Source organism: Pedobacter psychroterrae (assembly GCF_004331695.1).
GTDB classification, from domain to species: Bacteria; Bacteroidota; Bacteroidia; order Sphingobacteriales; family Sphingobacteriaceae; genus Pedobacter; species Pedobacter psychroterrae.
This window is the reverse complement of record NZ_SJSL01000001.1, coordinates 1,555,518-1,670,860: the sequence shown is the minus strand read 5'-3', so window position 1 is coordinate 1,670,860 and position 115,343 is coordinate 1,555,518. Positions and strand designations below refer to the sequence as shown.

Genomic DNA, 115,343 nt, shown 5'->3' with positions numbered 1-115,343 from the left:
ATATTGCTGATAGGTGAGCGGATGTCATGAGAAGCCATCCTTGTAAATTGCTTAATATCCTGATTGACCTGCGTAAGATTTGCAATAAAATTATTTCTTTCCTCTTCGATCTTCTTTTTTTCAGTAATATTCTTTGCGATGGCAAAAACCAGTTGCTTCTCTATATCGGGCATAGAAGTCCAGGAAAGCCATACTATTTCACCACTTTTGGTAACATACCGGTTTTCAAAACCCAATAAGGGCTTACCCTGGTAGACATGGACCCTGCTTTGCTGGGTGTCAACTTTATCTTCTTTAAATACAAATTCATTGATTGGCTGGGCCATCAATTCCTCTTGTGTATAACCTAAAACCTGAGAAACAGTAGGGTTTATCCTTTTAAAATATCCATCAAACCCAGCAATACAAAGCAAATCTCCTGAAAGATTGAAAAACTTATTCAATTGTTCGTACTCGAAATATTGGGTTTTTAGAATGCTTATATACTCCGTATCAGAAAGAGGCATTATAGATAATTACAGATTTAAATGTTATTTTTTTCTTTGTCTTCGCCTCATTTTCCTGTACCCTGAATTTTACTATCCGGGCAATCAGATCAAGGGGCATTGGCTGGTCAATAGGAAACTGCAATGTGCCCTTTCCTGTTTTATACATCGCAATCTCTTCTTCAAATTGCTTCATACCCGACGGTGCTGGATATAGTCCGATATGATTTTTATACCCGGCAAAATGAACCAGATTACCGTTGAGTATAAAAGTTGGTATGGCATACTTAATGGCCTCACTGGCATCTGGAGCAACACTTTTTATGGTCGACCGGATTTGCTCAAGTATTTCCTGGATATGCTTTGGAAAACCAGAGATATATGCCTCAATACTGTCAGTTTTTGTCGTTATCATAAGCCGGTATTTCGTGTTAAAGATACAAAACCTTTAAAGAACTGACTCGTGCTCCTCAATTTTCTTTCCTATTTCATTGATATAATCTTTATCAATCCAATTAGTACTTTCCCAGACAACTTGGTTGTGCTCTATCTCGGTATATAATTGGGTTATTTGTCGTGATTCTTTATATACATCGTAGGTGCCGTCTTCCCCCGGATATACCGTCAGATTTATTCCATGCAGCCTGATCGAATAAGGATCGTTGGCTGTTGTTGCTTCGTTTGTCATTTACAGTTATTCCAGTTCGTCAATTTTCTACTTATAACTTATCTGGGTTACGAATTGTTTGTAAAACAAGAACAATTCGAATTTATAACCAGGATAGTATTTCCACGACTTTTTGAAAGCTGAGCCTAAAGCACTGTAAAACAAAGAAAACCGGCACAATTACCCTGGTTACTAAAAATATTTATGTATGTTAGTGATAGATACCTACATTTAACTGTTACTATAAATGAAAAGATTTTTTTTCTATACGATTTTTTTGGTTGCCATAACAACTGGCATTATATCATGCAAAAAGAAAGATCCGGTTTCAACGCAGACCGTAACTATTGAGGGGCTTTTCTCCTTAACGGGCAACTGGTCGTCATTAGGCCTTACGTCAAAAGCAGCAATAGAAATTGCTGCTGAAGACATCAATGCTTACCTGATCAGCAAAAATTCTCCCTTCAAACTGGCAGTTTCTGTATCAGACACAAAATTGGAGACCGAGCTTGCAAAAAGCTTGTTCACTAAAGCCAAAACTGATAAAAAGAGTTTTGTCATAGGTCCACAGTCCAGCGCTGAACTAGCAGCTATAAAACCATTAAGTGATGCTGCAGAAATTATAGTAATTAGCCAAAGCAGTACTGCAGGCAGCCTGGCCATTGCCAATGACGCCATTTTTCGCTTTTGTCCATCCGACAAAATTGAAGGAGCAGCAATTGCAGCCACAATTGCAAAAAGGGGGTTTAAAGGCTTGGTCACCATTGCCCGGGATGATGCAGGAAATAGGGGCTTGCAAACTTCTACCGGCGAAGCTTTTGCAGCTAAAGGTGGGCAAACGGTACCCATTGCGCCTTACGGCACAGCATTAACCGACTACTCGACTATTGTATCGAATATAAAAGCTCAGCTCAATACCCTGATTGCTTTGTATGGAGCGAACAAAGTAGGTATTTACCTGGCCTCGTTTGATGAAGGCACTGAAATCTTTAAGCTGGCGGCAGCAGATCCTTTGCTGAGTAGTGTAAAATGGTTTGGCGGCGATGGTGTAGTGTTAAGTACAGCTTTTTTAAATGATGCCACAGTTGCAGAATTTGCTATCAAAACCAGCTTTTTTGCACCTTCATTTGGATTGCCTGTTGCTACAGAATCAAAATGGAAGCCCATTGCAGCGCGGATCAAAGCTAAGACTATGATAGAACCCGACGCATTTGCGCTGGCGGCTTATGATGCTATGTGGACCATAGCCTATACCATTGAAGCAAACAATGGAAGCACAGCTAGTTTTGCGAAAATAAAAACATTATTCGTGGAACAGGCAAACAAAAATAGCGGAATAGTTGGTGCAGAAGCACTTGATGCTGCAGGCGATAGGGCAACCGGCACCTTTGATTATTTTGGCATCGTCAAAGATGGAGGTTCTTATGTATGGAAATTGTCAGGGAAATCAGACGATTAGTTATTAAAATCTGTCAGACCCAGTCGTCTTCGCTCAACACCATACTTCTTAAGGTAAAGAGGTTGGCCACTGCTGCCCCCATTGTATTGTTGAAATAGGCATAGACCGTTTTCCCTTGCGATATCCAATCCCGGATATAGCCCGCGTATTCATAGAGCACCTCATCTTCATAACTGCCTCGGTAGTTCCCCCCAGGCCCATGAAAACGCAGGTAAACGAAAGGGAGCATGGTGTCCAGCATGGGAGTAACGGCCGGTGGTTTGTCCTGAATCACCATACCCATAGCATGCTCCTCCAGTAATCCGTATACTTCATTGTGATACAGTGAAGTATGCCTGAACTCCAGGGCAATATCCCAACATCTGGATGGATCAGATTCATTCAATACATTTATAAGCAACTCAAGTTGTTTAAACTGAGCAATCCGCACACTGGGCGGAAACTGTACCAGTAGACTCCCTTTTTTATCCCCTACCCTGTCAATTACATTCACAAAATGTTTTACTGCTTCGGGATCAAATGCTAGTCCTTTATTGTGTGTGATTTCTTTGGATAGTTTAAAAGTAAACTTAAAATCCTCTGGCACATCAATAGCCCATCTAGCTACTGTTGATGCCATTGGAACCTTATAGAAAGAACTGTTTATTTCTATGCTGTTCATCAGAGACCCATAAAAGTAAAGACGGCTTTTCTCCTTAAATTCTTCGGGATAAAACAGTTTATTAGACACCGGCAACAACAAACCACTGGTACCGGAGTAATAAATTGGAGGACGGCTATTTCGGGCCCCGGTTTTCATAAAAGATGTTTTAGAGATTGAGTATTAACTGAACAGGTCAAATAACTTATTGTTTGTTTAGAAAAACTAGTTTTCCTTGTAAAAGTGAAGTAAAAGTTGAAAACCGATGATGCTCTTTCTTGTTATACTCTTGGCTGCCAAAGGTTAAAACATATAATTGCGAGCAGATGAAGAGGTCTATCTTGAAATTTTGGCAACCATTAGTTACCGCATGATCTGGGAATTGGAGGCTTCAAGTACTCCTGGACGGTCATGACATTTTGTAAGGCAAAAAATTAAGTACCAAATAAATATGGTATTTTTACAGCCGAATCTACTCCCTGCAAGAACAATGAATAAGAATAGCGAAGAAAACGGCCTTAAGGAAGACAATCCAAGAAAGGATAATGAAGAAACATTCTCTGCTGTAGACATCGCTAAAATTGCACTGGATTCCGCGCATGTGGGTATTTGGATCATCGAAACAGTATCCATGAAATTTCTGCCTTCCAAACGCACAAAAGAACTTTTTGGCTTTTCGCCTGATCAGGAAATGTCTTTTGAGGATGCGATGTTACAGGTTGCCGACAAGAACAGAAAAGGTATTCTGCAAGCGATTGAATTTGCTTTCACCAAACATACCGGTTTATATATTGAATGTCCGGTGGTTGATCGTCAGCATCAAACAACCAGATGGTTAAGTGTAACGGGCGGCTTTAGCAATTCTGATATCAGCAACAGCTACTTTTCAGGGATCGTAATAGACATCACTGAGCAAAAACAAAATGACTTGAGAAGGACCAAATTTATCGGCATGGTCAGTCATGAGTTAAAAACTCCACTTACTGCTTTGAAAGCCTATGTGCAGCTGCTAAGTAGCTGGGCTAAAAAACAGAAGGACAATTTTACCATCGGGGCCTTATCAAAAGTTGAAAAGCAGGTTAAAAAGATGCTCAACATGATCAATAGCCTCCTTAATCTATCAGGTGCAGAGGCAGGTAAAATCCACCTGAACAAGCAGGATTTCATGCTGGATAAACTGATAGCCGAAGTCATTGAGGAAACTTTATTTATTACAGCATCACATCATATTGTACTAATTCCAACTCAGGAGATCAGGGCAAATGCTGACCGTGAAAAAATTGAACAGGTATTGGTGAACCTGCTCAGTAATGCGGCTAAATATTCTGATCAGGGCGCAACTATTGAAATCTCATGCACAGTGCTGGAAAATAATATTGAAGTTCAGATCCGGGATGAGGGTATCGGTATAGCGCCGGAAGACAGAGAGAAACTATTTATGCCACATTACCGGGTGGAGCGAAAAGAGACGGAAAAAATAGCTGGCTTCGGCATCGGCCTGTACTTATGTGCAGAGATCATTAAAAGACACAATGGTAAAATCTGGGTGGAAGCTCGTCCGGAAAAAGGCAGCACATTTAAGTTTACGCTTCCAGTATAATAGTATTATACCAGGCCCCTTAGCGGGGCCCGGTATGCTTAAGGCTTTCGTATAATACCAAGGGCAATGGCAAAATATATCGTAGATTCCATAGCGATCCCGATTAGCTAAGGCCTGCATATTGCTTGAAATCTACGGTCTCTACATGCGCTTTAAAGTTTTGGATATCCTCACGGATCATCCGTTCAAATGTGCCATTGAACAAAGAAGTGATGCCCCGGCCGACACTGCCCGCTGGAGGGAAATAATCAATTTCGATGTGCAGCTCTGTGCCTGTACCGTTGAGGGTTTGTTTGAATTCCACTTTTCCTGCGTTGTCGATCATTGAATCCTCCATGGATTGCCATCCGATGTATTCATCAGCCTGCTCTCTGGTGATCTGGGCATTCCATTTCAGATCAATCAGTCCGCCCGGCGTGTTGGCAGTCCATACAGATACTTCCTGGTCTATTTCTTCCACGCTTTTTAAATGTTTCATAAATTTAGGAAGGTTGGATAGATCACGCCAGAAGGCGTATACCTTTTCCACCGGAACATTGACAGTAATGTGCTCAATGATGCTGATCGCTTCAGGATCAGAAGTATCTTTACCCAGCTGTTTGTATACCGGGCAAACTCCTGTCGCTCCGCGGTAAAGCATTAATCCACCTGCAGCGGCTCCCTGAAGTCCGAGAAAGGGATGTCTGCCGATATTCTTCAGGCTCTTATATAACAACCAGCTTCCGGCGAGCACCGAAATGAGTCTTTCTCCCTGGTCGATGTTCTCTTTCCCTGTGGGTGCAAAATTCAGCTCTTTTAAGCTATTGGTGATCTGATCAATCAGTTCGTTTTTCATAGGTAAATCGGTTTTATTGTTTGTATTTCTGTCCTTTAGCAGCTATTGGGTATAACCGGGGTTAGTAATAGCCACTTTTGCAGGTAGAGAACAACATTCTTAGTCAGAAGTTTGCTGATTACGGATTTTGTTTGGTAAAAATTTTCTCCTAATAAACGTTGGTATCGGAACATCTCTGTAATTGGAGTGAAAATGTGCTTTTAAAAGCAAAATAGCCCGATTCAGTTATGAAATCGAGCTATTCTAAGTATGGTGAGAAGTATGCAAATCACGAAACATTTCCAGTCTGATTTACGTAGAATCGTCGATTTGTATATTTAGTTTTTTCCGACTTTTTCCAACCAATCATCATTAATCGAATATATTCAACAACATTCTTAGTCTTTCGATGATACAAGGTTACTTCTCATTCCATAAAGGAACCTAGATCACATTGTTGGGTATTTCGCCAAAAGTTGGAAAGAGCCACATATTTTCCAAAATGCACACTTGAGGTTAGTCAACCGAATTATTCAATTTTGAATAGCTAAAAGTCTGTTTTGTGCATAAAGAAGTCTTTTTTGGGAAAATGTGAGGTTACAATTAATCCTAATTTTACAGGACCAAATAGACCAATCAGACATGAACATCGAAAGAGTATGCTTTTCCAGAGCGCGGTAAGTATTACAAATGCGCAGAATAATGTCCCGAAAGCATTCGGGCCTGTTCCCACAAAACAGCAGACAATATAATATGATTTTAACTGACTGTCATTTAATGATTTATAAAAATATTCACTACCTTAAACTAACCAAATGGGAATGTTAAACAAACCTTCATCTAGACGTAGTATGATGAAAAAAGTTGCTGCTACTGCAGTTGCCGCTATGGTGGGCGAAAACTTATTTGCACATGTATCAGCATCCGAAGCCGCGCTTGGGCCTTTAAAGGGGCGAATAAATAACTCGGTATGCAAGTGGTGCTACAACGCTATACCGCTTGAAGACTTTTGCCTGGCCGCTAAAAAAATGGGTATTACAGGCCTTGACCTTATTGGCCCTAAAGATTGGGCTATAGTAAAAAAACACGGATTAACAGTTGCCCTGGCAGATGGAGCTGGAAAAGGCATAAACCAGGGATTTAACGATCCGTTGTTACATGACGAATTGGTAAAAAGCTATGAAGATTTGATTCCTAAAGCGGCTGAAGCGGGTATAAGTCAAATCATTTGTTTTTCAGGTACCCGAAAGGGCTTAGACGATGAGCAAGGAATTAAGAATTGCGTTGCAGGGCTTAAAAGACTAATGCCGACAGCGGAAAAATACAACGTAACAATAGTTATGGAACTGTTAAATAGCAAAGTTGATCACCGGGATTATCAATGTGATCATACCAAATGGGGAGTAGCTGTTTGCGAAGGTGTTGGTTCAGATCGTTTCAAATTGTTATATGATATTTACCATATGCAAATTATGGAAGGAGACGTAATTGCAACCATTAAAAAATATAATAAATACTTTTCACATTATCATACCGCTGGTGTACCGGGACGACATGAAATTGATGAAACACAAGAGCTAAATTATCCGGCAATTATGAAGGCCATTGTAGATACTGGCTTTAAAGGATTTGTGGCACAGGAGTTTATACCTATACGCGAAGATAAACTGGCATCATTAAAACAGAGCATTGAGATATGTGATGTGTAACGATACCATAATTTAGATATCAATCGAAATCAAGATCACTAAACCTGCATACCTAAAAATATTGATAAAAAACATGAAACTGAATACATTTAGAAGGAGGCATTTTACTAAGATTCTATCAATTCCACTGGTTGTTGCATCGTGTACAATATTGTACTCATACACTTCATTAACCAGGCAAAAAACCATCCAATCGCCAGGAATTAATGGCCTGGTGCCGGCTGTCGGTTTGGACATACAGGTAATGGCAACTGAGCCTATGCTAAAAAATCCAACCAACATTTCGGTAGATGAAAAAGGACGGGTTTGGGTTACCGAAGCCTACAATTATCGCTTTGATATAACCAAAAAACCAACTAACCCGACCGGCGACCGGATTATGATGTTGGAAGACACTAATAAGGACGGTGTGATGGACAAAAGCACTGTTTTTTACCAGGGACCAGAAATGAACGCCCCACTGGGTATTTGCGTTTTAGGTAAACGCGTGATTGTAGCGCAAAGCCCTTATATATGGGCTTTTTATGACGATAACGAGGACGGTAAAGCCGATAGAAAAGAAATTATGTTCCAGGGGATTGGCGGCGAACAGCATGACCATGGCGCACATGCCTTTACTTTTGGGCCAGACGGAAAATTATATTTCAACCTTGGTAACGAAGGTAAACAGATACGGGACAAAAATAACAATCCCGTGTTAGACCAGGATGGTGACCCTATTGATCAAAATAAATATCGCCAGGGTATGGTTTTAAGATGCGACCCTGACGGATCTAATGTAGAAGTTGTTGCCAGTAATTTCAGAAATATGTTTGAAGTAGCTATTGATAGTTACGGTACCCTTTGGCAAAGTGATAATGATGATGATGGAAACAAATCAACACGTATTAACTATGTAATGGAGTATGGCAAATTTGGTTTTAACGACGAAATGAGCAATGCCAGCTGGAGATCACCCCGTACAAATATGGAAAAAGAAACTCCGCTGTTGCACTGGCACCAAAATGATCCGGGCGTAGTGCCTAATTTATTAGCAACAGGTGCTGGTTCACCTTCGGGGATGATGGTATATGAAGGAACGCTGTTACCTAAAATTTATCAAAATCAAATGATACATGCTGAACCGGGAAATAATGTGGTTCGTGCCTATCCGGTTACAAATAAAGGTGCGGGATATACTGCAACTATTGCCAACATATTAACTGATCCAACAGATCAATGGTTTAGGCCAGTAGATGTATGTGCAGCGCCTGATGGATCATTAATTATTGCAGATTGGTATGATCCGGGTGTGGGTGGGCACCAGGCCGGTGATTTAGACAAGGGAAGAATTTACAGAGTATTCCCTATCGGAAAAAATGACTACACCATTCCTGTATTTGATTTTAATAGTGCAGCAGGTTTAGTTAGTGCATTACAAAATGCCAACTTAACTGTACGCTACAAAGCATGGGTTGGTTTACAGGCATTGGGCACCAGGGCCATACCTGAATTAGAAAAGCTGTGGAGACAAAAAACGGCTGATTCCAGATTACGTGCCAGGGCATTATGGGCACTGGTAAAAATGCCGGGCAAAGGTAGCACTTACATACAACAGGCTATTAAAGATGCTGACCCTAATATCAGAATTGTAGGTCTACGTGCTGCCAGGCAGTTAAAGCTTGATGTTGCCGGTACGGTAGCCAAAATGATAAATGATGCTGATCCACAGATCAAAAGAGAATTGGCTATTGCGTTGCATCATAACAAAGATCAAAATGCACCTGCATTATGGGCAACGCTAGCGGCCCAAAATTCAGGCACAGATCGTTGGTACCTTGAAGCTTTAGGTATTGGAGCAGATAACCAATGGGACCAGTTTTTTAAAGCATACCTGAAAAAGGTAAAAAATCCGCTTAAAGATGATGGAAGCAAAGACATTGTTTGGCGCGCCAGAACAGATGAATCCCTGCCCTATTTGTCGCAGTTGGCATCTGATGAAAAAACTCCTTTAGAAAACAGGTTACGCTATTTCCGTGCTTTTGATTTTAATACAGGTACTGCTAAATCTACTCACCTGTTAAAAATGCTCGACCTTCAAAACAAGACTCCTGATTTTACAAGGCTTGTGTTAAAGCATATGGATTCTAAAGCAGTTGGCAGTTCTGCTTCGGTTCAAAAAACATTAAAAGAAGTTCTTCCATCATTATATGGAACGCCAGAATATGTTGACATTATTGATCAGTATAAGATTACTTCAGAAAATCCAAAACTGTTGCAATTGGCTATTGAAAAATATAACATGCCTATAGCCGGAACATCATTGGCCGCACTTACCGAATCAGGTGGTTCGTCTTTAATTACCAATATGCTTGCCGGTAATGATTTAGAAAAGTCTAAACTTTTATTGATAGCATTAGGCAGTGTTGGAACTAAAGAATCGTTAGACTTATTACAATCTGTTGCTTTTGATACCAAATACAACCTAGAAATTCGTAAATTATCAGCAACTGCAATTGGACGAAGCAGAGGTGGACGTGTGCGTGTACAGGAATTGGCTGCCGCTGCCAATACACCTGCAGATGTATTGGCAGAGCTAAAAGCAAATGCGCCTTCGGGACCAAGACCAGGTGGTGCTGTGACGGCAAACATTCCCCCTCCGTCAACCGGCAAAGATCTTTCTTCACTATTTAGAGAGTTAACAGCCCGTAAAGCAAATGCAGCTAAGGGCAAGGCAGTATTTGCCAGAACTTGTTTTGTTTGCCACCAGGTCAATGGAGCAGGCTTGGATTTTGGCCCAAAATTATCAGAAATTGGCTCAAAACTGCCAAAAGAAGCATTGCTGGAAAACATTGTTAACCCATCTAACGGAATTAATTTCGGTTATGAAACGTCTGAGATATCAATGAAAGATGGTTCAATGGTAACGGGTATTGTATTCAGTAAAACAGAAACAGAGGTAGATGTAAAATACCCGGGCGGCACAACAGAAAAACTAAAGGCCTCTGATGTAAAATCAATTAAAGAATTGAAAACATCGTTAATGCCGGAAGGGTTGGATAAAACTATGAATAAACAAGAGTTAGCTGATTTGTTGGAGTACTTAAGCAGCTTAAAAAAGAAGTCATAAACCAATTATAACTAACACCCTGTTAACAACAATGATAAGTGAAAAATATCAGTTATTTAATTAAAACTTCTGCTAGTCTACTTTTTCTTTTTGCTGCATTAAATACAGTGCAGGCACAAAACACAGGTCAAGCGGCGCCCCAAAACCGCCCAGCTGCCGGACGCGGCGGCGGTATTTATCCAAACTATGTTAAAGATGATAGCTTAGGATTTGTGTCTATTTTTGATGGAAAAACATTAAAGGGATGGGATGGCGACCCAACATTTTGGCGTGCAGAGAACGGCGAAATTGTTGGCGAAACTACTCCTGAAAAAGTAGTTAAACTAAATAATTTTCTGATTTGGCGCGCTGGCAAAGTAAAAGACTTTGAAGTTAAATTTGATTATAAAATAAATGGCACTAACAGCGGTTTCCAGTACAGAAGTACTGCAATGCCTGCAAAACAGTAAGCAAATTACGCACTACATAAACGTGTAAAAAAATAATTGAAGATGACAAACAAAAATATCAGTATGATTGCGCTGGTGATAGGCATGGCAGTTGCCGCCCAGGCTCAAGTATCGCCAACAACTATCAAAGAAGACTTTAAACCGTCGTCAGTGAATCAGCCTGGTCACGATTATCCGCAGGTAAACTCACAAGGCTATGCCCGGTTTCGGGTAAAGGCCCCGCAGGCCGATAGCGTAAGGGTGAGTTTAGGCCTTGGTGGCAGGGGTGGAACCAAACTTATTAAAGGAGCAGATGGCTTTTTTACAGGCACCACAGAAGGCCCCATGGATGAAGGCTTCCATTATTATCATCTAACTATAGGCGGCGGCATATTCAATGATCCCGGGACATTAAATTTTTATGGATCCACCCGTTGGGAAAGCGGGATAGAAATACCTGCGGCAGATCAGGAATTTTACGCACTGAAGGATGTGCCCCACGGTCATGTACAGCAGATACTTTTCCCATCAAAAAGCACAAATACCTCGCGCCGTGCTTTTGTGTACACCCCACCGGGTTATGACAAGGAAAAATCAACACGCTATCCCGTCCTGTATTTACAGCACGGCTGGGGCGAAGATGAAACGGCTTGGAGTAACCAAGGCCATGCCAACCTGATCATGGATAATTTACTGGCCGAACGTAAGATCAAGCCTTTTATTATTGTGATGACATATGGTATGACCAATGAGGTGAAATTTGGCGGAATAAGAAGTTTTAAAATAGAGCCGTTTCAAACTGTTTTAACTGATGAGTTGATTCCTTACGTTGATGCAAATTTTCGCACATACGCCGATAAAACTCACCGCGCTATGGGAGGCCTATCTATGGGAGGCATGGAAACGCACACCATTACATTGAATAAGCCTGAGTTATTTGATTACTTCGCACTGCTTAGCGGAGGCACCTACACGCCCGAGGAATTGAAGAATAAACCTAAGGTTAAACTGATATTTATGAGTTGTGGAAGTAAAGAAAAGCCTGATGGTGTCATTAATGCTGCATCAGCACTAAAAACAGCTGGTTATAATGCGGTTTCGTACGTATCGGCAAATACCGCTCACGAGTTTCAAACTTGGCGGCGCAGCCTGCATGAACTTGCGCCTTTGTTGTTTAGAAACTAAGAGATCTGAAAATTACCTAAGCGGTTGGGTAATCATAACCTACTAGCACTATACTTATGAGCAGAAATACGATATTCCCAGTATTTAATGCAAAAATTTATATTTAAGCAACGGTCTAATACGGGTTTTACCTTACACTACCGACTGAGCTACTTTACCATCTTATTTAAGCATGTTTCTTAGCCATACTTCCCTCGGTTGGGAGTGCAAGTTTAACGTCTTTTTCTGAACATAAAAATCTTTTTTCAAAATAATTATCTCCATCCCCGAGGTTTATCCAAAGATATTGATGAGAAGTATAAGTAAAAAATGTTTGTTTGGATAGCGCTTGCCTTTTACATAGCTTTGATGAACAAGCGAGTGTTAACTATCTAAGTTATGGTCATTAATAATTATATTAAGCTCATCCTTTTGCTAAGCATTACGATGAATGCTCATGGGCAAAGCACTAAAAAAACATTAATTAACGTATTAATAATTGATGGGTACAGCAATCACGATTGGAAACAGACTACTGCAGTGACTAAAGGTATATTAGGAGAGAGCAAACTTTTCGAAGTAACCGTAACCCATGCGCCGGCAACAACTAATAAGGATAGCCTGACGCTCTGGGATCCGGATTTTAGCGGCTATCAGGTTATTATTCAGAATACAAATAATATTTTTAATCAAAATTTACGGTGGCCTCCTAAAGTAGAACAAAAACTAGAGAGGTTTGTTGCTGATGGGGGTGGTTTATACATTTTACACTCTGCAAATAATGCATTTCCACACTGGAAAGAGTATGATGAAATGATAGGGCTTGCATGGCGAAACAAGGATACAGGTTATGCCCTGAAAATTGACAAAGACACCAAGAAAATAATTGCTATACCCCCGGGAGAGGGTAAAAGTACTAGCCATGGAGAGCGATTTGATGCAGTTATTCATATTTTAAATCGCCACGAAATCAATAAAGGATACCCGAAAAAATGGATAACTCCATCTATGGAACTATATACCTACGCCAGAGGGCCGGCAAAAAATGTTACAGTATTGTCTTATGCGTTTGATGAGGCCACACAAACCAATTGGCCGGTAGAATGGGTGGTGAAATATGGTAAAGGGTATATATATAATTCAAGCATGGGGCATTTATGGAAAGGGGAAGAATATCCGATCAGTTACAGATGTATTGGTTTTCAAACCACATTAATAAGAACGGTAGAATGGCTGGCTAAGCATAAAGTTAGCTATAAGGTTCCTAAAAATTTTCCGGGAGAAATTGTTAGTACCAGAAGTGAGACCGATTATCCGGCTAAGAACCCATAGCGTTACAAAAATAGACAATTCGCTAACAAATGGCATAAAATTGGCTAAGGCTATGCCCTTTCCATAAACAACATTGCACATCTTTACTATAACATTTAAGGTTTTATTGATGATGACAAAGCGTTTTACTGGTACCATAAAAATGCAATGGTGAACCCTCCCCAACTTTTACGCTTGATCGCCCATACTGAGATTTAAACAAAATATGAAAATAACAAAGCCCTAACTATTAATTAGTTAGGGCTTTTAAAGTGGTATGGGCCGGGATCGAACCGGCGACACATGGATTTTCAGTCCATTGCTCTACCGACTGAGCTACCGTACCATCTTTATTACAACGTATCTTATTACGTTCCCCTCGGTTGGGAGTGCAAATGTAGTGTCTTTTTTTGAATGACAAAATCTTTTTTAAAAATAATCATAAAATAAACCTCTTTTATTTAAAACCCTTCTAAATTTTTAACTTTATTACCTGCATAATAAAAGCTTACAACGTATTTCTGTTAACTTAGCAACTACTATAAGAGATATCCAAATATGGCATCACAAATTATATTTATAGCGATGACGTTGGCAGCAATTGCCTTGTTTAGCTATAATCTTAAAAAAGTAATCCGCAACATCCGCTTAGGAAAAGCGACCGATAGAACCGATCAGCCGCAAAAAAGAGTGATGACCATGATTAAGGTAGCATTCGGGCAAACTAAAATGTTCTTTCGCCCAGTTCCTGCCCTGCTTCACTTCGCCGTGTATGCCGGTTTCGTAATCATCAATATCGAAGTGCTTGAGATCATGATAGACGGAATATTTGGTACACACAGAATATTTAGTGGCCTTGGGGGACTTTACAATGGATTGATCGGCTCGTTTGAAATACTGGCACTGTTGGTATGGCTTGCTTGTATCATATTTTTAGTCAGACGAAACATTCTGAAACTTCAAAGATTTAGTGGAGTGGAGATGACCAAATGGCCAAGATCAGATGCTAATTACATCCTGATCACTGAAGTATTACTAATGACCGCTTTCCTGACTATGAATGCGGCAGACGCGAAACTACAGGCACTTGGAGCCGGGCACTATACCAACGCAGGAGCATTTCCGATCAGCCAGTATCTTCAGGGATTACTACCGGATTCTGAAGGCATCCTGACGGCCATCGAAAGAGGTTGCTGGTGGTTTCACATCATTGGTATATTTGCATTTTTAAATTATCTTCCTTATTCCAAGCATTTCCACATCATATTTGCCTTTCCAAACACCTATTTTTCAAATCTTGAGCCCAAGGGTGAGTTTACGAATATGAAGAGTGTAACCAATGAAGTGAAAGCAATGCTGGACCCTTCATTTACCCCGGAAGACACTGAACCGGGCAAGTTTGGAGCGAAGGATGTAAATGACCTCACGTGGGTAAACCTTATGAATGCCTATACCTGCACAGAATGTGGCAGATGTACTTCCGTTTGCCCGGCCAATATAACTGGTAAACTCCTGTCTCCACGTAAGATCATGATGGATACGAGAGATAGAATGGAAGAAGTTGGCAAAAACATAGACAAGACTGGAAATGGTTTTGACGACGGCAAATCATTGCTGGATACTTATATCACCCGAGAAGAAATATGGGCCTGTACAAGTTGCAATGCCTGTACTGAGGCCTGCCCAATAAATATTGATCCGTTGGCCATTATTACAGACCTGAGACGTTATGCCGTAATGGAGGAATCTCAGTCGCCTGCCAGTATCAATGGCATGCTGGGCAACATAGAAAACAATGGTGCACCCTGGAAGTATTCTCCGGCCGACAGGTTTAACTGGGCCAAAGAAAGTTAATTAATACGAATCTACTATAGCTTAAAGCGAACGTTAAGATGAGCGAGCAACTAAATTTTGAAGTGCCTACAATGGCAGAAATGATAGCAAAAGGAGAAGAACCAGAGATATTGTTTTGGGTAGGCTGTGCAGGAAGTTACGACGAACGTGCACAAAAAACTACGCGCGATATCTGCAAGATCCTACACCACGTAGGCATAAAATACGCTGTTCTTGGCACCGAAGAAAGCTGTACCGGTGATCCGGCAAAAAGAGCTGGAAATGAGTTTCTTTTCCAAATGCAGGCCATGACCAATATAGAAGTCCTGAATGGCTACAACATCAAAAAAATTATAACCGGTTGCCCCCATTGTTTTAATACCATCAAAAATGAATATCCGGGCCTGGGCGGCAGTTACGAAGTCATACACCATACCCAATTGATTCAGCAACTGATTGACGAGGGTAAATTAAAAGCCGAAGGCGGAGAAAGTTTTAAAGGCAAAAAAATCACCTATCACGACCCCTGTTATTTAGGACGTGGAAATGGGATCTATGAAGCTCCCAGGAAAGCACTTGAAGTGTTGGATGCACAACTTGTTGAAATGAAACGTTGCAAATCCAATGGGCTATGTTGTGGTGCCGGTGGCGCACAAATGTTCAAAGAACCGGAAAAAGGCAATAAGGACATCAATATTGAAAGAATTGAAGAAGCCCTTGAAACACAACCTCAGGTTATTGCCGCGGGTTGTCCATTTTGCATGACTATGTTGAGCGATGGCATAAAGCTTAAAGACCAGGAGCAAAATGTAGAAGTATTAGACATAGCAGAGATTACCGTAAGGGCTAATGGATTGTAATACACTATATATTACTTCGCTGAATTCGGGCAGCAATGGCAATTGCTATTACATAGCCAATGAGGAAGATGCCATACTTGTTGATGCAGGTATCTCCTGCAGGGAAACAGAAAAGCGCATGCTCAGGTTGGGTTTGTCGATGACGAAGGTCAGGGCAGTTTTTATTTCACATGAACATACTGACCATGTAAAAGGCCTGTGCACCCTGGCTGCTAAATATAACCTCCCTGTTCACGTTACCTCAGGAACATTAAATGGCTGCAGATTTAACCTGCGACAAGACTTAATCAAGCCTCTTTATAGCGATCAACCTGTCCAAATAGGCCGGCTAACAGTAACCGGATTTCTAAAAATACATGATGCTTCAGAACCACATAGTTTTGTTATAGCCTGCGGAACCACAAAAGTTGGCGTATTTACAGACATAGGAATGGCCTGTGAACCACTGATACATCACTTTAAACAATGCCATGCAGCTTTCCTGGAAGCAAATTACGATGATGAACTATTAAGCAGAAGTGCCTATCCATATTTCTTAAAAAAACGCATCAGCGGAGGAAAAGGCCATTTATCCAATAAGCAGGCACTGGAAGTTTTCATTAACCACAAGCCAAAATTCATGACTCACCTATTGCTATCACACTTATCAAAAGATAACAATGATCCGCAACTGGTACTTGAACTATTTAAACAGCATGCAGGCGACACAGAGATTCTGGTAGCCTCCAGACATGAAGAAACTGAGGTGCTTACTATTTTTGAGCCAATAGCAGCGCATTCATTTTAACCATCCGTTCTGAGATAGAAATCAGATCATGTGCTTCAATGTTTTTTAAGGGAATGGACATATAAGACGCCATACTGTCAATATCCCCCCCTTCTTTATCATTATAGGTTTGAACAATTACATCATCCCCTAGTGTACGGATCAACAATGTGCCTTTTTTATCGTTCCCATAATAATCTAGGTCTTTAAATTTCAGCAGATTAAATGAAAAATACTCTACCTTCCCTTTCGCAAAAAATCGCTTATACCGACAAAAACCAGTGTTAGTAACATTTATTTCATAGCGTTTAATTTGTACTGGGCTAGCACTTTCATCATAGTGCTCCATCAGCATTTTCTGAATAAATACAGTTTGCTCGTCCAGGTTCATCGCGGTTGAGAAGGCCATAAAAACCAAGCACATCATTAATGAGAGGCACATTTTTATGTTTAATGTAAACTTCTTCATCAGGTTAATTTTTTAGTATGATCAAGTATAAATAATTTTGTATTTTTGATTATGAGTTTTTCTCCACAATCCAGAGTTTGGGTATACCAAAGTAACCGTGCTTTCAGCAATGAGGAAGTAAAAGAAATCCAGCAAAAACTGAACGATTTTACGGTTCAATGGAAAGCACATGGCCATCAATTAGCTGCGAAAGCCGAAGTTTTATACAACTTTTTTATTGTGTTTTTTGTTGACGAAGCCTCCGCTGGTGTCACTGGTTGTTCTATCGATTCATCGGTCCGCATCATCAAGGACCTCGAACAAACATACAATATTGACCTGTTCAACAGATTTAACATTGCCTATAAAATCGACGGTAAAGTGATCGTAACCAATAAAGAAGACTTTGAAACCCTGGTAAATATTAAGGCAGTAGGCCCTAAAACGACTGTATTTAACAACCTTGTACAGACATTACAGGAATTTGAAACCAAGTGGGAAATCCCATTCGAGCAAAGCTGGCACAGCAAAGTATTTGCACATCTATTGTAACCATCCCTTTATCTCTATTCAGGAATCTTAAAAATCCAGCGGCCCCAGCCTTCTCATATTTCTCATAATCAGGTATTGCCTGTGCCTTATATATGTAGTAGCCTTCTTTGGCGTCCATCTCCTTGGATTAGGAAAACATGCGGCAATCAACGCAGCTTGTCCACGTGTCATTTTACGGCATGATTTACCATAATACTCCTGAGCAGCAGCCTCCGCTCCGTATACTCCGTCACCCATCTCTATTACATTTAAGTATACTTCAAGGATACGCTCCTTGCTCCAGAAAATCTCAATCAACAAGGTAAAGTAAGCCTCAAACCCTTTCCTAATCCATGAACGTCCAGGCCAGAGAAATACATTCTTTGCGGTCTGCTGAGATATAGTGCTTCCTCCTTTAATCTTCTTGCCCTTCTTATTTGTTTCAAATGCCTTTTCGATGGCCTTCAGATCAAATCCTATGTGCTTTAGAAATAGCTGATCTTCGGCAGAGACCGCCGCACGTTTCATATTATCAGATATATCTTCAAAATCTACCCATTCCTTCTCCATCTTTGAAGACTTACCCTCACTGCTTCGTTCGATATTTCGCTGGATCATCAATAATGTAATGGGGGGATTTACAAAACGGTATACAAGCACCCAAAGCACTGTTACCATCAAAAACCAGAGGAAAACTCTTGTTACTACTGCTGTGATCTTTTTAAACACGGGCGACTTACTGTTCCCTTTTTTTCTACTATTCCCCTTTTTCATTCCTGCAAAGATAATAACGCCTTTTGAACTACAAAATTCAGTCAATTTCCATATATTGTGGAGCTTATTTACATTTCAGTTAAGTTTACACAAAACACAATCTAAGAGCCCGCCAACTTCTAATCAGAATGAAAATATCTGAATTACTTTTTAAACAAAATAACAATTTCGACTTAATACGTATTATACTTGCTTGTTTAGTAATAATAGGCCATAGTCCAGTTTTAAACGGCCTTTCGGGTCACTGGGCAGATCCGATAGGCTATTTTTTTCCCTTTACCTATTCGGGGTCACTTAGCGTCAAAGCATTTTTCTTCATTAGTGGACTCGTGGTCACCAACAGCTATCTTTCCAAGCAGAATGGTGTATATTTCGTCATATCAAGAATTTTCAGGATTATCCCTGCACTCTTATTTCTGTTATTAATCACCGTCTTCATCTTCGGACCGTTCCTAACTACTTTGAGTACCATAGATTACTTTTCTGGTCTTAACAGTTTTTCATATATATACAACAACTTGATTTTCAATACCGAATACTATTTACCAGGACTTTTTGCAAGTAATCCCTATCCTCATGCCGTAAATGGTTCACTATGGAGCCTTAAATATGAAATGGGGTGTTATATCTTTTTATTGGTGACATTTCTATTACTAGGAAGGTTCAACAAATACTATCTAAACATACCTATCGCCTTTGTTATTGGTGATGCGCTTTTAGAAACCCCTATTTTATTCGCATTTTTGGGGATCAACCCAGACATTAGCTTACTCCCTATGTCTTTTGCTCTTGGATGTTTACTGGCTGTTAATGCAGACAAATTGGTGATCAATTTATACGTATTGTTGATAGCAGGGATATTCCTATTTCTTTGCAAAGGTGGTCCATATGCACAGATTGTGTTAATGATCACCTTTTGCTCAGTAATTACCTATATCAGTTCAAGAAAGTCAGTGGTTAAGTTACGGCCAAGGTATGATATTTCATACGGCATTTATCTTTGGGGATTCCTGATTCAACAGACAATGGTACACTATACAGGGACAATATACGTGGGCCTACATTGTTTAATAGCGTTATTGATCTCGATTGCATTGGCCCTGGTTACCAATATTTTTATAGAAAAGCCCTTTATAGCGCTTGGTAAGAAAACATTCAAAAGCCTAAAAACAAAAATGCCGCTCTTACAGAGCGGCATTTAACATCTTGTTAACAAGAGTTTGTTATTATTCAGCTACAACTGCGAAAGGAACTTTAACTTTCACTTCTTTGTGCAAGTTTAAGTTGGCTACATATTCACCAACAAATTTAGGTTCAGTTTCGAAAGTGATACGGCGACGGTCAACATCAAAACCTTGTTGTTTCAATGCATCAGCAATCATAATAGTGTTTACTGCACCAAAAATCTTACCTGTTTCACCAGCTTTAGCACCGATAGACAGCTTCACGTCAGCAAGACGTTGCGCAATGCCTTCAGCATCTTTCTTAATTTTATCTTGTTTAAAAGCAGCCTGCTTTAAATTTTCTGCTAATACTTTCTTAGCTGAAGCAGTAGCCAACTGGCCAAATCCTTGAGGGATCAGGTAGTTACGGCCGTATCCTGGCTTTACAGAAACGATATCATCTTTTTCCCCTAGGGACTTGATATCTTGTTTTAAAATAATTTCCATTTCTCAGCTCCTATTTTAATTGGTCAGCAACAAAAGGCAACAAACCAATGTGACGTGCACGTTTTACCGCTTGAGCCACTTTACGTTGGAATTTCAATGAAGTACCGGTTAAACGGCGTGGTAATAATTTACCCTGGTCATTGATGAATTTCAATAAGAAATTTGCGTCTTTGTAATCAATATATTTAATTCCGTTCTTTTTGAAACGGCAATACTTCTTTCTGTTATCGTCCACTTTTGGAGCAGTAACATATTGTATTTGATCCTTTGCCATTATACTGCAGCCTCCGTTTTAGGTTTTTTATTGAAAGCCCCACTGCGTTTTTTCTCATTATATGCTACCGCATGACGGTCTAATCTAATGGTCAAGAAACGTAGCACACGCTCATCGCGTTTAAGCTCCAATTCTAATTTACTAATTAATTCACCTGAAGATTTGTACTCTGTAAGGTGGAAGAATCCGCTTGCTTTTTTTTCAATCGGATACGCTAATTTTCTCAAACCCCAATTGTCCTCTTGAACAATTTCGGCTCCGCTGTCAGCTATGATCTTGCTAAATTTGGCTATCGCCTCTTTAGCTACTTCATCTGACAACAACGGGGTTAGAACGATAACAGTTTCGTACTGATTCATTGTTATTTATTTGTTTTTTAATTAATCCGCTCTAATTGCGGGTTGCAAAAGTAACAATAATATTCTATTTATCAAACAGATAATAAAAGTTTACAGCTTTGAAAACCGATAATTAATCCCGGCAGTCAATCTTTGAACAGAGGTTACAAACCCGCTATATTCCGCAATGGACGATTTATTTTCCACAAACTCCTATAGCTAGCTAAAAAATTTCTAATTTCGTTGGCGAATGGAAAATTTTATAGTATCGGCCCGTAAGTACCGCCCGGCAACGTTTGAGACCGTTGTTGGACAGCACCACATTACAGGTACTTTAAAAAATGCCATCAAAAATAACCAGCTCGCACAGGCATTTTTATTTTGCGGGCCTCGTGGTGTTGGTAAAACTACCTGCGCACGTATACTTTCCAAAACAATCAACTGTACTAACCTTACAGCAGAACAGGAAGCATGTGGCAAATGTGACTCATGTATCTCGTTCCAAACAGGCCATTCATTCAACTTTCATGAACTTGATGCCGCCTCAAATAATTCAGTAGATGATATCCGCAGCTTAATTGAACAGGTGCGTATACCGCCACAGGCAGGAAAATATAAGATCTACATCATAGATGAGGTACACATGCTCTCAGCAAATGCCTTCAATGCATTTCTAAAAACGCTTGAAGAGCCTCCTTCCTATGCCATATTTATATTGGCTACTACTGAAAAACACAAGATCCTGCCTACTATTTTATCCAGATGTCAGATTTTCGATTTCAACCGAATTCAGGTAGATGACATTGCCAACCACCTTAACAAGATCGCGCAGCGCGAAAACATTGCAGTAGAAGCCGATGGATTGCACATTATTGCACAGAAGGCTGATGGCGGCCTTAGAGATGCACTCTCTATGTTCGATCAGATTGTAAGTTATACCAACAAAAACCTGACTTATAAATCTGTGATCGACAATCTCAACATCCTCGATTACGACTATTATTTCAAATTGATACAACATCTTACTTTTATAGACGTAAGCAATACGCTGCTTTTATTTGATGAAATATTAAATAATGGATTTGATGGTAACCATTTCATAAATGGCCTGGCAAGTCACCTTCGCAATTTGCTGGTAGCAAAAGACCCACAGACCATGAAGCTATTGGAGGTCAGTGAAAACATCCGGCAAAAATATATAAGTCAAAGTCAGCAGACACCGGTTTCATTTATACTAACCGCACTCAATCTCGCCAATCAATGCGACCTGAATTACAAAAACAGCAAAAATCAGCGGTTACAAGTAGAGTTGGCATTGATCAAAATGTGTCATATCCCATCTGTTCTGCAATTATCCCAACAGCCTGATAATACTACAACTGACCAAGAGCAGATTAAAAAAAAAACTAGTGTAAGTTCCGAAGGAACTGCGAATACCCAGCAACCCGGAGCTATTCCGATAGAAAAGCCCCTAATAAACGAAACAAAACCAGAACCAAAAGCACCTGAGACATCAACAGGTGATTTTACCAGGAATATCCCCCTTACGCCACCATCTGGCAGCACTGCACCAACAGGAAAAATTGCTATTAAGCAAATCACCGTTCCAAATGTTGGATTCATGATACCCTCTTTAACCGATCTTGAACGTAAAGCCAGTGGCCAGGATGACAACGAACCCAAATTCATTACTGGTGATGCGAAAGAAGCTTTTACTGCTGAAAAATTTTTATCGCTTTGGAAACAATATGCCGAAAAAGCTAAAGAGGATGGAAAAATAAATGTGTATACGATACTGACAGCCTCTGAGCCTATACTGGAGACACCCGAACTGATCATTGTCCACGTAGAACATAAGATTCAAGAGCAGCAGCTCCAGGAAGAATTAATTGACCTGCTTAATTTCTTACGACCTAGCCTTCGAAACTTTAATATAACTATCAAAGCCAAACAAGTGGCCCGGACCATCGTAAACCGTCTATATACCAATACCGAAAAGTATCAATATCTCATAGAAAAGAACCCAAAGCTGGAAGAAATGCGCAAAAGGTTCAACCTCGAGGTTAACTCCTGACCGGTTTATCCGGCTGGTCATTAACTGGGTAGCCTTCCTCATCCAGATCTGTTCTTTCGTCTTCCGGCGTACGTGCCAATAGCTCATCTTCAGGGTCAACGGCTACAATTTCACCATTGTCAATGTGCATCCCTACAGCGTCCAGTCCTCCTTCTATCTTGTTTTCCCTCTTTGTATATTCATCGCCGATATAAGGATTGGCCTCATCATAGTCAGAATTAAAGTCAGCTCCATTATCAGAAGGTGTTTCATATGGAAATGGATGATCATAATCTTTATCAGGACCCTTCACATCTACCTCAAAAGTATTTTTATCCTCATCAAAAGAAAGGTTATTAAAATCTATGGTCTCTCCCAGATCAGAGTTATGCAGTTTATCAGTTGCCACTTTGTTTGTTGCAGGCTTGTTGTCGTTTGTGCTCATAACCGTTACATTTTATAGCAGTATAACAGTATCAAATCAGCATTTGTTTGAGTTAAAAAAGGCCTGAAAGCCAAAAAACCCAAATGCAATAGCAAATGGGCTTTTCAATCGTTTAAACTGACCTCTATAAACTTGCCAGTGCAGTATTAAATGTCCCGCTTGGGCGCATAGCATCAAAGGCAAGGTCATCATTAGGATGATAATATCCGCCGATATCTTGTGGTTTACCCTGGGCTCCAATAAGCTCTCCTACTATTTTCGTTTCGCCTTCTGCCAAAGCTTTAGCAAGGGGTATAAATCTAGCCTGAAGCTCTGTGTCCTTTGTTTGCGCAGCAAGGCCTTCTGCCCAGTATAGGGCCAGGTAAAAGTGAGAACCTCTGTTATCTATCTGTCCCACCTTACGTGCAGGTGATTTATCATTTGCCAGGAATTTCTCAGTTGCGGCATCCAATGTTTCCGCCAGCACCAATGCCTTTGCATTATGTTGTGTTTGACCAAGGTGCTCCAAAGATACCGCAAGAGCCAAAAACTCACCAAGGGAATCCCAGCGCAGGTAACCTTCTTCAAGGAATTGTTCTATATGTTTTGGTGCTGAACCTCCAGCGCCAGTTTCAAACAGTCCTCCACCATTCATCAGCGGTACAATAGACAACATCTTTGCTGATGTTCCAAGTTCCAGAATCGGGAACAGATCAGTCAGATAATCACGCAATACGTTTCCGGTTACGGATATCGTGTCCTCGCCTTTGCGAATTCTTTCCAAAGTAAACTTAGTCGCCTCAATCGGTGCCAGGATACGGATATCCAAGCCTGCAGTATCATGATCCTTCAAGTATTTTTGCACCTTTGCAATGATCTCTCTGTCATGCGCCCTGTTTTCGTCCAGCCAGAAAACTGCTGGCGTTGCAGATAGACGAGCCCTGTTTACAGCCAACTTAACCCAGTCCTGAATTGGTGCATCTTTAGTCTGACACATGCGAAAAATATCTCCATTTTCTACTGTCTGTTTGAAATAAACTTTACCTGAAGCATCTGTTACGCGGATTGTTCCGCTTGCAGTAGCCTGAAAAGTTTTATCATGAGAACCATACTCTTCTGCTTTTTGTGCCATCAACCCAACATTGGGTACAGAGCCCATAGTGGTCACGTTAAATGCTCCATTTGCTTTACAATCATCGATAGTGGCAGTGTAAACACCTGCGTAGCAACGATCAGGAATAATGGCAATCGTATCCTGTTGTTTGTTATCTTTATTCCACATCTGGCCCGATGTACGGATCATAGCCGGCATTGAAGCATCTACGATCACATCAGATGGCACATGCAGATTGGTAATACCTTTGTCCGAATTAACCATGGCCAGCGCAGGCCCATTGGCAATTGCCGCTTCGATAGCCGCTTTAACTTCTGCTTCTTTTTCATTACCCGCAATCTTAGCATATACATCGCCAAGCCCATTTCTTGTGTCGACATTTAGCGAAGCAAACAGGTCTGCATATTTTGTAAACACCTCTGCAAAGTAAACCTCCACAATGGCACCAAAAATAATGGGATCAGAAACCTTCATCATTGTGGCCTTCAAATGCGCCGATAGCAATACTCCTGCCGCTTTCGCTTCTTCAATCGCCATTGCCACAAAAGATTTTAATGCAGAAAGGCTTAGAACAGAACTATCGATTATCTCTCCAGCTTTCAATGGCGACAAACCTTTTAGTTCGGATACAACCCCATCAGCAGCTACAAACTCTATTTTAAACTGAGCAGCATCCACTACCGTAACGGACTGCTCTGAACCATAAAAATCACCTTCAGTCATAGTGGCAACCTTTGTTTTTGAATCTGCTGACCATGCACCCATAGAATGAGGATTGGCCTTTGCGTAATTTTTTACTGCTTTAGGTGCCCTGCGGTCTGAGTTGCCTTCACGCAAAACTGGGTTAACAGCAGAACCTAACACCTTAGCATACTTGGCTTTAATCGCCTTTTCTTCATCAGTCTGCGCATTATCCGGATAGTCCGGAATCGCAAATCCCTGAGTCTGCAACTCAGCAATCGCTCCAGCTAACTGCGGGATCGAAGCAGAGATATTAGGTAGTTTAATAATATTTGCCGCTGGTGTAGTTGCCAGTTGGCCTAATTCTGTCAAAGCATCTCCAATTTTTTGGTCTCCCTTTAAAAATTCAGGGAAGTTTGCCAAAATCCTTCCGGCTAATGAAATATCCCTTGTTTCTACATCAATACCTGCCGAAGCTGTAAACGCTTGTACAATCGGTAATAATGAATAGGTAGCCAACATTGGCGCTTCATCTGTTTTAGTATAGATAATCTTTGATGTGTTTGACATATTTTTATAAATACGATTATATGAATGAAAAAAATAAAAGCAGCTGGTTTATGATAAACTTGCTTTTGGTTAAAATCGCCTAAAGATAGGATAAACAGATGAATTTAATAAATTATATCCGCCTACTTAGTTTAGCATATTTGTTTTTTTAACATTCATCAGGCAAATTTTAACATTACATTAACAACACTACATCATTAAAATCCCGATCCTTGTCAGATAAAACCAAATATTTATAAAACGGTCAGTACCGCTCTCCAATCTATGCAAAAAATTACCGCTTCCCTCCTGCTAATATTCTTAGCTGTTGGCTCATACGCTCAAAATAAGGTTTCTATTAAGGGCATCCTTGCTGATTCTGCCAGCAAAGCACCATTGGAATACGCTACAGTAGCTGTAGTAAACGCAAAGGACACTACGCTCATATCCTATACGCTGACAGATAAAACCGGAGGCTTTAAGCTAAGTGGCATTCCGTCAGACAGGGCTACAAAACTCATCATCTCTTATATAGGCTACAATACCATCCGGAAAATCCTTGACTTGAAAGCAGGTGAGACAAAGGATTTTGGACAGGTACTCATCTCAGGAAAAAGCCTGGACGAAGTGGTCATACACGGCGAAAGATCACCAGTAGTTATAAAAAAAGATACAATTGAATTTAACACCGAGGCTTTCAAAACAAGGCCAAATGCAGTGGTAGAAGAATTACTAAGGAAACTTCCCGGCGTGCAGGTCAACAATGATGGCTCCATTGAGGTAAATGGAAAAGCGATCAGCAAATTATTGATTGACGGAAAGCAATTCTTTGGGTCAGATCCTAAAGTGGCCACTAAGAACCTCGATGCAGATATGATTGATAAAATCCAGGTGTATGACGACCGTGAAAATGACCCCGATCATAAGATCAGCTCAACTAAGGTCAACAAGATCATCAACCTCAAACTCAAGAGTAAAATCAAAAAGAGCACACTCGCAAAGATCAATGGAGGTGGCGGTACCAGGGACAGGTATGAAGCAGGCGGGATTATCAGCAACTTCAGGGATACCCTGCAGGTCAGCCTGATTGCTCTTGGCAACAACCTAAATAAAACAGGGTTTACTGCAGATGAGCTTTACAACATGGGTGGTTTCGGCCGGTCTGGAGGAAGTCAGATCTGGGACGGCACGTTTGGTGGCAGGGGATGGGGAGGCCTGGAAGAAGTAAAATCTGCCGGTTTCAATATCAATAACGATTACGGCCAAAAATTAAAGATGAACCTCATGTATTTCTATACAAACAATGTCACCAGAAGCACCGGAAATTCATTTGAAGAACAAACTTTGCCAGAAACCAAGTTGACCTCTTTATCTAATTACCAGGGTATATACGACAATAAAAAACATGCAATAAATGGCTTGGTGGAGTGGAATCCAGATACCCTGACGAGGTTCAGATATGAACCTAAATTTGATTATAATCTTGATCAAAACACCTTAAACAGTGTAAACAGTTCATTCAATTCCCAAACTCCGAAGCTCAATGACAATACGAGTGACAATACAGACAATGGAACAGGGCGCAACTTCAGTCACCGTTTTGATTACTACCGCAGGCTCAAGCATTATGGTGAAAGCATGAATTTCAACCATAGTATTACACTAAACAAAGCACTAGCCGATAATTATCAGTACAGCAACCTTACCTCCTATATCAGCGCTATTAATTCTGAGATACAGGACCGCTATGCAGACAAAGACATTAGAGAAAGTTCGGCAAATCTGGGCCTTAATTACACCAGACCGCTCAACAAGAAACTCACTGCTGAAGTCAACACGAATACCAGCTATTCCGACAACTCCAATCAATTATTCACCTACGAGAAAAGTCTGCAATCTGGCACCTACAGCGTCCTGCTCCCCAATCAAAGTTCATCGCTTACCAGGTATACATTTATACAAAGCCTGGGGCCACAGTTCAGTTACAAGTTTAGCGACAAGTTTACCCTAAGGGCAGGCATAAACGCAGAGCTGCAGCATGTAAGAAATAAATTCAGCAATGACGTGGCCGATATTTACGGCAAATACCTCAATTTCTTCCCCTCCCTGAAAATCGACGGCGATAGCTATGGCATCGGCTACAGTCAAAGCATTGAACTCCCTCAGATCGATCAGATGCAGCCCATTGTCAGAGAATATGGCCAGCTCTATAAATCCATAGGCAATCCCGATCTGAAACCAGGCCGCCGCCACAATGTGGAAGCCAACATTTATAAATATAACCACAGCAAGCAGTTCAATATCAATGCATATACTGGGATAACGATCTCTGACAACAATATTGTCCAGAAAACTACCATCGATGCCAATGGTGTCACCACTTCTACCAGTGTCAACAGAAATGGTGGCCTGCGCACCTATTTTTCAGGCAATATCGGCAAGCAGTTTAAAAAATCACAGAACTGGCAAGTCGGATTAAATGCATCTCTGTATGGAAATTTTGAACACAGCGCCTTTTTCCTCAATGCAGACGAAGGCACCCGGAATACCTACTATGTAACTTTGGGCCAGGGCGTCAATTTCAACTACAATGAGTTGATCAGCATCAACACCAAGTACAACCTTAACAACACCATCACTACCTACCAGGAGGTTGATTACAAATCTGTCAACACTTACACCCATACGCTAAGTGCCGACGTAAGCTTAAAGTGGCCTAAAAGTATCATTCTTGACGGCCGTTATGCTTATAGCTACAATCCCCAAATCTCAAATGGGTTTCAAAAGACAGCCAATATCCTGAACCTGGCAGTCTCTGTGCTAATGCTAAAAAAAGACAGAGGCCAGTTGAAGCTTTCAGTCTATGATCTATTTGACCAAAATATCTCCGTATACAGGTATGCCAACAATAATTCTGTAAACATTTCAGAAGGAGAGATCTTAAAGCGCTATTTCTTACTCAATTTTCAGTATAAGTTGAACATCTACAAAAGTAAATAGCATGATACACGCATAAAATCTGGCTCTTTAACTTTAGCTTTGGGTTAACATGAAGAAGATTTTCACGGCCTGCCTGTTATTGACGGCCCTTACAAGTAAAGCACAAACTGTGCAGGATACCATAAAGAAACTAAATGAAGTCATCATCAAGCCTTATTTTGCCCAGCAGCCATTAATCAGGGCAACTGGAACCGTCGGTCTGGTTGACAAAGCAATCCTTGACAAACAACCCGGCAATTCATTTGTTGCCGTCGCAAATACAATACCGGGTATCCGTATGGAAGAACGGTCGCCAGGTAGTTATCGCTTGTCGATCAGGGGAAGTTTGCTCAGGTCACCTTTTGGCATCCGGAATGTTAAGATCTACTATGGTGATTTTCCACTCACGGATGCAAGTGGCAATAGCTACCTCAATGCCGTCGATGTTTCGGCAGTATCGCAGCTGCAGGTACTGAAAGGCCCGCAGGGTAGTATATATGGCGCTAATTCTGCAGGGGTAGTATTGCTACAACCCGAAGGCAGCCTGCCCGAAAGTAACCTGATCAAACTAAATCTTGAAGGAGGTTCATTTGGCGCGTTTCGCGAAAACCTGAGCTTAAATAAGCAGTCAGATAAATATTCCTTTAATATCACCCAGGCCTTTCAGAGAAGCGACGGTTACCGTGATCATAGCGGTATGAAGAGAAAATTCTTTCAGACAGCTCATCAATGGAATTACCTGCCCAACGCAAGCTTAAAAGCGCTGGCTTTCTACTCCGATCTTCACTATAATACTCCCGGAGGTTTAAACGAAGCACAATATGCCGCAAACCCACGCTTATCCAGACCAGCTGCAGGTGCTGCAAAAAGTGCTATCGAGCAAAAGGCAGGCATCTACAGCAAGACGCTATTTGGAGGCCTTTCAAATAACTGGCAGATCAGCGAGCACTTCAAACATGTAATCTCTGTTTATTCTTCTTACACAGATTTCAAAAATCCCTTTATTAGCAATTACGAAACGAGGAAAGAGTTTACCATTGGTGTGCGCTCTTATCTGGAATATGGCAAATCCACCGGACAGGCAAATTGGAAGTTAAACATTGGTCTGGAAAGCATGAAGACCACTACCGATTTTGACAATTATGACAACAACCGGGGCGTACCCGGGGCCTTGCAGGCATCAGACAACCTGGCTGCCAATTCCAACTTTGCTTACGCACAGTTAAGCGTCGATGTTGCAGAAAAATTACTAGTCGAACTATCAACAAGTGCCAACTATTACAAATACAATTATAAAACCTTTGATCCGCAGCTAATGCCAAGAGCTGCAATTTCTTATTTAGCTACTGAGCAGCTTTCCCTAAGGGCATCTGTAAGCAAAGGCTATTCACCACCAACCCTATTAGAGGTAAGGTCGTCAGACAATGTGATCAATAAAGACCTGCAGCCTGAACTGGGCTGGAACTATGAAACCGGCCTGCACTACCAGACTTTAAACAACAAACTAAATATAGACCTGACTGCATTTTACTACAACCTTAAAAACGCAATAGTAAGGCGTGCTAATGACAATGGCACTGAATATTTTGTCAATTCCGGAGGTACCAAACAACCCGGACTGGAGGCAGCATTTTCTTACAATATCATAGAGACAAATAACAGCTGTTTGATCAGGCGGCTCCAACTTAAATCTGCCTATACTGTGAGCCGTTTTACATTCGACCACTACATCGATCTGACCAATGACCATACAGGAAATGAGCTCACAGGTGTCCCAAAGAATACGGTGATCAGTAGTGCCGATATCCAACTGCCAGCCAGGTTTTACCTTTTCATCCAACACAATTACACTTCAAGCATTCCGCTCAATGATGCCAATACCGTGTATGCAAAGAAATACCATCTGGCACAAGCTAAAATCGGATGGCAAAACCTGAAGATCGGAAATATCCCTGTGGAAATCTATGCCGGTGCAGACAACCTGCTCAACCAAAAGTACAGCCTTGGCAATGACCTCAACGCATTTGGAGGCAGGTACTACAATACCGCTGCGTCACGAAATTTTTATGCAGGCCTGGCAATTAAATTCAGCAAATAAAAACCTTATATTAGTCCTCACAACCAAATTAATTACAACACAATGTTCAAAACTGCTTATATATCCCTCATCGCCATCGTATTGGTGCTATTTTCCAGCAATTCCGTTTCTGCAAAAAAGAAACGCATCCTTGTATTTTCCAAAACCGCAGGCTTCTATCATTCATCCATTAAAGTAGGAATAGCAGCCGTTCAGAAACTTGGACTAGAGAACAAGCTTGAGGTAGACACCACTAAAGATGCGGGCAAATTTACTACTGAAAACCTACAGCAATATGCTGCAGTTGTATTTTTAAATACCACAGGAGATGTATTCAATGAAGCCCAGCAAAGTGCTTTTGAACAATACATCAAAAAAGGTGGCGGTTTTGTAGGCGTTCATGCTGCTACAGATACAGAATATGAATGGCCATGGTATGGCAAACTGGTAGGGGCTTATTTTATCAGCCATCCTGAGCAACAGATGGCTGCATTAAACGTCGTCAACCAAAACACCATTGCTACCAAGCACCTTCCTAAGGTATGGAACAGAAAAGATGAATGGTACAACTTTAAAAACATCAATCCGGATTTAAAAGTCCTGATCACCATAGACGAAACTACCTACAAAGGCGGCAAAAACGGCGAGCCACATCCAATGGCCTGGTACCATGATTTTGACGGCGGACGTGCTTTTTATACCGAACTTGGCCACGTAGAAGAATCTTACGAAGATCCCCTTTATCTCAACCATCTGCTTGGCGGCATTCAATATGCCATAGGCGATAGTAAAATGGAGAAAAAGTAGGCGCCACAGCAGCGTCTTATGAGGGAAAACAGCATATCAGCCAAAAGGTTGAAAGCCATTTTTGGAGGTTCTATAGGCAACCTGGTCGAATGGTATGATTGGTATGCCTATTCCGCATTCGCCATATATTTTTCAGCATCTTTTTTTCCCAAGGGAAATCCTACAGTACAACTGCTAAACACAGCAGGGATATTTGCATTGGGCTTCCTCATGCGGCCTTTGGGCGGTTACATTTTCGGTCGCATTGCAGACCGCGTAGGGCGCAAACAGTCTATGACACTTTCTGTGCTCCTGATGTCTTTTGGCTCCCTGCTCATTGCTATAATCCCTACCTACCAAAGCATTGGCATTATAGCTCCGATTGCATTATTAACAGCAAGACTGCTGCAGGGACTAAGTGTTGGCGGTGAATATGGGGTCTCTGCTACCTACCTCAGCGAGATGGCTTCTAAAAACAGGCGTGGTTTTTATTCCAGTTTTCAGTATGTCACTTTAATTGGAGGACAACTGCTGGCACTAGGCATACAACTGATCTTACAGCGGGTATTACTTTCAGAGGCCCAGTTAATGGAATGGGGCTGGCGTATCCCTTTTATTTTTGGGGCCATGCTAGCTATTGTAGCGCTTTACTTAAGGAAAAACCTTCATGAGACAAAGGCTTTTGAAAACCAACGGGAACATACTTCCGAGAGAAAAGGCACCTTAAAAGCCTTATTAAAGCACCCAAAGGCATTAATCACAGTGATTGGGCTGACCCTGGGAGGTACACTTGCTTTTTACACTTACACTACCTATATGCAAAAGTTTCTGGTCAATACTGTGCATATGAGTAAGGAGCAATCTACCCTTATGTCTTTTTTTACTTTACTTATTTTTGCCTGTATGCAGCCCCTATTTGGCGCTTTGTCTGACAAGATTGGCCGCCGTCCGCTCCTGATCGGCTTTGGTGTTCTCGGCACAATCTGCACAGTGCCCTTGCTCAGCAGGTTAAGTCATACTACTTCCCAGTGGGAAGCATTTTTTCTTTTAATGGCCGCATTGATAATCGTAAGCGGCTATACAAGTATCAATGCTGTTGTTAAGGCCGAACTATTTCCAGCCTCAGTAAGGGCTCTTGGCGTTGGCCTGCCTTATGCCCTGACCGTTGCTATCTTTGGCGGTACCGCAGAGTATATTGCCCTCTGGCTCAAAAGCGCGCATCACGAAGCCTACTATTACTGGTACATTACTATTTGCATTTTCCTATCGCTGATGGTGTACATCTTTATGAAGGATACCAGGGACCATTCCAAACTGAACGAAGACGGTTAAACCCTGCGCCATTCAGTTCGATTAGTTCAGTTTATTTGCGATCAATTTGTTCGATCTGATTGCTGCATAATCAGCTACCTTGCTGCTGGTTCTCAGGCTTACAAAACTATCAAGTTTTACATTTTTCATGTTGCTGGCTATTAATGTATGCTGATGAGTTGAGCCGCTCATTTTCAATGTTGCATCATCGCTTACTACAGTATATAAGCTGCCAGACATGGCACTTAATTTTGCTTTAGCGGCTTGGCTCAAAAATACCTGAAGATATTTCACGTCAAAGTTATTGCTCGTTACCACTGTTGCGCTTCCCGCAGCCTCTATTCTCTGAAGATCTTTGATCGAAACATTGATGGTTACCTGGCCGCTTTCAACAGAGTTGATGTAAAGTGTATTCCCTTTTCTCTGGATAAAAGTGGTTTCAGTATTGAAATTCTCACCTGCGATAATCCCTTCTTTTTCATTTTGTGTCAATACCACCTTTACGTTCCCACTCGCCCAGATCCTGTTAACCCCGTTTACCGATGTTTGTGGTATTGCTGCGCTTACGCTGATCTCCCTGTTATTCCCGTTTCCTGCTGCGAATGTTGTCATTGCTGAGCTGGTCAATACGATACCTGTGAATACTGTGGCGAATAATGTTTTAGTTAAAGTTTTCATAATAATATTTTTTTGAGTTTTAAATTTCTTTGTTGTTTGTAAGTAAGACGCCATCCGGGCTAAAACGTTGCACGCCATATCGCCGTATTATACCAGCATCAAGTAACTCACGACAAACACCCAAAAGTTTTCGACGAACAAGATGTAATATTTCAGTCTGATTGTCTATTTGGTATCCGTTCGCTTTGCGTTTGTTATTGACAGGGCCTTGGATAAGCGTTCGGTAGGGGTTGGATAGGGATTGGTATAGCCTATGGCCTATCCAACCTCTACTGAATGCCCTCCGAATACTCAGCCAAACCTAACCACATACCGAACGGATACAGAGAACACAACGCCTGTAACGTAATTGTTGCAGATTAAACCTATGCAATCGTTTACAGTCTTATCATCAACACAAACCAAATGAATACCCTGATGACGGTAAACCTCTCTCCTGGCGGCAGGAAAATAATCTTATTGCTACTCATTTTGCTTGGCATAATTAAAGTTAACGCCCAAAACAACCCCTCAAAACCTGTAGAACCCCCATTGCCTTTACGAGAAATAAGCGGAATCGTAAAAGACAGTACAGATCTCGGTGTGATCGGGGCTACCGTAAGCCTGACCTCTGACAAAGACACGCTGAAAATAGCAACCAACAACGACGGAATCTTTATATTTAAAAATGTAAAATCAGCTACCTATACCATCGTAGTTCAAAGCATTGGATATGTGAAAACACCAGCGATGCTCTTTAAACAGAATGACCGCATACCGAGAATTGTGATGGATCCGATAGTCCTTAAAGAAGAGAAAAATACGTTAAATACCGTAGTCATTAACGGCGAACCATCAATCACTTATAAAACGGATACGATAGAGTACAGGGCCAGTGATTATGTGGTAAGGGAAAATTCAACGGTAGATGAATTGCTGAAAAAGATGGAAGGAATGGAGGTGGGGGCAGACGGCTCTCTTATACACAATGGTGAAGCCGTATTAAGGGCCAAGTTAAATGGAAAAGAATACCTGGGCGGTGATCTGGCAAATGCGATAAAAAACCTTCCTGCCGAAATCGTGGACAAGATCCAGATTGTGGATGATTATGGCGACGAAGCGGCGCGTACAGGTGTCAAGGAAGGGGATCCGCAAAAGATATTGAACATCACTACGAGATTGGATAAATCAGTAGGCAACATAGTGCGGTTAAATACTGCCGGAGGAAATAACAAGCGGTATGACGCAGGTATTTTTGGGACAAGGATCAACGGTAATCAGCAGATTGGCGTCAGAACGGGTTATAGAAATACGGTAAACGGTGTTGCAGGTGGTGGTGGAGGCGGCGGGGCTGGCGGTACAACAACCGATGGAAATGGATCTTTCAGCATCCGCGATAAAATAGGAAAGAAAATTGAAATCAATGTCAATTATGGGTTTAATGAAAATGATGTCAATTCTTTGAACAACAGTTTTACAAGATCATTTACCAACTTCAGAGATCCGGTAACACAAAAGGATACACTGATCGCTACAAACAGCACCAGGGGCAATACCAGCGACAACAATTCAAAAAATCACAACTTTAAGGCGGAAATAGATTTCGAACTGGACAGCAACAATTTCTTTAATTTTTCTCCATCAATCAATTACAGCTCTTCACTCAATTTAAGGTCCGATTCATCTTACCAGACTGGTTTCAGGCATCAAAACCAGATCAGTTCAAATATAAGTACCACCACCAGACCTCAGTTGGGTGCTGCCATTAGTTATACACATAGGTTTACCAATAAAAGAAGAAGGTTGTCTTTACATGCCAATTTAAACAGCAATAGCAACGATGCCGAACAGCAACGGGAAGCCAATATTATTTATTTTCTGAATGAGGAAGAAACGGAGCGAAGAGACTCTCTTGTGAACAGGATTATCGCACGTAAAAACCTTCAAAATAGTTATCGTGGTAGTTTGACCTTTGTTGAGCCACTGTCACTAAACACCCAGCTGGAACTGAATACCCAGATAAATTACAATGGCTACAGCAATGATGCCACCACCAGGAATGTGATGCCAACGGGCTATTCACAGGTGATCGATTCGCTAAGTAATATCTTTGATTATTCCTTTACCCAGGCGCGTGTTTCACTAAATTTCCGATATGGAATTGAGAACACTGCTAAATTTAGATTTTCCGCCGGACTAACGGGGATTCCATCCTTGCTGTCCGGAACAAAAGTAAGTCTGGGTACCACTACAGAACGTAAGAGCTTCAACCTGATCCCGATAGCAAGAATGGAATATTTGTGGTCGCGGCAGCATAAGATTTCCCTTAATTATTCCGGTTCGGCAAATGAGCCTTCGTTTGATCAGATACAACCTGTAAAAGATGTTACCAACCCACAAAACCCCAGAATTGGCAACCCTGACCTTAAAGCATCATTTACACATACTATCCGGTCTGAGTATAATAACTACCTGGCAAACATGAAAATGAACTATTCTGTAAATATGAATGCTTCTTTTTCGCAGAACAGCGTGGTTAACAATACGCTTGATGTGCTGGACCCGAACGTAGTAGTAGGGCCAAACCAAAAAGCAGTCTACATTTCCGAAACAAGATTTATCAATGTGGACGGTTCTTATAATTTAGGCAGCAATTATTCCATCAGCAAGCAGTTCAACAACCGCAAATACAATTTGTCTTTCAGTGGTTCTGCCAATTATAACCACCGCATTTCCATGAGTAACGGTGAGCAAAATGTAAATACTGTCAGGAGTTTTGTGGAACGCTTCGGGCCGAGGATTAATCCTACCGACTGGTTTGAGATTAATCCTTATGCTTCACATAACTATACCAAATCTGAAAACACCTTACTCAAAAATCAAAACGAGATAAGTACACTGGCATTTAATGTGGATGGGAAAATCTACTTTTTAGAAAGCTGGCAGTTTGGCTATAGTGCCAGTAAAAATTATGTAAGCGGAATTAAACCCAATCTGACCAGCAATCCTTTTGTAGTAAACGCTTATTTAGAAAAGGAGCTGTTTCACCGCAGGGGCAGGGTTTCACTTCATGCTTTTGATCTCCTTAACCAGAATAATTTTGTAAGCCGTGATTACAATGACAATGGCGGATATACAGATACCAGGTCCAATGCGCTAAGTCAGTATTTTATGGTTCGTCTGAGCATGCGCCTCCAAAAATGGACAGGAGCTAAAGGGCGTAATGGTCAGCCGATCAGAAGAAGAGGAGATGGTAGTTTTATGTAATGTGGTGTTAAAAGTAAACCAAACATTAGGGTAGGAAAGTAAATATTTATTAAATTTGGCAACTAATCCATTTTCATGATTAAATTGTTTGTGGTGGGCTACCCACTAGATATCCAGGAAACAGAAATGATCGAGCTGTTTAGCACACATGGTATGATCCACAGTATTCATCTTTTGACAGACAAAGATACCGGCAAGCACAAAGGTTATGGCTTTGTTGAAATGGTAGATCAGGCAGGTGCCGAGAGAGCCATCTCTGCGCTAAACAACATGGTGATCAAGGGCAGGAAGATCACAGTTAAACTGGCCGATGAAAGCAGGGTTCAAAAGCCACGTGCTTTTAAAACAAATCGTTTTCAGTCTGAACAAAACCTGCAAAACGATGCCGGGAACAACAGCTTTAACAACAAACGACCAAGAAAACTGGTTACTGATAACTGGAAGACCGGCAAATAGTTGTATTAAAGTTGCGTTAAGGTGTTGCTTCAAAAAATTGGCAGGACTATTGTTTATAGAATAACAAAAAACCATGAAGAAGCGATTCCTACTACTGACAACTTTTGCACTGCTTGCACTGGCCTGTAACAGCGAAAAAAAAGAAGAACAACGCGATGACAGCACTTCCATCACTGCTACTGACACTACACTGGTACCGAGTGTACCCGTTGAAGAAAAAGTAACGGAATGTTACAGCTATATTAAAAACAGGGATACTGCAACGTTAAAGATCAATACAGAAAATGAAGAACTGACCGGCAACCTGGCTTACAAATTGTTTGAAAAGGATAGCAATAAGGGTACTATTGCCGGAGAGATGAAGGGTGATACCATAATTGCAGAATACATTTTTAATTCGGAAGGCAGAAGCTCGATACGGGAAATTGTATTGCTTAGAAAAGACGGCAAACTCTATGAGGGATACGGAGATGTGGAAGAGAGAAAAGGGAAAATGGTATTCAAAGACAGAAGCAAACTCAAATTTGGGGATGCCATCGTGTTTTCTAAAACAGATTGTCAATAATTAAAAATCTTCAAAGCGTTCCCAAAATCCATCGACCGGTAACCTAGCAAAAATATTAACAGGTTCCTTTTTGACTGGATGGATGAACTGTAGTCGGCGTGCATGGAGGCAGATACTTCCTTTGCGGCTGCCTCTTGGGTAGCCATATTTATTATCGCCCACAATGGGACATCCCAAGGTAGATAACTGCACCCTGATCTGGTGTGAACGCCCGGTAAGGGGATCTACCTCTATCAAATAATAGCCGCCCAGTTCACCAATGAGCCTATAGCTGAGTTCTGAGCGCTGACTACCGGCTACTTCGGTATTGTAGGGGGTCACCACATTTTTCTGCGGGTTCTTTACCAGCCAGTGCACCAATGTTCCGGAAGGTTTGGCTGGCTTTTGGCGCACTACCGCCCAGTAGGTCTTTTTTACCTCACGGTTTTTGAATACCGCATTCATTCTTTCAAGGGCTTTACTGGTCTTGGCAAACAGGATTACACCGCTTACAGGCCTATCCAGCCGGTGTACTACACCCAAAAAAGCACTGTTTGGTTTATTGTATTTTGCCGCAAGGTATTTCTTTACCTGCTCATCAAGCGGCTCATCGCCGGTTTCATCGATCTGAACGATATCTCCGGCACGCTTCATTACCGCAATGAGGTGATTGTCTTCGTAAAGTATATCTTTGTCACTTACCGCCATTAATATTGTTCCTTTTCGTTAGGAAAATCTTTTGCTTTCACATCCTTAATATAAGACTGCGCCGCTCCTAAGATGCCATCGTACAAATTTACATACTGGCGCAGGAAACGCGGCCTGAAGCCTTTGGTAAGTCCGATCATGTCGTTCACAACAAGTACCTGTCCGTCACAGTCTGGTCCAGCTCCGATACCAATGGTAGGGATATTGAGGCTTTCAGAAACTTCTTTGGCCAGTCTGGCAGGAATTTTTTCAAGCACAATACCAAAACACCCAGCCTCTTGCAGAGCCAGTGCATCAGTTTTTAATTTTTCGGCTTCTTCCTCTCCCTTGGCCCTTACGGTATAGGTGCCAAATTTATAGATAGACTGTGGGGTAAGCCCCAAATGTCCCATCACCGGAATACCGGCAGTGATGATGCGTGAGATAGATTCAGCAACTTCAGTTCCCCCCTCCAGCTTTACCCCATGGGCGCCGGATTCTTTCATGATACGGATAGCAGAATTTAAGGCTTCTTTAGAATTGCCCTGGTAACTCCCGAAAGGCAGGTCGACTACCACAAATGCCCGTCTCGCACCCCGTACCACACCCTGGGCATGGTAGATCATCTGATCCAGCGTGATAGGTAATGTAGTTTCATGTCCGGCCATTACATTAGAGGCTGAGTCACCAACCAGCAAAACATCAAGTCCAGCATCATCAAGTATGGTAGCCATGGAGTAATCGTACGCGGTTAACATTGCTATCTTCTCTCCCCGATGCTTCATTTCCTGAAGGATATGTGTGGTTATCCGTTTAACTTCTTTATTGACTGACATGTTTCTATCGTTTGGTATGGCAAAATTAGTTTTTACATTCGATATATGAGGAGATTTATTGTTTTTGTGACATTCAATATTTCTTAAAAAATATCTTGAATAAAATGCAGCAAAGCCCTATCTTTGTACTCCGAAATGAAGGAGTTATTTAACAGCACATTTGTTAACTACAAAATCGACCTAAGAGTCGCATGTCAGCATTCATTTTTTATTCCAATAATTCTTAATCATAAAAATGACTAATTACATCAAGTTACCTGCAATCTTGTTACTGGCTGACGGCACCGTTTACTATGGTAAGGCAGCTGGGAAAATCGGCACTACAACCGGAGAAATCTGTTTCAATACCGGAATGACAGGGTACCAGGAAATTTTTACTGACCCTTCTTATTTCGGTCAGATCATGGTGACTACCAATGCGCACATTGGAAATTATGGAATCCACAAAGAAGAGATTGAATCTGACAGCATAAAAATCGCAGGTTTGGTCTGTAAGAATTACAACATCGGTTTTAGCCGCAAAGAGGCTTCGGAATCTATACAGGATTACTTTCAAAATGAAAATATTGTAGGTATATCTGATATTGATACCCGTTCTTTGGTAAGGCATATCAGAAACAAAGGTGCTATGAACGGTATCATTTCATCGGAGATCACGGATCTGGATGAACTGAAAGCAAAACTTGCTGAAGTACCTTCTATGGATGGACTGGAACTATCCTCTCAGGTTTCTACCAAAGAGCCTTATTTCTATGGCTCACCCGATGCTACCTATAAGATCGCAGCATTGGACCTGGGTATTAAGAAAAATATCCTGCGCAATTTTGAGAACAGGGATATTTATGTTCAGGTTTTCCCTGCTAAAACTACTTTTGAAGAAATGGATGCCTGGGGTGCTGATGGTTATTTCATCTCTAATGGTCCCGGCGATCCTGCCGCAATGCCATATGCAATTGAAACCGTTAAAAAAGTATTGGCAGCTGATAAACCACTATTCGGAATTTGCCTGGGCCACCAATTGCTTGCTGAAGCAAATGGCATAGGTACTATGAAAATGTTTAACGGACACAGGGGACTAAACCACCCGGTTAAAAATATCATTAAAAATCACTGTGAGGTGACCTCTCAAAATCATGGTTTTGGAGTAATACCTGATGAGGTGAGAAAGTCTGACAAAGTAGAGATTACCCACATCAACCTGAATGATCAGTCGATAGAGGGTATCCGCGTGAAAGGCAAAAAGGCATTCTCGGTGCAGTATCACCCTGAATCTTCTCCGGGCCCGCACGACTCCCGTTACCTTTTTGATGATTTCATCACCATGATAAAAGGAGAACTGGCCTGGTAACGATCAGTTTACCCATTTAATACCATCATCTTACCGACATTTTAAGAAGGTTTAGTACAATAGCTTTTTCTATTCATCTAAACCTTCTTACATTTATAACATGGATAGAACCAATGCCATTATCAGTGTAAAAAACCTGGTAAAAAAATACGATGACTTTACTGCAGTACAGGGCCTCAGCTTTGATGTTTATGAAAACGAGATATTCGGCCTTCTGGGGCCAAACGGAGCCGGCAAAACCACTACTTTAGAGATCATCGAAACCCTTCGCTTAAAAACTTCAGGAGAAGTGATTGTTGACGGTTATTCGGTCGACAAAGATGCAGGAAGGATCAAGCAGATCATCGGCGTACAGCTACAGGCCGCAGGTTATTATCCAAATCTGAACCTTGTAGAGCTGATGGAATTGTTCTCGGGCTTATATGGCGTAAGCATCAAACCAATGGAAATGCTGGAAAAGGTAAACCTGCAGGATAAGGCGAAAGCCAAATACAAAGCTTTGTCTGGTGGACAGAAACAGCGCTTTTCTATCGCTACTACGCTGATCAATTCGCCAAAGATCGTTTTTCTGGATGAGCCTACTACCGGACTGGACCCTCAGGCGCGCCGCAACCTTTGGGACCTGATCACAGAGATCAGGAACAATGGCACTACTGTAGTGATCACTACACATTACATGGATGAGGCCGAGCAACTGTGCGACCGGGTAGCTTTTGTAGAGCGCGGGACGATCATAGCACTGGATTCACCCGACAATCTGATCGACAAACTGGTGAGTACTGGATTTGAGCGTAAAAAAGAAGTTAAGAAAGCCAATCTGGAAGATGTATTCATCAACCTGACCGGCAAAGAATGGCGCGAGGACAATTAATGAGAACATGAGCAAACCATATAACAACACCAAAGCTACCCTGGCACTTGCAAAGGCGAGCTTCCGATCAATCATGCGCAGCCCCTCGGCTGTTGTTTTTACCCTTGCATTTCCATTGATCTTTATCCTGGTGTTTGGCTTTTTGGGAGGTGGTGGAGTGAAGGTTGACCTGGCGATTGCACCTGGCTCTGACCTGCAAAACCCGATTATTAAGTCATTGGAGAAAAACAATGTGATCCATCTGGTAAAGGGAAAGGGTGAAGCAGAAATTCATAAAGAACTTGAAAAAGGACACATCGCCGCAGTAATAGATGTGCAGAAAAATAAGGCAGGCAGACCTGCTTATGTTGCTAATATAAAATACACCTCCGCTTCAATAGATAAGGGTAACATTCTTAAATCAGTGCTTAGCAACCTGTATTACAGCCTAAATGCGAAAGACATGCAACCATCTGTAGCGCAGCTAAATGAAAGCACTGTTACGGGAAGAATATACCGCACAATAGACTTTATACTACCCGGACAGCTTGGCTTTTCTCTATTAAGCACAGGGGTATTCGGGACGGCGTTTGTGTTTTTTAGCCTGAGGCAAAACCTGGTAATCAAACGGTTCTTTGCGACTCCGGTACGCAGGTCAAGCATTGTATTTGGTGAAGGAATTGCAAGGATCGGCTTTGCCTTACTTGGTGCTGTGTTTATCATCGTGATAGGCCATTACTTCTTTCATTTCACGCTGGTGCACGGCATTGTGACAGTAATAAATATGCTATTGCTCTCTGTAATAGGTCTAATCGTATTTATGGGCTTTGGCTTTGTAGTATCGGGCGTAGCCAAAAGCGAAAGTACCATCCCCCCTATTTCAAATATTATTACTTTACCTCAGTTTTTACTATCGGGAACTTTTTTTTCTATAGATGCTTTTCCGGAATGGTTGCAGCCGATCAGTCGAGCATTGCCCTTGACTTATTTGAACGATGCGATGAGAAAGGTAGCATTTGAAGGGGCAGGATTGTGGGATGTAAAATATCAGATCCTGATTATGGTAATCTGGGGAATCGGCATCTATGCTGTAGCGGTTAAAGTGTTCAAATGGGAATAATCCAAAAAGACAGATTAAATGGTTATGATCTGTAAAAAGATTATTTCTCATTTAGTAATATTCCAGCTATTTTTGAATTAAAGAAAACTAAAACATTAAAGCAGTGCAGGCAACAAAAGCGACCAACGAAGAGATTAGAGTAAGATTTGACAACGATGTCGAAAGATTTTCGAACCTTGACACCGGACAGCAGACGACTATTGATGCCCCGCTCACTATGGAATTGTGTACTGAAGCGGCGAGATATATAAATCCACAGGCAAAGGAGCTGCTGGATATTGGCTGTGGGGCAGGAAATTATACACTAAAGATGCTAAGCAAAGTACCGGGCATGAATTGTACACTGAACGATCTGAGTATGCCAATGCTGCAGAAAGCGAAGGAAAGGATATCACAGGAAACCAGTGGAAAAATAACCATTGTCCAGGATGACATGCGCAACCTTGACCTGCCTGATGAACACTACGACATTGTACTGGCTGCGGCTACTTTACATCATTTGAGAGAAGATGCAGATTGGGAACTGGTGTTTGGCAAAATATACAGCGCATTAAAACCGGGTGGCAGTATTTGGATCTCCGACCTGATCACGCATGATTCGCCATTCATCAACAATCTTTTTGAGGATAAGTACGCTGAATATATTGAAACGCTGGGTGGCCCCGAATACCGTCAGAAAGTATTCGACTATATCGCATATGAAGACACACCCCGGTCTTTGAATTATCAATTGGACCTATTAAAAAGAGTAGGCTTCAGGAGCACAGAAATACTGCACAAAAACTCTTGTTTCGCTGCTTTTGGCGCCATAAAATAATGTGTAATCCCCAGTGTTTATGTTAATTCCAGATTGATTTTGCATTAAGATTCAGCACCCTGCATTTAAAAAAAATGCCGATCAAACCCTATAATTTAAAATTTATTATAACTTTGGAAACTGCCTTAGTAATTGTACCTTTTACACTAAGGCTATTTAACTAATAAAAACGAATAAAATGAGTTTAATAATTGATGTTCATGCACGGCAAATACTTGACTCCCGTGGCAATCCTACAATCGAAGTAGATGTAATTACAGAAAATGGCATTCTTGGTCGTGCAGCAGTACCTTCTGGTGCGTCGACCGGTATCCACGAAGCTGTAGAGCTAAGGGATGGTGACAAAAAAGTTTACCTGGGTAAAGGCGTATTGAAAGCTGTAGCCAATGTAAATGATAAGATCGCTGATGAATTGAAAGGCATTGACGTATTTGAGCAAAATGCGATCGACAGCCTGTTGATCAAGCTGGACGGAACAGAAAATAAAGGAAACCTGGGTGCCAATGCTATTTTAGGTGTTTCACTTGCAGTTGCCAAAGCTGCTGCACAGGAAAGCCGTCAGCCTTTATACCGTTACATCGGTGGCGTGAATGCAAATACTTTGCCCATCCCAATGATGAACATCGTAAACGGCGGATCTCACTCTGATGCACCTATCGCATTCCAGGAATTTATGATCATGCCTGTTGGTGCTGCTTCTTTCTCTGAAGCATTGCGTTGGGGAACTGAAGTATTCCATAACTTAAAAGCAATCCTGCATGACAGGGGTCTTTCTACTGCTGTGGGTGATGAAGGTGGTTTTGCACCAACTTTTGACGGTACTGAAGATGCGGTTGAGACAATTCTTAAAGCAATTGAAAAAGCTGGTTACAAACCCGGTGAGCAGATCTGCCTGGCATTTGATTGTGCTGCTTCTGAATTCTATAAAGACGGAAAATACGACTATACTAAATTTGAAGGCGATAAGGGTGCTATCCGTACCAGCGCAGAGCAGGCAGAATATCTTGCTTCGCTAACCGAAAAATACCCGATCATTTCTATTGAAGATGGTATGGGCGAAGATGACTGGGATGGCTGGAAATTATTGACGGACAGAATAGGAGACCGTGTTCAATTGGTCGGTGATGATTTGTTTGTTACCAACGTGAAAAGACTTCAAAGAGGAATTGACACTGATACTGCCAATTCAATCCTGGTAAAGGTAAACCAGATTGGTTCATTAACTGAGACCATCAATGCAGTTTCATTGGCTCAGAACAATGGCTATACCTCAGTAATGTCTCACCGTTCGGGTGAAACTGAAGATGTAACCATCGCTGACCTTGCAGTAGCATTAAACTGCGGTCAGATCAAAACCGGCTCAGCTTCACGTTCAGACAGAATTGCAAAATACAATCAGTTATTGCGAATCGAAGAAGAACTAGGCGCTGCCGCACGTTTCATCGGCAAAGACTTTAAATACGCTATTAAGAAATAGTCAATTTAAAGAAGGAAAGGCAAACTTAACTCCTCTAAAAATAAAAAAGCCCCGGCGATCAAATGATCACCGGGGCTTTTTCTTATATACCCCCCCCGCTTCTCTCCTCCCTGCTTCTCTCCTCCCTGCTTAAAGAAAATTCAGTGTCTGAAAGAGGGCATAGCGCCCTTTGCTCCCCCTTCAGGGAGCTTAAGAAATGCAGCCCGAAGGCAGATCACTTAATTTTCCTTTTTTAACCTCCCCAACGCTTCTATATAATAATAATCAGCATAAGATATCGCTACATCTACCTCTGATTTTGCCGGCAGGTGCCCAACACTGTTTGTCAGAATAAATCCCCCGTTCGTACCTGGTTTGGCTTTATACTTATCTGTACCTAAATTTATGAGGATCTCTTTAGCGGTAGCACGGTATTTCTGTGCTGCATCTTTTTCAGCATAGCCAGCCAATTCCAGCCATGCAGAAGCCATAATCGTTGCTGCTGAAACGTCACGTGAAGCATCAGGTATATTTGGTGCGTTAAAATCCCAATAAGCTATTTTGTCTTTCGGGAAATTCGGATGATTTAAAATGAAATTAGAGATATGATTGGCTTGATCCAAGTACTTTCTATCTTTTGTTGCCCTGTACATTACCACAAAACCATACAATCCCCAAGCTTGTCCTCTCGCCCATGCCGACGAATCTGAGTATCCTTGTGCGGTTTTTTTCTCCTGAACACCACCTGGATTGTTCCTGTCATAGTTGATCACGTGGAAAGAGCTGAAATCAGGCCTGAAATGGTTCTTAATCGTATTGTCTGCATGGGTAACGGCGATCTTATAATAGCTTGAATCGCCAGTTACCTCTGTAGCCCAGAACAAGAGCTCCAGGTTCATCATGTTGTCAATGATCACCAGGTAATCTGATGGTTTTCTTGAATCCCAAGATTTGATAACGCCAAGTTTTGGATCAAAACGGGTACACAATGATTTGGCACTGTTTATTAAAATTTGCTTATAAGATTCACTTGGCTGTAGTCTATTGGCATTGCCAAAACTACAGAACATCATAAAGCCAAGGTCATGGGTAGTCTTATTGTACTGTTCCTTTTCCAGAACCTTTAGTATGCGGTCCGCTTCCGTCTTTAACGCTGCATCTTTGGTCTGTTCATTAAGGTACAACAAAGTACCCGGGTAGAAACCGCTGCACCACCATCCTGAACCACTAGTGGCTAAAGAATCATTCTTAGGGAAATAGGCCTTTGGAAATTGGTTAGGTTTGAGCTGGGTTTTAAGAAAGTTGTACTGACCTGCAGCATCCGCAAATTCTTTTTCGGCCATTTTAGTCAAGGCATTACCTTTAGTCACTTGCTTCTTTTGTGCGCAGGCACTTAGGGCAACTGCCAGGGATAATCCCAAAATGAATTTCGTAGTTTGTTTGATCATCATGTGCTCAATATAATTTAAAGTTTCAATGCAATGAAAACGTTTTCATAAAGATATAAATCTAAATCTTAAATTAACTAAGCATTTTTATTTAAATTTGTTAGTATGAACCGTATGCTTGGACTTATACGCAATAAATATTTTCTGTCGGTGGCGGCATTCGTGGTATGGATGATGTTTTTTGACAAGAATGACATTGTGGCGCAATATGAGTACAAATCTCAGGTAAATAAGCTCCAGGAGGAAAAAGACTTCTATACTAAGGAAATAGGGCAGGTAAAAAAAGACCTTAGTGAACTGAGCAGCAATTTAAATACTGCTGAAAAGTTTGCGAGGGAAAAGTACTTCATGAAAAAAGAGAATGAAGATGTCTTCGTGATCATTGAAGAAAGATCAAAAGAATAGACCTGATCTGCCGGGCCCGCTGCCTGTCCTTATAATACTCAGTAACCAAATTTAGGCAGCGTTAGCTTGTACCTTACCACAACAATTCTGAAAGCAAAGATAAATGCGATGACCACCACTTTTGCCAGGTCTTCCTTGAGGTTGAAATACAGTAAGGAAAAATAAAGTATACCTCCCATGATACATACCGTAGCATAAACCTCTTTTCTAAATATCAATGGAATGGTATTTAGGAATGTATCTCTGATAATCCCTCCGAAGCATCCGGTAATGGTACCCAATGCGATACAAATTCCGGGACTAAGGCCAAACACAATTCCCTTCTGTATCCCCAGTATGGTAAATAAGCCAAGGCCCAGTGAGTCAAAAAGAAAAAGTGTGACTTTAAATTTCTTGATGTGGGTTTTAAAAAAGATAGTGGCTATGGACGTAAGCAGGATCAGCAGGCAATAGTTCACATCTCTCATCCAGGCTACAGGTGTATCGCCCAGCAGCAGATCGCGGACAGTTCCTCCACCCACAGAGGTAACAAAGGCAATGATGAGCACACCAAATGGATCTAGTCTTTTCTGCATGGCAGCAAAGGATCCTGATATGGCAAAGGATATGGTCCCTAATATTTCAATTGCCTCCATCGTATTGATCTGCATATGCCTGGTATTTAAATTTCGCCGTTCCGCTTTCGAAAAAACCACTCTAAACTGAGCAAAATGATAATCAATGCAAAAAGCCACTTAAAATTAATCAATTCTTCGTACTTACGCTGCTCATAGCTGACAGTTTTAATTTCATCACTGCTGATGACCGCTGATAAGATCTTGTTCAGATCTCTTGGCATATACATTTTACCATTTGTTTGCGCAGACATAGTATTGAGCAGTTGATGGTTGGCTATTGTTTGCTGGTACTCTGCTACCAGTGCATTTACATAAAAAAGACCCTTTGCCAGATGCTCTTTATCCCCTAAAATTGTTCTTGCTGTATAGTTGTACGTTCCTGCAGGGAAAATCCCAGCATCGAGCTGATAGGTAGCACCGGTCCTTGAGAATAAAAATTTATAAATCTTGCCTGCTTCATTTCTAATCTCCATGTTAACATCAGGAGTATTTATCGGTACATAGCTGTCATTGTATAGCACGGCGTTGACCAAAATGTTTTCATTTTCTTCAAAAGTGCTTTTAGTGGTATAGGCTTTAAACTTTCTTTTATCATCTTTTACAGAGAGATACTGAACCGTACCTGATATCAGACGCTCGACCGCATCAGATGGGTTTTCTTCTTTAGCCTCCGCCAATTTCCACCTCCATAACCCCTCACCAATCAGGTAAGCAGTTTTCCTTCCATTGTCACTAATAAAAAAAAGCTGGGGGTTTCCTGTTTTGATCTTTCCTATACGCTGACTTAATGCAACTGAAGCATCTGCATTTACCATGACCCTTCCGAATGGGGCCTGAAGCGGGTCATACCCATCAATTTTTTTGGCGGCAGCGAGATCAAGGTTAAAGGCCGTAAAGTTAGGGTCAGGATAACTAAAGGCGTCCTGCAAGGTTCCATTGCTTCCTATAAAAGTTACACCGGTCTGACTGCTACTAAATGCAGGCAGGTCACTTTGAGCACCCAGTATATACCACAATGAGGCAGTACTTTGTTTCAGTTTACCCATAAAAGTCTGGGTATTGAACTGCAAGCCCGGGAGCTGGTATAAAATGATCAGCCCGTAGTCATTTGGATTTAACGTATCGAGCTCCTCTCCAATCACTATCTTAAGGTCATAATGCTTATTTAAGGAGATCACCTGTTTTAATGCGGCAATATCCGGATGAGGGCCTGCGGCTGCAATCAGGACCTTCTGCCGGGTATCTATTACTTCTACATAGATCTGCTGAATATTATTTAGTTCAGAAATCTCGCCTTGTACTGGACTAAGCTGGATGGTGTATTTTTGCAGGCCAAGTTTTAACGCTTTTAATTTGACCGTTATAGACTTCAGAAAGGGATTGGCAGTGATCTGTATCCTTTCTTCGTATACTTTCTTTCCATTTTCTAAAACCGATAGCAGCGTATGTGTCCCTTTGCTCTCAAAAGCCTGCGCCTGGATATCAATGGTAAATTCATTATCGAGATACACCAGGCTATTATAATTTACATTGACAACCAATACATCTTTTTTAGGCACTGTATCGCCAAGAGCAATGGTGTATACTGGGGCATTCAACTTATCCATATCGTACAGCGGACTGCCCCCACGGTTGAAGATGCCGTCTGTTGCCAGAATTACTGCACCAACATTACGGTTCAACAGTTCATCGTTCAACTGGTTAATGAACTGAGCAGCATTGCTGAGCTTGCCTTTATGGCTAAAATCCAGGCCTGATTTTACGCTGTCGCTGAAACTATAGAGTTTAACTTCATATTTTTCAGATAGCTTGTCGGCCAGGCTTTTCAGGTCATTCTCATATTGCTCCATATTAAATCCTGCAGGGAATATGTTTCCGGCCGATAATGAGTTATCCTGCCCTATTACAATAACCGGCTTTTCCAACTGATAGGAAATACTTCTGATAAGGGGTGAAGACAATAAAAATGCAATGAGGGCGACCACCACAGCCCTGGAAGCAAACAAGCTATACCGCAGCCTCTTATCCAGATGCACAGTATTGCGGTACAACAGCCACGCAAACAGCACTCCGGCAAGCAAACAACCCAATAGCGCAGTTAATATGTATATATTGAAAGGATCGCTCATACGTGTAATGGTAAAGATGCTAAAAAAGCGCTAAAAATATTCAGCGCTTTCTAAAACTTTAAAAGAAAAGGTCTTTGTTACAGCATCCCTCCGCAAACGGAAATTACCTGTCCGGTTACATAGGAACTCATATCGGAGGCTAAAAAAACACATACATTGGCTACATCCTCAGGCTCGCCTGCTCTTTTAAGCGGGATACCTTCTTCCCAGCCTTGTACCACTTTAGGATCAAGCACATCGGTCATTTCGGTGCGGATAAAACCAGGTGCGACCACATTGGTACGGACATTACGTGAACCCAGTTCTTTAGCCAGCGACTTTGAAAAGCCTATGATACCCGCTTTGGAGGCAGCATAATTGGCCTGACCGGCATTGCCCTGCACCCCTACTACCGAACTCATATTGATGATGGATCCTTTACGTGCTTTCATCATCACCTTGCAGGCGGCTTTGCATACGTTAAATACAGATTTCAGGTTTACATTGATCACATCATCCCAGTTTTCTTCACTCATACGCATTAGCAAACCATCTTTTGTGATCCCCGCATTATTAACGATGATATCAATAGAACCAAATTCAGTTACAATATCATTGATCAGTTGCTCAGCTTCGGCAAACTTAGAAGCATCAGAACGATAACCTTTTACTTTGGTTCCAGCAGCTTGTAATTCCTGCTCCAGCGCTTCTCCCTTTTCTACCGAAGACAAATAGGTAAAAGCAACGTTGGCACCCTGCTCTGCAAATTTCTCTGCAATCTTACGCCCGATTCCTTTAGATGCACCTGTGATAAGTGCGGTTTTTCCAGCTAATAATTTCATCTGTTTAATATTTTTGTTTGTTGATTTAATTTCTTCTGTTACTAGACAGCAGGCTCCTGCTGACTCAGGCAATGAAAGCTTCCCAATCCCCAAATGATGTCTGTAGAATCGATACCTACCACTTTTCTGTTAGGAAATACACTGCGGATTATTTCCAGTGCCTTCTCATCATTAGAATCCCTGAAGGTCGGCACTACAACTGCTGCATTGGCAATATAAAAATTGGCATAAGATGCAGGCAGGCGGGTATCTTCATGTATCACTGCTGATGGCATTGGCAATTGAATAATGTTTAAAGGCGTTCCATTGATCAGGCGCATCGCTTTGAGTTCCGCCAGATTTTCCTGTAATAACTGGTAATTCTCATCCAATGGATTAGATTCAACAACCGTTAATACAGTGTTTGGATTTACAAAGCGCACGGTGTCATCTATATGGCCATCGGTATCGTCGCCCACAATGCCATCACTTACCCAAAGCACCTGCAGCGCACCGTAGCATTCTTTCAAATACGTCTCTATCTGCTCCTGGTTTAAATCCGGGTTTCTGTTCTCATTCAGCAGGCATGACCTCGAGGTTAAAATGGTTCCTGCACCGTTAAATTCTACAGATCCTCCTTCCATCACAATACCAGGATTAAATACAGGCAAATCAAAATGATCGCCGATAAGTGTAGGAATGACATCATCCAGTTCATAAGGAGGATATTTATCACCCCATGCATTATAACCCCAGTCTACAATTACTTTCTTATGTTCGGCGGCAGGATTGATCAGGAATGCAGGTCCATGATCACGGCACCAGGCATCATTACTTGGATTAAAATAGAATTCTATCTGCCCCAGATCTGCACCAACATCTTTTAGCTTTGATATAGCAAAAGCTTTAGTTGCTTCATCATTTACATTGATCCTAACCTTCTCTCCTTCGGCAACGATCTTAATAAATTCGCAGTAGGGTTTATAAATGGTGTCTATTTTGCCTGGCCATGAAGCTTCTTTATGAGGCCATGTCAGCCAGGTTGCTTCATGTTTTTCCCATTCTGCAGGAAATCGGTATCCTGCTCTTCTGGGACTATTGTTAAATTTTTCTTCGTTCACGTCTGACATATTTTCCAGATTAATCCCCGTCAATAAACCTTTTAGTAATAGGCTGATAAGAATCTATCCTTCGGTCTCTTAAGAAAGGCCAGTGTTTGCGGAAGAAATCAGATTCGGCTAAGTCCAGTTCCACAACTTTAGTTTCTTCCAGATCATGCGATCCTAAATAAAGTATTTTCCCCTGGGCATTGGCAGCAAAACTGCCGCCCCAGAATTTCATAGCACCGTTCTGCTCAAAACCAACGCGGTTTACACTTATTACGGGCACACCATTGGCCACTGCATGGGAACGCTGAATGGTTTGCCATGCACTATATTGATCTTTGTTCGTTTCCTCATCCTGATCTGTCGCCCAGCCAATGGCTGTTGGATAGAATAGGATATCAGCACCCATCAGTGCGGTGATGCGCGAAGCTTCAGGATACCACTGATCCCAGCAGATCAGGATACCAATCTTTGCGAACTTCGTCTGAAAAACCTTATATCCCAAATCGCCGGGTGTAAAGTAAAATTTCTCGTAAAAAGCTGGATCGTCAGGAATATGCATTTTGCGGTATTTGCCCAGATAGGCACCATCTGCATCTAAAACAGCAGTAGTATTATGGTATAGCCCCGCAGTGCGTTTCTCAAATAATGAGGCAATGATTACTACACCAAGTTCTTTTGCAACCACTTGCAAAGCATCTGTTGAAGGTCCGGGGATAGCTTCTGCTAAATCAAAATTTGCATAATCCTCTATATCACAAAAGTACAAAGAAGTGAAAAGTTCCTGCAGACACACAATCTGTGCTCCTTTCGCTGCTGCTTCCCTGACCTTTAAAATTGCCTTATCTAAATTTTCCTGTTTATTACTGGTGCAGCTCATCTGCACCAATCCAACTTGTACTTTTGCCATTCTTTATCAACAAATAATTTTACGCAAAGTTAGCCAAAAAAAACAAAATGGATCATGGAATATAAAAGGATGAAAACTTACGGCGCTACACTTTGCCGGTATTCTTCCTGTAGTTCAAATAAACATTTGGCACACAGGCAACCATCATGCAGCTCACTTATATACTGAACCTCATTCAGGTCAAGATGAACTGCACTGCACTGGCATTTTGTATAGGCGTTTGCCTTGCATTCTATGGATGTTCCACAACGTTCGCAAGGTATAATTTCATGTTTAGCCATTGACCCTAAATAGTACCGGACAAAGATACGCTTCTTTTAGAAAACAAAAAATGCCGGCTTTTCAGGGCCGGCACTAGAGTTATTAATATATATTTGGTTAGAATATTAGCCTGAACAGCTGATACAGCCTTCTTCCATGGAACAAACGGGGCCTTCTACAATTTCCTCCGCACTTTGTGTGATGTGCTCAGGAATTACAGGTTCCATATTTTTGCCGGCCTGATTCTCCACTGTAAACTTCACGGCTTGTGAAGCTGCTTGTGTTCTCAGATAATACATGCCTGTTTTCAACCCTTTCTTCCATGCATAGAAGTGCATTGAAGTTAGTTTTGACGTATTTGGGGCATTGATGAACAGGTTCAGCGACTGAGACTGGCAGATGTATGCACCTCTGTCCGCCGCCATGTCAATGATGCTGCGCATTTTTATTTCCCATACTGTCTTGTATAACTCTTTGATGTAATCAGGGATTTCTGCTATATCCTGGATTGACCCGTTGGCGAGAATGATCCTGTCTTTCATAGCAGGGGTCCACAATCCTAAAGCTACCAGGTCTTTTAACAGGTGTTTATTCACTACAATAAATTCACCGCTTAGTACCCTTCTGGTATATATATTAGAAGTATATGGTTCAAAACACTCATTATTGCCCAGTATCTGAGAGGTGGAAGCTGTAGGCATTGGTGCAACTAGTAAAGAGTTGTACACACCATCCTTGACTACCTTCTCGCGCAAAGTCTCCCAATCCCAACGATTACTTTCAGGTTTTACATTCCAAAGGTCAAACTGGAATTTACCTTTTGATAAAGGAGATCCTTCAAATGTCTGGTAAGGCCCGTTTTTAACAGCAAGATCATGCGAAGCGGTCATTGCCGCAAAATAGATGGTTTCAAAGATCTCTTTGTTTAATATCCTTGCTCCTTCACTTTCAAAAGGCAGGCGCATTAAGATAAACGCATCAGCTAATCCCTGTACACCCAAACCTATCGGCCTGTGGCGCATATTAGAGTTTCTTGCTTCTTCTACCGGATAGTAATTGTAATCAATGATCTTATTCAGGTTTAAAGTAGCCTGATACGTCACATCATATAGTCTCTGGTGATCAAACTCGCCATTCACTACAAACCTTGGCAAAGCCAATGAGGCAAGGTTACAAACGGCCACTTCATCTTTAGAAGTATACTCAATAATTTCCGTACAAAGGTTGGAACTTTTAATCGTTCCTAAATTTTGCTGGTTAGATTTGCTGTTTGCAGCATCCTTATACAACAGATATGGTGTTCCGGTTTCAATTTGCGAATCCAGTATAGCAAACCATAATTCCTGGGCCTTAATGGTTTTACGCGCACGGCCTTCTTTTTCATAACGCTCATACAACGCGTCAAATTCTTCACCGAAGCAATCAGCCAAACCCGGTGCTTCATGCGGACAGAATAAGCTCCATTCACCATTCTCTTCTACACGTCTCATGAACAAATCGCAAACCCATAGTGCATAGAACAGATCGCGCGCACGCAATTCTTCCTTACCATGGTTTTTACGCAGGTCAAGGAAGCTCAGTACATCTGCATGCCAAGGTTCCAGATAAATCGCAAAAGCACCTTTACGCTTGCCTCCGCCCTGGTCTACATAACGCGCCGTATCATTAAATACTTTCAGCATCGGCACAATACCATTGCTGGTTCCGTTGGTACCACCGATATAAGAACCTGTAGCGCGGATATTGTGAATACTCAAGCCTATACCGCCTGCACTTTGCGAGATCTTGGCAGTTTGTTTCAACGTATCGTAAATGCCTTCAATACTGTCGTCCTGCATGGTCAGCAGAAAACATGAAGACATTTGTGGTTTGGGTGTAGCAGCATTGAATAAAGTAGGCGTAGCGTGCGTAAACCAGCGTTCGCTCATTAAATTGTAGGTAGCGATTGCGCTATCGATATCGGATTTATGGATACCAACAGCTACGCGCATAAACAAATGCTGTGGACGCTCTACAATGATACCATCTACTTTCAGCAGGTATGATTTTTCCAGCGTCTTAAACCCAAAGTAGTCAAATCCAAAGTCACGGTCGTATATAATTGTACTATCAAGTACATCAGCATTGTCTTTAATTACTTCCCATACATCATCAGCAATCAGAGAGGCTGGTTTCCCTGTTTTAGAATCTATATATCTATACAACATCTCCATAGTTTTGGAGAATGATTTAGTTGTATTTTTATGGAGATTAGATACCGCTATACGGGATGCAAGCAAAGCATAATCAGGATGTTTGGTGGTTAAAGATGCCGCGGTCTCTGCTGCCAGATTATCCAGTTCAGATGTAGTAACGCCATCATACAAACCCTCGATCACCTTTTTGGCTACATCAATAGGATCTACCAGCTCAGCATTAAATCCATAACACAACTTCTCTATACGAGCCGTTATCTTGTCAAACCTTACCGCTTCTTTGCGGCCATCTCTTTTTAGTACAAACATATTTTTTCAGGATTTATTATTGCTTATCAGGTTCTAGAGCGGAAAACCCAACATAGGCACTTATATAATTATTTTGTTTTATTAAAAATCATCATCTAACGAAAACGCAGATGCTTTATCTTCCGTGGAGGTCAGTACACCGCTTTTTTGATAATCACCTACTCTCTTTTCAAAGAAGTTAGTTTTACCCTGCAAAGAGATCATCTCCATAAAATCAAATGGGTTGGTAGCGTTGTATATTTTAGTATAACCGAGTTCATGTAACCATCTGTCAGCAACAAATTCAATATATTGGGACATTAATTTAGCATTCATACCGATCAATGCCACTGGCAGTGCATCAGTGATAAACTCCTTTTCAATCTCTACAGCATCTTTAATGATCCCGTGAACAGCTTCCTCACTCAGTTTATTTTGAAGCATGCTGTACAATAAACAAGCAAATTCACAATGTGAACCCTCATCTCTGGAGATCAGTTCATTGCTAAAGGTTAATCCCGGCATCAAACCGCGCTTCTTAAGCCAGAAGATAGAACAGAAACTACCGCTAAAGAAAATACCTTCTACTGCTGCAAAGGCTACCAAACGCTCTGCAAAATTTCCGCCTTCTATCCAGCGCAACGCCCATTCTGCTTTTTTCTTTACACACGGAACTGTTTCTATGGCATGAAACAATCTGTCTTTTTCATCCGGATCTTTAATGTAGGTGTCGATCAGCAGGGCATAAGTTTCAGAATGTATATTTTCCATCATGATCTGGAAACCGTAAAAACAGCGCGCTTCAGGTAACTGCACTTCACTCATGAAATTTACTGCAAGGTTTTCATTTACGATGCCATCACTGGCTGAGAAAAAGGCAAGAATATGAGATATAAAATGTCTTTCGCCATCATTCAGGTTGTCCCAGTGTTTCTGATCATCCGAAAGATCGATTTCTTCAGCTGTCCAGAAACTCGCCTCACTTTTTTTGTACATTTCCCAGATTGCCGGATACTTAATCGGCAAAAGCACAAAGCGGTCTTTGTTTTCCCTTAATAATAATTCTTCTTCCATAAGCCTCTATTTATATAGTGATGATTAAACCTTCTGAATCTTTAATAATTTTAACAGCCTAAGGAAGCCTATTTAATGATGAAGATTAAAAAAATGCAAACCATCCCATAACCTTAAGCAATTAAATATTAAACCTTTAACTAAAAATCTGTGTGTGATTTATTAAAGAATCTTACTATAACAAATATAAAGGAAGCGGTCTTTCTTACCGAACAAAGTTGTTAACACCCGGGCGATTTTAGGCTAATAAATCGCGAAACTGAAGTTAGAATCAAGGTGCAAAAAGGCTAATTATTTCTTTTATAGCGGATAATAAATGTCAAGCAGTGTTAATAAAATTAAAAAACTGACTTTAACCGCGATAAAGTTAAAAGGCTATTCAGTTTCCGGGAGGTAACTGATTTCTAGTTTTGCCACACCTTTTCCATAGAAGCCAAGTGCCTTTGCAGCTGCAGCTGAAACATCAATAGCGAATTTTTTAGAATGAGGGCCTCTGTCATTGATCTCCACGTCAACAGATTTGCCGTTAATGGGATTAGTGACTGTAACTATCGTACCAAATGGTAACGTAAGATGGGCTGCCGTTAGTTTTTTAGCACGGTACCTGACACCACTGGTCGTTTTTCTGCCTTCAAATTTGTTGGCATAATAGGTTGCATAGACCGTTTCAGAAAATATTTCAGACGTCTTGTTTATGACATCTAAAGCATAATTCTTAGCTTTTGTCATACTCCCTGAAAATTCATTTGAGCTTTCTTTTTCAGATTTATCCTGGCCAATAACCATAGAAGAGATGAGCATCCCACATAACAATAAACAATACTTCATATATTTACTTTAGTTGGTGAACCTTGCAAACATAAGTAAACTAAACTGTTATAAACAAATAATGCCCGATAAGTTATCATCGGGCATTATGGTAATGTCATTATAAATAAAATCATTTCTTATCTGGCACAAAACTCATAGAAATAGAGTTTACACAGTTACGGGTATTTTTAGCGGTAAAGCCTTCACCTATAAAAACGTGACCTAAGTGTGCCTTGCAGTTAGCACAAACGATCTCTGTGCGTGAGCCATCGGCATCAGGGACCTTAACTACTGCCCCTTTAATCTCATCATCAAAACTTGGCCATCCGCAGTGTGACTCAAATTTAGATTCTGAACGATACAAAGGCACATTACAGCGACGACAGATATAAGTTCCCTTTTCTTTATTGTTCAACAATGCCCCAGTTCCGGGATATTCAGTACCCTTGCGTACAATTACATCCTCTTCTTCTTTAGTCAGTTTATTCCACTCCATATTTTTGGTTGTTTTCTTCTGTTCTTCTTTTTTTGGTTTCTGGGCGCAGGCCACAAAGCTTGTTATGATCAACAAGGCACCTAAGGCAAATGTTTTATTAATTAAAGCTTTCATCTGGTGTAAAATTAGTTGTAATCATATACGTACAAAGATCGGGAGGCAGATTTTTGAATATGCCATAGTAACGTCACGTCTTAATACCCAAAACTACTAAAAATAAAAAGCTCCAATGAAAAATTCACCAGAGCTTTTTGCATTGTGCAAGAAGATCTTTATTTTTTCAGTAATGCAGCCATTGCTTCGCCAATTTCAGCAGGGCTTTCTACCACAGTAATACCACACTCAGCCATAATCTTCATCTTGGCAGCAGCAGTATCATCGGCTCCACCCACAATAGCACCTGCATGGCCCATTCTGCGTCCTGCTGGTGCAGTTTGTCCGGCAATAAAGCCAACCACAGGCTTAGTACCATTTTCTTTGATCCAGCGTGCAGCCTCGGCTTCCATTCCGCCACCTATTTCACCGATCATGATGATGCCTTCCGTTTCAGGATCGTTCATCAGCAATTCTACAGCTTCTTTGGTAGTGGTGCCTATGATCGGATCTCCACCGATACCTATGGCGGTAGTGATTCCTAAACCTGCTTTTACAACCTGATCAACAGCTTCGTAAGTTAAAGTACCCGATTTGGAAACTACTCCAACAGTACCTTTTTTAAAGATAAAACCAGGCATAATACCTATTTTAGCTTCATCAGCAGTGATCACTCCCGGACAGTTAGGGCCGATCAAACGACAATCCCTGCCAGCAATATATTCTTTAACCTTAATCATATCCTTTGTAGGGATACCTTCAGTAATACAAACAATAACTTTAATTCCCGCCTCAGCAGCTTCCATAATGGCATCAGCAGCAAATGCAGGGGGAACAAATATAATAGATACATTGGCACCGGCTTTGTCAACCGAATCCTTTACTGTATTAAATACCGGCCTGTCTAAATGCGTTTGCCCACCTTTACCAGGCGTCACACCACCAACAACATTCGTTCCATACTCGATCATCTGAGAAGCATGATAAGTACCCTCATTTCCAGTAAAACCCTGAACAATAACTTTAGAATCTTTATTTACTAAAACACTCATGTATCTTTTAATTTTTGTGCAAACTTAGATAAAATACTTCTTAAAACCAATTCATTTCAGGTACTTGTTACAAGGCAATTACTTTTTACGTGAAAGATCTTTTAGCCTGATATTTCTAAAATCAACCGGCTGACCTTCACTTTGCAAAGCAATAAAACCACTACTTAGTAATTTGCCGTCTTGTTTGTATTTTGGGTCATAACCATTTGCCACTCCGCCACCAATCTGGGGTTTGGAATATTGCAGCACCGTATCGCCATTGATGATGTGTTTGATCACTGAATCGCCCAAAACGATGAGCTCACCACTCACCCACTGCTCTCCTTCATAAGTTTTAGAAGTTGAATTAATACAGTGATCTGCTGCTATTTTCCCCTGATATACTATATTCGTACCTGGCGAACACATGTTACCGGTCGGCCTTGGTTTGCCGTCACCGAGTCCCGCCAACAGCTGCATCTCTATCGATATCGGCCAGTCCTGCTCTTTCAGCATGGTTCTTGGATCCTGCGAGTGAAACATCACACCGCTGTTTAACAGTGTATAGCTGGGTGCTCCCTTTTGCAATTTACCTACAAAGCGGTATTCAAACTTAAGGTGATAATAAGAATAGGGAACCTTATAATACAAATGACCGAACTGGTCATTAAAATCACCATACTGATCATACCTGATTTGCACAGTCCCATCCACTACCCTAAATGTATTACCAAAATTCTCTCCCACTTCGTGGTGATGGATTTTCACAAACCAGTCATCCAGGTCCTTTCCGTTGAACAATGCAACCCAGTCTTTATCTTCGCTGGCCTTACCCGAACCCTGCTTCATCCCTCCACAGCCTAAAAACAACAAACAAGAGACGGTAGTGATGTACAAAATAGCTTTCATATACTGATGTTTATAATTTAATTGCGCAAAATACGATAAATAATAGTTTTTTGAAGCCGCTTTATTACCAGCTTAATCTTATGGAAATTCCGTCAGGATTATTGTCAAATGAAAGGTAAAAAGTACCGGAAGTTGCATCCCATGAGCTTTTTACTGCTTCCATTTTCTCTCCGGCAGCATTTGTCGCCAACACTTCCACAGGCTTAACCGGCAGGAAAATGCGCATGCTGTTTATGGTTTTTGCGGGGCTTTTACAGACAAAACTGTATCCCTTTTCATCCCTTACTTCATTATATATTCTTGAAGCACTTGCAAGCACCATCGGTCGCGACCGATCCTTGATCCTGTTTATATTATACAGCAGGGCCTGTTCACCCGGATTTATACTTTTTGATGAAAGCACAGGAAGTGCAGGGTCAAAAAGGTCTATTACCGGCCCGTTGATCACATATGGCTGCTTATCTGCGTGCTCATCCATTACCGAAACAATATCATACGGACCTCGTTCCAGATAAAAGCTGTTTTTAAACTCAAGTCTACCGGCACGCAGGTCTTTTTCATAAGCTTGCTGCACCACATCCAGCAGTACCTTGTCCTGATTTGATTTCAACACAAATTCTTTAGGGTTTTGTCTGATCACATACACAAATCCTTTTCCTGAGGCAATCCTTGTATTTTCATCAGGCTTTATTTTCATGAGCTCAAACAGGTGCTCAGATGCTGCGCTATACTTATTGTTTTTGGTATTCCACCATTCCATTACTCCCTGATAAGGATCATCATCTCTGCCACAGTATACCAGCACTCCGCCTTTCTTCACCCAGTCTGCCAGATATTCATGAACTTCTTCTGAATTTGGCTTCATATTAGAATAGCTCACAATCAGCACTTTAATATCTTTTAAAGCGCCTTTAAAGGATAAATTCTCCATATGTACTGTTTGTACAGGCACCCCGTTCTTTAATAAGGGGAGGGTCTGTCCGTAAAAGTTGGAGAACTGCGGATCATCGTAGCCTTTATGATCAGGGAAACGCTGAAACATCAGACTATTGCTCATCAGCACACCGATCCCATTCTGGCCTGTGACACGGTTATCTGACCTGGGCATATCATTCAGCGCATTGACCATCACCTGCATCTGGGTAGCATAGTATGAAGGAATCAGTACTTCTTCTGCACTATTGGCCAGCTTATAAGGCCTGGTATAAATCCGCTCAGGCCAGGGCATTACCTCATAGTCAGCTACCATTGGATAAAGGAGTTTAGCGGTAAAAGTCGCCTGATAATTGCGCTTATAATCGGCCCAGTCCCGCGGCCAGTCTTCAATTGGATCTGTCAGAAAGAACATTTTGCGACCGGTTGGCGCGGTCATAGACACCATTGATCCGTATTCAAGAAAAGCATTCTCAAATACCCTTTCCTTACTGTTACCATCATAAAACGTGGGTTCCCTGGATGTCCCTGTCCATACCTGGGCAATGTAGCCATCTATTCCCGGCAGGGCCGACAGGCTTGCTTCGGGACTGACGATCCTCCAGGACGAATAGTTGACCAGTGAATGTGTGGCGATATAGACCTTAATATTCATACCCTTTCTCATACCATAAGATTTGGCATAGGCAGATACATCTTTGACGGCATTGTAATACAGTTGGTATTTCAGTTTGCTGGACAGGTAGGTATTTTCAGCCGATTCATGTTGCGGCTTCCAGTCAAACCCATAGTATTTCTTCCACTCCTCTTTAAAAACCTGGCTATATCCTGCTCTCGACCAGAATTCCGGCTCTTCCAGATAAATAGAACTGATGCCGGCATCTATTACCTTTTTGATTATAGCAGTTTTCATATATTCCAGAAAAGACTGCACAGGTACAATATAGGGCACCCCACCACCATGCCAGATGACCTGCCCGTTTCGATCCATCTGCCCTATTTCCTGGTGGTTCTTTCCGTCCCATTTACCCAAAAAATAATCCTGGTATTCTCCCCATGCAATGCCAGTCATAAAATGTGTCTGATATCCATGATCACGCCAGGACTTCACTCTTTGTTCGAATGTCATACCAGGCCTGTCGCCTGCACCATACACAATGGCAATATCAGATCTTACATCTATTTCTGGTCGCCATGCACTCCCCGTCTGGAATGCAGTTTTCTCTTTTAACTGGCTCTGCGCCGAACAAAAAAGTGTGTATGTGGTGAAAGTAATTAATAGCAGCGCATTTTTCATGCATGAAATTTAACAATATTTTTGAAGTATCGTTAATCCTTTACGCAACAGATTATCCGTAAAAGCAGATATAAGCTACGTCATCTTCGCAGATCACGTCAAATGAAGTACCTGCAGCAACTTCAAATTCGTCCTGCTCGTGGTACTTTTTATATTCAGTGTCCTTTAATTTTACATCCAATACCCCTGAAATAACCTTCATTCTTTCGGGTGCAGATGCCGAAAAAGTATAACTGCCTTTTTTCATTACGCCAACTGTAGCTTTACCTTTATCTGTTTGCAGTCCAAGGCTTTGTACCTTTCCTTCAAAATATAAATTATGTTCTACCGATTGCAGGGGTGCTGTTGAATTATCCATAGTTTAGTTCTATCTGATTAATGTTAATTACTTAAAACAAATGTATTGCCAATCATTGTAAAAAAAGAAACATGTTTAAATACTTTCTTCTGCTTTTTCAATGGCTTCTGGACGTATTGCCAACTGATATTTCGCTTCGTCAAATTCATTTTCACTTTTCGCAATCACAATAGTAGCAATTCCATTACCGATCATATTGGTAATGGCACGCGCTTCAGACATAAACCGGTCCACACCCAGCAGTATAGCTATGTGCTCTACCGGCATAATCTTTAATGCCGCCAGGGTAGAAGCCAAAACAATAAAACCGCTGCCCGTTACCCCTGCCGCACCTTTGGATGTAACCATTAAAACTGCAAGTATACTGATCTGCTGGCCAACGGAAAGATTGACGTTAAATACCTGGCACAGGAATATCACCGCCATAGACAAATAGATTGCCGTACCATCAAGGTTAAAAGAATAGCCAGTAGGGATCACCAAACCTACCACCGACTTTTTACATCCTATGGCTTCCATTTTCTGCATCATACTGGGCAGTACAGATTCTGAAGAGGAAGTACCAAGCACGATAAGGATCTCCTGCCGGATGTATTTAAGATATTGCCATAAACTAAATTTATAAAACCTGCATATCGCGTTCAGCACCACAAAAATGAAGAGGAAGCAGGTCAGGTATACTGCTCCCATCAGCTTTGCCATCGGAAGTAGCGTATCAAGTCCGTAAGTGCCCACGCTGTAGGCCATGCCACCAAAAGCGCCAACCGGTGCCAGACGCATCACGATCTTCATGATGTTAAAAAACACTTTGGATATTTTATCAAAAGTACTCAGCAACGAATGTCCTGTTTCGCCCATTTTGTTAAGGCCATAACCAAATAGTATGGCGAAAAACAAAATCTGCAAAATATCACCTTTGGCAAAGGACTCAAATACATTGTGGGGAATGATGTGTGCAAAGAACTCCATCCAGTTGATACCATCTGCCTGTTCCGTATACGTTTTTACCTTATTGACATCTCCTTCTGCTACCTGGATGCCTACTCCGGGCTTTAACAAATTAGCTACCACCATACCAATTATGATGGCCAGTGTGGTAACGAGTTCAAAATATAGCAGCGCCTTCCCGCCTACCCTGCCCACCTTTTTCATATCGCCCATATGTGCTATCCCCAGCACAATGGTTAGAAATATAATGGGTGCGATGAGCATGCTGATCATACTGATAAAACTCTGACTAATCAACTTAGCATGAGGTGCAAAACCGGGAAAAAATGCGCCGACTGCTATACCGAGCGTGATCGCCAGCAAAACCTGAAACGTAAGGTTGGATATTAAATGTTTTACCATACTATATGCTATATCTTTGTGTGGAAGAACGGATGATCAGTTTGGGCTTTATGCTGACTATTTTAGGCACTACATTAACCTGGTCTGACAGCATATTCTGAAAGTACAGGTTGGCAATTGTCTTGCCCATACTCATGCTGTACTGGTCTATTGTGGTGATAGACGGACTGGTAATTTCGGTAAAAGCTTCATTAGAATAACCGCAGACCCCCAATTCGTTCGGCACGTTCAGGCCCATTTTAGTCGCCACCTCGAGCACACCAAGGGCCGAAAAATCTGATGTAGAGGCAAAGATGGCATCTGGCCTGTCCGGGAGGTTCAGCAAGGCCGAAGTAGCCTCGGCACCAAGTTCCTTAGTCCAGGCATTTTCTTTGATCAGTTCCGGCAACACAGGATAACCATGTTTCTTTAAAGCGGCCAGGTAACCGGCTTTACGCTGTTTAAAAATATTGAGGTTTTGCGGGCCTTCCAGCAAAGCGATCCGTTTATATCCCTGTGCAATCAGATGGCTCACCGCTTCCTCCGAAGCTTGTTCATTATCATTCAATACCTTAAAAGTATCCAGGTTATCTGCCACACGGTCAAACTGAATGAGGCGAATGCCCTGGTCCATGGCATTTTTAAGGTGCTGTCCGTCTTCAAAGTCTGCGCTGATGGAAATGATGATGCAACTAACATGCTGGTTGATCAGCGTATTTACACATTTAACTTCCCTTTCATAAGATTCGTTTGACTGACAAATGATCAGGTTATAACCTTCTTGGTATGTAACCTCTTCTATTCCGGCTATTACATCCGCAAAAAAGTTCTGGTTGATGCGTGGCACAACTACGCCAATTGTCTGATTTTGTCCTTTACGAAGATTAGAGGCAAGACTATTTTGTTTATAATTGAGCTCCTTAGCAGTTTTTACAATCAGTTGCCGGGTGGCCTCACTTACGTTCATACCGTTGGTAAGCGCCCTTGAAACCGAGGATGCGTTTATATTTAGCTTCTTTGCGATGTCGTAAATAGTAGTCCTTTTCTGATTCTTCATAAACGAATGTAAATATGATAAAATATTTTTATCGCAATCGATTGCTTAATATAAATATTTGATTATTTTCGTTAACCAAATTAATCAAATTGAACAACAAGTTAAATCAAATCAAATGTATTTATTAGGTATTGATGTAGGCACTTCCTCTATCAAGGTTTCGGTGGTTGATACTGCTTCTGGCAACATTCTGGCAAGCGCACAGTACCCCGACAGCGAATCAGAAATTCTGGCCCCAAAATATGGATGGGCAGAGCAATCTCCCGACATGTGGTGGGAGCATGTGCAAAAAGCGATCATGCGCTGCAACCAGCAACAGAAATATGATCCGCAGCAGATCGCTGCAATTGGTATTGCCTATCAGATGCATGGACTGGTGATTGTAGACAAGGACCAGCAAAACCTCCGAAACAGCATCATCTGGTGTGATAGCCGGGCAGTTGAGATAGGCAACAAAGCCTTTGATGCGTTGGGAGAGGAGTTTTCATTAAGCCGCCTGCTCAACTCACCAGGTAACTTTACTGCCTCCAAAATGGCCTGGGTAAAGCAAAATGAGCCTGAGGTATACAGTAAAGCAGACAAACTAATGCTGCCGGGCGATTTCATCGCAATGAAACTGACAGGCGATATCACTACCAGTATATCGGCACTTTCGGAGGGTATTTTCTGGGATTTTAAAGAAAACAAGCTGTCATCTGAACTGATGGACTATTATGGCTTTGATGACTCAGTGATCCCTCAGATCAGGCCTGTATTCTCAGCGCATGGTTATATTACTAAATCAGTTGCCGACAGCCTTGGATTAAAACCGGGCATACCAGTATCTTATAAAGCGGGAGACCAGCCCAACAATGCCTTGTCGCTAAACGTGACCGAGCCCGGTGAAGTAGCCGCTACGGCAGGCACTTCCGGAGTGATCTATGGAGTGACCGATCACCTGCTGTCGGATCCGCAATCGAGGGTAAATACCTTCGCGCATGTAAACCACGCCATCGAGCAACAAAGACTCGGTGTGTTGCTTTGCATCAACGGCACGGGAAGCATGAACCGCTGGATTAAAAACGTGTTTGGTGCTGCTGTTGACTATAATTCCATGAACCGCGCCGCCGCGAGTATTGCTGTGGGCAGTGACGGGCTGCGCGTATTGCCGTTCGGAAATGGAGCAGAGCGAATGTTGAACAACAAAATGGTAGGTGTACACCTTCACCACATAGACCTCAACCTGCATACACAGGCGCATATATTCCGTGCTGTGCAGGAAGGTATAGCTTTTTCATTCAGATACGGTCTGGACATTTTAAGAGAGAACGGTATGCAGCCCTCTATTATCAGGGCTGGAAAATCCAATCTTTTCCTCAGCGAACTCTTTACCCAATCCTTCGTTAACATCACAGGCGTTCCTGTAGAGCTGCACAACAATGATGGCAGTTACGGAGCCGCCATAGGTGCAGGAATCGGAGCAGGTATATTCAAATCTGCCAGTGAGGCATTCACCAACAAAAAACCTATCCAGCTGGTAGAACCGAACGGAGAAAACCTGGAAGAACATTACCAGAACTGGAAGCAGTTACTGATGCAACAATTAAATACCATAATCTAACATATACACTTTAAAACCTAAATACATTATGTCAACACTTAATTCAGAGAAAGAATACTTCGCGCAGATCGGCAAGATCGCCTACGAAGGACCTCAAACAGACAATCCCCTTGCATTCAGATGGTACGATGCTGAAAGAGTAATAGGCGGCAAAACATTGAAAGAACACCTTCGCTTTGCCGGGGCTTACTGGCATTCGTTTGTCGGCAATGGCGCAGATCCCTTTGGCGGACCAAGTCACATTTTCCCATGGGATGAAAAAAGCGACCCTGTAGAACGTGCCAAAGACAAAATGGATGCTGCATTTGAATTTTTAACCAAGCTGGACATCCCTTACTACTGCTTCCACGATGTAGACGTGGTAGACTATGACAATGACATCAATGTAAATGACAAAAGGCTGCAGACCCTGGTAGATTACGCCAAAGAAAAACAAGCAGAAAGCGGAGTAAAGTTATTGTGGGGCACGGCCAACCTGTTCTCTCACAGAAGGTATATGAACGGTGCTGCTACCAATCCTGATTTTCATGTATTGGCACATGGTGCAGCACAGGTAAAAGCAGCATTGGATGCTACGATAGCGCTGGGCGGCGAAAACTATGTATTCTGGGGAGGTAGAGAAGGCTATATGTCGCTGTTAAACACTGATATGAAACGGGAACAGGAACACCTGGCCAAATTCCTGCATGCGTCTAAAGACTATGCCAGAAAGAATGGATTTAAAGGAACCTTCCTGATCGAACCTAAACCATGTGAGCCTACCAAACACCAGTACGATTATGACGCGGCTACCGTATTGGGCTTCCTTCAGAAGTATGATTTACTTGGAGATTTTAAACTAAACCTGGAAGTAAACCATGCTACCTTGGCGGGACACACCTTCCAGCATGAGTTGCAGGTAGCTGTTGATGCAGGTATCCTTGGATCAATAGACGCCAACAGAGGCGATTACCAAAACGGATGGGATACTGACCAGTTCCCGAACAACATCAATGAGCTGGTAGAATCTATGCTGATCATTCTTGAATCGGGCGGTCTCAAAACAGGAGGTATCAACTTTGATGCAAAGATCCGTAGAAATTCTACCGACAGAGCAGACCTTTTCTATGCACACATTGGCGGCATGGACATGTTTGCTCGTGCTTTGATCGTGGCAGATGAGATCCTCAACAAGTCGGATTATAAAAAGATCCGGACCGATCGTTATGCATCGTTCGATAGCGGCAAAGGAAAAGAATTTGAAAACGGAGCTTTGAACCTGGAAGACCTGCGTGAGTATGCGGTACAGAATGGCGAACCAGCTACGCTAAGCGGAAGACAAGAATTTTTGGAAAACCTAATAAACAGGTATATTTAAGGCCAAACCAAAAACAAACCATTATATGAAGACTCTGGGCACCTTAGACTATGCCGTTTTCCTGATCTATTTCTTTATCGTAGCTTTTTATGGCTGGTGGATATACCGCCAAAAGAAAGCAAACAAAGAAAACTCTAAAGATTTCTTTCTTGCTAAAGATTCTCTTACCTGGTGGGCCATAGGCGCATCACTGATTGCTTCCAACATTTCTGCGGAGCAGTTTATAGGCATGAGCGGATCGGGATTTAAAATGGGACTGGCCATTGCCACCTATGAATGGATGGCGGCAGTGACATTGGTTATTGTAGCCGTATTCTTCATTCCGGTATATCTCAAAAACAAGATCTACACCATGCCCCAATTCCTGCATCAGCGGTACAATGGTACGGTGGCGATGATCATGGCGGTATTCTGGCTGCTGCTTTATGTAGTGGTCAACCTTACTTCCATACTTTATTTGGGTGCATTGGCCATCAACAGCATATCAGGCATCAACCTTACTGCCTGTATGTATATCCTGGCCATCTTTGCCATCATCATTACATTGGGTGGCATGAAGGTAATTGGGTATACAGATGTAATACAGGTCTTTTTCCTGATATTGGGCGGACTGGCTACCACCTATCTTGCGCTGGATCTGGTGGCCAGCCACTTCGGATCGAGCGGGGTGCTCAACGGTTTCAACCTCCTCACAGAACATGCAGACGATCATTTCCACATGATCTTTGAGAAGGAGAACGAAAATTACCTCGACCTGCCTGGGCTTACAGTCCTTGTGGGTGGTATGTGGATTGTAAACCTAAATTACTGGGGCTGTAATCAATACATTACGCAGCGGGCTTTGGGTGCAGACCTTAAGACCGCACGCAACGGGATTCTCTTTGCGTCCTTCTTAAAATTGCTGATGCCAGTGATTGTTGTACTGCCTGGTATCGCTGCCTATGTCCTTTACAAGGAAGGTTACGGTGATTTCCAGAACAGCATGAACAAAGGCGGGGAAGTGGCGCCTGATACTGCCTATCCTGTGTTGTTAAACCTCCTTCCGGCAGGATTAAAAGGCTTGTCTTTTGCTGCACTTACTGCGGCAGTAGTGGCCTCATTAGCCGGAAAAGCAAATAGTATAGCCACGATCTTTACGCTGGATATCTATAAAAAAGTGATCAATAAAGATGCACATGAGGACAAACAGGTAGTTATAGGACGATATACAGTTGTTTTTGCAATGCTTATTGCGATTCTTATTGCCCCGCTATTGGGTATTGACAAAAAAGGGGGCTTCCAGTTCATCCAGGAATACACCGGATTTTTCTCTCCGGGTATTTTTGCTATGTTCATCCTGGGCTTTTTCTGGAAAAAGACCACCTCCAATGCAGCTTTATTTGCTACTGTAGGTGGATTTGTATTGTCTGTATTCTTCAAGTTCCTGCCATTTATCATGAACCTGGAGTTCCTGAGCGCATCAGGCTTTTCCAAACTGGTGGCGCAAAAAGACGGGGCTATGCTGTATGAAATTCCATTCCTCGACCGCATGGGTTTTGTATTTATCATCTGTGTGGTAGTGATGTACCTGATCAGTATATTCGAGACTAGACGTGGCGTTGTTGCGAAAGGGTTGGATATAGACAGCGGCATGTTTAAAACCAGTAAAGGCTTTGCAATAGGAGCTATTATAGTTTGCGGATTAATTGTCGCCCTTTACACCATCTATTGGTAATCAATTATCATAACAAAAAAAAGAGCGGTAGAAAATTCTATCGCTCTTTTTTTTAATTAATAAAGTATTTAATTAAGTTTGGTTAACCAACTATAACCAAACACCATGTACGACGAGATTGCCATATTGATAGATAGCATGGCTAAACGCAATTGCGAGACTTCGTACAGAAGGCTTTTTACGCTATTATTCGGCCCCCTCACCCGGTTTTCTCTTTGCTTTTTAAAATCCCGACAACTGTCTGAAGAGACAGCCAGCGACGTAATGCTGGTTTTATGGCAAAGGCGGGTAGAACTCACAGCCGTAAAGAATGTCAGGTCATATGCATTCATCACCGCCCGAAACCTTTCACTGAATCTGGTAAAGAAAGACAGCAGCAGGAAGTTTACTTCCCTCGATGACCTCGATGTCAGTGTACACCTTAACATCAGGACCCCTGAGCAGTTGCTGATCAATGACGAATTGAGGAAGCGACTGGAAGAAACGATCAATACCCTTCCTGAAAAAGGCAAGCTAGTGTTTAAGCTGGTAAAAGAGGATGGCTTTAGCTATAAAGAAGTGGCAGAGATCCTGAACATTTCAGTCAAGACGGTAGATGCACATTTGGTTGCTTCCATCAAGAAGCTGATGGTCATCCTGAAAGATGAGTTTAATTTGGCTTAAGAAGCCGATTTGTTGTCTATTCCTAAAATTGCCTTACCAAATTTGATTTGTGCTTGATCTGGTACCCTTTGAGGTCCAGACGAGGTCCGGGCCACCTCCGGCTCAGCTCCCAACGATGTCCGGCTCAGAGAAGTACGCAGATAGAAAGCAGACAGTCACTAATTTTTTTTCACCTCCACTAGGGAGTTTCTTAAAAAATATTGTCTTACACATATAACCAGATATAATAAGACCACGCGAGTATGAATGATCATCGCATCATAGAGCTATTGGGCTGTAAAATGGCAGGAGAAATTTCAGAACTTGAGTTAATAGAACTCGGAGAGCTGATGGCTCATTACCCTGATGCGGTCTACTACGAAGAAATCTTTAAGCAAATATGGGCCAATCCGGCAGAGGATACAAACGTAAATGAGCTTTACGAAAAGCATCTGCTGAAACATAAATCGCTGTTCAATTTTGACAAGGAAAGACAAACTCAGAATATGAATGCAATGGAAATTGAAATGGCCATTGACAATGAAGAAGAACCGCGAAGCAAATGGAGTATATCCAGGGTACTTTATACGTGTACCTTGTTTCTGGCTTTGGTAACAGTTGTGTTATTTTACTATCCAAAAACAGCCGAAGTAACGGTAGCGGATACGCAGATTATATCGGGCAAAGGCATCCGGAAAAATATCACATTGCCCGATGGAACGAATATTTGGCTTAATTCTGAGAGCAAACTATCTTACGATAAGGCCATGGTCAACAGAGACCAAAGGGTGGTCACGCTCAGTGGGGAGGCTTTTTTCGACGTAAAACACGACAAAGAGCACCCTTTTATCATCAAAACAGAGAAAATATCTATCAAGGTATTGGGCACATCCTTTAATGTGCGGGCTTATGAAAATGATGAGCGTACGGAAACTACCCTGATCAGGGGTTCGGTAGAGCTTTCTGTAAACAACAGGCCAAACGAAAAGATCGTCTTAAAACCATCAGAGAAATTCATTCTCAACGAACAAGACAACCCTACTAAACAAGATCCTTCCAGCGTAAAAGGCGCTAAAATAATCATAGAATACGTGGCGCCTGTAATTGTGGCCAACAAAGAATACCTGACAGAAACATCCTGGAAAGAAAACTACCTGGTGTTTAAAAATGAATCGATGGAAGAACTGGCCCCAAAGCTGGACCGCTGGTACAATGTGAAGATCAACATCAGAGACCCTAAAATAAAAGACTACCGCTATACGGGCGCGTTTTCTAAAGAAACCATCCTCCAGGCCCTGCAGGCAATGCAATTAACCAAACACTTTAACTTCAAAATCCAGAACCATGACATAGAGATTTACTAAAAAACAAATCGGGTGGTGCGACAACACCCCCCGATTATGAAATCATCCGCAGTAGCTATGCTACTTTTTCAGATTTATTAACTTGTAACCACAAAATTATGAAATATAAGGAACTATGCAACAGCGTTTTCTTAAGGTATTTTTTGTCTAATGTTTTCTCAACCAAACTCCTTTTAATGCTTAATTGGACCATTATCTTAACATTAGTTTTATGCATCAAGGTTTCCGCAAACGGATACTCGCAAAATAATGTGAGCATCGACGCCAAGGAAATCAGGATAAAGCGCGCTTTTTCTATGCTGGAAGAGAAGGGAAATATCCGTCTGCTTTACAGTGAGGAATTTGAAGGGCTAAACAATAAAGTCTCCATAAATGTAGACAATACCCCTGTATTGGAGGTGCTTAAAATGGTACTGAAAGATACCGGACTAAACTACCGCCTGTTTGGCGACGGACTGGTAGTCATCGTGTCTGACCAGAAAGCGCGAAAAGACATCGTGGTAAAAGGACGGGTGACGGATGCGGCTAATTTGGCCATGACAGGTGTCAGTATCCAGCTAAAAGGTAGTACCATCGGTACCACCACCGATAAGGATGGCACTTATATATTGAATGTTCCCCAGGATGGCGTATTGGTATTTTCGTACATCGGCTACCTCAACCAGGAAATTGAAGTAAATAACCAAAGCACTATCAACGTGAAACTGGAAGAGAACCGTAAGGAACTGAACCAGGTGGTAGTAGTGGGCTATGGTACACAGAAGAAAAAGGACCTGCTTTCGGCAGTATCCTCTATAAGAGGTGAAGAAATCGTAAACCTTCCGGTAGCTACCCCTCAGTCGCTGATTCAGGGAAGGGCTTCGGGCGTGCAGGTAGTGCAAAACTCGGGAGCACCAGGAAGTGCAGTAACCCTCAGGATCAGAGGTACTACTTCCATCAATGCAGGCAACGATCCATTGTATATTGTAGATGGTGTTCCGGTTGAATCGGGTTCCCTGACCGGATATAATAGCCGCGGTGGTACTCCCCCATCTGCCCTTTCGGCCATCAATGCCGACGACATAGAGTCTATGGAGGTATTGAAAGATGCAGGCGCACTGGCGATTTATGGTTCGAGAGCTGCAAATGGCGTCGTGCTGATCACTACCAAGAGAGGTAAAAAAGGCGGAACCACCTATAGTTTGAATTACTATACAGGTACTCAACAGGACAACAAAAACACCAGGATTAAAATGCTGAACAGCTCGCAATCGCTGGAGCTAATCCAGGAAGGAAGGGCCAATGCCCTGAATTATGGAACTACTGCTTTGTATGGCTTTATATTGCCGGATACGCTCGGGAGGCTCGCGGATACCGACTGGCAGGACGAAATCCTAAGAGCGGCTCCTATTTCAAACTATGAACTGGCCATAAGGGGCGGCGAGAATAAACTTCGTTTTTCTCTGAGCGGAAATTACTTTGATCAGGAAGGCATCATCATCAATTCCAGCTATAAAAGAGGAAATGGCAGGTTCAATATGGACTATGATGCCACTGATAAATTTAAGTTCGGTTCGAACATCTCCATTACCAAATACATCAATAAAAGGGCTTCTACGGATGACGGGGGATTATCACTCATCCAGGTGGGTTTAAAAAAATCTCCTTCCATGCCCTTGTATAATGCTGACGGCACCTTGTATAACGACGATGTCTCTGGCTTTATCAATCCCGTGATCTATGCCCAGAGGGTAAAGTATGAGAATGAGGTAGCTTCTTTGGTAGGCAATGTATACGGAGAATACAACATTTTGCCGGACCTAAAGTTAAGGGCTACCTTTGGATTAAACTATGCCGGTGTACTGGATACGTTCTTTGAGCCTTCAGACGCCATGCGCAACGGTACTTCTTCGGGTGTGGCTTTCTCTTCTGACGTAAATGGCTGGATCAACGAGAATACATTGGTCTATACCAAGGCATTGGGGAAACACTTACTGACTGGATTAGTAGGTTACAGTCAGCAAAAAAGACGCTCTTTTGCGATGAACGAGTCAGGATCACAATATGCTACCAACAATATTTATACGCTGAATGCGGCTTCTATAGCGGGTAGCGTTTCCTCATCGGTATCCGCCAACGGGCTTTCTTCAGCTTTTGCCAGGATCGGGTACTCCTTTGCTGACAAGTACCTGCTGGAGGGAACAGTGAGGCGTGACGGCTCGTCAAGGTTTGGGGCGAACAAAAAATATGCAATGTTCCCTGCAATCTCTGCTGCCTGGCGCATTACCAACGAAGGCTTCTGGAACAAATCGTCCCTGATCAATGATTTAAAACTGAGAGGTAGCGTAGGCCGCACAGGAAACCAGGATATAGGCGACTATGTAGCACAGGGCCAGTACAATACCGGCACAAGATATATCGGACAGAGCGGTATCAGTCTGGGTATATTGCCTAATCAGGACCTTACCTGGGAGACCACAGACCAGTACAACATCGGGATGGATGTCTCTATACTGAATTCGCGGATTGCACTGAATGTGGATGCCTATGTTAAAAAAACGTCTAATCTGCTGTTAAACGTTCCGCTGCCGGGTACTACAGGATTTGGTTCTGTACTACAGAATGTAGGCGCAACGGAAAACAGGGGACTGGAGTTTAACTTAGATACCCGTAACATTGAAAACCAGAAATTTAGCTGGAGCACCAATTTTAACGTTTCATTTAACAAGAATAAGGTGGTGGCCCTCAACTCGGGCGCTACAGAAATCATCCTCAGTAAAGGGGCAGGGCTGACAGGCTCGCTGGTATCCTATTCGGTGTTGAGAGTAGGTGAACCGATCGGAAGCTTCTACGGATGGCAGTCAAACGGCGTCTATCAGTACACCACAGACAACAGCACAGGCCTTACTTCTACCAGTATTGGAACAACCAACTATGTTTATAGAGGAGGCGACCTGATCATTACAGATGCCAATGGCAATAATACCATTGATAACCTCGACAGGATGATCATAGGCAGGGCACTCCCTAAATTTACAGGAGGTCTGAGCAACAATTTTACCTATCAGAATTTTGACCTGAATGTACTGGCAACCTTTGTTTATGGAAATGATATCGTAAATGGAACCCGTTATACCACAGAGTCAGACCAGCGTTTTAGCGGTAATTACAGCAATCTGAGAAGATGGAGAAATGAAGGTGATGTTACAGATATCCCTAGAGCTAATGCTGCCGATCCTGCGGGCAACAGGCGCTTCTCCAACCGCTGGCTGGAAGATGGCTCTTACTTCCGCATCAAGACCGCAACACTTGGATACAAACTTCCTAATACGGCGCTAAGCCGCACTCCTGTTAAAAACTGCAGGATCTATGCTACGGCGCAAAACCTGTTTACCATCACCAACTATACAGGCTATGATCCGGAAGCCAGTGCAATGGCAAACGGGGTAACAGACATAGGTCTCGACCAGGGCACCTACCCTCAGTACAGATCGTTCATATTTGGTTTAAGCGTTGGATTTTAAAAAATGATGAAGATGAAGAACTTAAAATTAATAGTACTATATACAGTTGCCCTCTCCTTGTTTGCCTGTGAAAAGGTAACGGAGCAAGTACCCGAAAGTCTAATTACCGGAAGCAACTTCTTTAAAACTGCATCCGATGCAGACAATGCAATCATAGGCTGCTATGATGCCATGCAGGGCAATGCAAATGCTTATGTAATGTGGGGCGACGGCCGTACGGATGTATTTGCCAGTACAGACCGTTCATTCGCTACGGAACTCGAAATTACCACCGGAAATGTAGGCTCAGCAAACGGTTATGCCACATGGAACTTTCTCTATTCGGCAATGAACAGAATAAATAACGTCCTTAAATATGTACCTGGAATGTCAGACCCGGCCTTGAATGCACGCAAAGAGCGTATTTTGGGAGAGGCGTATTTTTTAAGGGGGATGGTGTATTTCTACCTGGCAAGGACATTTGAAAACGCACCCTTGGTATTGGAACCTTTTGAAGGTGGGACGGACAATCTCTATCCTTCGCTGAGCAACAGACAGGCGCTGTTTATCCAAGTGGAAACGGACCTTAAAGCGGCGCTGGACAGGGTGCCTGATCTGCCTTTTGGCAGTACACTGGAGAACAAGGGAAGAGCTACCAAAGCTGCCATAAGAAGTATGCTGGCTGACCTTTACCTGTGGCAAAAGAAATATGATGATGCGGCTGAAATGGCCAGGCTGGTCATCATCAGCCCTGCCAATTATAGCCTCGTGGCAGGTAACAATTACGCCAGCATCTTTGCTTCCAAAAACACGACTGAATCCATCTTTGAAATTCAGTACAATTACACTTACCAGGAAGGAAACAGCAATCCGCTGACCGATCTGTTTCTACCGCTGGGTGCGGCATATACAGCGGGCAACTGGCGCTTTCAGCCATCGGTAGCAGTGCTGAATGCATTACCTGCAAACGACCTTCGCAGGGCCGGCACCTTTAAAAACTCAGGCCCTGTACCTGCCCCGTACCGTGATCCAAACCAGACCTATATTGCAAAGTATCCCGGAACAGTGGCCAACAATGTGCTGCAGCAGGATGCCAACCGCATTGTATACCGCCTGGCAGAGATTGTCCTCTTCAGGGCCGAAGCACTTAACGAAAGCGGGAAAACAGGTGAGGCAATTCCTTTGCTCAACCAGATCCGCAGCCGGGCTAATGTAGGCAATACCAGTGCAGCGACACAAGATGAGGTACGGCTGGCCATAGAAAAGGAAAGGTTATCTGAACTGGTATACGAAGGAAAGCGGTACTATGACCTGATCCGAACTGGCAGGTATGCGGCCGTGACCGGCTATACCAATGCAAACTGGGTACGCTGGCCGATCCCTGCCTCTGAATTGATCATTAACCCTAATCTGGTTCCTAATCCCGGCTATTAAAAAAACCTATCATGAACTTACATAAATTAATACCATACGCTGTTTTTTTAATGCTGGGCATTACACTGATCAGCAGCTGCAAAAAAGATGATAAAAACTACCCGCCTATTCCCGATGCGGTCTACATTATTGCCAAATTAAATACCGGACCAAGCCCCACAGCAAGTACTGCTATAGGGAACACGGCTACTGGCAAAGTTTCTGTATCGCCGGCCAGCGCCAGGGTGTATGTAAATACACTGAAAACCTTTGACGTCACTATTCAGTATACGCTGAGCGGTACGGCGGCAGATGGGGTCAATTACAATGCCCCGGCACAGAAAAGTGTAACAATTCCGGCAGGACAGTATTTTGCCGCCATTAATATCCCGGTCATCAATACCCCTCTGATTGGCGGTAACAAAACAATTATCATTACATTAAGTTCGGCCAGCAACAACACGGAACTTGGCCTCGGTGTAGACAAGAACTACAAAATCTTTACGTATACGCTTACCAATTAAAATGTATAACAGAAGAACAGCAGTTAAAAATATTGCAAAAACTATAGCAGGTGTGGTAGCAGGGAATATCCTGCTTGGCACACCTGCTATTGCAGCAAATGATCACCTGGGTCCGGCGGCAGGAAATGATGGCGATTTAGTAATCATCAATGCCGGAATAGGCGGAAATACCACTAAGGACCTTCTGGGCAGAGTAGAAAAGGATTGTTATCTACATAAAGCCGAACTGACCATTTTAATGGCAGGCACAAATGATATGAACAGCGTGAAATACATTCCGCTGAAGCAGTACGAGCAAAACATGCGGGAACTGGCCAAAGGCATACTGGCCAGGAAAAGCAAACTCATTATGATGACCATACTACCCTGTCATGAACCAGATCTTTTGACCCGGCATCCTGCAGCTTTCTATGAACCAGAGGGAGTAGCCGGCAGAAGAAAACAGGTAAATGACGTGATCAAAAAAATAGCGGCCGACTACAAAGCACACCTGATAGACCTTGAACACCTGTTTAATGCCATTGGTAAGATCAGTGACGATAAGGACTCGCTATTGAAAAACCTGGCAAACAGCAATAAAAGGGACGGCATCCACCCTACTGCCAATGGCTACAGGTTCATTGCAGTCAGTGTGTATGATTACATTCTAGATCATAAAATCCCTTACCATAAAACGGTGTGTTTTGGAGACAGCATTACAAAGGGCGACGCAGAAAATTATCCCGGTTATTTAAAAGCATTATTAACTTCGTAAACATGAATAAAAAAAAAATTATAAGTATATCTCTTGTCATAGCGTTGCTTTTCCTGTTCATTGACTTGTCTGCTTTTCAGAAAAAGAACCTGGAAGCAGACATCATCATTTATGGTGGTACGTCGGCAGGAATTACAGCCGCAGTAAGCGCAGTAAAACTAGGCAAAAAAGTGATCGTGGTATCTCCGGAGATACACCTGGGCGGATTGTCATCCGGGGGACTTGGATTTACTGACACAGGCAATAAAGAGGTGATAGGCGGATTATCAAGGGAGTTCTATCACCGGGTCTATATGCACTATCAGGATGATGCCTCCTGGAAATGGCAAATGAAAAGTGAATACGGCAATAAGGGACAGGGCACCCCTGCGATGGATGGAAAAGACCGTACCATGTGGATCTTTGAGCCTCATGTAGCGGAAAAGATCATGGAGGATTTTGTAAAGGAACATAAGATCACGGTATACCGCAACGAATGGCTGGACCGCAGCAATGGCGTGACCATGAAGAACGGAAAAATCCTTTCTGTGAAAACGCTGAGTGGAAAAGTATTTAAAGGAAAAATGTTTATAGATGCCACCTATGAAGGCGACTTGATGGCTACCTCAAAAGTGAGCTACCACATAGGCAGGGAAGCAAATTCGGTGTATGGGGAGCAATGGAATGGTGTGCAAACTGAAGTTTTTCAGCATAAGCATCATTTTATGACACCTGTAGATCCTTATAAAGTACCGGGTGATAAAAGCAGCGGATTGCTGGCGGGGATTTCCGATCAGCCACCTGGCATAAAAGGTCAGGGTGATGATAAGCTTCAGGCATACTGCTTCAGGGTGTGTATGACCAACCATCCGGACAACCGGATTACATTTCCAAAACCGGATAATTATAACGCAATGGACTATGAACTGCTGGCCAGGGTATTCCAGAGTGGCTGGACAGAACTGTTTGAGAAGTTTGACGATATTCCGAACAGAAAGACCGACACCAACAATCACGGCCCTTTTAGCACAGACTTTATCGGCATGAACTATGACTATCCGGAAGCTTCCTATGAGCAGCGCAGGAAGATCGTTAAAGAACATGAGAATTATCAGAAAGGCCTGTATTACTTTATGATCACGGATACAAGAGTGCCTGCTGCGCTGCAAAAAAAACTGAAAACCTGGGGTTTGTCTAAAGATGAATTTAAGGACAATGGCAACTGGCCACATCAGCTTTACATACGGGAATCAAGAAGAATGGTGAGTGATTATGTAATGACTGAAAACGAAGTGCTGGGTAAAAAAGAAGTACCAAAACCAGTAGGAATGGGTTCGTATTCTCTGGACTCTCACAATACACAGCGCTATGTTACGGACAAGGGCTTTGTGCAAAATGAGGGGGATATAGGCGTAAAAGCACCTAAACCTTATAGTATTGGTTATGGTGCAATTGTACCTAAAGCTTCGGAATGCACCAATTTATTTGTACCAGTCTGTTTATCAAGTTCGCACATCGCCTATGGTTCGGCAAGGATGGAGCCCGTTTTCATGATCCTTGGTGAATCAGCGGCTACAGCCGCAGCTATCGCGATTGATGACAAAATCAATGTGCAGGATGTAGAATACGACAAACTCGAAAAACTACTGCTGAAACAAAAACAACGGCTTCGCTAACGGGTATATATAACAAGGATTTTTACTTTCTAGCTCCTTGTGACCTTAAAATTTAATATCTCAGAAAAGGAATAGCGTTCCGATCCTTCATCGGAAATGCAGCCTTTGAAGAGATCATTAGATTTTTACTCCAGCTGAATGGAACTGCAGGTCATACAACTTCTTGTAGTATCCGTTCAGCTTGAGTAATTGCTGATGCGTTCCCATTTCTTTGATCTCCCCCTTGTCCAGCACCAATATTCTGTCGGCCTTCTGTATGGTAGATAAACGGTGGGCGATAACGATAGAAGTACGCCCCTGCATCAGGTTTTCTATGGCAAGCTGTATCAGCATTTCTGTTTCCGTATCCACAGAAGAAGTAGCTTCATCCAGCACTAAAATAGATGGATTGTAGACCAATGCCCTGATAAAGGAAACCAATTGGGCCTGTCCCGCTGATAGCGTTGCGCCACGCTCCATCACATTGTACTGATAACCTCCTGGCAATCGTTCAATAAAGTCATGAGCACCTACTTTTTTTGCCGCATCTACTACCTGCTCCATAGTAATGGCTGGGTTATTAAGGGTAATGTTGTTAAATATGGTATCTGAAAACAAGAATACATCCTGCAGAACTGTAGCAATCTTACCGCGCAGATAACTGAGCTCATAATCCTGAATCCTCAGCCCATCGACTTTTATTTCACCCCTCTGGATCTCATAGAAACGGTTTAAAATATTGATGGTGGATGATTTACCAGCACCGGTTGCCCCTACAAGCGCTATGGTTTTTCCTGCTTCTACCTCAAAGGAAATATCTTTTAATACGTAGTTGTCATCGTTATATGCAAACCATACATTTTGGAAGGCAATGGCACCCTTCATTTTTTCAGGAGCCAGGGCACCTTTATTCTCGGTTACTTCATCGGTATCCAAAACTTTAAATACCCGCTCTGCTCCTACCATCCCCATTTGGAGGGTATTGAACTTATCAGCAAGCTCGCGAATGGGCCGGAACAGCATACTGATGTACAGGATAAACTCTGCTATAATTCCGGGGGTAACGGTAAGGGGGTTGGAAAGAATACTTTTAGACCCATACCATACCAGTAAGCCGAGCGACATGGCCGATATAATCTCTACTACAGGAAAAAAGATGGAATAATACCAGTTGGACCGGATATTGGCATCACGGTACCGGGCATTTATTTTGATAAACTTTTTATATTCCTGGTTTTCTCTTGCAAAATACTGGATGATAGAAATACCGGTGATGTGTTCCTGCAGGTAAGTATTAAGGTTGGACACCTCTGTTCTAATTTCCTGAAAAGCCGATTTTATGGCCTTTTGAAAAATAGATGTGGCAATGATCAGCAAGGGCATGGGCAGCAATACGATGATGGTTAAGGTCCAGTCCTTGTACAACATAACCCCGATGATGACAATAACCATCAGTATATCACCAATAATAACGATCAATCCCTCTGAAAATATCTCAGCAATGGTTTCCAAATCAGAAACTGTCCGGGTGATCAGTTGCCCGATTGGTGTATTGTCAAAATATTTCAGCCTTAGTTTCGTAATGTGGTTAAACACATTGATGCGCAGGTCCCTGATGGCGGATTGTCCGAGTGTATTTGTTAACAAAGTATGGCTGAACTGTATTACCGCCTGCAGTACCAGCAGCACCAGCATAATGATCGTCATATTAAGCAACCCTGAATAATTGCCTTTCATAATATGATTGTCAAGCGTATACTGGATAAGAAAAGGCCTGACAGGCGCAATCAATGCCAGTAATATGGTCAAAACAATTGCCCAGGCAAAGATATTTCTATAGGGCCTTACATACTGAAATATTCTTTTCAGCAGGCCTGAATTGAATGCATCTCCGGTTATTTTAGACATGGCTTAGTTGACATATGGATAAATTACACTAGTAAGGTATAAGCCACAGGCGGGAACAGACTGTCCGGCATTGCTGCGGTCCTTACTTTCAATGACCTCTTTAAACTGATCCAAGCTGATTTCATTTTTACCTATTCTCATCAGCGTACCAACAACGGCACGAACCATATTTCTTAAGAACCTGTCTGCCTTTATGGTAAAGACTAGTCCGTCATCACCTGCCTGAAACCGGGCTTCAGTTACTTTACAGTTGTTGGTAAAAGTCTGGGTATTGGATTTACTAAAGCAGGAAAAATCTGTGTGTACCAGTAGAATTTCTGCTGCTTCATTCATAGCTGCTACATCAAGCTCCCACTTGTACAGCCAGGACCTGTCCAGCTTAAAAGGGTCTTTATGAAAGTGTAAGTGATACTGGTATGCCCTTTCGGTTGCGTCGAAACGGGCGTGTGCATCATTTGCGACTTTAAATATGCGTTTTACAGAAATATCATAAGGCAGCAGCGAATTGATACCGGATACCGAAGATTCGGGATTTGGCATCTTTGACCTGAGTTCTTCAGCTTGGGCCAATTCCAGATCGAAGTGAGCATAGAATTCTTTGGCATGTACGCCAGTGTCTGTCCTGCCGCAGCCAAGCGAGGCTATTGGCTGTCTGAAATAGATAGACAATGCCTTATCCAAACATTCCTGCACAGTAATGGCATTGGGCTGTATCTGCCAGCCATGATATGCGGTGCCATTGTAAGCTAATTCAATAAAATATCTATGCTTGTTCAATGCTACAAATTTATCTTTTTTAAATCATATATCAGATTGCTTAGTTTCTGTCTTTTAATATCTTTGCTAAAATTATTAAATTGATATGATACAAAGGGTTCAATCGATCTGGTTGGTTTTAGCGGTAATAACGCTGATATGCATGTTTTTCCTGCCTTTGCTTAGTAAAAATGTAAACGGTGTTGTACACGGCATTTACACAAGCGGCCTTCTTACGGACATACAGACAGAATCAGCGTCCAGTTATGTTGTTAGGTATGCCTTTGTACCCATAACCTTAAACCTGGCCGCTGCAATACTTTGTTTCGCTGCTATTTTCTTCTTCAAAAACCGCAAGCTTCAGAAAGGGATTATCCTGGTTGCTAATTTTGTCATCGCCGCTTTGGCTGTGATTTGCTTTTATAGTGGGCAGCAATTGCCCGGTGGACTAAACGGAGCATCCATCGCTGCAGGTACGTTCCTCCCTCTCGTAGCTTTGGTATTTAACCTCCTTGCAATCCGCGGAATCCGTAAAGACGAGCAATTACTGAGATCAGCCGACCGACTGAGATAATTAAGCCCCTCATTTTTATTTAGTTAGGCTTCTATAAAATACCGATTATTAACCGTACCTTTGCGGCTTAATAAATTATAATACATGACAAACCCATTTAGTATTTTGGGGATAAGTGATGACGTTGTTAATGCCGTAAAGGATTTAGGTTTCGAAACACCTACTCCTATTCAGGAACAAAGTATTCCTGTACTGTTAGAGGGCAATAACGATTTTGTTGGTTTGGCCCAAACAGGAACAGGAAAGACAGCCGCATTCGGTTTACCTCTGTTAGAATTGATCGACTTTAAAAGCAATAAGCCTCAGGCATTGATTTTATGCCCGACAAGAGAGCTTTGCTTGCAGATTACAAGCGACATCAAGAATTTCTCAAAAAACATCTCTGGTGCTAATGTCGTTGCCGTTTACGGTGGCGCAAACATTATGCAGCAGCTGCGTGAAATTAGAATCGGTGTACAAATAGTAGTGGCTACACCGGGCCGCATGCTGGACATTATTGGCCGTAAGGCTATAGATTTCACAAACGTGAAATTTGTAGTACTCGACGAGGCTGACGAAATGTTGAACATGGGCTTCCAGGAGGACATTAACGACATCTTGTCGACCACTCCTGATGACAAAAAAACATGGTTATTCTCCGCTACTATGCCTCCAGAGGTAAGAAGGATAGCTAAAAATTACATGGACAACCCGGTGGAGCTGACCATGGGCACAAAAAATGCTGGTAACGTAAATATTGAGCACGAGTACTATACAGTACGTGCAAGAGATAAATATGCTGCACTGAAACGCATAGTGGATTTCAATCCTGAGATCTTTGCGGTAGTATTTTGTAAAACTAAACTGGACACCCAGGATGTTGCAGAACACCTGATCAAAGATGGCTACAATGCTGACGCGTTGCACGGGGATCTTTCTCAGCAGCAACGGGATAAGGTGATGCAGCGTTTCCGCGACCGCAACATGCAGTTACTTATTGCAACGGACGTAGCGGCACGTGGTATCGACGTAAACAACGTTACCCATGTAATCAATTACTCATTGCCTGACGAAATTGAAAGTTATACCCACCGTAGCGGCCGTACTGGTCGTGCAGGTAAAACAGGTATCTCTATCTGTATCGTCAACTCTAAAGAGATTGGCAAGATCCGTCAGATTGAAAGGATCATTGGTAAGAAATTTACCAAAGCAGATCTTCCTACAGGCTTTGACGTGTGCGAAAAGCAATTATTTGCTTTGGTACATAAAGTACACAATGTAGAAGTAAATGAAGCCCAGATAGAGCAGTATATGCCCCGCATCATGGACGAGTTTGCTGAACTGAGCAAAGATGAGGTGATCAAACGTTTTGCTTCTTTAGAGTTTAACCGCTTTTTGGAGTATTACAAGAATGCACCTGATCTGAATGCTACGGATGACAAAGGTGGTGAGCGCGGTGAGCGTGGTGAAAGAGGACAGAGAAGCAATGAAGGTTATACCCGCTTGTTTATAAACCTTGGTTCTGTTGATGATTTTACAAGAGGAGATCTTTTATCTTTTGTATGTAACAACGGTAAGATCAGCGGAAAAAACATTGGAAAAATTGACTTAAAAGGTGTTTATTCATTCTTTGAGGTTGAAAATGCTACGGTAGATTCATTGTTCAATAACTTTAAAGGTGTTGAATTTAACAACCGCGGTGTAAGAATCGAAAAAACTGCTGATGGTGATGGCGGAGGAGAACGCAGAAGTGGCGGCGGCGGTCGTGGCTTTGGCGGTGGCGAAAGAAGAAGCGGTGGCGGTGGCGGAGGCTATAGCGGCGGAAGACGTGAAGGCGGAAGCAGTGATAGAAGAAGCAGCGGTGGAAGCGGCAGACGTGAGGGTGGAAACAGCGGTGGTGGTTTCAGAGATTTCTCTGGAAGAAGCCGTGAAGAAAGAGGCGGAAGCAGTGCTGGAAAACGCGAAGGCGGAAGCGATAGAAAACGCAGGTCTTAATTATATAATCTTACAAAAAGCTCCCAACAGGTTATCTTGTTGGGAGCTTTTTTATGCTTTATCAATTTAGCTGTTCAGTAAGTAACCGCATTTCTATATGCGGCGAATGTTTTTCATAAAGAATAGCATAAACAGCCCTGCTAATGGGCATATCTACTTTATATTTCTTATTGATATAATGCATACAATTGGCAGCATAATATCCCTCTGCAATCATATTCATCTCTAACTGCGCAGATTTTACTGTATAGCCCTTTCCAATCATATTGCCAAAAGTCCGGTTGCGGCTAAATTGTGAATAAGCCGTCACAAGGAGATCTCCAAGATAAGCAGACTCTTTAATATCCCTCGAAATGGGATGCACAGCATTTACAAACCTATTAATTTCACGGATCGCATTGGAGATCAAAACCGCCTGAAAGTTATCGCCATATCCTACTCCGTGACAAATCCCGCTTGCAACAGCGTAAATGTTCTTCAGCACCGCCGCATACTCAGTTCCAAAAATATCATCGGAAACATTGGTCTTAATATATCTGGTACTTAACATACTGGCAAATAGCTCCGCAAGTTCCACATCTACCGATGCTATAGTTAGGTATGAAAGCTTTTCAAGCGCTACCTCCTCTGCATGGCAGGGGCCGCTGATCACTACAACATCCTCAAATGGGATATCATATTTTTGGTGGAGAAACTCTCCGATGATCAGGTTCTCATCCGGCACAATCCCCTTTATGGCAGATATAATCTTTTTGCCTTTTAGTTGCCCTGGTTTAATTGCCTTCAATGTTTCTTTAAGAAAGGCAGCAGGTACATTTAAAATAATATAATCGGCTGTATCAATAACTTTTGAAAGGTCATTGGAAATATTCTCTTCAGGAATCCTGATTTCTACTGAACTTAAGTAATTGGGATTGTGTTTATATTTTTGAAGATGCGTTATTGCCTCTGCACTGCGCATCCACCAAAAGATCTCTTTTTGTGTAACATTGTCTGACAGCATCTTTATGATTGCGGTAGCCCAACTACCCCCACCGATCATTGTAACTTTAGGTATCATAACTTATAAATAAAAAACCCCGGCTTAATGTTTTAAAACCGGGGCAATTTACTTATTTAAAATGACTGATGATGTTTACTTTCTATTTGGGAGCAGCAAACAACTGATCCTTAGTCGTTTTTTCTACTTTCATACCGTCCTTTAGTTTATTCTGAATGGCAGAATATGGCCCACTTACCACTTCCTGACCGGATTTTAGTCCTGACTTGACAATGATATACTGGTCGTTCTGAATCCCTGTAGATACTTCAGTACGTTTTACAGTACCATTGTTAAACACATATACGTATTGCTTGATGGCTTTATCAGCAAGTTTTGACTTTTGCTTATCCGCATCAGCGTTATTTCCTTCTTCCGGTTTATCCGATTTTTTCTTGTCTTCCGTAAATACCGATTGTATAGGAATAGCCATGCCGTTTACAGATTCGCTTTCTATATCAACCGTAGCAGACATCCCTGGCCTGAATGGAGAAGGAAGGTCGTTAACACCTTTGATATCCGAATAAGAATCTGACAATATGCGTACTTTAACATTGAAATTAGTCACCTGGTCAACACTGGTAGCTGTTCCCACATCTTTAGAAGAACTTGCTATTTCGGTTACGGTACCTTTAAATTTCTTATCAGCAAATGCATCGACTTCGATTACCGCATTGTCACCCACATTTACCCGGTTGATATCATTTTCATTCACATCCACATTTACTTCCATGGAAGACAAATTTGAAATCCGCATAATCTCAGTACCGGCCATCTGTGCTGTTCCCAGGATACGATCGCCAAGTTCAACTGATAATTTAGAAATCACACCGTCAACAGGGGCAAATATAGTAGCCTTGGCAAGGTTAGCGCTTGCCTCCTGTACATTGGCGCTGGTCTGCGCAAGTTGAAACTTGGCAGCTGTCACTTCTTCCCTTGATCTGCCCAGGTTCGTTTTCGCAGTTAAGTAAGCTGCTTTGGCTGCATCAAACTCTGAGGCTGATATTACCTTTTTATTGAACAACTCAACATTACGCTTGTAAGTAGCCTCGGCATTTACAAAATTCCCTTGATTTTGCTGTAAAACCTGTTGTGTAGCTGCTACATTTGCTTTCTGAGAGCTGTTCGATGCAATAGCCCTGTCATACCCTGATTTTAATACATCGGGCCTTACTTTGATCAGCAGTTGTCCCTTTTTTACCACATCACCTTCTTTTACCAATAGTTCAGTAACCTCGCCCGACACCTCAGAGCTTAATTTTACTTCGGTTTCAGGTTGTACCTTACCACTGGCGGTCACTGTTTCAATAACATTCTTAGTCGTTGCCTTCTCAGTCGTTATCTTTTCAGCTTTTTCACCTCCGATCAGGCCAGTGAATTTTGCAATGGCCAATAAGGCGACTATTATTGCCAGAGCGATTAATATAGGTTTTAGTTTCATTTGCTTTATTTGTTATTTAATATATTGTATCATCAAGCCTTACTAATTAGACTAGAAAATTATTTGTTTGCCTAAATAGTAATCTATCAGCTTGGCCCTGAACAGCAAGTCATATTTGGCCTGGATCATATCTATTTCTGCTTTATTTAAATTAGTTTGTGATGTACTGTAATCCAAAGAATTTACCAGGCCTACTGCATACCGTTGTTCTATTACATTGAATGCATCTTTTTGTGCCAGGAAGGTATTGGTAGTAGATGTGAAACGGCTTCCTGCAGCTTTCAAATCTGCAACCGCCTGATAGATAACTTTGTTTAGGTTATTATGTGCCAGTTGTTCCTGAGTCTGATTTTGCAAATAATTAATCCGCGCCCTCCTCACGGTAGACCTGGCAGAGAAACCATTAAAGATAGGCACCCGCAAGCTTACCCCTACATACTGACCAAAATTATCTCTAAGCTGATCATTAAACCTGTAGGCTTCTGTTAAGGCTGTGAAATCTGGTGTAAGCACAGCTTCGTTTGTAGTCTGAGTCCTGCCAATTTCCCTAAATCCGTTTTGAATAGTATTGAGCACCCGGTCTCTTCCACTTGAATAATTTGTATTCAGACCAGCACCGAACGATAGCGTAGGATAATAGTTGCCCTTTGCGATATCTATTCCAGCTTTAGAAGCTTCAGTACGTATAGCGGCAAGCTTTATATCAGGATTCGATTTCATTGCAGAGCTATAAACGTCCTCAGGATTATAATCGGAAGATGGCTTATTAAAGCTTTGCAACACCGGTGCACTTACCGAATAAACAGTAGAGGAAGGAATGTCCATCAACTGTGCAAGCGTAATATAAGATATAGTCAGGTCATTCGTAGCATTGGTCACATTCAATTCTGCTGTGGCCAATTGAGACTTGGCCTGTGAAAGATCAGCCAGCGTCTTATTTCCCACATCCAGCAATTCCTGTTCGCGTGTCAGCTGCTGCTTTGCTACTGCAAGCTGCTGTTCTGCTGCTCTCAGAAAATCCTTGTTGTACAATATCTGTAAATAGGAGGTCACCACCTGCAGGATCAGGTCGTTCTTTACTTTTTCTGTATTGGTTTTATCAGCATCTAGCAAAAGTTTATTTTGCCTGATCTGGTTGATCTTTTGAAAACCATTAAAAATATCAATACCTGTCGATACGCCGCCATTAAAGGAGGAGAACTTCTGACTGTTAAATTGATTGGTAGAAGGATCGACACTACGTCCAAAATTAATATTGTACCCACCGTTACCATTTAATGTGGGTAACAGTGCATTTTTTGATTGCTTTAAATTCTCGTCTGATAAACTTTCACTTAATTGCGATTGTTTAACCTGCAGGTTATTAGACAGCGTTTTTTCTATTGCCTGCTCTATGGTTATCACCTCCTGCCCTACAGATTGCTGAACAAACCCAACCAGAAAAACAAAAGACAATACTAGGGGAAACTTCTTCATAATTTAATTTTCACACAATAATAACATAAACAACTTACTCAATTTGTAAATTTTAGGGTACAACATGGTATTTTACTACCTTTACATATGTACCTGGTAAAATCTCCACTTTTATTAAAATGGTATTACCCATCGCTGACCTGGAACAAAAGCCGGGAACATAAAGTTATTTATTTGACCTTTGACGATGGACCCATACCGGATGTTACAGAATTCGTGCTAAAAACTTTAAAAAGCTTTAACGCAAAAGCTACATTTTTTTGCATAGGAGATAACATTTGCAAACATCCGGATATATTTAATAAAATAAAGAACGATGGGCACCAGATCGGCAATCATACCTTTAACCACCTGAAAGGGTGGAAAACACCGGATGAAACCTACCTGGCAAACTTCAGGATGTGTCAGGAACTGACCGGCACAAACCTCTTTCGCCCCCCTTACGGCCGCATCAATAAATCACAGATCTCGAAGATCAAATCAGTCTATCCCGAAATGGAAATTATCATGTGGGATATTCTGAGTGGTGATTTTGATCAGTCCATTAGCGCGGAGGCATGCCACAAAAACGTCATCAAATATGCAAAAAATGGATCGATTATCGTTTTTCATGACAGTTTTAAAGCTTCCGACAGGATAAAGCATGCTTTACCAAAAGTACTGGAATATTTTGCCGCTCAGGGTTATCAATTTAATACACTCTGATAATAAGGTACATACCAAGTTTAGACCAAAACACAACAACAAAACAAATATCTGATCGTCAGCCAATTAGCAATGAAAAACAAAAGAAAGCTGTTCAATACCGGACAGCTGTGTCCATAAATGACCGGTAATAATTTATAAACGCGGCAATTCTTGAAGCAACACCCTATTTAGAAAAAGTATAAATAATATAATGATATACATATGATCTCATACCCCTGTTTTTTTTTGTAAATTCGCTAAAAATAACAAAATACTTACCCTTTTAACACTAATTATCAATGGCTTTTGATATAGAAATGATCAAAAAGGTGTATGCAAACTTTGGCCCACGCACAGAAGCGGCACGTAAATTAGTAGGCAGACCTTTAACACTCTCAGAAAAAATACTTTACACCCACCTTTGGGATGGAAATGCAAGTACCGCTTATTCAAGAGGTACAGACTATGTAGATTTTGCTCCTGACCGTGTTGCCATGCAAGATGCTACTGCGCAGATGGCTTTATTGCAATTCATGCAGGCCGGCAGACCTAAAGTGGCTGTTCCCTCAACGGTTCACTGTGACCACTTAATTACTGCAAAAAATGGTGCAGCCATTGATTTGCCTGCAGCAAATACAGAAAGCAAAGAAGTATTCGATTTCCTGGCTTCAGTTTCAGATAAATATGGCATCGGTTTCTGGAAACCGGGCGCAGGTATTATTCACCAGGTAGTGCTGGAAAACTATGCCTTTCCGGGTGGAATGATGATCGGTACAGATTCGCACACGGTAAATGCAGGTGGCCTGGGTATGGTCGCTATCGGTGTAGGCGGTGCTGATGCCTGTGACGTAATGGCAGGCCTTCCATGGGAACTCAAATTCCCTAAACTAATAGGCGTAAAGCTGACCGGAAAACTAAGCGGCTGGACCTCTGCCAAAGATGTGATCCTTAAAGTGGCTGGTATCCTTACTGTAAAAGGTGGTACCGGTGCTATTGTTGAATATTTTGGTGATGGCGCTACCGGCATGAGCTGTACAGGCAAAGGAACTATTTGTAACATGGGGGCCGAGATAGGTGCTACCACCTCAACTTTTGGCTATGACGAGAGCATGGAACGTTATCTGCGTGCTACAGACAGAGCTGAAGTAGCCGATGCTGCAAATGAAATAAAAGAACACTTAACCGGTGATCCTGAAGTATATGCTGAACCAGAAAAATATTTTGACCAGCTGATTGAGATCAACCTGTCTGAACTTGAACCTTACCTGAACGGACCATTTACTCCTGACCTTGCTACACCTATCTCTAAAATGAAAGAGGTAGCCGAGGCAAACGGGTGGCCATTAAAAGTAGAATGGGGACTGATTGGCTCTTGTACAAATTCCTCATATGAGGATCTGTCGAGGGCAGCCTCTATAGCACAGCAGGCAATTGACAAAGGCTTAACAATAAAAGCAGATTTTGGCATCAACCCAGGATCTGAACAAGTACGCTACACGGCAAACCGTGATGGGTTATTGGGGACATTCGAAGCTTTAAACGCCACCATCTTTACCAATGCCTGCGGACCATGCATCGGTATGTGGGACAGAGTTGGCGCCGAAAAACAAGAAAAAAATACCATTGTACATTCGTTTAACAGGAACTTTGCTAAACGTGCTGACGGTAATCCAAATACTTTTGCGTTCGTAACTTCCCCAGAAATCGTAGCGGCAATTGCTATTGCCGGGAATTTAGGTTTTAATCCACTTACAGACACATTGACCAATAACAACGGCGAACAGGTTAAACTGGATCCGCCAAAAGGCGATGAGCTGCCGGTAAACGGTTATGCCGTTGAAGACGCAGGCTATCAGGCTCCTTCAATAGATGGTAGCGGCGTACAGGTACTGGTATCTCCTACCTCGCATCGTCTGCAATTGCTGGATCCTTTTGCAGCATGGGAAGGAACTGACCTTAAGGGTTTAAAACTACTGATCAAGGCTAAAGGAAAATGTACTACCGATCATATCTCTATGGCCGGTCCTTGGTTAAAATTCCGTGGCCATCTGGACAACATCTCCAACAATATGCTGATAGGTGCTGTTAACTTCTACAATGAGAAAACTGACTTTGTTAAAAACAGCCTGACAGGCGAGTATGGCCCTGTACCGGCAACTCAGCGCGCCTACAAAGCCGCAGGCCTGGGTGCGATTGTGGTAGGAGATGAAAACTATGGTGAAGGATCAAGCCGTGAACATGCAGCCATGGAACCACGTCACTTAGGTGTCCGTGCGGTTTTAGTAAAATCATTTGCGCGTATTCATGAGACCAACCTTAAAAAACAGGGAATGCTTGGCCTTACATTTTCCATTAAAGATGATTACGATAAAATACTGGAAGATGATGTGATCGACATCATAGGCTTAACTACATTTACTCCAAACGTACCACTTGTACTGGCATTAAACCATGCGAATGGCACTAAGGAGGAAATTTTGGTAAACCATAGTTACAACACACAACAGATAGAATGGTTCAAAGCAGGTGGTGCGCTAAACATCATCCGCAGAGAAGCAGCAGCTAAAAATGCTTAACCAGCATATGCTACACCTATAGTATTTAAAACTCCTGCTTACGGCAGGAGTTTTTATGTTTACTGCCTTTCGTAAGTTTTTTATAAGGATAGCCCTATCTGCTTCAGCAACAGCGCTGCATTAAATGTTTTGCAAGGCCCATGTTTCAGCTTGTAATCAAACCTCATTTCATCTTCTGCCATCTGGATATCAAAGTGGTAATTTCTAATATTCTGAGGATAGTCCACCTCCATCTCAGAAAGTTGCAAGTCATGAGTAGCAAATAAAGCAGGTGTATTTTGTGATATCAATTTTTCAATAAACACCTTAGAACCGAGGTATTTATCTTTACTGTTTGTACCACGTAACATTTCATCGATCAGTACAAAGGAATTGGGAATATTGCTGATGGCATCGAGAATCATTTTTAAGCGGTTCAGTTCAGCTTTAAAGGTGGACGTGTGATCGTTCAATGAATCCTTGATGCGCATGTAAGAAAATACCTTAAATATAGAAAGTGACATGCTATCAGCACATACTGGTGCGCCTGCAAACCCAAGAACCATATTGACCCCCAGGGTACGCAGAAATGTACTCTTTCCTGCCATATTAGATCCGGTAACAATGTCAACAGTAGGTTGTACAGCGAGTTCAAAATTATTTAAAACACGCTCCTTTTCATTAATTAGTGGATGTCCAAGTCCAACTGCATGTAATTGAAATGTATCTTCGATGACTGGAAAATTCCAGTCTGGATGATTGTGTGTTAAAGTGGCGAATGAAATCAGTTCTTCAAACTGACTGATTCTATACAAACCATGAACAAGCGACACTGAAGACATGGAATGCCAGTCGGCCAACCTGACCGAACATTTAAGGTCCCATAAAAGAAACAGGTTCAGCACCAAACTTACCAGAATATTTAATCGCGCATCAAAGGCTTGTATGATGGAGGTGAGCTGCCTTATCTGTGTGCTGACAGGACTTGCAGCTTTCCCCGAATCCTCTTCCTTAAACATATCTTTTATATACTGACTTTGCCAGTCGACATCTTCTGTCCATTTAATGGTACCTGCAAAGGCGTTGAGCTGATTGGAGCTCCCTGTAAAACCGTAATACACCTTATTAATATCACTAAGGTTAAAGAATGTCAGGCCGGCATTGAATACCGCTATCAAAGCAAACACATTCCACATTACTCCTCCAAACAAAACTCCCAAAACCAGCAATCCAACTGTTAAAAAAGGCACTGCACTTACATATGTTTTCAACAGTCTGCTTCTGGCAAAGCCCAATTGTAAAGGAAGCTGATGCACCAGTTTATCCTTTATAATTTCCAATTGGCTTGGCTTATGATTTTGCAGCTCTGCGCGAAAATGATAGGTTTCATCTATATGAGCGACCAGCTCTTTTATAGCTTCTTGCCGCAATTCTATCGTAATTTTTTCTGCCGGTGCCAGCAAACCTGAGGCCAGCAGGTCCAAACCCGCAGTGGTATTACACCTGTTGACATTGGCATATACTGACCTTGGGCCCAAAATATCTAAATCACCAGTGTATGGGTGCTGTTCATCACTATACAGGTCGCCATCGGCATATCCATTCTTTCCTGTGGTAAGTTGGTCTATTTCGTTCTGATAAACCCACAGGAGCTGTAAAGCATAATCCAGTTCATTCTGGACCCTGGCCTGCCGCTTTATAAGAATCAGGAAGAAAAAGACGGGAACAACTGCAAGCACTCCAAAATACCAGAAAAAACCCAGGCTGATAATGAGTGCAACGATCAGGATCTCGAGGATAAAAAGTCCGAGTCTGGAGAAGGAGATCCGATTCAGCTTTTTTTTAAGGTCATCGATTAGTGATTGTTGCTTATCTGCACTATTTTGGTAAGCGGTTAAGACGTTATATTTTGTTTTTACCATTATCTTTATCATTTTTAGGAAGGGCTATTTTGACAACTCTTCCTCATAGATGTTACGTGATATAAGCACATAAAGATAATGTAAATGAAGATCAGTTTATTGGTAGTTGGAAAAACAGAAGATAAGTACCTGATAGAAGGTATCGAAAAATACATCAACCGGTTAAAGCATTATATTGGCTTCAATATGCTGGTAATTCCTGAACTAAAAAACACTAAGAGCTTAACCGAAGCGCAACAAAAAAGCAAAGAAGCGGAACTGATCCTCAAGCAGGTCAGCAATGCTGATACCCTAATCCTGCTTGATGAGAATGGTAAAACCTATACATCCGTACTGTTTGCAAATTACCTGAACAAACAAATGATCGGCAGTGTGCAGCACCTGGTGTTTATCATCGGTGGGCCATATGGCTTTGACGAACAAATTTACAAAAGGGCCAATGGAAGTATCTCGCTCTCTGCAATGACCTTCTCCCATCAGATGGTCCGCCTTTTCTTTACAGAACAACTTTACCGGGCGTTTACCATTCTAAAAGGTGAGCCCTACCATCATCAATAAATTTGTGGAATTTTAATCTGCCAGTCATCATTATATAAAGGAGAATCAAAATGCAGTTACCAGGAGATTTTAAAAGAAAATATAAGTTTAAAAGCGACAGAAAAAAAGACCGCTTAGGCTATATCATTGCCATTGTTATTTCAGCGATTGCCCTACTGGCATTATGGTATCTGGGGTAATAAAAAAAAGGGGTTGATTAAACCCCTTTTTTACTTGTCATATTTGCCTTTTTAGCTGGCTGTGCAGTTTTAGAAGGAGCTTTTGCATTGGATGGTTTGGATGTAGCCTTTGGCTTTTTCTCCACCTTATCTTCTCCTTTTATTCCTTCCTGATCAGGAATAACTGCCGGGGCATCCTCCACAAACAAAGGAAGATCCTTTAGTATGTGGTACCAGGTAATGATTTTTTTCATATCAGAAGTATACACTTTATCATCATCATGATCTGGCGCAACTTCTTTAAAAAACGATTTTAAAGCATTTACATCTGATTTTGCATCAGGAACATTACTTTTTGCAGCCTTGATATTGGCCAGTACGTCTACCAGCTTAAGATCATCATCCTGACCATAAACAGTAATGTCTTCTAATGACGCCAGCTTAGTTGTAGTAATATTGGTTACAATTTTAACTTTTTGGGCATCCAGGCTTTCAAGAACGTATCCGCCCTTGTTTTGTCCTACCAGCCTATACAATCCCGGCCTTCCCGATACTGCTACTATTCCTCTTAAATTCATATTAATCTTCTATTACGTCTATACCTACAATCTTATCACCCTGTCTGATGTCGTCAACAATATCTATATTTTCTATTACCTTACCAAAGCAGGTATGGTTTCTGTCCAAATGTGCCGTATTATCGCGACTGTGGCAGATAAAAAACTGGGATCCACCTGTATTTCTGCCGGCATGTGCCATAGACAACACCCCACGGTCATGATATTGATTTTCGCCTGTTAATTCGCAATCAATTTTATAACCAGGCCCACCTGTACCTGCCAGGTGTGCTTTGGAAGGATCTTTCGAATTAGGACATCCGCCCTGTATCATAAAATTTGGAATCACTCTATGGAAAGTAATCCCGTCATAAAATCCTTCACTAGCCAGCTTTTTAAAGTTAGCTACTGCTATAGGTGCATCCTGTTCGTAAAACTCAACAATCATGTTACCTTTATCTGTCTTAATTATGGCTTTGCTCATCGTAATTTTTTGTGAAGGGCAAACTTAGATAAAAACTACGTATCATTTATCAATAATCTTGAAATAAATTGATTCCCCTTTCCTATAAAAACGTTAGGCTTAGCCTGTTATTGCGTGTAAATAAAATATTTTTCTCAAATGTTCAGAATACTAACCCTTCCTGTTCATTGCTTGCTGTCCAAAAAAAAACCGCCTCAAAATGAGACGGTCCTTGCTAAAATAAACCTATTATTAATTCACTGACAATGCCTTGTCTATCAAAAATATCAAATTTACACGGTGTGCTTTAGTTTGTTCATCACCACCTGAAGCGCCTGCCAACTGCTCTTTTACTTTGATGAGCGTAGCAAGTGCTGCTGCTTTACTAGGATTATCATAGCCTGCCGGAGCTCCAACAATGGCAATGGTCGCCTTTATAAACTCCGTTTGCAGGTTTTGACGGAATGCATTTACATTGCTTTTAAGATCTGCTTCAAAGATATCCTCCGACAGATCACTCATCACACTTGCAACCGAATATTTATTGCCATACAATCCACTATTGCTAATCCTGTTAAGCGTATTTGGATGCAGAATCTGTGCAAGGGTACTCAACTGCATAGACATAAAGCTGTTTAGCGGTTTAATGTCTTCATTGTTACCAAAGAAGTTAAATCCCCTGCGCTGTATCTGAAGATAAGGAAACAATTCAGTATCTGAATCAAATGCATCAGGTGCAAATACATATTTGCCCAGCAGATCCAGTGCTTTCTTCTGATAAGCTACCGGCACTGGTGTAAATGGTGTTGTTTTAGTATCCTGCCCCACAAAACTCCTGTCTACATAAACCCCGCCAATAAAACGGCTCAAAGCAGCTGCCATACTGTTGCGCTGCCCGTTCAACTGTCCGTATCTGACACGCAGTTCCTGATAACTCTGATTAGGTTTGCTAAACCTTTCCTTTAGCTTCGGCATCATGGTATTGATCAGTTTAAACCTGTCTTCACCATAGGTCACCATATCATTTGTATGGTCGTTTATATTTACCCGTGGATCTATACCTCCACCAGGGCTTCTCATATCGTCTGCATCATTGCCAAAAGCAAGTTGTGGATCTGTACTACGGCTCAGGATCTTGTTTAATCCTGCTTCTTCCTCTGATTCTGTGAAGGGAGTATAGCCATACTCAATTGCCCACCAGTCGTACGGCCCTGCTTTGGTAGTATAATAATCGCCTTGCTTGCTGCGGTCACTGCTCACATTGATGGCAGGGTAATCCATTACAGAACCCTGCAAGCCTATTTTATGGGTAATTGAGACATCATTCATTTCTTTAGGACTAAGCATCTGACTGGCTTTCATGTTATGATTTAAGCCAAGCGTATGCCCCATTTCATGCATGATCAGGTAATACAAAAACTGCTTGTGCATTTCGCGTACCTGATCTGCTCTGACTGCCTCAGGTGCATCTGCATCAAGGGCTTCAATGGCGGTAATACCTGTTTGATATTGCATACCAAGTTCATGTGCCAGATTGCAGCTAGCCATATGACTTTTACTAAAACCATTATTGTGCTGCTGATCTGCAGCTATCGCTGCTGCCGGATTTTCCCATGGCAACTGTAAGCTTGCCTTACCTGCGTTAAACAGGTCATCCAGTACAGGCGTGCCTGCACCCGAACGCCATTCTACAGTAATGTCTGCACCCAGGATTTGGCCTGTCAACGGGTTAAAGAAACTTGGCCCAATGGCACCATAAGAGGGATAAGCAGAAGAAACCCAGCGTATCACATTGTAAGAAATATCGGCAGGATCCCAGGTAGCAGTATCCGGTTGGATTTTCATCACTACCGCATTCTTAAAGCCAGCTTTTTCAAATGCCTCATTCCATTTTTCACCAGCCTCTTTTATAATCTCCCTGTATTCGAATGGCGTAGTATTTTCGATCCAAAAAACGATAGGCGCTACCGGCTCACTGAGCTTGGCATTAGGATCTTTCTTTTTCAAATACCAGCGACTGATAAAATCTTTGTATGGAGTAGATGAAATGGAAGTAAGGTCATCTACCTCAGCCCCAAAATAACCTACCCTCGGATCATCACGACGTGGGCGAAAGTCATTTTTAGGTACTTCAAGAAAAGAATGTTGCATTTTGATACGTACGTAACGCGCATCTGTGATATCCTTTCCTCCTGTGTTCATCGGCACCGGATTGTCATATGCAAGGTCTACTACCACATCTGTATTGTGCGGAAAAGACCTTACTTTAGTGTAGTTTGATTTGGAAGTATTCAAATTTCCCAGGTTAAAAACTGCTCCCGGAGGCATAGTAGGAGGATAAACAGGTTTTATTGGATCCAATTTATCTCCAATAAACAACCCGTCTACTGAGACAAGATACCCGTCTTTGTCTTCTGCGCTAAACTTATCGCTATAAAATACCGCGTCAGAAACATCGACATTGGCAGCTTTGCTTACGGGATTGTTCTTGTCATAATAAAAGCTGGTATTTTTCTGCAGGAATTCAATTTTATCATTACGCTTCTTAACATAAAACAACATGGTATTTCTGATCATATTCTGGTTCAGGTACAGTGTAGTAGGCCCGCCCATAGAAAAGCTCTGATAAATATAATCTTTGTCCAGTTGGCCTTTTTTAATGTACAACTGCAAGCTTCCCGTAACTGTATCTTTATACAGTGTAAAGAGACCGTCAATCTTCTTGCTCGATTTAATTTTTTCGGCAATGCCCACTTTTGCAGGAGGGGCAAGCACTTTCTTTAAGGAATCGGCAGTGGCCAATGCCTTCTTTTTATCCTGGGCTGATACTCCCATCGAGAGTAATACCACAAGAGGTAATAATAAGAGGGTTTTTTTCATGAATAATAGTTTTCAATAAATATATGAATTTTCAGTAAATCTATATTCAATTACGGTCTTTAAGGTCTTAAATTCCATTTTTTATGGCTATATTGTGTGGTTACTACCCCGGTATTGAAAAGGGATAAACGACATAATTTGTTAGCAGGTTGCATATGGGTTCTAGATGACCCCGCATTGAGCCCCCGTTAAACCCGCATTGAGGCCGCCTTTTTCCGTAATAATGCGGATTCATAGCATGCTTATCATTGATTGATTATTGAATAAGGTTCAGGTCTTGTGCAAGGAGGGTGCAGGCCTGACATCGGATGATAATTTACTTTTTTATGTAGCGTTATATAGTTACATTCGCTTCCATACCTTTTTTTATGACTATCAGACAAATCCCTATTTTATTTTTTCTGTTATTCTGTAGCCTGATAGCTAAGTCATCGTCTATTCTCATTTACATGGATGAAGGCCAAAAAAATCACCTCAAAGCATACGGGATTGCTTACTGGAGTATCAAGCAAAGTGCCGACGTAAGCTGGTTACTTAATTATCGTGGTGGCAGCTTTTTAATTGCTTACAATAAAGGCGTGGAAGATGAATGTAAGATAAGAGGTATTTCCTATCAGGTAGTAGCTGACGGCAAGGTAACTGCGATATTAAACGAGATCAGTGATCCGGAAGTAAACATGGAACTGATAAAGCTTGAGAAAGCCCCAAAGATGGCGGTCTACTCTCCAAAAAGTAAACTTCCCTGGGATGATGCCGTAACGCTGGTGCTTACTTATGCAGAAATCCCATATGAAGTGATCTATGATGACGATGTACTAAAAGATAAACTAAGTAGCTATGACTGGCTGCACCTGCACCATGAAGATTTCACGGGCCAATACGGAAGGTTCTGGGCCAATTTTAGAAACGCAACATGGTACAGGGATGATGTTAAAAACCAGGAGGCCGCAGCAAAGAAAAATGGCTTTAAAAAGGTCTCTGAAATGAAACTTGAAGTAGCCAAACGCATCAAAGAATTCTGTGCAGGGGGAGGGTTTCTCTTCGCAATGTGCTCCGGAACAGATAGTTTTGACATAGCACTCAGCGCCGATGGGGTTGATATCTGTGAAAGCATGTTTGACGGTGATGCGGCCGACCCACATGCCCAGGATAAACTTGATTTTAATAAAACGGTTGCTTTCAAAGATTTCAAACTGGATATAAATCCCCGTAATTACGAATTTTCCAATATAGATGCCACACAAACGAGAACCCTTAACCAGACGAATGACTTCTTTACATTATTTGACTTCTCTGCCAAGTGGGACCAGGTACCTACCATGCTTACACAAAACCATGATAAAGTAGTTAAAGGATTTATGGGCCAGACAACGGCCTTTAGAAAAGGGCTGGTAAAACCTAACATCACCGTACTTGGAGAAAATAAAGGTGCTGAAGAAGTGCGCTATTTAAATGGAGAAATAGGAAAGGGACGATTTACATTTTATGGCGGACATGATCCTGAAGACTATCAACATGAGGTGGGCGACCCTCCTACCGACCTTAACTTACACCCGAACTCGGCCGGGTACCGTTTGATACTAAACAATGTGCTGTTTCCAGCAGCAAAAAAGAAACCTCAAAAGACCTAATACTAGTCGTAAAAATTCCAGCTTACCCCAAACTTAAAGAGCGACCGGTCTTGCATTGGGTACCTGTCTACTGTGTAATAGCCGTTTAGCGGATAGCCCTGGTTTACATAATCGCATTTCACAAAAATATTGGCCCTTCTCAAACTTGCCTTAAACCATACATCGATAATTGGTATGCTGGTAAACGTTTCTTCAGAACCTATGTAAAATTGTCCCGCTGCTACTGAGTAGCGGTACGCTTTGTATGGCGTATTGTACCGCACATCAAAACCAATATTAGCTCTGAGCACCTTAAAAAGGGTTTGATCTACATAAAAGCTGTTGAAGGTATAAACTTCCGGTGTTCTTAAAATGTTCTCATTGTCTGTTTTCTGATAGACAACATAAGTATCCAGTCTGAATTTACCATATGAAAACTTTTTGCCTAAAGTTATTTTGAACAGATTGATCGCCGCAGTAGACTGAGCTGGCTTAATCATGCTGGCACCAATTTCGCCTTGTTCAAAATAAAGGTACTTATCTATTAAAAAGTACTGAACCCCGGCATCCAGTTTAAGCTTGTCATTGAGATAGTTGAAAGAAAAATTAATGGTTTTGGTGCGTTCAAACTGCTTATTCACCCAGTCGAGGTGATTTCCGAAATACCTTTCATAGATCTCTTCAGGAGATTTGTTCTGGAAGTAGGCACCTAATACCACCCGCCCAACCGATTTACTCAACAACACATTGCTCTTGGCTTCATATAGGAAGTCTCCTATGTGCCTACCCTGAAAGATTTGCTGAAGATCCAGGTTCAAATCGATTCGGTTACTAAATCTGTATCCTGCAAACCCTAGTAAACTTACATTCTGGAAGGAAGAAGTATAATTATAGTAATTTGTTCCCTCCGGGTAAAGTACCCGCTGTGCGTAATTATAAAAGTCATGTCTGATCCCTGCATCTATTTTCAGCTCATTTTTAATGAGTGCACTGCCCTTTGAACGAAGAAAAAAGCTATAAATAAATTCGTTTTGTATTTGTTTGTAGCTGGTGCTGTCGTTGGTATATGTCTGCAGGGAGGCCCTGCCCAGGGATAAAATACTACGGTCGTCTGATGCATCCTGAAAGGCATAAGAATTGGTATTGTACTTAAAAGTGTAAGAGATCTTATTGGTAGGTAATATTTTCTTTGTGATCTCCTGCGCCAGGCTGTCTATGCGTCCCACAAAAAAAGTTTGTTTGAGCATTAGTGAGTTCTGACGGTAAATCCGCCTCGCATCGGACAAGCGTACTAATTCAGATTCTCTGGCTATATCGAGTGCATTAGCTGAAAAGATGGAATCATTTGTAGTAGATCCATTCTCCTGAGCCTTTAGCGTATTAAAGACGCCGCTGGCCCATAGGTTGTACCGTTTATTGGGACTTTGATACCAGGTAAACAGGGCCGCATTCAGGTGATCACCCCGCTGACGCCGGTATTCTCCATTTGCTCCTATCCTGTTGTAATTGGCCCCGAAATTCCAGTTCTTTTTAATGTTTTGAGAATGGACAACTTTAAAGACCTGTTCCTTTTCACCGGCATTAACATAGTAAAGGCTTGTAAATGGCGCCCTTGCCTGGTAGTACTTCACATCATCCTGTGTCATTGCATAATAGTCAAGGGTGTGGAATCCTGCGTCAAAGCCAATGGTCTTGACAGGCTCGAATAAAAGCGGCAAGGCAGACAGGCCCAGGTTGCCCAGGCCCTGGGTTGGATTTCGTGGTTGTATAAGTACACTGAAATTATGTATACCGGTCAATGAGGTATCAAGCTGTACAGTCTGTATGCTATCTTTTGTGAGCCGGAGTGTGGTATATCTGATATATTTTGAAGTGAAAATGACAGAATCTTTCCCCTCTTCTTCCTTTTTTCTTAAAGAATCCAGCTCTTTATTCTCATTAACCTTAGTCTTCAGATCCTGGGCAAACAATTCACCACTAACAAACATGGCAAGGCAAAAAACAAATAAGGCAATGTTTTTATACATTATATCGTCGAAATTAACTGGCTCAATATTTTAGTCATCTTAGGTTCTGCGGCTTTTGCAGTTTTCAGTATCTCTTCAAGGCTTACGGGCTGAAGCACTTCAGGAAAGCCTTCGTCTGTCAAAACCGAGATCGCAAATACGGGTATACTCATATGGTTGGCTACAATTACTTCGGGTACCGTACTCATTCCCACTGCATCGCCACCAATGATCCTAAGATAATTGTATTCTGCCTTAGTTTCAAGATTTGGTCCTGTTACGGCAATGTAAACGCCCTGATGGCAGGTAATGTTGTGCTCTTTGGCAATCTTTATTGCGCTATGGATAAGTTTTCTGTTGTAGGGCTGGCTCATGTCAGGAAACCTCGGGCCCATATCTGTATCATTGCTGCCACGCAACGGGCTTTCAGGCTGGAGGTTGATGTGGTCATTGATAACCATGAGATCACCCTTTTTAAATTCCGAATTGAGTGAGCCTGCTGCATTAGAGACAAAAAGGTGGGCTATACCGAGCACTTTCATGACCCGTATAGGAAAGGTAATCTGCTGCATGGAATACCCTTCATAATAATGAAGCCTGCCCTGCATGGCAACTACTTTTTTTCCGTTCAATTGGCCAAAGATTAATTTACCTGAGTGGAATTCCAGAGTTGAGATCGGGAAATTTGGGATATTGGCATACATCAGCTGATGTTCTATCTGAATATCATTGACCAGTCCCCCAAGGCCTGTACCCAGAACTATTCCGATTTCGGGAGCGTAATTATTTGTTTTACGCTTTATATATTCAACGGTTTCGTGTAGTGCTTGAAACATATTCTATGATCTTGTTGTCAAATGTAATTCTATCTTCGTCAGTTAACGCTATTTTGACCGGCAAATAATAGACTGGCAAATTTAACAGTAATTCCTTTAAAGTATTATCTAATAAACGCTGCGCATCCTTTTCTGTTGTTATGATGATTTTATCCTGCGATGGATTCTTGTTGAAAGCAGATACAAGCAGCGAAATATTCTGAACGCTAAATCGATAATGGTCAGGATAGTTATGATGAAATATAAGCTGAGTATACTGCTTTAGATAACTGACCAGTGGCAATGGATTGGCAATACCTGTAAGCAAAAATACGCTAGTGCAAACAGAGATAGAAGAACAGGATCTTTTTTCGGAAAGTGTAAGATGGACCAGGTCATGATAGGTAAGGTAGGAGAACGAAAGCCTGTTGGCTGAATCCGTGTCAAACTTTGCCGCACAAGCTGACCGCTGCATTTCTGTGATGCCCTGAGGGGCTTTGGTAACCAGTAAAGCCTGGGCACGGTGGTAACCACTAAATGACTCCCTCAGATTGCCTGCAGGCAGCAGGAACTGTGGATGCTGTAATTTCTGAAATTCAAATAACAGAATACTGAATCCGGGTTTTACACTCCTGTGCTGAAAGGCATCATCAAGGATGATCAGGTCATGTGTTTCTTTGAGCCGATTGATGCCTTTTACCCTGTCTTCGCACACTGCCACAGTAATGTTCGGAAATTTACGGTAAAACTGCATAGGCTCATCTCCTATAGTCATTGATGTAGCAGCCTGGTCTGCAACAATGTAACCCTTAGAATTACGTCCGTATCCCCTGCTAAGCACCGCTATCCGCTTTCCTGCTAATAAATTTATCAGATATTCTGTAACCGGACTCTTGCCGGAACCACCTACCACAAGATTTCCCACACATATCACCGGAAGGTCAAAGCTTGTTTGTTTAAATACTCCCGCATCATATAATTTATTTCTTATCAGGACTATTATTCCATATAGCACGGAAAAGGGGAGTAATAGCAGTCGTAGGTATCTAATCATGTGTCGACTCAAAAATAAGAATTATTACAGATCAATATATAAAGTATGGTAAGTTACAACCAAAAAAACAATTACCTTTGCACGAACTAATTTTTTATACGATGCTTAAAGGATTTTTTAACGTACCGGCTCCGGTAAATGAGCCAATTTTAGCTTACGCACCCGGTAGCAAAGAACGTGAACTTTTGAAGGCTGCACTAGCCGAAGCCCGCTCTGAACAGATTGACATACCAATGTATATTGGCGCTGAGAAAGTCCATACAGACAATAAGGGTAAAGTAACTCCGCCACATGATCACCAGCATATTTTAGGTCAATACAGTAAGGGTGAAAAGACGCATGTACAGCAGGCAATTGATGCTGCCCTTGCCGCTAAGGCAAATTGGGAAAATCTGGCCTGGGAACATCGTGCAGCTATCTTTCTTAAAGCTGCAGATTTAATAGCAGGGCCCTACCGCTATAAATTAAATGCGGCAACCATGCTGGGCCAGTCTAAAAATGCTTATCAGGCCGAAATTGATTCTGCCTGCGAATTGATAGACTTTCTGCGTTTTAATGTAAGCTACATGACTGAGATCTACAAGCAGCAGCCTCCTGTATCACCAAAAGGATCATGGAACAGGGTTGAGCAACGCCCGCTTGAGGGCTTTGTATTTGCTTTAACTCCTTTTAACTTTACTGCCATAGCCGGAAATCTTCCTACATCTGCTGCCATGATGGGCAACGTAGTGGTATGGAAACCTGCAAATACGCAGATTTTTGCTGCCAATGTATTGATGCAGATCTTTAAAGAAGCCGGACTGCCAGATGGTGTGATCAACCTGGTATATGTTTCCGGTCCTGATGCAGGTGATGTAATTTTTAGTCACCCTGATTTTGCGGGAATCCATTTTACAGGCTCTACCGGTGTTTTCCAGAATATCTGGAAAACAATTGGCAACAACATTCATAAATTTAAAACCTATCCGCGTATTGTTGGCGAGACAGGTGGTAAGGATTTCATTCTTGCACATAGCTCTGCGGATGCGGAAGTTTCGAGTACAGCAATCATACGTGGTGCTTTTGAATACCAGGGACAAAAATGTTCTGCTGCATCGCGTGTGTACATCGCAAAAAGTCTATGGCCTCAGGTAAAAGAATTTATGCTGCGTGACCTGGCTACTTTTAAAATGGGTGGTACGGAAGATTTCGGTAATTTTATCAATGCTGTTATTGATGAGAATTCTTTTGACAAGCTGGCATCTTATATAGATGAGGCTAAGAAAGACACTGCTGTAGAGGTCATTGCCGGTGGAAATTATGACAAGTCAAAAGGTTATTTTATTGAACCTACAGTACTTGTTGTACAAGATCCAATGTACACGACCATGTGCGAAGAGCTGTTTGGACCTGTGCTGACGATCTATGTTTATGATGATGCAGAATTTGACAAGATATTGGATATCGTTGATACCACTTCTATTTATGCACTGACTGGTGCTTTTATTGCACAGGACCGCTATGCAATTGAAAAAGCAACCCAAAGGCTAAGAAATGCCGCCGGTAATTTCTATATCAATGATAAATGTACCGGTGCTGTAGTTGGTCAGCAGCCTTTTGGTGGCGCCAGAGGTTCAGGTACAAATGATAAAGCCGGATCAATGATCAACTTGTTACGCTGGGTTTCGCCACGTACAATTAAGGAAACATTTGATCCGCCAAAGGATTATCGATATCCTTTTCTGGCAAATGATTAAACAAAAAACTCCCGGTATATAACCGGGAGTTTTTTGTTTAGCACCTTATCATTTAGCTACTTTCCTGCGTTCATTTTGAACACCGGCGACAGGTCATCGGCACTGGAAGCACTTACCTGCAGGTCTTTGATCAGTCCTGTTTGAAGACTGTAAGCCCATGCATGAACAGAAAGCTCCTGGCCACCAGCCCATGCATTTTGCACAATGGATGTACTCATCACGTTGGCAGCACCTTCAATTGCATTTAGCTCAACAAGACGGTTAGATTTCTTTACAGGGTCTTTAATGGTACTTAATTCACGTTCATGCATACGGATGACATCTTTGATATGCCTCAACCAGTTGTCAATTAATCCAACCTGTTTGTCGCCAAGTGCAGCATTTACCCCTCCGCAACCATAATGACCGCAAACAATGATGTGCTTTATCTTAAGTACATTGACTGAATAGTCCAATACACTCAATAGGTTCATATCTGTATGGGCAACGACATTGGCAATGTTCCTATGAACAAAGATATCGCCGGGCATGGTATTGGTAATCTGATTGGCCGGGACACGGCTATCTGAGCATCCGATCCATAATACCGGCGGAGCCTGTCCTGCTGATAATCTGTCAAAAAATCCAGGATCTTCATCAAGCGTTGCAGCAACCCAATCTTTATTTCCTTTTAATAAACCTTCGTATGTTATTTGATCTGTATGTTGTTTTTCTAATTTTGCGCACATAATATTTTAATTATTGATTTCTTCTATAGCTTTATTATTTAGTTTAGGTACTATGTATTGTTGTTGAATGTTCTCTAAACTAACAATAATACCTTTTGTATAAGCATTATGCTTATAATTAAATATAGTTTCCAGAACGTCCGGATCTATATATCTGGAATTAGTACCATCTATGATGACATTGGTTTCCTTTGGTATATTAGTAAGCAACACTTGTATGGATGCTTTATTAAGGAAGGAAACCTCCTCGGCAAGTTTGATCCGGATATGCTTTTTATCTCCCTCCTCTTGTACTTTGTAAAAGAATGGGTTGCGCATATTGGTACGCAGCAGATAGAATATTGAAAATAGCATACCAATTGCCACACCTTTTAAAAGGTCTGTAAGCAATACCGCAACAATGGTGATCACAAATGGGATAAATTGATCCCAGCCTTTGTGGTACATGTGCTTGAATAAAGCTATTCGTGTAAGTTTATAACCTGTTACCAATAGTATAGCAGCTAAACATGCCAAAGGTATCATATTTATCAGACCCGGAATAAATAACAAGGACAAAAGTAACCAGGTTCCGTGAAAGATGGCTGACATTTTTGTTCTTCCCCCTGAATTTACGTTTGCCGAACTCCGTACGATCACTGAAGTCATCGGTAATCCGCCCACCAAACCGCTAACTATATTACCTGCACCTTGTGCAACCAATTCTCTATTGGTAGGAGAAACCCGTTTGATAGGGTCAATTTTATCTATTGCTTCGATACTAAGCAAAGTTTCCAGACTGGCTACCACGGCAATTGTACCGGCAACTACCCAAACTTTACTATTGGTAATCTGCGAAAAATCTGGCAATGTAAACAGGCTAAAAAATTCACCAATTCCGTTTACGACAGGAATTTCTACCATATGTGACTGTGCCAGCGCATATTCTGTACCGCTAAATGCCAGGGCAAGAGCAACGCCCAAAACCACAACTAGCAGTGGGGCTGGGATCACACTAAGCTTTTTAAATTTCGGCCAGATTATAAGCACTGCAATTGACAAGGCGCTAATAACAATGGCAGCAACACCAAAATGACTAAAAGCATTGCTTATAGCAGAAAAAGTATTTTCATTATCTCCCTGTACAAAGCTCTCGTCACCAAAAAAATCAGAATCTACTCCTAAAGCATGAGGCAGCTGCTTAAGTATCAAAGTAAGACCAATAGCAGCCAGCATACCTTCTATCACGCTTGACGGAAAATAGTTTCCGATCATCCCTCCTTTTAATATACCTAGGATCAACTGGATGACTCCGGCAAGTACTACTGCCAGCAAAAATGTCTCGTAGTTACCGAGCGTGGTAATTGCTCCCAGGACGATCGCGGTAAGACCAGCGGCTGGTCCGCTTACACTAAGCTGAGAGCCACTTATACTGGCCACTACAATACCACCAATTACCCCGGTTATAAGACCTGCAAACAGCGGGGCTCCTGATGCAAGCGCAATACCCAAACAAAGTGGCAGTGCAACCAAAAACACCACTATACTAGCAGGGAGGTCACGCTTTAAATTCTTTTTTAATATATATTTTTTCACTTCCAATCTTGAAAAGACTGAGTTTCCACGTTGCATAAAACTATGTTTTAATGTTTTAACTAATTTTTAAAATTTGCATAATTTATCTCCTGAAAGATCATTATTATGCCTGAAATTAGCAACGGTTAGGGGGTGGTGTGGGAACTGAAGGATGAAACGGGTCAACATACCGCTTGGAATGGTCTATAAAACTATTGTTGAGGCCATACAAATCCAGCACCGATAACGGTGTATTGTTATACTGAAAATCAATTTTGTAATCACAAAGCTTCACTTTTGCTTTGCCCCCTTCACCGTCAGCACTGTGCTCTGCCTCAATCTGCATGATAACAGCATTCATGATCTGTTTATCAATATGGTTGAAAAATACAGGCGCGCCGGAAATTAGCATCTTTGCAAAGAAGATGCTCAAAAAGGCAATAACTATAGGAAGTCTGTATTTACTAACGAACATTTAATTTTCTCTGTAGTTTTATTATAATCACCAAAAATAAGTCCAAACATCCTTACAGAGCAACATAACTTGTAAAAAAAATGTAATTTAGTTGTTGCAACGAATACTTTAGCTTAAAAATTCTAAAAAACAACACCATAATATAGATACATCCTGCTTTTACTGTAATTTAGCGACCTTAAACACTTTTAGCTATTTCATGAAGAAAATTGTATCCCTCCTCCTATTTATGCTTCCGGTTTATGCCTTCTCTCAAAGCAATAATGCACCGTCATCTTATGATCCGCATGAAATAGCCATCACGGGTTACCTTCAAACTCAATATCAACGGGCCCAATCTGCAGGGATATTATCTTTTTCAGGAGGAGATTTTGGAAAGAATTCTGCTGATAGGTTTATGGTAAGAAGAGGCAGATTAAAAATAGATCGTGCTGATAAATATTCAAATATTGTTTTCCAGATTGATGCTACTCAAAATGGGGTTATGCTCATGGATGCTTTTATTCAATTGCATCAACCGGGCTCTAAAACTTTTCTGTTTACAGCAGGGTTGTTCAACCGCCCATTTGGGCATTCAATTGTCTATTCGTCCGGCTACAGGGATTTCCCTGAACGTGCACGGGTGTTTCAGACGCTAATGCCACGGGAACGTGATATTGGCGCTATGGTAAGCTATCATCCTTCAAATGCCTTCAAATTTATCACCGCTGAATTTGCAGTGCTGAATGGAAGTGGGTATAGTTCCAGAGATTACGATTCAAAAAAAGATATAGTAGGGAATCTGGCATTCAAATTTGACAGTTTAGCAAACAAAAAGTTTCATATCGGATTTGGCGGCTCCTTCTATAAAGGAACAGTGAGGAGTAATACGGAGACTTATTTTAGCAGTACGGCTAACGGATATTTAAAAAACACAAGTGCAGATCATATCAATTGGAATGCCGCACGCGACTACTATGGAGTGAATTTGCAACTTCAATATGACAATACTTTTGGTAAAACTTTATTAAAAACGGAATATGTAGCAGGGAAGCAGCCCGGGATAGGATCATCGGCTAGCATAGCGGGGCCTGCATCCAGCATGAGCTTTTCTTCTCAGCCAGAAACAGATCTCTATTTACGACAATTCAACGGATATTACGTATGGTTGACACAGCAGGTAGCCAAAACAGGCTTGACGGCCATGGTCTCCTATGATGTCTACGATCCGAACCAGGATATTAGCGAGATGGAAATTGGCAAAGAAAATAACACTACTGCGGGCGACATTAAGTTTAGCACTCTGGGATACGGAGTAAGTTATCTGATCGGACAAAGAATAAAGCTAACTGTCTATAATGAACATATAGTAAATGACGGCACAACACTGCCCAAATATATTAATGACCTTAAGGACGATGTATTTACCACCAGATTGCAATATCGTTGGTAATATTTAACCAAATGTTATCATGAAAGACAAAATAACCGTATTAAAGGATAAAATTGCCAGCGCACATCTGGGAGGTGGCCAGGCAAGAATAGATCATCAGCATAAAAAGGGAAAGCTAACTGCAAGAGAAAGGATCCACTTTTTAATGGATGAAAATTCATTTGAAGAAATTGGCATGTTGGTCACTCACCGAAGTACTGATTTTGACATGGAGCATGAAAAATATTATGGAGATGGCGTAGTAACCGGATATGGAAACATCAATGGCAGGCTTGTATATGTTTTTTCTCAGGATTTTACTGTATTTGGGGGTTCCCTTTCCGAAACTCATGCAGAGAAGATTTGCAAGATAATGGAAATGGCGATGAAAAACGGCGCGCCTGTTATTGGCTTAAATGACAGTGGTGGGGCACGTATACAGGAAGGTGTGGTGTCTTTAGGGGGATATGCCGACATATTTTACAGAAATGTTCAGGCATCGGGTGTTGTGCCACAACTTTCGGCAATAATGGGGCCATGTGCTGGTGGAGCAGTGTATTCTCCGGCGATAACAGATTTTATACTGATGGTAGAAAATACCTCATACATGTTCGTAACTGGCCCGAATGTAGTGAAGACTGTAACACATGAGGAAGTAACTTCCGAAGAACTGGGTGGTGCTTTTACGCATGCAACAAAATCGGGTGTGACTCATTTTGCCTGCTCAAACGAATTAGATGCCATTAATCATGTTAAACGGCTGCTAAGTTATATGCCTCAGAATTGTGAAGAGACACCTGCTATGCTGCCTTATACAATGGCAGATGAGCATCGGGCATCATTAAACTCCATTATGCCTGAAAATGCGAATCAGCCATATGACATAAGAGGCATAATTGCTGAGGTATCGGATAGCGACAGTTTTTTGGAAGTACATAAAGACTATGCTGAAAATATTGTTGTAGGTTTTGCACGTTTGGCAGGTCGCAGCATTGGGATTATCGCCAATCAACCGGCTTATTTAGCCGGTGTGCTGGACAATAACGCATCGGTTAAAGCGGCAAGGTTTGTTCGCTTTTGTGATTGTTTTAACATTCCCTTACTGGTTTTTGAAGATGTGCCTGGTTTTCTACCGGGTACTGATCAGGAATGGCATGGCATTATTACAAATGGGGCTAAACTATTGTATGCCTTTAGCGAGGCTACCGTGCCACGGATTACAGTAATCACCAGAAAAGCATATGGCGGAGCTTATGATGTGATGAATTCAAAACATATAGGAGCAGATCTAAATTATGCATGGCCGAGTGCAGAAATAGCTGTTATGGGGGCAAAAGGTGCTGCGGAGATCATCTTTAAAAAAGAAATAACCACGGCAGAGCATCCTCAGGAAAAATGGCTGGAAAAGGAGAAACTCTATTCCGACATCTTTGCTAATCCATATCGTGCGGCAGAAAGGGGCTTTGTAGATGAGGTTATAGAACCGTCTCAGACGAGATCGAAACTAATTAAAGCGTTTAAAATGCTAGAGAATAAAGTTGTCAATAGCCCACGTAAGAAACATGGGAACATTCCTTTGTAGATAATGGATGATATTCAGATAGAACAGATAAGATTTGAGCTAACCTGGAGGATTCGGCATGAAGTAATGCATCCCGATTTGCCTTTTGAAAATATTAAACTCAAAAATGACAAAGACGGTATCCATTTTGGTCTATATGCAAAAAATCAGCTTACTTCGGTCATTTCATTATTTGAAGTAAACAATATTTACCAGTTCAGGAAGTTTGCTACAATAAATGCTGCTCAGGGAAAAGGATACGGAACTAAGCTGCTTGAATATATTATCATGTATGTAAAAAAAACGAATGGTAAAAAATTATGGTGCAATGCACGCGTATCTGTTATTTCATTTTACAATAAATTTGGCTTTGAAGAAACACCTCAATACTTTATCCAGGATGACATTGATTTTGTGATCATGGAACTAAAAATTGACCCGGAAGATTGATTTAATTTATTTTTTGCAATATTTTAAAGTCATCCATGAATGCTTAAACACTTTTATCTAAGTTTACCACTGTTAAAAAATAAAAAATGGCAAAGAAAAAAGAAGATAAAAAAACCCATATTAACGTCGTTAATAAAAAATCCCTTCAATTTTTTGAAAAATACATAAACAATCCCTCTCCTACCGGATTTGAATATCCGGGCCAGAAGTTGTGGCTGGACTATTTGAAACCGTATATCGATGAAAGCTTTATAGACAGTTATGGCACGGCGGTGGGTGTAATTAATCCTAAGGCAGACTTTAAAGTGGTGATAGAAGCACATGCTGATGAAATCTCTTGGTTTGTGAATTACATTACATCAGACGGACTTATTTACGTAATCCGCAATGGTGGTTCGGATCATCAGATCGCTCCATCAAAAAGGGTCAATATACATACGGATAAAGGCCTTGTAAAGGCTGTTTTTGGTTGGCCAGCCATTCACACCAGAAGTGGAGAAAAAGAAGAAGCTCCATTGCTTAAAAACATTTTTCTGGACTGTGGATGTACTACGAAAGAAGAAGTGGAGAAATTAGGAATCCATGTTGGCTGTGTGATAACCTATGAAGATGAGTTTATGATACTCAACGACCGTTATTATGTAGGTCGTGCGTTAGATAACAGGGCTGGAGGTTTCATGATCGCGGAAGTTGCCAGATTGCTTAAGGAGAATAAAAAGAAGCTTCCCTTCGGGCTTTACATTGTTAATTCCGTCCAGGAAGAGATTGGTTTGCGGGGAGCTGAAATGATTGCACATAGAATTAAACCCAATGTAGCGATTGTTACAGATGTAACGCATGATACATCTACGCCAATGATATCCAAGATTACCCAGGGAGACCTCGCTTGTGGCAAAGGCCCTGTTGTTTCGTATGCACCCGCGGTTCAAACGAATCTCAACAGGCTATTGATCGAGACGGCTGAGAAGAATAACATTCCTTTTCAGCGTCAGGCGTCATCGAGGTCTACAGGGACTGATACGGATGCTTTTGCTTATTCTAATGGCGGAGTTCCTTCAGCTTTAATATCCCTGCCGTTACGTTATATGCACACAACTGTAGAAATGATTCATAAAGAAGATGTTGACAATGTAATTAGCCTGATATATCATTCTCTTCTGAATATTAAGAATGGACACGATTTTACTTATTCAAAATAACAACTTTTAAAAATCTAATTACTATTTTCGCTAGATGAAACCTACTTTATTAATATTAGCTGCTGGTATGGCAAGCCGTTATGGCAGCATGAAACAAATCGACGGGTTCGGCCCTAATGGAGAAACTATTATTGACTATTCAATTTATGATGCTATTAAGGCCGGATTTGGCAAAGTAGTATTCATTATTAAAGAAGAATTTGTTGAAAATTTTAAATCAATATTCGAACCAAAACTCAAGGGCAGAATTGAAACAGATTATGTATTTCAAAATTTCGACCTGAAGCAATTTGGTATTGAAGAAGAAATTTACCGTGAGAAACCTTGGGGAACAGCTCACGCAATTCTTTCTGGAAGAAAAGTAATTAACGAACCATTTTGTGTTATTAATGCCGATGATTATTATGGATTTGATGCATTTAAGAAAATGGTTGATTTCTTAAATAACGAAGCTGACGACAGTAATTATTCTATTGTTGGCTATCAGATTGGAAAAACACTATCTGATTTTGGCTCCGTTTCCCGTGGTGTTTGTAAAACGAGTGATGCAGGTTATCTGGAAGAAATTACAGAACGCACACAAGTTTATAAAAAAGGAGATGGCATTGTTTATGAAGAAAATGGCACTGAGTATCCTTTGAGTTTTGACACGCCGGTATCAATGAACTTCTGGGGATTTACTCCTGCAGTTTTCAAACTTACCGAAGATCTTTTTAAAGTATTTGCCTTGGAAAATAAAGAAAAGCCAAAAGCAGAATTCTTTATACCTTTAATTGGAGAAAACCTGGTTAGAACTAACAAAGCTAATTTTAAAGTGATCCCAACAGACAATCAATGGTTTGGTGTAACTTACAAGGAAGATAAACCTTTTGTACAAAATAGTATAGACCAGCTTGTAAAAGATGGAACTTATCCAGAGAATCTTTGGAACTAACCTTTTGCAATTAAAAAGAAAAGGCCCTGTCAAACGATCAGGGCCTTTTCTTTTTATAGGACTTATAACAATTACTTTTTATCGTCTTTCACTTCTTCAAAATCAACATCAGTAACATTATCTCCACCATCAGATGATTGTCCACCTGTATTTGGATCCGTGGCAGTACTTTCTGGTTGTGCGCCATCTTGTCCTGCTTTATACATTTCCTCTGAGGCAACATTCCAAGCATTTTGTAACTCTTCCTGAGCTGCATCAATGTCGGCAAAACTACGAGCTGTATGAGCGTCTTTAAGTTTCTGTAACCCAGATTCAATCGGCGCTTTCTTATCAGCAGAAAGCTTATCGCCAAATTCTTTTAGCTGCTTTTCTGTTGAGAAAATTAAAGCATCTGCGCTATTAATTTTGTCCGCCTCTTCTTTTTGTTTAGCATCCGACTCAGCATTTGCTTCAGCTTCTTCTTTCATTTTTTTGATTTCTTCATCCGTTAAACCAGACGAAGCCTCGATACGGATTTTTTGCTCTTTACCAGTAGCTTTATCTTTAGCACTTACGTGTAAGATACCATTCGCATCAATATCAAAAGCAACTTCTACTTGAGGCACACCGCGTGGCGCTGGTGGAATTCCATCTAAAATGAACCGACCAATAGTACGATTTGAAGCTGCCATAGGGCGCTCGCCTTGTAAAATATGGATTTCTACCGAAGGCTGATTATCAGCTGCCGTAGAGAAAGTTTCTGCTTTTTTAGAAGGAATAGTCGTGTTGGCTTCAATCAATTTAGTCATAACACCACCCATAGTTTCGATACCTAAAGAAAGCGGAGTAACATCTAATAACAATACATCTTTAACTTCACCTGTTAACACGCCACCTTGAATAGCTGCACCAATAGCTACAACCTCATCAGGATTTACACCTTTACTTGGCTCTTTACCAAAGAAAGCTTTAACAGCTTCTTGAATTGCAGGAATACGTGTTGAACCGCCTACTAAGATAATTTCGTCGATATCACCAACTTTTAAGCCTGCATTTTTCAATGCCGATTTACAAGGATCGATGGTACGTTTAATTAAATCGCCCGCCAATTGCTCAAATTTAGCACGACTTAACGTACGTACTAAGTGTTTTGGTCCGCTAGCATCAGCAGTAATGTAAGGTAAGTTAACTTCTGTAGAAGTAGTACTTGACAATTCAATTTTAGCTTTTTCAGCAGCTTCTTTTAAACGTTGTAATGCCATTGGATCTTTTGCTAAGTCCATGCCATTTTCGGTTTTAAATTCTTCTGCTAACCAATCAATTATGATATGGTCAAAATCATCACCACCCAAGTGCGTATCACCATCAGTTGATTTAACTTCAAATACTCCATCGCCTAATTCCAATACCGAAACATCATGCGTACCGCCACCACAGTCAAACACAACAATTTTCATGTCTTTGTGTGCTTTATCCAAACCATAAGCCAAAGCTGCTGCTGTTGGTTCGTTAATGATACGTTTAACTGTTAAGCCAGCAATCTCTCCGGCTTCTTTCGTTGCCTGACGCTGTGCATCATTAAAATAAGCGGGAACAGTAATGACTGCTTCTGTCACTTCATGACCCAAAAAATCTTCTGCTGTTTTTTTCATTTTCTGCAAGATCATTGCAGAAATCTCCTGAGGAGTATATTTACGATCGTCAATTTCAACACGCGGTGTATTGTTGTCGCCCTTAATTACTTTATAGGGTACGCGGCCTGTTTCTTTTGAAACCTCGGCAAAGCTACTTCCCATAAAGCGCTTAATTGATGAAATTGTTTTTGTTGGGTTAGTTATTGCCTGACGTTTTGCCGGCTCTCCCACCTTACGCTCACCATTCTCCGCAAAAGCAACAATGGATGGCGTAGTACGTTTACCCTCACTGTTGGCTATAACTACAGGTTCGTTACCTTCCATTAC

The 115,343-nt window shown here is 41.7% G+C and carries 96 protein-coding genes and 1 tRNA gene (2 of these 97 cut by a window edge); 48 read left to right on the top strand and 49 right to left on the bottom strand.

The window, feature by feature from the left end; genetic code table 11:
• The 3 genes in view from EZ437_RS07370 to EZ437_RS07360 are tightly spaced (at most 33 nt apart) and all read right to left on the bottom strand, a layout consistent with a single transcriptional unit that may run on beyond the window.
• Positions 1-506, bottom strand: partial view of a sensor histidine kinase gene (locus EZ437_RS07370; RefSeq protein WP_131594686.1) — the 5' end (the start) only. 610 nt of this gene lie to the left of the window's left edge; the window shows 506 of its 1,116 coding nt (coding positions 1-506); the start codon lies at positions 504-506; its stop codon lies beyond the left edge, outside the window.
• Positions 493-900 carry an iron chaperone gene (locus EZ437_RS07365; RefSeq protein WP_131594684.1) on the bottom strand — a complete coding sequence of 136 codons (408 nt, stop codon included), beginning with the start codon at positions 898-900 and terminating at the stop codon, positions 493-495. Before EZ437_RS07365 ends, EZ437_RS07370 begins: the two co-directional genes overlap by 14 nt.
• 33 nt (positions 901-933) lie before the next feature.
• A complete protein-coding gene (locus EZ437_RS07360; protein ID WP_131594682.1) occupies positions 934-1,173 on the bottom strand; it encodes a hypothetical protein in 240 nt (79 codons plus the stop codon).
• A 226-nt stretch (positions 1,174-1,399) separates the two neighbouring features.
• Between EZ437_RS07360 and EZ437_RS07355 the strand changes: the two genes are divergently transcribed.
• Positions 1,400-2,611 (top strand): ABC transporter substrate-binding protein, encoded by a 1,212-nt coding sequence (locus tag EZ437_RS07355; RefSeq protein ID WP_131594680.1) that lies wholly within the window; start codon positions 1,400-1,402, stop codon positions 2,609-2,611.
• Positions 2,612-2,624: 13 nt separating this feature from the next.
• On the opposite strand, the gene EZ437_RS07350 is transcribed toward EZ437_RS07355, so the two are convergent.
• On the bottom strand, positions 2,625-3,410 hold the full coding sequence (locus tag EZ437_RS07350) for a DUF72 domain-containing protein (protein ID WP_131594678.1): 786 nt from the start codon (positions 3,408-3,410) through the stop codon (positions 2,625-2,627).
• Between the two features lie 331 nt (positions 3,411-3,741).
• Between EZ437_RS07350 and EZ437_RS07345 the strand changes: the two genes are divergently transcribed.
• Entirely contained in the window at positions 3,742-4,851 is a 1,110-nt protein-coding gene (locus EZ437_RS07345) for a PAS domain-containing sensor histidine kinase (protein WP_131594676.1), read from the top strand.
• A gap of 103 nt (positions 4,852-4,954) precedes the next feature.
• On the opposite strand, the gene EZ437_RS07340 is transcribed toward EZ437_RS07345, so the two are convergent.
• A complete protein-coding gene (locus EZ437_RS07340; protein ID WP_131594674.1) occupies positions 4,955-5,686 on the bottom strand; it encodes an SRPBCC family protein in 732 nt (243 codons plus the stop codon).
• Positions 5,687-6,516: 830 nt separating this feature from the next.
• Here EZ437_RS07340 and EZ437_RS07335 point away from each other — a divergent pair.
• The 5 genes from EZ437_RS07335 (at position 6,517) to EZ437_RS07315 (ending at position 13,407) form a co-directional block, all read left to right on the top strand.
• On the top strand, positions 6,517-7,374 hold the full coding sequence (locus EZ437_RS07335; RefSeq protein ID WP_225869518.1) for a hydroxypyruvate isomerase family protein: 858 nt from the start codon (positions 6,517-6,519) through the stop codon (positions 7,372-7,374).
• A gap of 73 nt (positions 7,375-7,447) precedes the next feature.
• Entirely contained in the window at positions 7,448-10,483 is a 3,036-nt protein-coding gene (locus EZ437_RS07330) for a PVC-type heme-binding CxxCH protein (protein ID WP_131594670.1), read from the top strand.
• 38 nt (positions 10,484-10,521) lie between these two features.
• The gene (locus EZ437_RS07325) at positions 10,522-10,932 is read left to right on the top strand and encodes a 3-keto-disaccharide hydrolase (protein ID WP_205942660.1); all 411 of its coding nucleotides are present in this window, start codon (positions 10,522-10,524) and stop codon (positions 10,930-10,932) included.
• Between the two features lie 42 nt (positions 10,933-10,974).
• A complete protein-coding gene (locus tag EZ437_RS07320) occupies positions 10,975-12,096 on the top strand; it encodes an alpha/beta hydrolase-fold protein (RefSeq protein WP_131594668.1) in 1,122 nt (373 codons plus the stop codon).
• Positions 12,097-12,474: 378 nt separating this feature from the next.
• Positions 12,475-13,407 carry a ThuA domain-containing protein gene (locus EZ437_RS07315; protein WP_131594666.1) on the top strand — a complete coding sequence of 311 codons (933 nt, stop codon included), beginning with the start codon at positions 12,475-12,477 and terminating at the stop codon, positions 13,405-13,407.
• Between the two features lie 252 nt (positions 13,408-13,659).
• Here EZ437_RS07315 and EZ437_RS07310 read toward each other — a convergent pair.
• Positions 13,660-13,732, bottom strand: a tRNA-Phe gene (locus tag EZ437_RS07310).
• Between the two features lie 212 nt (positions 13,733-13,944).
• On the opposite strand from EZ437_RS07310, the gene EZ437_RS07305 reads away from it, so the two are divergent.
• From EZ437_RS07305 to EZ437_RS07295, 3 genes are read left to right on the top strand one after another with little or no spacing between them, the layout of a single operon-like run.
• Positions 13,945-15,240, top strand: a complete 1,296-nt coding sequence (locus EZ437_RS07305) for a (Fe-S)-binding protein (RefSeq protein ID WP_131594664.1) — start codon at positions 13,945-13,947, stop codon at positions 15,238-15,240.
• A 38-nt stretch (positions 15,241-15,278) separates the two neighbouring features.
• Positions 15,279-16,079 carry a (Fe-S)-binding protein gene (locus EZ437_RS07300; protein ID WP_131594662.1) on the top strand — a complete coding sequence of 267 codons (801 nt, stop codon included), beginning with the start codon at positions 15,279-15,281 and terminating at the stop codon, positions 16,077-16,079.
• Positions 16,069-16,866 (top strand): MBL fold metallo-hydrolase, encoded by a 798-nt coding sequence (locus tag EZ437_RS07295; protein ID WP_131594660.1) that lies wholly within the window; start codon positions 16,069-16,071, stop codon positions 16,864-16,866. The genes EZ437_RS07300 and EZ437_RS07295 overlap by 11 nt, the downstream gene beginning before the upstream one ends.
• Here the strand turns inward: EZ437_RS07295 and EZ437_RS07290 are convergent.
• On the bottom strand, positions 16,832-17,314 hold the full coding sequence (locus EZ437_RS07290; protein WP_131594658.1) for a hypothetical protein: 483 nt from the start codon (positions 17,312-17,314) through the stop codon (positions 16,832-16,834). The genes EZ437_RS07295 and EZ437_RS07290 overlap by 35 nt on opposite strands.
• Positions 17,315-17,365: 51 nt before the next feature.
• Here EZ437_RS07290 and EZ437_RS07285 point away from each other — a divergent pair, with 51 nt between their 5' ends.
• Entirely contained in the window at positions 17,366-17,845 is a 480-nt protein-coding gene (locus EZ437_RS07285; protein ID WP_131594656.1) for an ABC transporter ATPase, read from the top strand.
• A 27-nt stretch (positions 17,846-17,872) separates the two neighbouring features.
• Here the strand turns inward: EZ437_RS07285 and mtgA are convergent, their stop codons facing one another.
• The gene (gene mtgA / locus EZ437_RS07280; protein ID WP_131594654.1) at positions 17,873-18,598 is read right to left on the bottom strand and encodes a monofunctional biosynthetic peptidoglycan transglycosylase; all 726 of its coding nucleotides are present in this window, start codon (positions 18,596-18,598) and stop codon (positions 17,873-17,875) included.
• A gap of 128 nt (positions 18,599-18,726) precedes the next feature.
• On the opposite strand from mtgA, the gene EZ437_RS07275 reads away from it, so the two are divergent.
• A complete protein-coding gene (locus tag EZ437_RS07275) occupies positions 18,727-19,800 on the top strand; it encodes an acyltransferase family protein (protein WP_131594652.1) in 1,074 nt (357 codons plus the stop codon).
• 24 nt (positions 19,801-19,824) lie between these two features.
• On the opposite strand, the gene rplI is transcribed toward EZ437_RS07275, so the two are convergent.
• From rplI to rpsF, 3 genes are read right to left on the bottom strand one after another with little or no spacing between them, the layout of a single operon-like run.
• On the bottom strand, positions 19,825-20,268 hold the full coding sequence (rplI, locus tag EZ437_RS07270; RefSeq protein WP_131594650.1) for a 50S ribosomal protein L9: 444 nt from the start codon (positions 20,266-20,268) through the stop codon (positions 19,825-19,827).
• A gap of 10 nt (positions 20,269-20,278) precedes the next feature.
• The gene (gene rpsR / locus EZ437_RS07265) at positions 20,279-20,542 is read right to left on the bottom strand and encodes a 30S ribosomal protein S18 (RefSeq protein WP_131594648.1); all 264 of its coding nucleotides are present in this window, start codon (positions 20,540-20,542) and stop codon (positions 20,279-20,281) included.
• Complete coding sequence (gene rpsF, locus EZ437_RS07260; protein ID WP_131594646.1) at positions 20,542-20,901, bottom strand: 30S ribosomal protein S6; 360 nt, start codon at positions 20,899-20,901, stop codon at positions 20,542-20,544. Before rpsF ends, rpsR begins: the two co-directional genes overlap by 1 nt.
• Before the next feature lie 229 nt (positions 20,902-21,130).
• Here rpsF and EZ437_RS07255 point away from each other — a divergent pair, with 229 nt between their 5' ends.
• Positions 21,131-22,954, top strand: coding sequence for a DNA polymerase III subunit gamma/tau (locus EZ437_RS07255; RefSeq protein WP_131594644.1), 1,824 nt, complete (start codon positions 21,131-21,133; stop codon positions 22,952-22,954).
• Here EZ437_RS07255 and EZ437_RS07250 read toward each other — a convergent pair.
• Positions 22,944-23,378 carry a hypothetical protein gene (locus EZ437_RS07250; RefSeq protein ID WP_131594642.1) on the bottom strand — a complete coding sequence of 145 codons (435 nt, stop codon included), beginning with the start codon at positions 23,376-23,378 and terminating at the stop codon, positions 22,944-22,946. The two genes, EZ437_RS07255 and EZ437_RS07250, sit on opposite strands and share 11 nt — an antisense overlap.
• Positions 23,379-23,502: 124 nt before the next feature.
• Positions 23,503-25,722: an NADP-dependent isocitrate dehydrogenase gene (locus tag EZ437_RS07245; protein ID WP_131594640.1), complete on the bottom strand. Its 2,220-nt coding sequence runs from the start codon at positions 25,720-25,722 to the stop codon at positions 23,503-23,505.
• 264 nt (positions 25,723-25,986) lie between these two features.
• Between EZ437_RS07245 and EZ437_RS07240 the strand changes: the two genes are divergently transcribed.
• From EZ437_RS07240 to EZ437_RS07225, 4 genes are read left to right on the top strand one after another with little or no spacing between them, the layout of a single operon-like run.
• Positions 25,987-28,701 carry an outer membrane beta-barrel protein gene (locus tag EZ437_RS07240; RefSeq protein WP_131594638.1) on the top strand — a complete coding sequence of 905 codons (2,715 nt, stop codon included), beginning with the start codon at positions 25,987-25,989 and terminating at the stop codon, positions 28,699-28,701.
• Between the two features lie 49 nt (positions 28,702-28,750).
• Positions 28,751-30,778 carry a TonB-dependent receptor gene (locus EZ437_RS07235; RefSeq protein WP_131594636.1) on the top strand — a complete coding sequence of 676 codons (2,028 nt, stop codon included), beginning with the start codon at positions 28,751-28,753 and terminating at the stop codon, positions 30,776-30,778.
• A 42-nt stretch (positions 30,779-30,820) separates the two neighbouring features.
• Positions 30,821-31,564, top strand: coding sequence for a ThuA domain-containing protein (locus tag EZ437_RS07230; RefSeq protein WP_131594634.1), 744 nt, complete (start codon positions 30,821-30,823; stop codon positions 31,562-31,564).
• An 18-nt stretch (positions 31,565-31,582) separates the two neighbouring features.
• Positions 31,583-32,875 (top strand): MFS transporter, encoded by a 1,293-nt coding sequence (locus tag EZ437_RS07225; RefSeq protein ID WP_131594633.1) that lies wholly within the window; start codon positions 31,583-31,585, stop codon positions 32,873-32,875.
• Between the two features lie 21 nt (positions 32,876-32,896).
• On the opposite strand, the gene EZ437_RS07220 is transcribed toward EZ437_RS07225, so the two are convergent.
• Positions 32,897-33,532 (bottom strand): GIN domain-containing protein, encoded by a 636-nt coding sequence (locus EZ437_RS07220; RefSeq protein WP_131594631.1) that lies wholly within the window; start codon positions 33,530-33,532, stop codon positions 32,897-32,899.
• A gap of 405 nt (positions 33,533-33,937) precedes the next feature.
• On the opposite strand from EZ437_RS07220, the gene EZ437_RS07215 reads away from it, so the two are divergent.
• The 3 genes from EZ437_RS07215 to EZ437_RS07205 all read left to right on the top strand — a co-directional run bounded on the left by EZ437_RS07215 (position 33,938) and on the right by EZ437_RS07205 (position 37,799).
• Positions 33,938-36,778, top strand: coding sequence for a TonB-dependent receptor (locus tag EZ437_RS07215; RefSeq protein WP_225869517.1), 2,841 nt, complete (start codon positions 33,938-33,940; stop codon positions 36,776-36,778).
• Between the two features lie 75 nt (positions 36,779-36,853).
• Complete coding sequence (locus tag EZ437_RS07210) at positions 36,854-37,234, top strand: RNA recognition motif domain-containing protein (RefSeq protein ID WP_131594630.1); 381 nt, start codon at positions 36,854-36,856, stop codon at positions 37,232-37,234.
• Positions 37,235-37,307: 73 nt separating this feature from the next.
• Positions 37,308-37,799 (top strand): hypothetical protein, encoded by a 492-nt coding sequence (locus EZ437_RS07205; RefSeq protein ID WP_225869516.1) that lies wholly within the window; start codon positions 37,308-37,310, stop codon positions 37,797-37,799.
• Here EZ437_RS07205 and EZ437_RS07200 read toward each other — a convergent pair whose 3' ends face one another.
• Both EZ437_RS07200 and panB read right to left on the bottom strand, forming a co-directional pair.
• Positions 37,800-38,486 carry an RluA family pseudouridine synthase gene (locus tag EZ437_RS07200; RefSeq protein ID WP_131594628.1) on the bottom strand — a complete coding sequence of 229 codons (687 nt, stop codon included), beginning with the start codon at positions 38,484-38,486 and terminating at the stop codon, positions 37,800-37,802.
• Positions 38,486-39,301 carry a 3-methyl-2-oxobutanoate hydroxymethyltransferase gene (gene panB / locus EZ437_RS07195; protein WP_131594627.1) on the bottom strand — a complete coding sequence of 272 codons (816 nt, stop codon included), beginning with the start codon at positions 39,299-39,301 and terminating at the stop codon, positions 38,486-38,488. The genes EZ437_RS07200 and panB overlap by 1 nt, the downstream gene beginning before the upstream one ends.
• A 235-nt stretch (positions 39,302-39,536) precedes the next feature.
• Here panB and carA point away from each other — a divergent pair, with 235 nt between their 5' ends.
• The 5 genes from carA (at position 39,537) to eno (ending at position 44,913) form a co-directional block, all read left to right on the top strand.
• The gene (carA, locus tag EZ437_RS07190) at positions 39,537-40,649 is read left to right on the top strand and encodes a glutamine-hydrolyzing carbamoyl-phosphate synthase small subunit (protein ID WP_131594625.1); all 1,113 of its coding nucleotides are present in this window, start codon (positions 39,537-39,539) and stop codon (positions 40,647-40,649) included.
• Positions 40,650-40,749: 100 nt separating this feature from the next.
• Positions 40,750-41,520, top strand: coding sequence for an ABC transporter ATP-binding protein (locus tag EZ437_RS07185; protein ID WP_131594623.1), 771 nt, complete (start codon positions 40,750-40,752; stop codon positions 41,518-41,520).
• A 7-nt stretch (positions 41,521-41,527) separates the two neighbouring features.
• Entirely contained in the window at positions 41,528-42,619 is a 1,092-nt protein-coding gene (locus EZ437_RS07180) for an ABC transporter permease (protein ID WP_131594622.1), read from the top strand.
• Positions 42,620-42,722: 103 nt separating this feature from the next.
• Positions 42,723-43,436 (top strand): class I SAM-dependent methyltransferase, encoded by a 714-nt coding sequence (locus tag EZ437_RS07175; RefSeq protein ID WP_131594620.1) that lies wholly within the window; start codon positions 42,723-42,725, stop codon positions 43,434-43,436.
• A gap of 178 nt (positions 43,437-43,614) precedes the next feature.
• Positions 43,615-44,913, top strand: coding sequence for a phosphopyruvate hydratase (eno, locus tag EZ437_RS07170; RefSeq protein ID WP_131594619.1), 1,299 nt, complete (start codon positions 43,615-43,617; stop codon positions 44,911-44,913).
• Between the two features lie 218 nt (positions 44,914-45,131).
• Here the strand turns inward: eno and EZ437_RS07165 are convergent, their stop codons facing one another.
• Positions 45,132-46,343, bottom strand: coding sequence for a glycoside hydrolase family 88 protein (locus EZ437_RS07165; protein ID WP_131594617.1), 1,212 nt, complete (start codon positions 46,341-46,343; stop codon positions 45,132-45,134).
• 102 nt (positions 46,344-46,445) lie between these two features.
• Between EZ437_RS07165 and EZ437_RS07160 the strand changes: the two genes are divergently transcribed.
• Positions 46,446-46,745 (top strand): FtsB family cell division protein, encoded by a 300-nt coding sequence (locus EZ437_RS07160; RefSeq protein ID WP_131594615.1) that lies wholly within the window; start codon positions 46,446-46,448, stop codon positions 46,743-46,745.
• A gap of 38 nt (positions 46,746-46,783) precedes the next feature.
• Here the strand turns inward: EZ437_RS07160 and EZ437_RS07155 are convergent, their stop codons facing one another.
• The 16 genes from EZ437_RS07155 to EZ437_RS07080 all read right to left on the bottom strand — a co-directional run bounded on the left by EZ437_RS07155 (position 46,784) and on the right by EZ437_RS07080 (position 64,438).
• Positions 46,784-47,395, bottom strand: coding sequence for a trimeric intracellular cation channel family protein (locus EZ437_RS07155; protein WP_131594614.1), 612 nt, complete (start codon positions 47,393-47,395; stop codon positions 46,784-46,786).
• A gap of 11 nt (positions 47,396-47,406) precedes the next feature.
• Positions 47,407-49,491 (bottom strand): vWA domain-containing protein, encoded by a 2,085-nt coding sequence (locus EZ437_RS07150; RefSeq protein ID WP_131594612.1) that lies wholly within the window; start codon positions 49,489-49,491, stop codon positions 47,407-47,409.
• A gap of 77 nt (positions 49,492-49,568) precedes the next feature.
• Positions 49,569-50,312 carry a 3-oxoacyl-[acyl-carrier-protein] reductase gene (gene fabG, locus EZ437_RS07145; protein ID WP_131594611.1) on the bottom strand — a complete coding sequence of 248 codons (744 nt, stop codon included), beginning with the start codon at positions 50,310-50,312 and terminating at the stop codon, positions 49,569-49,571.
• A 41-nt stretch (positions 50,313-50,353) separates the two neighbouring features.
• Complete coding sequence (locus EZ437_RS07140; RefSeq protein WP_131594609.1) at positions 50,354-51,421, bottom strand: agmatine deiminase family protein; 1,068 nt, start codon at positions 51,419-51,421, stop codon at positions 50,354-50,356.
• A 10-nt stretch (positions 51,422-51,431) separates the two neighbouring features.
• Positions 51,432-52,307 carry a carbon-nitrogen hydrolase gene (locus EZ437_RS07135; protein ID WP_131594607.1) on the bottom strand — a complete coding sequence of 292 codons (876 nt, stop codon included), beginning with the start codon at positions 52,305-52,307 and terminating at the stop codon, positions 51,432-51,434.
• A gap of 77 nt (positions 52,308-52,384) precedes the next feature.
• Positions 52,385-52,588, bottom strand: coding sequence for a cysteine-rich CWC family protein (locus tag EZ437_RS07130; protein ID WP_131594605.1), 204 nt, complete (start codon positions 52,586-52,588; stop codon positions 52,385-52,387).
• Between the two features lie 105 nt (positions 52,589-52,693).
• Entirely contained in the window at positions 52,694-55,072 is a 2,379-nt protein-coding gene (locus EZ437_RS07125; protein ID WP_131594603.1) for a ribonucleoside-diphosphate reductase subunit alpha, read from the bottom strand.
• 81 nt (positions 55,073-55,153) lie between these two features.
• The gene (locus EZ437_RS07120) at positions 55,154-56,125 is read right to left on the bottom strand and encodes a ribonucleoside-diphosphate reductase small subunit (protein ID WP_131594601.1); all 972 of its coding nucleotides are present in this window, start codon (positions 56,123-56,125) and stop codon (positions 55,154-55,156) included.
• Between the two features lie 375 nt (positions 56,126-56,500).
• Positions 56,501-56,953: a septal ring lytic transglycosylase RlpA family protein gene (locus EZ437_RS07115; RefSeq protein ID WP_225869515.1), complete on the bottom strand. Its 453-nt coding sequence runs from the start codon at positions 56,951-56,953 to the stop codon at positions 56,501-56,503.
• A gap of 112 nt (positions 56,954-57,065) precedes the next feature.
• Positions 57,066-57,545, bottom strand: coding sequence for a methionine-R-sulfoxide reductase (locus EZ437_RS07110; protein WP_131594598.1), 480 nt, complete (start codon positions 57,543-57,545; stop codon positions 57,066-57,068).
• A gap of 158 nt (positions 57,546-57,703) precedes the next feature.
• Positions 57,704-58,576, bottom strand: coding sequence for a succinate--CoA ligase subunit alpha (gene sucD / locus EZ437_RS07105; RefSeq protein ID WP_131594595.1), 873 nt, complete (start codon positions 58,574-58,576; stop codon positions 57,704-57,706).
• Between the two features lie 78 nt (positions 58,577-58,654).
• Positions 58,655-59,464: a 3-keto-disaccharide hydrolase gene (locus EZ437_RS07100; protein ID WP_131594592.1), complete on the bottom strand. Its 810-nt coding sequence runs from the start codon at positions 59,462-59,464 to the stop codon at positions 58,655-58,657.
• Positions 59,465-59,528: 64 nt separating this feature from the next.
• Entirely contained in the window at positions 59,529-61,694 is a 2,166-nt protein-coding gene (locus EZ437_RS07095) for a hypothetical protein (RefSeq protein ID WP_131594589.1), read from the bottom strand.
• Between the two features lie 52 nt (positions 61,695-61,746).
• On the bottom strand, positions 61,747-62,052 hold the full coding sequence (gene ppnP, locus EZ437_RS07090; protein ID WP_131594588.1) for a pyrimidine/purine nucleoside phosphorylase: 306 nt from the start codon (positions 62,050-62,052) through the stop codon (positions 61,747-61,749).
• Positions 62,053-62,127: 75 nt separating this feature from the next.
• Positions 62,128-63,402 carry a C4-dicarboxylate transporter DctA gene (gene dctA, locus EZ437_RS07085; RefSeq protein WP_131594586.1) on the bottom strand — a complete coding sequence of 425 codons (1,275 nt, stop codon included), beginning with the start codon at positions 63,400-63,402 and terminating at the stop codon, positions 62,128-62,130.
• Between the two features lies 1 nt (position 63,403).
• Positions 63,404-64,438 (bottom strand): LacI family DNA-binding transcriptional regulator, encoded by a 1,035-nt coding sequence (locus tag EZ437_RS07080; RefSeq protein WP_131594584.1) that lies wholly within the window; start codon positions 64,436-64,438, stop codon positions 63,404-63,406.
• Between the two features lie 115 nt (positions 64,439-64,553).
• Here EZ437_RS07080 and EZ437_RS07075 point away from each other — a divergent pair, with 115 nt between their 5' ends.
• From EZ437_RS07075 to EZ437_RS07030, 10 genes are all read left to right on the top strand, one after another.
• Positions 64,554-66,038 carry a xylulokinase gene (locus EZ437_RS07075; RefSeq protein ID WP_131594582.1) on the top strand — a complete coding sequence of 495 codons (1,485 nt, stop codon included), beginning with the start codon at positions 64,554-64,556 and terminating at the stop codon, positions 66,036-66,038.
• A 28-nt stretch (positions 66,039-66,066) separates the two neighbouring features.
• Positions 66,067-67,395, top strand: a complete 1,329-nt coding sequence (xylA, locus tag EZ437_RS07070) for a xylose isomerase (RefSeq protein ID WP_205942659.1) — start codon at positions 66,067-66,069, stop codon at positions 67,393-67,395.
• A 25-nt stretch (positions 67,396-67,420) separates the two neighbouring features.
• Positions 67,421-69,109 (top strand): sodium/sugar symporter, encoded by a 1,689-nt coding sequence (locus EZ437_RS07065; RefSeq protein WP_131594578.1) that lies wholly within the window; start codon positions 67,421-67,423, stop codon positions 69,107-69,109.
• Positions 69,110-69,214: 105 nt separating this feature from the next.
• Positions 69,215-69,772 (top strand): RNA polymerase sigma factor, encoded by a 558-nt coding sequence (locus tag EZ437_RS07060; protein ID WP_131594576.1) that lies wholly within the window; start codon positions 69,215-69,217, stop codon positions 69,770-69,772.
• Positions 69,773-70,014: 242 nt separating this feature from the next.
• The gene (locus EZ437_RS07055) at positions 70,015-71,115 is read left to right on the top strand and encodes a FecR family protein (protein WP_131594574.1); all 1,101 of its coding nucleotides are present in this window, start codon (positions 70,015-70,017) and stop codon (positions 71,113-71,115) included.
• Positions 71,116-71,291: 176 nt separating this feature from the next.
• Positions 71,292-74,618: a TonB-dependent receptor gene (locus tag EZ437_RS07050; protein ID WP_165500358.1), complete on the top strand. Its 3,327-nt coding sequence runs from the start codon at positions 71,292-71,294 to the stop codon at positions 74,616-74,618.
• Positions 74,619-74,630: 12 nt separating this feature from the next.
• Entirely contained in the window at positions 74,631-76,031 is a 1,401-nt protein-coding gene (locus tag EZ437_RS07045; protein ID WP_165500357.1) for a RagB/SusD family nutrient uptake outer membrane protein, read from the top strand.
• A gap of 11 nt (positions 76,032-76,042) precedes the next feature.
• Positions 76,043-76,534 (top strand): hypothetical protein, encoded by a 492-nt coding sequence (locus EZ437_RS07040; RefSeq protein WP_131594568.1) that lies wholly within the window; start codon positions 76,043-76,045, stop codon positions 76,532-76,534.
• A 1-nt stretch (position 76,535) separates the two neighbouring features.
• Entirely contained in the window at positions 76,536-77,288 is a 753-nt protein-coding gene (locus EZ437_RS07035; protein WP_131594566.1) for an SGNH/GDSL hydrolase family protein, read from the top strand.
• 2 nt (positions 77,289-77,290) lie between these two features.
• A complete protein-coding gene (locus EZ437_RS07030) occupies positions 77,291-78,943 on the top strand; it encodes an FAD-dependent oxidoreductase (RefSeq protein WP_131594564.1) in 1,653 nt (550 codons plus the stop codon).
• 117 nt (positions 78,944-79,060) lie between these two features.
• On the opposite strand, the gene EZ437_RS07025 is transcribed toward EZ437_RS07030, so the two are convergent.
• Together EZ437_RS07025 and truA are read right to left on the bottom strand one after the other, a co-directional pair.
• Positions 79,061-80,830: an ABC transporter ATP-binding protein gene (locus EZ437_RS07025; protein WP_131594562.1), complete on the bottom strand. Its 1,770-nt coding sequence runs from the start codon at positions 80,828-80,830 to the stop codon at positions 79,061-79,063.
• 3 nt (positions 80,831-80,833) lie between these two features.
• A complete protein-coding gene (truA, locus tag EZ437_RS07020) occupies positions 80,834-81,607 on the bottom strand; it encodes a tRNA pseudouridine(38-40) synthase TruA (protein WP_131594559.1) in 774 nt (257 codons plus the stop codon).
• An 85-nt stretch (positions 81,608-81,692) separates the two neighbouring features.
• Here truA and EZ437_RS07015 point away from each other — a divergent pair, with 85 nt between their 5' ends.
• Entirely contained in the window at positions 81,693-82,160 is a 468-nt protein-coding gene (locus tag EZ437_RS07015; protein WP_131594556.1) for a DUF4293 domain-containing protein, read from the top strand.
• 84 nt (positions 82,161-82,244) lie between these two features.
• Positions 82,245-84,134, top strand: coding sequence for a DEAD/DEAH box helicase (locus EZ437_RS07010; RefSeq protein WP_131594553.1), 1,890 nt, complete (start codon positions 82,245-82,247; stop codon positions 84,132-84,134).
• 61 nt (positions 84,135-84,195) lie between these two features.
• Here EZ437_RS07010 and EZ437_RS07005 read toward each other — a convergent pair whose 3' ends face one another.
• The 3 genes from EZ437_RS07005 to EZ437_RS06995 form a co-directional block, all read right to left on the bottom strand.
• Positions 84,196-85,194 carry an NAD(P)H-dependent glycerol-3-phosphate dehydrogenase gene (locus EZ437_RS07005; RefSeq protein WP_131594549.1) on the bottom strand — a complete coding sequence of 333 codons (999 nt, stop codon included), beginning with the start codon at positions 85,192-85,194 and terminating at the stop codon, positions 84,196-84,198.
• An 82-nt stretch (positions 85,195-85,276) separates the two neighbouring features.
• The gene (locus EZ437_RS07000; protein ID WP_131594547.1) at positions 85,277-86,614 is read right to left on the bottom strand and encodes an efflux RND transporter periplasmic adaptor subunit; all 1,338 of its coding nucleotides are present in this window, start codon (positions 86,612-86,614) and stop codon (positions 85,277-85,279) included.
• A 51-nt stretch (positions 86,615-86,665) separates the two neighbouring features.
• The gene (locus EZ437_RS06995; RefSeq protein ID WP_131594545.1) at positions 86,666-88,090 is read right to left on the bottom strand and encodes a TolC family protein; all 1,425 of its coding nucleotides are present in this window, start codon (positions 88,088-88,090) and stop codon (positions 86,666-86,668) included.
• A gap of 87 nt (positions 88,091-88,177) precedes the next feature.
• Between EZ437_RS06995 and EZ437_RS06990 the strand changes: the two genes are divergently transcribed.
• Entirely contained in the window at positions 88,178-88,795 is a 618-nt protein-coding gene (locus EZ437_RS06990; RefSeq protein WP_131594543.1) for a polysaccharide deacetylase family protein, read from the top strand.
• 281 nt (positions 88,796-89,076) lie between these two features.
• Positions 89,077-91,353 carry an aconitate hydratase gene (locus EZ437_RS06985; protein WP_131594541.1) on the top strand — a complete coding sequence of 759 codons (2,277 nt, stop codon included), beginning with the start codon at positions 89,077-89,079 and terminating at the stop codon, positions 91,351-91,353.
• Between the two features lie 80 nt (positions 91,354-91,433).
• Here the strand turns inward: EZ437_RS06985 and EZ437_RS06980 are convergent, their stop codons facing one another.
• Positions 91,434-93,254, bottom strand: a complete 1,821-nt coding sequence (locus EZ437_RS06980; RefSeq protein ID WP_131594539.1) for a MutS-related protein — start codon at positions 93,252-93,254, stop codon at positions 91,434-91,436.
• 84 nt (positions 93,255-93,338) lie between these two features.
• On the opposite strand from EZ437_RS06980, the gene rlmH reads away from it, so the two are divergent.
• The gene (rlmH, locus tag EZ437_RS06975; protein WP_131594537.1) at positions 93,339-93,812 is read left to right on the top strand and encodes a 23S rRNA (pseudouridine(1915)-N(3))-methyltransferase RlmH; all 474 of its coding nucleotides are present in this window, start codon (positions 93,339-93,341) and stop codon (positions 93,810-93,812) included.
• A 196-nt stretch (positions 93,813-94,008) separates the two neighbouring features.
• Here rlmH and EZ437_RS06970 read toward each other — a convergent pair whose 3' ends face one another.
• The 3 genes from EZ437_RS06970 to EZ437_RS06960 all read right to left on the bottom strand — a co-directional run bounded on the left by EZ437_RS06970 (position 94,009) and on the right by EZ437_RS06960 (position 97,870).
• A complete protein-coding gene (locus tag EZ437_RS06970) occupies positions 94,009-94,548 on the bottom strand; it encodes a DUF5606 family protein (protein ID WP_131594535.1) in 540 nt (179 codons plus the stop codon).
• 1 nt (position 94,549) lies between these two features.
• Positions 94,550-95,011 carry a peptidylprolyl isomerase gene (locus tag EZ437_RS06965; protein WP_131594533.1) on the bottom strand — a complete coding sequence of 154 codons (462 nt, stop codon included), beginning with the start codon at positions 95,009-95,011 and terminating at the stop codon, positions 94,550-94,552.
• 231 nt (positions 95,012-95,242) lie between these two features.
• The gene (locus EZ437_RS06960) at positions 95,243-97,870 is read right to left on the bottom strand and encodes a zinc-dependent metalloprotease (RefSeq protein WP_131594531.1); all 2,628 of its coding nucleotides are present in this window, start codon (positions 97,868-97,870) and stop codon (positions 95,243-95,245) included.
• 449 nt (positions 97,871-98,319) lie between these two features.
• Between EZ437_RS06960 and EZ437_RS06955 the strand changes: the two genes are divergently transcribed.
• Entirely contained in the window at positions 98,320-99,501 is a 1,182-nt protein-coding gene (locus EZ437_RS06955) for an asparagine synthetase B (RefSeq protein ID WP_225869514.1), read from the top strand.
• Between the two features lie 2 nt (positions 99,502-99,503).
• On the opposite strand, the gene EZ437_RS06950 is transcribed toward EZ437_RS06955, so the two are convergent.
• The 3 genes from EZ437_RS06950 to lpxK are packed head-to-tail and all read right to left on the bottom strand — an operon-like array spanning position 99,504 to position 103,355.
• Positions 99,504-101,507, bottom strand: a complete 2,004-nt coding sequence (locus EZ437_RS06950; RefSeq protein ID WP_131594527.1) for a putative porin — start codon at positions 101,505-101,507, stop codon at positions 99,504-99,506.
• Positions 101,507-102,322, bottom strand: coding sequence for a purine-nucleoside phosphorylase (locus EZ437_RS06945; RefSeq protein ID WP_131594525.1), 816 nt, complete (start codon positions 102,320-102,322; stop codon positions 101,507-101,509). The genes EZ437_RS06950 and EZ437_RS06945 overlap by 1 nt, the downstream gene beginning before the upstream one ends.
• Positions 102,294-103,355 (bottom strand): tetraacyldisaccharide 4'-kinase, encoded by a 1,062-nt coding sequence (gene lpxK, locus EZ437_RS06940; protein WP_131594523.1) that lies wholly within the window; start codon positions 103,353-103,355, stop codon positions 102,294-102,296. The genes EZ437_RS06945 and lpxK overlap by 29 nt, the downstream gene beginning before the upstream one ends.
• 101 nt (positions 103,356-103,456) lie before the next feature.
• Here lpxK and pruA point away from each other — a divergent pair, with 101 nt between their 5' ends.
• Positions 103,457-105,091, top strand: coding sequence for an L-glutamate gamma-semialdehyde dehydrogenase (gene pruA, locus EZ437_RS06935; protein WP_131594521.1), 1,635 nt, complete (start codon positions 103,457-103,459; stop codon positions 105,089-105,091).
• Positions 105,092-105,147: 56 nt separating this feature from the next.
• On the opposite strand, the gene EZ437_RS06930 is transcribed toward pruA, so the two are convergent.
• The 3 genes from EZ437_RS06930 to EZ437_RS06920 form a co-directional block, all read right to left on the bottom strand.
• Positions 105,148-105,819, bottom strand: coding sequence for a carbonic anhydrase (locus tag EZ437_RS06930; RefSeq protein ID WP_131594519.1), 672 nt, complete (start codon positions 105,817-105,819; stop codon positions 105,148-105,150).
• A 6-nt stretch (positions 105,820-105,825) separates the two neighbouring features.
• Positions 105,826-107,430 (bottom strand): SulP family inorganic anion transporter, encoded by a 1,605-nt coding sequence (locus EZ437_RS06925; protein WP_131594517.1) that lies wholly within the window; start codon positions 107,428-107,430, stop codon positions 105,826-105,828.
• Between the two features lie 79 nt (positions 107,431-107,509).
• Complete coding sequence (locus EZ437_RS06920) at positions 107,510-107,848, bottom strand: hypothetical protein (RefSeq protein ID WP_131594515.1); 339 nt, start codon at positions 107,846-107,848, stop codon at positions 107,510-107,512.
• Between the two features lie 199 nt (positions 107,849-108,047).
• Between EZ437_RS06920 and EZ437_RS06915 the strand changes: the two genes are divergently transcribed.
• The 5 genes from EZ437_RS06915 to EZ437_RS06895 all read left to right on the top strand — a co-directional run bounded on the left by EZ437_RS06915 (position 108,048) and on the right by EZ437_RS06895 (position 113,403).
• On the top strand, positions 108,048-109,280 hold the full coding sequence (locus tag EZ437_RS06915; RefSeq protein ID WP_131594513.1) for a porin: 1,233 nt from the start codon (positions 108,048-108,050) through the stop codon (positions 109,278-109,280).
• 19 nt (positions 109,281-109,299) lie between these two features.
• Positions 109,300-110,841: an acyl-CoA carboxylase subunit beta gene (locus EZ437_RS06910; RefSeq protein ID WP_131594510.1), complete on the top strand. Its 1,542-nt coding sequence runs from the start codon at positions 109,300-109,302 to the stop codon at positions 110,839-110,841.
• A 3-nt stretch (positions 110,842-110,844) separates the two neighbouring features.
• The gene (locus tag EZ437_RS06905; RefSeq protein ID WP_131594508.1) at positions 110,845-111,270 is read left to right on the top strand and encodes a GNAT family N-acetyltransferase; all 426 of its coding nucleotides are present in this window, start codon (positions 110,845-110,847) and stop codon (positions 111,268-111,270) included.
• An 86-nt stretch (positions 111,271-111,356) separates the two neighbouring features.
• Positions 111,357-112,469: a M42 family metallopeptidase gene (locus tag EZ437_RS06900; protein WP_131594506.1), complete on the top strand. Its 1,113-nt coding sequence runs from the start codon at positions 111,357-111,359 to the stop codon at positions 112,467-112,469.
• A 34-nt stretch (positions 112,470-112,503) separates the two neighbouring features.
• On the top strand, positions 112,504-113,403 hold the full coding sequence (locus tag EZ437_RS06895) for a nucleotidyltransferase family protein (protein ID WP_131594504.1): 900 nt from the start codon (positions 112,504-112,506) through the stop codon (positions 113,401-113,403).
• Between the two features lie 71 nt (positions 113,404-113,474).
• Here the strand turns inward: EZ437_RS06895 and dnaK are convergent, their stop codons facing one another.
• A protein-coding gene (gene dnaK / locus EZ437_RS06890; RefSeq protein WP_131594502.1) for a molecular chaperone DnaK crosses the window boundary here: on the bottom strand, positions 113,475-115,343 show its 3' portion. It continues 51 nt past the right edge of the window; the window shows 1,869 of its 1,920 coding nt (coding positions 52-1,920); its start codon lies off the right edge, out of view; its stop codon occupies positions 113,475-113,477.

What these genes read in the sequence shown, in the direction of transcription:
- EZ437_RS07365 (WP_131594684.1), bottom strand. Translation starts at nt 900, where the DNA reads ATGATAACGACAAAAACTGACAGTATTGAGGCATATATCTCTGGTTTT.
- EZ437_RS07360 (WP_131594682.1), bottom strand. Translation starts at nt 1,173, where the DNA reads ATGACAAACGAAGCAACAACAGCCAACGATCCTTATTCGATCAGGCTG.
- EZ437_RS07355 (WP_131594680.1), top strand. Translation starts at nt 1,400, where the DNA reads ATGAAAAGATTTTTTTTCTATACGATTTTTTTGGTTGCCATAACAACT.
- EZ437_RS07350 (WP_131594678.1), bottom strand. Translation starts at nt 3,410, where the DNA reads ATGAAAACCGGGGCCCGAAATAGCCGTCCTCCAATTTATTACTCCGGT.
- EZ437_RS07345 (WP_131594676.1), top strand. Translation starts at nt 3,742, where the DNA reads ATGAATAAGAATAGCGAAGAAAACGGCCTTAAGGAAGACAATCCAAGA.
- EZ437_RS07340 (WP_131594674.1), bottom strand. Translation starts at nt 5,686, where the DNA reads ATGAAAAACGAACTGATTGATCAGATCACCAATAGCTTAAAAGAGCTG.
- EZ437_RS07335 (WP_225869518.1), top strand. Translation starts at nt 6,517, where the DNA reads ATGATGAAAAAAGTTGCTGCTACTGCAGTTGCCGCTATGGTGGGCGAA.
- EZ437_RS07330 (WP_131594670.1), top strand. Translation starts at nt 7,448, where the DNA reads ATGAAACTGAATACATTTAGAAGGAGGCATTTTACTAAGATTCTATCA.
- EZ437_RS07320 (WP_131594668.1), top strand. Translation starts at nt 10,975, where the DNA reads ATGACAAACAAAAATATCAGTATGATTGCGCTGGTGATAGGCATGGCA.
- EZ437_RS07315 (WP_131594666.1), top strand. Translation starts at nt 12,475, where the DNA reads ATGGTCATTAATAATTATATTAAGCTCATCCTTTTGCTAAGCATTACG.
- EZ437_RS07305 (WP_131594664.1), top strand. Translation starts at nt 13,945, where the DNA reads ATGGCATCACAAATTATATTTATAGCGATGACGTTGGCAGCAATTGCC.
- EZ437_RS07300 (WP_131594662.1), top strand. Translation starts at nt 15,279, where the DNA reads ATGAGCGAGCAACTAAATTTTGAAGTGCCTACAATGGCAGAAATGATA.
- EZ437_RS07295 (WP_131594660.1), top strand. Translation starts at nt 16,069, where the DNA reads ATGGATTGTAATACACTATATATTACTTCGCTGAATTCGGGCAGCAAT.
- EZ437_RS07290 (WP_131594658.1), bottom strand. Translation starts at nt 17,314, where the DNA reads ATGAAGAAGTTTACATTAAACATAAAAATGTGCCTCTCATTAATGATG.
- EZ437_RS07285 (WP_131594656.1), top strand. Translation starts at nt 17,366, where the DNA reads ATGAGTTTTTCTCCACAATCCAGAGTTTGGGTATACCAAAGTAACCGT.
- mtgA (WP_131594654.1), bottom strand. Translation starts at nt 18,598, where the DNA reads ATGAAAAAGGGGAATAGTAGAAAAAAAGGGAACAGTAAGTCGCCCGTG.
- EZ437_RS07275 (WP_131594652.1), top strand. Translation starts at nt 18,727, where the DNA reads ATGAAAATATCTGAATTACTTTTTAAACAAAATAACAATTTCGACTTA.
- rplI (WP_131594650.1), bottom strand. Translation starts at nt 20,268, where the DNA reads ATGGAAATTATTTTAAAACAAGATATCAAGTCCCTAGGGGAAAAAGAT.
- rpsR (WP_131594648.1), bottom strand. Translation starts at nt 20,542, where the DNA reads ATGGCAAAGGATCAAATACAATATGTTACTGCTCCAAAAGTGGACGAT.
- rpsF (WP_131594646.1), bottom strand. Translation starts at nt 20,901, where the DNA reads ATGAATCAGTACGAAACTGTTATCGTTCTAACCCCGTTGTTGTCAGAT.
- EZ437_RS07255 (WP_131594644.1), top strand. Translation starts at nt 21,131, where the DNA reads ATGGAAAATTTTATAGTATCGGCCCGTAAGTACCGCCCGGCAACGTTT.
- EZ437_RS07250 (WP_131594642.1), bottom strand. Translation starts at nt 23,378, where the DNA reads ATGAGCACAAACGACAACAAGCCTGCAACAAACAAAGTGGCAACTGAT.
- EZ437_RS07245 (WP_131594640.1), bottom strand. Translation starts at nt 25,722, where the DNA reads ATGTCAAACACATCAAAGATTATCTATACTAAAACAGATGAAGCGCCA.
- EZ437_RS07240 (WP_131594638.1), top strand. Translation starts at nt 25,987, where the DNA reads ATGCAAAAAATTACCGCTTCCCTCCTGCTAATATTCTTAGCTGTTGGC.
- EZ437_RS07235 (WP_131594636.1), top strand. Translation starts at nt 28,751, where the DNA reads ATGAAGAAGATTTTCACGGCCTGCCTGTTATTGACGGCCCTTACAAGT.
- EZ437_RS07230 (WP_131594634.1), top strand. Translation starts at nt 30,821, where the DNA reads ATGTTCAAAACTGCTTATATATCCCTCATCGCCATCGTATTGGTGCTA.
- EZ437_RS07225 (WP_131594633.1), top strand. Translation starts at nt 31,583, where the DNA reads ATGAGGGAAAACAGCATATCAGCCAAAAGGTTGAAAGCCATTTTTGGA.
- EZ437_RS07220 (WP_131594631.1), bottom strand. Translation starts at nt 33,532, where the DNA reads ATGAAAACTTTAACTAAAACATTATTCGCCACAGTATTCACAGGTATC.
- EZ437_RS07215 (WP_225869517.1), top strand. Translation starts at nt 33,938, where the DNA reads ATGAATACCCTGATGACGGTAAACCTCTCTCCTGGCGGCAGGAAAATA.
- EZ437_RS07210 (WP_131594630.1), top strand. Translation starts at nt 36,854, where the DNA reads ATGATTAAATTGTTTGTGGTGGGCTACCCACTAGATATCCAGGAAACA.
- EZ437_RS07205 (WP_225869516.1), top strand. Translation starts at nt 37,308, where the DNA reads ATGAAGAAGCGATTCCTACTACTGACAACTTTTGCACTGCTTGCACTG.
- EZ437_RS07200 (WP_131594628.1), bottom strand. Translation starts at nt 38,486, where the DNA reads ATGGCGGTAAGTGACAAAGATATACTTTACGAAGACAATCACCTCATT.
- panB (WP_131594627.1), bottom strand. Translation starts at nt 39,301, where the DNA reads ATGTCAGTCAATAAAGAAGTTAAACGGATAACCACACATATCCTTCAG.
- carA (WP_131594625.1), top strand. Translation starts at nt 39,537, where the DNA reads ATGACTAATTACATCAAGTTACCTGCAATCTTGTTACTGGCTGACGGC.
- EZ437_RS07185 (WP_131594623.1), top strand. Translation starts at nt 40,750, where the DNA reads ATGGATAGAACCAATGCCATTATCAGTGTAAAAAACCTGGTAAAAAAA.
- EZ437_RS07180 (WP_131594622.1), top strand. Translation starts at nt 41,528, where the DNA reads ATGAGCAAACCATATAACAACACCAAAGCTACCCTGGCACTTGCAAAG.
- eno (WP_131594619.1), top strand. Translation starts at nt 43,615, where the DNA reads ATGAGTTTAATAATTGATGTTCATGCACGGCAAATACTTGACTCCCGT.
- EZ437_RS07165 (WP_131594617.1), bottom strand. Translation starts at nt 46,343, where the DNA reads ATGATGATCAAACAAACTACGAAATTCATTTTGGGATTATCCCTGGCA.
- EZ437_RS07160 (WP_131594615.1), top strand. Translation starts at nt 46,446, where the DNA reads ATGAACCGTATGCTTGGACTTATACGCAATAAATATTTTCTGTCGGTG.
- EZ437_RS07155 (WP_131594614.1), bottom strand. Translation starts at nt 47,395, where the DNA reads ATGCAGATCAATACGATGGAGGCAATTGAAATATTAGGGACCATATCC.
- EZ437_RS07150 (WP_131594612.1), bottom strand. Translation starts at nt 49,491, where the DNA reads ATGAGCGATCCTTTCAATATATACATATTAACTGCGCTATTGGGTTGT.
- fabG (WP_131594611.1), bottom strand. Translation starts at nt 50,312, where the DNA reads ATGAAATTATTAGCTGGAAAAACCGCACTTATCACAGGTGCATCTAAA.
- EZ437_RS07140 (WP_131594609.1), bottom strand. Translation starts at nt 51,421, where the DNA reads ATGTCAGACGTGAACGAAGAAAAATTTAACAATAGTCCCAGAAGAGCA.
- EZ437_RS07135 (WP_131594607.1), bottom strand. Translation starts at nt 52,307, where the DNA reads ATGGCAAAAGTACAAGTTGGATTGGTGCAGATGAGCTGCACCAGTAAT.
- EZ437_RS07130 (WP_131594605.1), bottom strand. Translation starts at nt 52,588, where the DNA reads ATGGCTAAACATGAAATTATACCTTGCGAACGTTGTGGAACATCCATA.
- EZ437_RS07125 (WP_131594603.1), bottom strand. Translation starts at nt 55,072, where the DNA reads ATGTTTGTACTAAAAAGAGATGGCCGCAAAGAAGCGGTAAGGTTTGAC.
- EZ437_RS07120 (WP_131594601.1), bottom strand. Translation starts at nt 56,125, where the DNA reads ATGGAAGAAGAATTATTATTAAGGGAAAACAAAGACCGCTTTGTGCTT.
- EZ437_RS07115 (WP_225869515.1), bottom strand. Translation starts at nt 56,953, where the DNA reads ATGAAGTATTGTTTATTGTTATGTGGGATGCTCATCTCTTCTATGGTT.
- EZ437_RS07110 (WP_131594598.1), bottom strand. Translation starts at nt 57,545, where the DNA reads ATGAAAGCTTTAATTAATAAAACATTTGCCTTAGGTGCCTTGTTGATC.
- sucD (WP_131594595.1), bottom strand. Translation starts at nt 58,576, where the DNA reads ATGAGTGTTTTAGTAAATAAAGATTCTAAAGTTATTGTTCAGGGTTTT.
- EZ437_RS07100 (WP_131594592.1), bottom strand. Translation starts at nt 59,464, where the DNA reads ATGAAAGCTATTTTGTACATCACTACCGTCTCTTGTTTGTTGTTTTTA.
- EZ437_RS07095 (WP_131594589.1), bottom strand. Translation starts at nt 61,694, where the DNA reads ATGAAAAATGCGCTGCTATTAATTACTTTCACCACATACACACTTTTT.
- ppnP (WP_131594588.1), bottom strand. Translation starts at nt 62,052, where the DNA reads ATGGATAATTCAACAGCACCCCTGCAATCGGTAGAACATAATTTATAT.
- dctA (WP_131594586.1), bottom strand. Translation starts at nt 63,402, where the DNA reads ATGGTAAAACATTTAATATCCAACCTTACGTTTCAGGTTTTGCTGGCG.
- EZ437_RS07080 (WP_131594584.1), bottom strand. Translation starts at nt 64,438, where the DNA reads ATGAAGAATCAGAAAAGGACTACTATTTACGACATCGCAAAGAAGCTA.
- EZ437_RS07075 (WP_131594582.1), top strand. Translation starts at nt 64,554, where the DNA reads ATGTATTTATTAGGTATTGATGTAGGCACTTCCTCTATCAAGGTTTCG.
- xylA (WP_205942659.1), top strand. Translation starts at nt 66,067, where the DNA reads ATGTCAACACTTAATTCAGAGAAAGAATACTTCGCGCAGATCGGCAAG.
- EZ437_RS07065 (WP_131594578.1), top strand. Translation starts at nt 67,421, where the DNA reads ATGAAGACTCTGGGCACCTTAGACTATGCCGTTTTCCTGATCTATTTC.
- EZ437_RS07060 (WP_131594576.1), top strand. Translation starts at nt 69,215, where the DNA reads ATGTACGACGAGATTGCCATATTGATAGATAGCATGGCTAAACGCAAT.
- EZ437_RS07055 (WP_131594574.1), top strand. Translation starts at nt 70,015, where the DNA reads ATGAATGATCATCGCATCATAGAGCTATTGGGCTGTAAAATGGCAGGA.
- EZ437_RS07050 (WP_165500358.1), top strand. Translation starts at nt 71,292, where the DNA reads ATGCTTAATTGGACCATTATCTTAACATTAGTTTTATGCATCAAGGTT.
- EZ437_RS07045 (WP_165500357.1), top strand. Translation starts at nt 74,631, where the DNA reads ATGAAGAACTTAAAATTAATAGTACTATATACAGTTGCCCTCTCCTTG.
- EZ437_RS07040 (WP_131594568.1), top strand. Translation starts at nt 76,043, where the DNA reads ATGAACTTACATAAATTAATACCATACGCTGTTTTTTTAATGCTGGGC.
- EZ437_RS07035 (WP_131594566.1), top strand. Translation starts at nt 76,536, where the DNA reads ATGTATAACAGAAGAACAGCAGTTAAAAATATTGCAAAAACTATAGCA.
- EZ437_RS07030 (WP_131594564.1), top strand. Translation starts at nt 77,291, where the DNA reads ATGAATAAAAAAAAAATTATAAGTATATCTCTTGTCATAGCGTTGCTT.
- EZ437_RS07025 (WP_131594562.1), bottom strand. Translation starts at nt 80,830, where the DNA reads ATGTCTAAAATAACCGGAGATGCATTCAATTCAGGCCTGCTGAAAAGA.
- EZ437_RS07015 (WP_131594556.1), top strand. Translation starts at nt 81,693, where the DNA reads ATGATACAAAGGGTTCAATCGATCTGGTTGGTTTTAGCGGTAATAACG.
- EZ437_RS07010 (WP_131594553.1), top strand. Translation starts at nt 82,245, where the DNA reads ATGACAAACCCATTTAGTATTTTGGGGATAAGTGATGACGTTGTTAAT.
- EZ437_RS07005 (WP_131594549.1), bottom strand. Translation starts at nt 85,194, where the DNA reads ATGATACCTAAAGTTACAATGATCGGTGGGGGTAGTTGGGCTACCGCA.
- EZ437_RS07000 (WP_131594547.1), bottom strand. Translation starts at nt 86,614, where the DNA reads ATGAAACTAAAACCTATATTAATCGCTCTGGCAATAATAGTCGCCTTA.
- EZ437_RS06995 (WP_131594545.1), bottom strand. Translation starts at nt 88,090, where the DNA reads ATGAAGAAGTTTCCCCTAGTATTGTCTTTTGTTTTTCTGGTTGGGTTT.
- EZ437_RS06990 (WP_131594543.1), top strand. Translation starts at nt 88,178, where the DNA reads ATGTACCTGGTAAAATCTCCACTTTTATTAAAATGGTATTACCCATCG.
- EZ437_RS06985 (WP_131594541.1), top strand. Translation starts at nt 89,077, where the DNA reads ATGGCTTTTGATATAGAAATGATCAAAAAGGTGTATGCAAACTTTGGC.
- EZ437_RS06980 (WP_131594539.1), bottom strand. Translation starts at nt 93,254, where the DNA reads ATGGTAAAAACAAAATATAACGTCTTAACCGCTTACCAAAATAGTGCA.
- rlmH (WP_131594537.1), top strand. Translation starts at nt 93,339, where the DNA reads ATGAAGATCAGTTTATTGGTAGTTGGAAAAACAGAAGATAAGTACCTG.
- EZ437_RS06970 (WP_131594535.1), bottom strand. Translation starts at nt 94,548, where the DNA reads ATGAATTTAAGAGGAATAGTAGCAGTATCGGGAAGGCCGGGATTGTAT.
- EZ437_RS06965 (WP_131594533.1), bottom strand. Translation starts at nt 95,011, where the DNA reads ATGAGCAAAGCCATAATTAAGACAGATAAAGGTAACATGATTGTTGAG.
- EZ437_RS06960 (WP_131594531.1), bottom strand. Translation starts at nt 97,870, where the DNA reads ATGAAAAAAACCCTCTTATTATTACCTCTTGTGGTATTACTCTCGATG.
- EZ437_RS06955 (WP_225869514.1), top strand. Translation starts at nt 98,320, where the DNA reads ATGGATGAAGGCCAAAAAAATCACCTCAAAGCATACGGGATTGCTTAC.
- EZ437_RS06950 (WP_131594527.1), bottom strand. Translation starts at nt 101,507, where the DNA reads ATGTATAAAAACATTGCCTTATTTGTTTTTTGCCTTGCCATGTTTGTT.
- EZ437_RS06945 (WP_131594525.1), bottom strand. Translation starts at nt 102,322, where the DNA reads ATGTTTCAAGCACTACACGAAACCGTTGAATATATAAAGCGTAAAACA.
- lpxK (WP_131594523.1), bottom strand. Translation starts at nt 103,355, where the DNA reads ATGATTAGATACCTACGACTGCTATTACTCCCCTTTTCCGTGCTATAT.
- pruA (WP_131594521.1), top strand. Translation starts at nt 103,457, where the DNA reads ATGCTTAAAGGATTTTTTAACGTACCGGCTCCGGTAAATGAGCCAATT.
- EZ437_RS06930 (WP_131594519.1), bottom strand. Translation starts at nt 105,819, where the DNA reads ATGTGCGCAAAATTAGAAAAACAACATACAGATCAAATAACATACGAA.
- EZ437_RS06925 (WP_131594517.1), bottom strand. Translation starts at nt 107,430, where the DNA reads ATGCAACGTGGAAACTCAGTCTTTTCAAGATTGGAAGTGAAAAAATAT.
- EZ437_RS06920 (WP_131594515.1), bottom strand. Translation starts at nt 107,848, where the DNA reads ATGTTCGTTAGTAAATACAGACTTCCTATAGTTATTGCCTTTTTGAGC.
- EZ437_RS06915 (WP_131594513.1), top strand. Translation starts at nt 108,048, where the DNA reads ATGAAGAAAATTGTATCCCTCCTCCTATTTATGCTTCCGGTTTATGCC.
- EZ437_RS06910 (WP_131594510.1), top strand. Translation starts at nt 109,300, where the DNA reads ATGAAAGACAAAATAACCGTATTAAAGGATAAAATTGCCAGCGCACAT.
- EZ437_RS06905 (WP_131594508.1), top strand. Translation starts at nt 110,845, where the DNA reads ATGGATGATATTCAGATAGAACAGATAAGATTTGAGCTAACCTGGAGG.
- EZ437_RS06900 (WP_131594506.1), top strand. Translation starts at nt 111,357, where the DNA reads ATGGCAAAGAAAAAAGAAGATAAAAAAACCCATATTAACGTCGTTAAT.
- EZ437_RS06895 (WP_131594504.1), top strand. Translation starts at nt 112,504, where the DNA reads ATGAAACCTACTTTATTAATATTAGCTGCTGGTATGGCAAGCCGTTAT.